Raw genomic sequence first — 115,343 nt, forward strand, 5'->3', positions numbered from 1 at the left:
GGCGCGATCGCATCGAAAATATCGCTATTGTCATTGAAGAGGACGGCGAGTCCTCCGGTCGAAATCACTTTGGTCGGGCGGCCGATCTCGGCCCGCATCCGGGCGACCAGCCCCTCCATCATCGCCACATAGCCCCAGAAGACGCCGATCAGCATGGCGTCGGCCGTGGTGCGACCGATAACCGATCGGTTCTCTGGCGGGGCGATCGCGATGCGGGGCAGCTTGGCCGCAGCCGCCACCAGCGCATCGAGCGACAGATTGATGCCTGGCGCGATGATGCCGCCCTTATAAGCGCCACGATAGTCCACCACGTCGAAGGTCGTCGCCGTGCCGAAATCGATCACGATCAGGTCGCCCTCATAAAGATGGTGGGCCGCGATCGCGTTTACAACCCGGTCGGCGCCGACCGAGGCCGGTTCGGCCACGTCCAGTTCGATGCCCCAGTCGACCAGCCCCTGGCCGGCGACCAGCGCGGTGGTTTTGAAATATTTGTCTGCCAGCACCTGAAGATTGTGAAGCGCGCGCGGCACGACCGTGGCGACGATCACCGCGTCCACATCGGCCATGGCGTAGCCTTCCAGCATCAAAAGCTGGTTCAGCCACACCGCATATTCGTCAGCGGTGCGGCGCGGATCGGTGGCGATGCGCCAGCGCGTCTTGATCTCACGCCCGTCGAGCAGCGCGAAAACGACATTGGTGTTGCCCGCGTCGATCGCGAGAAGCATGGCCGAACCCTCAGATGAGAAAGATATCGCCGGCATGAATGGCACGGGTATCGCCATTCGCCAAGCGCAGGATCAACATGCCCTGGCTGTCGAGCGTGCCGAAACCGCCCTCCACCACGTCGCCATCGGGCTGGACGACGCGCATCGGCGTGCCGGTCGGATGGGCATTGAGCAGCCAGTGGGTGCGCACCGGATCAAGCCCCTGGGCACGCCAGATCGCCAGCCAATGGGCGAAAAGCTGGGCGAGGCGCTCCAGCAGCGCGGCGGCGTCCGCCCGCTCCCCGTCCGCGCCCTGCGCGACGAGGCTGGTGACCGGCCGGTCGAGACCCTGCGGAAAATGGGTGACGTTGATGCCGATGCCGACGACCACGGCATCGCCGGTGCGTTCCAGCAATATGCCGGCGATCTTCGCGCCGTCGACCAATATGTCATTGGGCCATTTGATCCGCGCCTGTCCGGCACAGAGCGGCGCGACCAGCGCATGGACGGCGTTCGCCGCGACCAGCGCCAGCGTGTGCGCCATCGGGTCGCCCGGCTGCAGCCGGATCAGGGTGGAGCAATAGAGATTGCCGACCGGGCTTTCCCACGCCCGGCCCAAACGACCGCGGCCTCCGGACTGTCGCTTTGCGCGCAGCCAGAGGCCCTCGGTTTCACCCTGCTCCGCCAATGCCAGCATGTCGGCATTGGTGGAGCCGGTTTCTTCTACGGTGCGAAACTGCGTCAGAACAGTGAGGCCGCCGCAGCCGCGCTGGCCTTGTCCAGCAGCGGGTTAAGCAGATAACCGAAGACGATCACGATGGCGCAGGCGGCCATGATGATATTCTCGACCGCCCCGCCCTTCGCCTCATAGGGCGCGGCCGGCTCGTCGAAATAGATCGTCTTGATGATCTTGAGATAATAGAAGGCGCCGATCACCGACATGGCGATGCCGAAGGCGGCGAGCGCGGTCAGGTTGGCGGCGACCGCAGCATCGAACACCAGGAACTTCGCCCAGAAGCCGAACAGCGGCGGGATACCGGCCATCGAGAACATGAAGATCGCGAAGGCGGCCGACAGGCCCTTGCGCGACTGCGACAGGCCGGCGAGGCTGGCAATCGTGTCGACCGGCTTGCCGTCGGCATCCCGCATCTGAAGGATGCAGGCGAAGGCGCCGATGGTCATGACGACGTAGATCGCCATGTAGCTCATCGTCGCGGCCACGCCGGCGGGCGTGCCGGCGGCGAGGCCGACCAGCGCAAAGCCGACATTGTTGATCGACGAATAGGCCATCAGACGCTTGATGCTGGTCTGGCCGATCGCTGCGACCGCACCGAACAGGATCGACGCGAGCGCAACGAAGATGATGATCTGCTGCCAGTCGAGACCGGCCGGGCCGAGCGCTTCGATCGCGACGCGGACCATCAGGCCCATCGCGGCGACCTTCGGCGCGCTGCCGAAGAAGGCGGTGACCGGGGTCGGCGCACCTTCATAGACGTCGGGCGTCCACATGTGGAACGGCACGGCGCTGATCTTGAAGGCGAGGCCCGCGAGCACGAAGACCAGGCCGAACAGCTCGCCCTTCGACACGCCGTCGCCCATGGCGATGGCGATGCCGTCGAACGCGGTCGAACCAGTGAAGCCGTAGAGCAGCGAGATGCCGTAGAGCAGGATGCCGCTGGCCAACGAACCGAGCACGAAATATTTCAGGCCCGCTTCCGACGATTTCTCGTCCTGGCGCATGAAGCTGGCCAGCACGTAGGACGCGAGGCTGTTCATTTCCAGGCCGACATAGAGCGTCAGCATGTCGCCGGCCGACACCATCATGCCCATGCCGATGGCGGCAAAGACGATCAGGACGGCATATTCGGGACGCAGCGCGCCGCCGGTGGCGAAGAAGCGCGGGGCCAGCAGGATGGCCGCACCGGCCGCGCCATAGATCAACGCCTTGGCATAGACCGAGAAGGCGTCGGCACGGACCAGGCCGTCGAACGCGACAGGGCCATGCGCCATCGAGGTGCAGAGACTGAGGCCGGCGGCGAGCAGCGCAAGCACTGCCAGCCAGTTGACGGCATGGGTCGAGCGGTCACCACCGAAGGCAGCGATCAGCATCAGCACCAAGCCGGAGCCGGTGAGGATGAGTTCCGGCAGTACGGCCAGAAGGGAAGCGGTTTCGATCATTAGTGCGCCTCCCCGTGCGCAGCGGCTTCTTCATGATGGCCCTCGCCTACCGGCTTGGGCGCACCCATCTTGATCTGGGAATCTCCTGCGGGAGCCGCAGGGGCGAGACGCGCTTCGAGCGCGCGGATGTCGGGACGCATCGGGGCCAGGAAGCTTTCCGGATAGACGCCCATCCAGAGCACCGCCGCGGCAATCGGGGCGAGCAGCCAGATTTCACGCGCCGACAGGTCGGGCATGGCGGCGGCATCGGCGTTCACCTGATCGCCGTAGCAAATGCGGCGATAGAGGTAGAGCATATAGGCCGCACCCAGGATGATGCCGGTGGTGCAGATCAGCGCCGCCCAGGTCGAAACCTGATAGATGCCCATCAGCGACAGGAATTCGCCGACGAAGTTGCTGGTGCCCGGCAGACCGACCGAAGCCATGGTGAAGAGCAGGAACAGCACGGCGTAGCGCGGCATGTTGATCGCGAGGCCACCATAGCGGTTGATCTCACGGGTGTGCAGACGGTCATAGATGACGCCGACGCAGAGGAACAGCGCGCCCGAGACGAGGCCGTGACCCAGCATGACCATCATCGCGCCTTCCAGGCCCGCCTGGTTGAAGGCGAACAGGCCGATGGTGACGATCGCCATGTGCGCGACCGACGAATAGGCGATCAGCTTCTTCATGTCCGACTGAACCAGCGCGATGAGGCTGGTATAGACGACGGCGACCATCGACAGGCCCCAGACCCAGGGCGCGAGCTGTGCCGAGGCTTCCGGGAACATCGGCAGCGAGAAGCGGATGAAGCCGTAGCCACCCATCTTCAGCAGCACGCCTGCAAGGATGACCGAACCGGCGGTCGGCGCCTGAACGTGCGCGTCGGGCAGCCAGGTGTGGACCGGCCACATCGGCATCTTCACCGCGAAGCTGGCGAAGAAGGCGAGGAACAGCCAGATCTGGATCTTCGGATCGAAGTTGTAAGCCATCAGGTCGGGGATGCGGGTCGTGCCGGCCTCATGCACCATCCACATCATCGCGATCAGCATCAGGACCGAGCCGAGCAGCGTGTAGAGGAAGAATTTGTACGAGGCGTAGATACGGTTCGCACCACCCCAGATACCGATGATCAGATACATCGGAATCAGGCCGGCTTCGAACATGATGTAGAAGAGGTAGAGATCCTGCGCGGTGAAGACGCCGATCATCAGCACCTCCATGAACAGGAACGCCGCCATATATTCGCCGACGCGCTTGTTGATCGCGTTCCAGCTGGCGCCGATGCAGATCGGCATCAGGAACACGGTCAGCGCGATCAGCAGCAAGGCGATGCCGTCGATCCCGAGCGCCCACGCGAAGCGGCCGAAGATCGGCGCATATTCGGTGAACTGCCACTGGGCGCCTGCGCCCGACTGATCGAAGTTGACCCACAGGACGATGCCCAGGACCAGATCGACCAGCGTGGCGATCAGCGCAATCCAGCGCGCATTATTGGCGCCAGCGAAGAGGCAGGCGATGGCACCAGCCATCGGCACTGCCATCATCAGGGAGAGGATGGGGAAGCCGTCCATTATCGTGTCATCGCCCAGGTTGCAGCCGCGGCGAGGCCAATCAGCATCACCAGCGCATAGGTGTAGAGGTAGCCGGACTGAAGCCGACGGGTGATCTTGTTGCCCTGCACGACCAGAGCAGCCAGCCCGTTGGGGCCGAAGCGGTCGATGAAGCCGACGTCACCGAACTGCCAGAAGAAGCGGCCGATGGCGAAGGCGGGCTTGACGAACAGGAAGTTGTACAGCTCGTCAAAATACCATTTGTTGAGCAGGAACTGGTGCAGGGCGCCGAAGGTGGCGACGAAGCGCTGCGGCCAGTCGGTGTTCTTGATGTAGGCCAGCCAGGCAATGACCAGGCCGGTCAGCATCACGGTGAACGGACCGAACTTGACCCAGGTCGGCACTTCATGCGCGGCGTGCATCAGGTGGCTGTCGAACGCCAGGGCGCCCTTCCAGAACTCGATGCCCCCTTCCGGACCAATGAACTGGTCGTGGAAGACGAAGCCGGCGAGCACGGCGCCCAGGCTGAGCACCAGCAGCGGGATCAGCATGACCAGGCCGCTTTCATGCGGATGGTAGCCACCGGTGCCGTCGCCAGCGTCATGGGCATGATGGTCATGGCCATGATCGGCGTGTGCGTGGGCATGATCGTCATGATCATGGCCGGCATGGGCGTGATCGTCATGGCCGTGGCCGTGATCGTCGTGCCCATGAGAGTCATGGAGGGCATGCTGGATATGTTCCGACTGGGTCCAGCGCGGCTTGCCGAAGAAGGTCAGGAAGACCAGGCGCCAGCTGTAGAAGCTGGTCAGCAGCGCGGCGAACACGCCGACATAATAGGCACCGATGCCAGCACCGCCCGACGCGAAGGCCGCTTCGAGAATGCCGTCCTTCGAATAGAAGCCGGCGAAACCGACGCCGACGAGCGGCAGGCCGACGCCCGTGATGGCGAGGGTACCGAGCGTCATGGTCCAGAAGGTCACGGGGATCTTCTTACGCAGGCCGCCATAGTAGCGCATGTCCTGCTCATGATGCATCGCATGGATGACCGAGCCGGCGCCCAGGAACAGCAGCGCCTTGAAGAAGGCGTGGGTGAAGAGGTGGAACATCGCCGCGCCATAGGCGCCGCAACCGGCCGCAAAGAACATGTAGCCCAGCTGCGAACAGGTCGAATAGGCGATGACGCGCTTGATGTCGGTCTGCACGGTGCCGACGGTGGCGGCGAACAGACAGGTGGCGGCACCGACATAGGTGACCACGGTCAGCGCGGTCGGCGACATTTCGAACATCGGCGACAGACGGCAGACCATGAAGACGCCGGCGGTGACCATGGTAGCCGCGTGGATCAGCGCCGACACCGGGGTCGGGCCTTCCATCGCGTCGGGAAGCCAGGTGTGGAGGCCAAGCTGTGCCGACTTGCCCATCGCGCCGATGAACAGCAGCAGGCAGAGCACGGTCATGGTGTCAAAGCGGTGGCCCAGAAAGCCGATGGTCGAACCGGCCATCGACGGGGCCATTTCCAGGATTTCCGGGATCGAGATGGTATTGAACACCAGATAGGTGCCGAAAATGCCCATCATGAAGCCAAGGTCGCCGACGCGATTGACGACGAACGCCTTGATCGCGGCCGCGTTGGCCGAAGGCTTACGGAACCAGAAACCGATCAGCAGGTAGGAGGCCAGACCCACACCTTCCCAACCGAAGAACATCTGCAGCAGATTGTTCGCGGTCACGAGCATCAGCATCGCGAAGGTGAAGAGCGAGAGATAGGCGAAGAAGCGCGGCTGATCCGGCTCTTCGTCCATATAGCCCCAGCTATAGAGGTGGACGAGGCTGGACACGCTGGTGATGACCACCAGCATGACCGCCGTCATGGTGTCGACCCGCAGCGCCCACTGGGCATCGAAGCTGCCGCTTTCGATCCAGGTGAAGACGGGCGCGACATAGGGTTCGGCGTGGCCGGTCAGGAAGCTGATGAAGATCGGCCAAGACATGGCGCAGGCTGCGAACAGCGCGCCGGTCGTGACGATCTTCGCGGGCAGCTTGCCCAAGGCCTTGTTGCCAAGGCCGGCGATGGCTGCGGCGAGCAGCGGGAGAAGGACGATAAGCTGGATCATGGGATTTGGCTCAGCCCTTCATCCGGTTGACATCGTCGACGGCGATGGTGCCGCGACCACGGAAGTAAATGACGAGGATGGCGAGGCCGATGGCCGCTTCACCCGCCGCGACGGTCAGCACGAACATCGAGAAGACCTGGCCCACCAGATCGCCCAGGAAGGCGCTGAAGGCCACGAGGTTGATGTTCACGCTGAGGAGGATCAGCTCGATCGCCATCAGGATGATGATGACATTCTTGCGATTGATGAAGATGCCGAGCACCCCCATCACGAAGAGGATGGCGCTGACCACCATATAATGTTGAAGGCCGATCACAGCTCCACCCCCTGCCCCACGGGCTGATTGATGTTGCGCACGGCGTCCTGCGGACGACGGCGGTTCTGCTTGGCAACATTCTGACCACGGACGCCGCCACGGGCACGATGGGTCAGCACGATGGCGCCGATCATCGCGACCAGCAGGACGATACCCGCCGCCTCGAACAGGAAGATGTAGCGGGTGTAGAGAATGCCGCCGATCGCCTGGATGTTGGAAAGTTCCGGATTGGCCGGGGCCGCACGCTGCGCGAGTTCGATCGGGCCGGCGCTCCACAGGCCGATTCCCAGGACGATTTCCGCCAGCAGCACGAGCGCGATCAGCAGGCCGAACGGCAGATAGCTGACGAAGCCGGCGCGCAGTTCGGCGAAGTCGATGTCGAGCATCATGACGACGAACAGGAACAGCACCGCGACCGCACCGACATAGACGATGACAAGCAGCATCGCGATGAATTCGGCGCCGAGCAGGATCATCAGACCGGCAGCGTTGAAGAAGGCCAGGATCAGCCAGAGGACCGAGTGGACCGGGTTGCGCGACAATATCGTGAGCGCGCCGCTGCTCACCACCAGAATGGCGAACAGGTAAAAGGCGAGGACGTGGATCACAGGTTCATATTCCCTTTGACGCCGGCGGCTTAACGATAGGGGGCATCGGCAGCAAGATTGGCAGCGATGGCACGCTCCCACTTGTCACCGTTTTCCAGGAGCTTGGCCTTGTCGTAGATCAGCTCCTCGCGGGTTTCGGTCGCGAACTCGAAGTTCGGGCCCTCGACAATCGCATCGACCGGGCAGGCTTCCTGGCAGAAGCCGCAATAGATGCACTTGGTCATGTCGATGTCGTAGCGCGTGGTGCGGCGGCTGCCATCGTCGCGCGGCTGCGCCTCGATGGTGATCGCCTGCGCCGGACAGATGGCCTCGCACAGCTTGCACGCGATGCAGCGCTCTTCCCCGTTGGGATAGCGGCGCAGCGCATGTTCACCACGGAAGCGCGGCGAAATCGGGTTCTTCTCGTACGGGTAGTTGATCGTCGCCTTGGGCTTGAAGAAATACTTCAAGGTCAGCCAGTGCGCCTTCACGAACTCCCAGAGGGTGAAGCTTTTGACGTAGTAACCGAGGCTCATTGTGCGCCTCCATAGCGCGTCAGCATGAGGAAGCCCGAAACCAGGAAGACGAAGAAGAGCGAGGTCGGCAGGAAGATCTTCCAGCCCAGCCGCATCAGCTGGTCATAACGGTAGCGGGGCACCGTCGCCTTCACCCAGGAGAAGACGAAGAAGAAGAAGGCGATCTTGAGCAGGAACCAGATGATGCCCGGCACCATGTACAGCGGCGCCCAGTCGAACGGCGGCAGATAGCCACCCCAGAACAGGATCGCATTGAGGCCGCACATCAGGATGACGTTGGCATATTCGCCGAGCCAGAAGAGCGCGAAGGCCATCGACGAATATTCGGTCTGGTAACCCGCGACCAGTTCGGATTCCGCTTCGGTCAGGTCGAACGGCGCGCGCGCCGTTTCCGCCATGGCCGAAATCAGGAACATGATCGCCATCGGGAACAGCAGCGGGTTGAAGCCGTTGCCGTTGAGGAAGCCATAATAGCCCTTCTGGCTTTCCACGATCGCCGACATGTTGAAGCTGCCGGCCCACAGCACGACGGTGATCAGGATGAAGCCGATCGAGACTTCATAGGAGATCATCTGCGCGCTGGCGCGGATCGCGGAGTAGAAGGGATATTTGGAGTTGGACGCCCAGCCCGCCAGCACCACGCCGTAGACGCCGAGCGACGAGATGGCGAGGATGTAGAGCAGGCCGACATTGACGTTCGACACCATCACGCCGACGCCGAAGGGGATGACGGCCCAGGCCATCAGCGCCACGGTGAAGGTGATGATCGGCGCGATCAGGAACAGGGCCTTGTTCGACGCCGAGGGAACGATGGTTTCCTGCAGGAAGACCTTGAGGCCGTCCGCGAAGGACTGAAGCAGGCCCAGCGGGCCGACGACGTTGGGACCACGGCGCAGCGCCATGGCCGCCCAGATCTTGCGGTCGGCATAGATGATCATGGCGACGGCCAGCATCAGCGGCAGTGCGATGACCAGAATACCGACAATGGTCGAAAGCAGCCAGGCGCCCTCGAAAGGCAGGCCAAGGCCTTGGAAGAAAGCGGTCACTCTGCGGCCTCCGCGAAGCTTTCACCATGGATCAGCTCGGCCGAGCATTGCTGCATCGTCGGGCTGGCGCGGCAGATCGCGTTGGTGAGGTAGAAATCCTTGATCGGCGAACCCAGCTCGCCGGTCGCACCGGTGGGCAGCGACGGAACCGACCAGCCATAGTCGGCGATACCCTCGACGCCGAGCGCCGGAACCGCCTTGACCATTTCGGCGCGCAGCGCGTCGAAGCTGTCGAACGGCAGCTTGGCGCCCAGCGCTTCCGACAGGGCGCGCAGGATCGACCAGTCCTCGCGGGCATCGCCCGGCGCGAACACGGCCTTTTCACCGAACTGCACCCGGCCTTCCAGGTTGACGTAGGTGCCGGCCTTTTCGGCATAGCTTGCGCCCGGCAGGATCACGTCCGCCGCATGGGCGCCCTTGTCGCCATGATGGCCGACATAGACCTTGAAGCTGGTTTCGAAGGCCGAATAGTCGACTTCGTCGGCACCCAGCGAGAAGAGCAGCTTCGGCGCGGCCGCAGCCACGGCCTTGATGCCGCCCTTGGTCGCATAGCCCAGCATCAGGCCGCCCATGCGGGCCGCCGCGAAGTGCAGGACATTGTAACCGTTCCAGCCATCCTTGATCAGGCCCAGCGTCTCGACCAGCGCCAGCGTGTCGCCATGCGCACCGTCCTTGGCCAGCACGCCGCCGCCGACGATCATCGCCGGACGGGCAGCGCCCTTGAAGGCTTCGAGCACGGCGTCCGGCAGCTTGGCCAGCAGCGACGCGTCATTGCCCAGCCATTCGACCTTGTAGGTCAGGTCGAATTCAGGACCGACGGCAAAGACCTTCGCGCCCTTCTTGATCGCCTTGCGGATGCGGGTGTTCACCAGCGGCGCTTCCCAGCGCAGGTTGGTGCCGACCAGCAGAATGACGTCCGCGGTTTCGAGATCGGCGAGCGGGGTGTTGAACACCACCGACGACAGGCTCGACACGTCGTAGGACAGGCCGGTCTGGCGGCCTTCCAGCAGCGAACCGCCGAGCTTTTCGACCAGCGCCTTGCCCGCGAACATGGTTTCGCAGTCGAGCAGGTCGCCGGCGATCGCCGCGACGCTGCCGCCATGCTGGACGGCGGCGACGGCAGCAAAGGCTTCCGCCCAGGTCGCCGGAACCAGCTTGCCATCCTTGCGGACGAACGGCTTGTCGAGGCGCTTGCGGACCAGACCGTCGACATTGTGACGGGTCTTGTCCGACGCCCACTCCTCGTTCACGTCGTCATTGATGCGCGGCACGGCGCGCAGCACCTGGCGACCACGGCTGTCGAGGCGGATGTTGGTGCCGACCGCGTCCATCACGTCGATCGCATGGGTCTTCTTGAGTTCCCACGGACGCGCTTCGAAAGCGTAGGGCTTGGCGGTCAGCGCGCCGACCGGGCACAGGTCGACCACATTGCCCGACAACTCGCTCTTGGCGGCATGTTCGAGATAGGTGGTGATCTGCATATTCTCGCCGCGATAGATGGCGCCGATTTCCGGCACGCCCGCGACTTCCTCTGCAAAGCGCACACAACGGGTACACTGGATGCAGCGGGTCATGACCGTCTTGACGATCGGACCCATATTCTTCTCGGTGACGGCGCGCTTGTTTTCGTCATAGCGCGACGAACCACGGCCATAGGCGACCGACTGGTCCTGCAGGTCGCACTCGCCACCCTGGTCGCAGATCGGGCAATCCAGCGGGTGGTTGATGAGCAGGAACTCCATCACCCCTTCGCGGGCCTTCTTGACCATTTCGCTGTCGGTGCGGATTTCCTGGCCTTCGGTGGCCGGGAGCGCGCACGAAGCCTGCGGCTTGGGCGGTCCGGGTTTCACCTCGACCAGGCACATGCGGCAATTGCCGGCGATGGAAAGGCGCTCATGATAGCAGAAACGGGGGATTTCCTTCCCCGCCTGCTCGCAAGCCTGGAGGACTGTGGCGCCCGCCGGGACTTCGAGTTCTACGCCGTCTACTTTGACCTTCGGCATGGTTACTCCGCTGCCTCCATGACGGGGGCACTACCCTTGTTCTCGTTGATCCGGCGCTCGATTTCCGGACGGAAGTGCCGGATCAGCCCCTGGATCGGCCATGCCGCTGCGTCGCCAAGCGCGCAGATGGTGTGGCCTTCAACCTGCTTGGTCACCTGGAACAGCATGTCGATTTCGCTCTGGTCGGCGTCGCCGGTGCGCAGACGCTCCATGACGCGCCACATCCAGCCGGTGCCTTCGCGGCACGGCGTGCACTGGCCGCAGCTCTCATGCTTGTAGAAGTAGGAGAGACGCGAAATGGCGCGGACGATGTCGGTCGACTTGTCCATGACGATGACGGCGGCGGTGCCCAGGCCCGAGCCCAGCGCGCGCAGACCGTCAAAGTCCATCGGTGCGTCCATGATTTCCTTCGCAGGAACCAGCGGCACCGACGACCCGCCCGGAATGACCGCGAGCAGATTGTCCCAGCCGCCACGGATGCCGCCGCAATGGCGATCGATCAGTTCGCGGAACGGGATCGACATCGATTCCTCGACGACGCAGGGCTTGTTCACATGACCGCTGATCTGGAACAGCTTGGTGCCGCGGTTATTCTCACGGCCAAAGCCGTTGAACCAGGCGGCGCCACGACGCAGGATCGTCGGCGCAACCGCGATCGATTCCACGTTGTTCACCGTGGTCGGGCAGCCATAGAGGCCCGCGCCGGCCGGGAAAGGCGGCTTCAGGCGGGGCTGGCCCTTCTTGCCCTCGATGCTTTCGATCTGGGCGGTTTCCTCGCCGCAGATATAGGCGCCGGCGCCACGATGGACGAACACGTCGAAATCATAGCCCGACCCGCAGGCATTCTTGCCGATGAAACCCTTTTCATAGGCCTGCTCGACGGCGGCGAAGAGCACCTTCGCCTCATAGATGAACTCACCGCGGATATAGATGTAGGCGGCACGCGCCCGCATCGCGAAACCGGCGATCAGCGCGCCTTCGATCAGCTTGTGCGGATCGTGGCGAATGATTTCGCGGTCCTTGCACGAACCCGGTTCGGATTCGTCGGCGTTGATGACCAGGAAGCTCGGACGACCGTCCTTGCTTTCCTTGGGCATGAAGCTCCACTTCATGCCGGTCGGGAAGCCGGCGCCACCACGGCCGCGCAGGTTCGACGCCTTGATGGTGTCGATGATCGCGTCCTGGCCGATTTCCATCAGCTTCTTGGTATTGTCCCAATCGCCACGCTTCATCGCGGCGTCGACGCCCCAATCCTGGAAGCCGTGGACGTTGGTGAAGATGCGGTCCTTGTCGGACAGCGGCCCGACGAAGGGGGCCGGAGTCGGAGCTGCTGCGGGTGCATCGGTCATGCCGTCGCTCCTTCGTTCCATTGACCGCGATAGTCGTGATTTTCACCGACCATCTCCTTGAGGGTGGTCGGGCCACCTTCCGGCGCGCTGGTCTGGCGATCGATCTGCGGGCCGATCTTGGGCTGGCCGCCGGCGGCCAGCGTTTCCAGGATGGCGATGGTGCTGTCGTAGGTCAGATCTTCGAAATTATCGTCGTTGATCTGGACCATCGGCGCGTTGGCGCAGGCACCAAGGCATTCGACCTCATTGAGGGTGAACAGGCCGTCGGGGGTCGTGCCGCCCTTGACCAGGCCCTTGTTCTTGCACGCGGCAAAGACATCGTCCGACCCGCGCAGCATGCACGGCGTCGTGCCGCAGACCTGCACATGGTAGCGGCCGACCGGCGCCAGATTGTACATGGTGTAGAAGGTCGCGACCTCATAGACGCGCATGTACGGCATATCGAGCTGACGCCCGATATATTCCATGACCGGAACCGGCAGCCAGCCATTGGTCTGCGTTTCCGCACCGACCTGGCGCTGGGCCAGGTCGAGCAGCGGCATCACCGCCGACTGCTGGCGACCGGCGGGATAGCGCGCGATGACCTTCTTTGCCTGCTCGGCATTTTCGGGCGTCCACTCGAACGCGCCCCAGCGCGCGCGGGTTTCGGCCTCATCGGGGATATGAACTGCGTCAGCCATTATCGGTCACATTCTCCGAACACGATGTCCATCGCGCCCAGTACAGCGGTTGTATCGGCCAGCATGTGGCCCTTCATCATGAAGTCCATCGCCTGCAGATGGCTGAAGGCGGTCGGGCGAATCTTGCAGCGATAGGGCTTGTTGGAGCCGTCGCTGACCAGATAGACACCGAATTCGCCCTTGGGGCTTTCGGTCGCCACATAGACTTCGCCCGCGGGGACGTGGAAGCCCTCGGTATAGAGCTTGAAGTGGTGGATCAGCGCTTCCATCGACTTCTTCATCTCGCCGCGCTTGGGCGGGGAGACCTTGCGGTCGAAGCTGGCGATCGGCCCTTCCGGCATCTCGTTGAGGCACTGCTTCATGATGCGCGCCGACTGGCGCACTTCCTCGACGCGGACCATGAAACGGTCATAGCAGTCGAACGCAGTGCCGACCGGAACGTCGAAGTCCATGCGGTCATAGACGTCGTAGGGCTGCGCCTTGCGGATGTCCCAGGCGATGCCCGAGCCACGCAGCATGGGACCGGAGAAGCCCCACTTCAGCGCGTCTTCCTTGCTGACGATCGAGATGTCGACATTGCGCTGCTTGAAGATACGATTGTCGACCACCAGGCTCATCGCGTCCTCGAACAGGCGCGGCAGACGGGTGTCGAGCCAGTCGGCGATGTCGGTCAGCAGCTTGAGTGGCACGTCCTGATGCACGCCGCCCGGCCGGAAATAGGCCGAGTGCATGCGGGCGCCCGACGCGCGCTCGAAGAAGTTGAGGCAGTCCTCGCGGATTTCGAACAGCCACAGGTTCGGCGTCATCGCGCCAACGTCCATGACGTGCGAACCCAGGTTGAGCATGTGATTGCAGATGCGCGTCAGTTCCGCGAAGAACACGCGCAGATATTGCGCGCGCAGCGGCACTTCCAGATTGAGCAGCTTTTCGACCGCCAGAACATAGCTATGCTCCATGCCGAGCGGCGAACAATAGTCCAGCCGGTCGAAATAGGGCAGCGCCTGCATATAGGTCTTGTGCTCGATCAGCTTTTCGGTGCCGCGATGCAGCAGGCCGACATGCGGGTCGCAGCGCTCGACGATTTCGCCGTCCAGTTCCATGACCAGACGCAGAACGCCGTGCGCCGCAGGGTGCTGCGGACCGAAGTTGATCGTGTAGTTCTGGATTTCCGTGTCACCATAGGCCGGGTCGGCCGCATCGGTGACATGATCCATCTTTTCGAGATAGTCGGACATCAGGCCTTACCTTCGGGCTTGGCAGCCCCCTTGCCTTCATCGGTTTCGGCGGCGGGCTTGGCCGGCGCGTCGGCCGACTTTTGCTCGGCCTTCTTGTTGGCGGCATCGCCAGCACCGGTGTCGGCCTTGCTTTCCGTCGCCTTGGGCGTGGGTGCGGCTGCGGGCGCAGGAGCAGGTGCCGCCGCCTTCTCGTCACCCGGCAGCACGTACTGCGCGCCTTCCCAGGGCGACATGAAGTCGAAGCTGCGGAAGTCCTGGGCCAGCTTCACCGGCTCATAGACGACGCGCTTGTCTTCTTCGGAATAGCGCAGCTCGACATAGCCGGTCAGCGGGAAGTCCTTGCGCTGCGGATGGCCCTTGAAGCCATAGTCGGTCAGGATGCGACGCAGGTCGGTATTGCCGTCGAAGATGACGCCATACATGTCGAACACTTCGCGCTCCAGCCAGCCGGCGACCGGCCAGAGGTGCGTGACGGTCGGCACCGGCGTATCCTCGTCGGTCGAAACCTTGACGCGGACGCGGTGGTTCCGCGTGACGCTGAGCAGGTGATAGGCGACCTCGAAGCGGTCCGGACGTTCCGGATAGTCGACGCCGGCGATTTCCATCAGCTGCTGGTAATGCGCCATGTCGCGCAGCGCGACCATGGCATTGGCCAGGTCGTCGCGCGCGACAACGAAGGTCAGCTCGTCGGCATGATCGATGGTTTCGATCAGCATCGAACCCAGCAGGGCGCCGATTTCCTCGGCAATCCCTTCGGGGTTCACGATCTTGGGTGCAGAATGGCCCATATTAACGCTCAATCGTCCCGATCCGGCGGATCTTCCGCTGCAGCTGCATGATGCCGTAGAGCAGAGCTTCGGCAGTGGGCGGGCAGCCCGGCACATAGATGTCGACCGGCACAATGCGGTCACAGCCACGGACGACCGAATAGCTATAGTGGTAGTAACCACCGCCATTGGCGCAGCTGCCCATCGAAATCACATATTTCGGGTTGGACATCTGGTCATAGACCTTGCGGAGCGCCGGGGCCATCTTGTTGCACAGCGTGCCCGCGACGATCATCACGTCGGACTGGCGCGGAGACGCGCGCGGCGCGGCGCCGAAGCGCTCCATGTCGTAGCGCGGCATGTTGACGTGGATCATCTCCACGGCGCAGCAGGCCAGACCAAAGGTCATCCACCACAGCGAACCCGTACGGGCCCACTGGAACAGTTCCTCGGTCGAGGTGACAAGGAAGCCCTTGTCGCTGACTTCACTGCTGAGCGCGTTGAAGAAGTCCTGGTCGGGCTGCGTCCCCATCGGCGGCATGGTGCCGGGAATGGGGCTGGTCAGTTCTACTCCCAATCGAGTGCTCCCTTCTTCCACGCATAGACGAGGCCGAGCACCAGCTCCGCTATGAAGATCATCATCGTCGCCCAGCCGGCCCAGCCGATCTGGTCAAGGCTCACCGCCCAGGGAAAGAGGAATGCCGCTTCCAGGTCGAAAATGATGAACAGGATGGCGACAAGGTAGAAACGCACGTCGAACTGGCTGCGCGGCTCTTCAAATGCGGGGAAGCCGCATTCATATTCGGACAGCTTGGCAGGATCGGGCTTGTGCGCACCGGTCAGGCGGCCAACCAGCATCGGCAAGAAGACGAAGGTGCTGGAGAGCAGCAGAGCGATCCCGAGAAAGATCAGGATCGGCAGATATTGGCTGAGATCGACCAATGGAATCCCCTGGGCGAAAATTGTTCTGGGGGGGCCTTTAGGCCTGCTGCATATGCGAAGCAAGGGGCGAACCCATGAGAATGATTCGCAACAATTGCAAAGGCTTGATCGCGTTACCAAAAGCGCAAGAGACGATTGCCGCAGACACAAAAAAACAGGCGCCGGACCACCTTTGGAAGCCCGAAGACTCGCCGCGGTGGGCCGACACCCTTTGCTCTTAAATCAGAAGCTTAGCAGAGCCTGATTCACGCCATCGGCGGAAGCGCGGCGCGCCTCCCCCTCAGACGGTCAGGCTCTTAGCGCAGCGCGCCAGCGACCAGCTTGTGCAGCTTGCTGTGGGTCGCGTCATTGCCGGCGATCACTTCCTTGCGGTCGATCATCTGGTCGCCGCCACGGAAGTCGCTGACGAAGCCGCCGGCTTCGCGCACCATCAGGATGCCGGCTGCCACGTCCCAGGGCTGGAGGCCGCTTTCCCAGAAGCCGTCATAGCGGCCCGAGGCGACATGGGCGAGGTCGAGCGAGGCGGCACCGAAGCGACGCAGGCCAGCGACCGAAGGCGCCACCGCACCGAAGATGCGACTCCATTCAGCCATGTTGCCATGGCCCATGAACGGGATACCGGTGGCGATCAGGCAGTCGGCGAGGTCACGACGGGCCGAGACGCGCAGACGCTGGTCATGACGCCAGGCGCCGCGATTCTTTTCCGCCCAATAGCTTTCGTCGGTGACCGGCTGGTAGATGAGGCCCGAGGTCACTTCGCGCTTGCCGCCGAACAAAGGCTCCTCGACCGCGATCGAGATGGCGAAGTGCGGGATGCCGTGCAGGAAGTTGGTGGTGCCGTCGAGCGGATCGATGATCCAGCGCGGCTTGTTGGGATCGCCCTCGATCACCCCGCCCTCTTCCAGCAGGAAGCCCCAGTCGGGACGCGCCTTCTGCAATTCCTCGACCAGCGTCTGCTCAGCCTGCTTGTCGGCCTTGGACACGAAGTCCGCCGGCCCCTTGCGCGACACCTGCAGATGCTCGACCTCGCCGAAGTCGCGGCGCAGCTTGGAGCCGGCCTTGCGGGCGGCGCGTTCCATGACGGTGAGAAGGCCGGAATGGGATACCATGTAAAATCTCCGCCGCCCCGGTGGGCGGCCTTTGCTTTATTTCTTGGGGGCGGGCTTGGCGGCAGCCGGACGATAGCCACAGGTGCCGGCGATCACCGCCAGCATCTGCGAGGGATCCTTGCGGTTCACCTTGCCCGGATTGCCCGCGATCACCTTGTCGGTCGCCGCACTGATCTGCGACAGCGAATTGCTGTAGAGGCATTCGAACAGCGCGGTCTTGACCGGCTGCTCGACCTCCTTCGATTCCAGCGCGCTGCTGATGACCTGCAGCACATAGGCCGCACTGTCGATCTGCGCCTTGGACGGCTTGTTGACCGTCTGCGCAGGGAGCGCAGCCGGCACAGCGCCGATCGCGAGGATGGCGGCAACTGCCGTGCTGCGCCCGAACCGCATCAGTCGGCCCGCTTCACATATTCGCGCTCATAGACATCGACCACGATGCGCGTGCCGGTGACGATGTGCGGCGGAACCATGACGCGGACGCCATTGTCGAGGATCGCCGGCTTGTAGCTGGCCGATGCGGTCTGGCCCTTCACCACGGCGTCGGCTTCGACGATGGTCGCTTCGACCGTCTCGGGCAGCTGGACGCTGATCGGACGTTCTTCATACATTTCCAGCATGACCATCATGCCGTCCTGCAGGAAGGCGGCGGCATCGCCGACCAGGTCCATCGGCAGGTTGATCTGGTCATAGGTTTCGGTGTCCATGAACACCAGCATGTCACCCTCGGGGTAGAGATACTGGAAATCCTTGGTGTCGAGGCGGATGCGCTCGACGCTCTCCGCCGAGCGGAAGCGGACATTGTTCTTGCGGCCATCGATCAGGTTCTTCAGCTCCACCTGCATATAGGCGCCGCCCTTGCCGGGCTGGGTGTGCTGAATCTTGACGGCGCGCCACAGGCCACCCTCATATTCGATATTGTTGCCGGGACGAATGTCCACGCCGCTGATCTTCATGGGAAGAGCCTGCCTATATGTCTGAATGTGGAAAAGAGCCGGCCTCTGCGAGGCTGGCCGCGCCTTTACCGCGAGACGGCGCCAAGGGCAAGAGGGCGGCGTTTCCGCTTAACTTCGCACATTTCCCGCACATTTTGAAATTCGCTTTCCTACTTCGGCAATTTTCGATCGCGGCTGGCCCCGATGATAGCCGGTCGCGGGCCGATAGGACAGGTCATTGGCCGACCAGCAGCGGATAGGGATTGACCGGCTGGCCACCATACCAGGGATCAGCCGGCGCCATGCGGTTGACGGCGAAATGGAGGTGCGGCGCGGCGGGATCGGCATTGCCAGTGCTGCCCACGGTCGCGATGCGCTGCCCGCGCCTGACCGCCTGCCCTTCGTGCAGGCCCGGCGCATAACTGTCGAGATGGGCATAATAATAGAGGGTGTGCCCGTCGGGCGCGCGTTCATAAAGGGTGCGGCCACCCGCCTCGCTCCAAAAGATCTTCTCGATCCGGCCGTCGGCAGCGGCCAGCACCGCCCTGCCCCGCGCCGCCATGATGTCGATCGCGTCATGCGGACGGGCGCCGCCTGCCCGCGCCTGGGTGAAGGTGTCGGTGAGCGCGGAGACCGGCACACCCTCCACCGGGATCAGCAGCGCACCGTCGCTGACGGTTGGCGGCGCGGATGCAGCGGATCGCACCGGCGCATCGGCCGGGACGATCCGCACGCAATAGCGGGCGAAGGCGATGCAGAGCAGCAGCGCGACCGCGACACCGCCCCACAGCCGGACGTTCATGCTTGGAACTTCGCCTTGACGCCGCTCTTCACCATCTGCGCCAGCCGCGCCGCATCCCAGTTGGTAAGGCGGATGCAGCCATGGCTTTCGGTGCGGCCGATGAGTTGCGGTTCGGGCGTGCCATGGATGCCATAATGATCCTTGGACAGATCGATCCACACGACGCCGACCGGGCCGTTGGGACCGGGTTTCAGCACCGCCTTCTGATCCTTGGACGCGGCATCCCAGAACAGGTCGGGATTATAATGGAAGTCGGGATTGCGGCTGACGCCCTTGATCGTCCATTCGCCCAGCGGCAGCGGATCATGCTGTGACCCGGTGGTGACCGGGAATTGCGCGATCAACCTATTGTCCGCGCCATAGACTTTGAGCAGCCCTTCCGACTTGTCGACCACCAGATGGTCGGCCTGTGGCTGGTCCCTGGCGACGCCGAGGCCGGCGAGCGTTTCGCCCCAGCCACGCTCGTCGCCCTCGATCGGTGCGACCGGCTGATTGGCGATCGCCGGCACACGGATGGTCGCGCCGGCCGCGACCTTCGTATCGGGCGGGTTCATGCCGGTCAGCACTTCAGGCGTGGTGTGGAAGCGCTCGGCCAGCTTTTCGAGCAGGTTGCGATAGGTGAGCGCGGGCAGGCTCGCCTGATTGTTCAGCCCCTTGGGAATGTCGAAAAAGGGCCCGCGGGCAAAACCATCAGGAATGCGCACCAGCCAGGTGGTCGGCTTCGCCTCCCCCTCCAGCAGCGCGGCCGCGGTCTTCTGGTCATAATCGCCGGTGACCGGCAGCTTGTTCGCCTCCTGGAAGCCGCGCAAGGCCGCCTTGAAGCTCATGCCGTCCTTGCCGTCGATCACGCCGGGCGAGAAGCCCCAGCGATCGAGCGCCACCTGCGCCTGCAATATCTGGTTGGGCTGCCAGGGTTTGCCGCCGGGTTCCTCCACGACCTGGAAAGCATAGGCAGCCGAGGGGTCGGGCGCGGCCTGTGTCTGGTTGATCGGTGTCTGGTTGGTTGGAGCGGCTGGCTGGCTTTCATTGGCGTCGGTGGTCGACACATTGCAGGCCGCGCACAGCAGCGGCAGGCCGAGAAGACGATATTTCAAGGCGATACTCTCCCACATCATGGAAGAGACAACGCAGCAGGCGGCGGAAAGCTGCCTGTGCCGCTGCGATCAGATGGCTTCGACCTCCGCCTTGGCCTTCTCACGCTCGCGTATCCCCTCCAGATCGCGATCGAGGAAATAGTTGAGGAAGGTGCGGATGGCCGCGATCGCCCCGAGCTTGCCGATTTCCGCCCAGGTCGGGGCGATGCTGGTTTCCACGATATCGGCCGCAAGCTGGAAACTCAGCCCGGCGACCGCCCAGCGGCCAAAGCTCATCCAGACCGGCATGAGCTTCGATTCGTCCGCCTTGAACAATAACAGCCCCGTCAGGCCGATCGCGCCCTGAACCGAGCCGATGGCGATCGCCAGGATCGCCAGCAGATTGACCAGCAGCGCGACATATTCCGCCAATTGATGGACGAATTCTTCCAACGCCATGCCCAGCACCCCTTGCCCGATTGCGGGGATGCTGGCCCGGTGGCGGCCCTTTGCCTATCGGGATAAACCCGCGATTAGGCCCCGCCCAGCACCGACGCGAAGGCGGCGACGCCGGCCTTGGGCCCTTCGGGGTGATTCCACACCGTTCCGCTGACCGCCAGGAAATCGGCGCCGGCTGCGATCAGGGGGGCGGCATTGTCCGGCGTGATGCCGCCGATCGCGACGCAGGGCAGTTCGAACAGGGTGGTCCACCAGCCCAGGATCGACGGTTCGGCGCGGTGCGTCGTTTCCTTGGTCGTGGTCGGGTAGAAAGCGCCGAAGGCGACATAGTCGGCCCCTGCCTCACCCGCTTCCATCGCCAGATGGCGGCTGTCATGGCAGGTCACGCCGATCTGCACCTTGGGACCAAGCTGCTTGCGCGCCTCGCGCGGGTCGCCATCTTCCTGCCCCAGATGGACGCCATCGGCGTTCAGCCGCTTGGCAAGGCCGATGCTGTCATTGATGATGAAGGCCACCTCGCGCTCGGCACAGAGCGCCTGGATCGGCCCGGCCAGCGCGGCGATGGCATGATCGTCGATCCCCTTCAGGCGTAGCTGGAAGGCGGCGACCTTGCCGCCGTCGAACGCCTGGGCGAGCTGATCGACGAAAGTCTCGTCAATCGCCGGCGGCGAAATCAGGTAAAGTTGGCAGGCCGGGCGAAAGCCCTTTTCGAACTGCTCGGCAAAATGGGGGTCGAGCGCCAGTTCTTCGTCAGTGAAATCGGTCATGCGCGCCTTATAGCTGCTCGCGCGGCCGCGCCAAGTGCGGCTATGACCGCGATCACAATACCGAAGGATATTCCATGCGCCACGCTTTCGCCGCCCTGCTGCTCCTGTCCGCCGCGCCCGTGCTGGCGCAGGAGGCGCCGCGGCCGCGCGCGCGGGAGGCAGGCGTGACCGTCGGCATCCTCCAGCCTGGCCCGCTCAACGCGATCACCGATGTCGCGGGGGTGAAGGTCGGCCAGGTGACACTGCCCCGCAGCAAGGACGTCAATACCGGCGTGACCGCGATCCTGCCGCACGCCGGCAACCTGTTCCAGGACAAGGTGCCGGCCGGCTTCGTCGCCTATAATGCGTTCGGCAAGTTCATGGGATCGACCCAGGTCGCGGAGTTGGGCGAGATCGAGACGCCGATCCTTCTGACCAATACGCTGAACGTGGCGGAGGCCAGCGCGGCCTCGGTCGAATGGACGCTGGCGCAGACCGGCAATGAGGAGGTGCGGTCGGTCAATGCCGTGGTCGGCGAGACCAATGATGGCATGCTCAACGACATTCGCGGCCGGCATGTCACCATCGCCGACGCGCGGCGCGCGATCGAGAGCGCCAGGACCGGCCCGGTCGAGGAAGGCGGCGTGGGCGCGGGCACTGGCACGGTGGCCTTCGGCTTCAAGGCGGGGATCGGCACATCGTCGCGCAAGCTGCCCGCGTCGCTGGGCGGATGGACCGTGGGCGTGCTGGTGCAGGCCAATTATGGCGGGGTGCTGACGATTGCGGCCGTGCCGGTGGGGGTGAAGCTTGGCCGCTATGACTATCGCCAGCAGGTCGAGGAAAAGAAGGCGGACGGCTCCGTCGTGATCGTGATCGCGACCGATGCGCCGCTGTCCGACCGCAATCTGCGCCGCGTCGCCGAACGCGCCTTTGGCGGCATCGCGCGGACCGGGTCCAGCTTCTCCAACGGGTCGGGCGACTATGCCATCGCCTTTTCCACCAGCCACGCGGTGCGGCGGACGGCAGCGAAGCGCAATGCGGTGGCGGCGGTCGACGACCTGCCCAATGACCGCATGTCGCCGCTGTTCCAGGCGACCATCGAGGCGACCGAGGAAGCGGTGTTGAACGCGCTGTTCAAGGCGCAGACCGTGGTCGGCAATCGCGGCACGGTCGAGGCGCTGCCGCTCGACAAGGTGCTGCCTATGCTGAAGGCCAGGCCTTAAACCCGGATCATGCCCCCCACCTCCGTTCGTTTCGAGCTTGGTCGAGAAACGCGAGCGGCGCGCTAGCCGCTTCTCGACACGCTCGAAGCGAACGGGCCGGGGTGCAGGTGTCGCAGGTCGAAGGCAGCCTTAAAGGCGACTGGACCATCGAGCCGGTGGGCAAGGTAGCGGATCGTGCGCCGACCTGCCTTGGCCGGCGGGTCGAGCGCGATGACGATGTTGGGGTGGGCGACCAGCGCGCCGTTGAACAGGCCCGCCGCCTTGAGATCGGCCAGGGTCCAGTCGTCGCATGGCCCCGCGACTTGCGGCCAGGGGATGGAGAGGCTGCGCAGCGTACCCACGGGCCAGACCAGCGCGTCCGGGCCGATCCGCACCGGATGGTGGCGGAAGGATTGGATGAAGAGGATGAACCAGCCGATCATGGCGAGGCTCAGCAGCGAAAGGACAAGCGCCGCGCGCGGGCTCCACAGCGCGACCAGCAGATGGACCACGGACGTCTCGACGACCATCAGGCCCAGTAGAACCCAGAGCATCGGCGCGACCGCGCGATGATAGGAAAAGGCGGCGCCGGCGGGATTCCCCCCTGCCCGGCGCCGCCCATATGCGTCAGGCCGCGACCGGGGTCTTGGTGGCCGAAGCGGCGTAGATTTCGTCGATCGCCTCGCCCAGCGACGCGTTGAATTCGTCGTCGCTCATCTGGTGGCGCAGGTCATTGAGCAGCGCGCGGCTGAAGCTGGCGATGATGCCGCGATTCTTGGCGAGTTCGGCGCAGGCTTCGGTGCGGCTGAAGCCGCCCGACAGGGCCACGACGCGCAGCACCTTGGGATGATCGACCAGCGGATCGAACAGGCCGGCCTTGGCGGGCAGTGAGAGCTTGAGCATCACCTGCTCGCCTTCGGGCAGGGCGTCGAGCTGCTTGAGGATTTCCTCGAGCAGGATCTGGTCGGCCTCGGCGCGTTCGGGCGACTTGATGTTCACTTCGGGTTCGATGATCGGCATCAGGCCGCCGGCCAGCACTTGGCGGCCGACTTCGAACTGCTGCGCGACCACGGCGGCAATGCCCTCGCGATTGGCGAGGTTGACGACCGAGCGTTCCTTGGTGCCGAACACGCCCAGGCCCTTGGCGCGGGCGAGGAGAGCGTCGAGCTCAGGCATCGGCTTCATCAGCTGCACGCCGTTCGCCTCATCCTCCAGCCCCTTGTCGATCTTGATGAAAGGCACGACGCCGCGTTCGATCAGCGCGGTCGGGGTCGGCTTGCCGTCGACGCTACCGTCCATGGTACGCTCGAACAGGATCGCGCCCAGCACCTTGTCGCCGGTGAAGGCGGGCGAGGTGATGACGCGGCTGCGCATCGCGTGGATCAGGCCGAACATCTCCTCGTCATTGCTCCAGGCGCTTTCTTCGACGCCATAGCCCTTGAGCGCCTTGGGCGTGGAACCGCCGCTCTGGTCGAGCGCGGCGATAAAGCCCTGACCGTCGGAAACCTTCTTGACCATGTCCTGATCCAGCATCTGCACATACCTTCTCTTGGGGCGCGCCGCCCCCTCGGCAGCGCGGAAAGATGGAAGCCATCGGGCGAACCCGAGGGCATGACTGTAGCGCGCTGTCAGGCGCGCCGGTATCCGGGCTGTTAGCTAGTCCCATGTCGCACCGCAAGATGCTTGCCCCCGCGCGGCGACGGGGCGGCCGCCAATATCGTTGGCGCGTGCGAAAGTGCCTGATAGGCTGTGGCCAAAGGTCTGAATCGGGGGAAGAATGGGGATCGGGAAGATGCGGCCCGTCATGGCGGCCGCGCTGATGCTGGGGCTGTTCGATATCGGGGCGGCGCAGGCGGCGACCAAGCCGGTCGTCGGCGAGATGGCGCCGGACTTCGAGCTGACGCTGATCGACGGCAGCAAGGTGTCGCTGGCGGAACTGAAGGGCCAGGTGGTACTGCTCAATTTCTGGGCGACCTGGTGCGTGCCGTGCCGCAAGGAATTGCCGACGCTCGACAGCTATTATGGGCTCCAGAAGAAACATGGGCTGAAGGTGTTCGCGATAACGACCGAAGGATCGGTGCCGGTCGCGCAGTTGAAGCAATTGTTCGCGGCGATGCACATCCCGTCGGCCAAAAGGATCAAGGGCCCCTATGGCCCGCTGACCGGGGTGCCGACCAATTTCGTCATCGATCGGGCGGGCCGACTGCGCTACGCCAAGTCCGGCGCGTTCGAGCTGGATGACCTCAATGCGCTGCTGGTGCCCTTGCTCAACGAACAACCACCCGCCTGAGGGCAATTTCCGTTGCATTGCACAATGAAATTTCCGTCATCCGGTTGAAAGCCGGCCATGGCGGGACCATTAGGGCGGCATGACCAATTCTGCCGCCCTGCCCCTACCGCGCGATGATGCGCCCCTGTCCCGCTTCGCCATATTGCTGATGGCGGTCGCGTGCGGGACGATGGTGGCCAACCTCTATTATGCCCAGACGCTGATCGATGTGATCGGGCCGGAAATCGGTATGTCGGCCGGGGTTGCGGGCCTCATCACCACGCTGACGCAGCTCGGCTATGGCCTGGGCATCATCCTGGTGGTGCCGCTGGCCGACCTGTTCGAGAACCGGCGGATCGTGCTGATATCGGCGGTGGCGACGGTATTGGGCTGCATCGCCATCGCCCTGTCCAATGGTCCCGCGACCTTCCTGATCGCATCGGTCATGACCGGCGTCGGCGCGACCGGCGTGCAGGTGCTGATCCCGCTCGCCTCCCACCTCGCCCCGCCCGAGCGGCAGGGCCGCGTGGTCGGCACGGTGATGAGCGGCCTGTTGTTCGGCATCATGCTGTCGCGGCCGATCGCCAGCTTCCTTGCCGGATCGATGGGCTGGCGCGCGACCTTCCTGCTGTCGGCCGGGGTGATCGCGCTGGTCGCGATCGCGCTGCTGATCGCCTGTCCGCAGCGCCGGCCCAAGGGCGGCATGCATTATGGCGAAGTGCTGGCCTCCACCTTCTCGCAGCTCGGCAAATATCGCGTCGTGCGGATGCGCGCCTTCTACCAGGCCTCGATGTTCGCGGCGTTCAACCTGTTCTGGACCGCCGCGCCGCTGAGCCTGATCCATGACTTTGGCCTCAGCCATAATGGCATCGGCGCCTTTGCGCTGGCAGGTGCGGGCGGCGCGCTGGTGGCGCCGGTGGCAGGCTGGCTGGCCGATCGACGCCTGACCGGCCCGGCCTCGCTCGGAGCGCTGATCGCGCTGTCGATCGGTTTCCTGCTGGCGGACTGGACGGTGGCGGCCGGTAGCCTGATCGGCTTCACCATCATGGCGGTGCTGATCGATGCGGCGGTGCAGGTCAGCCAGATCACCGGTCAGAAGCTGATCTTCTCGCTCGATCCCCATGCGCGCGGCCGGATCAATGCGGCCTATATGACGGTGATGTTCGTGGTCGGGGCGCTGGGATCGGTGATCGGGTCGACCACCTATGAAGCGGGCGGCTGGAGCCTGAGCGCGATCGCCGGTGCGGCTATCGGCGGCGTGGCCGCGCTGGTCTTCATCCTGTTCGACCGGGGCGCCAGCGCCACGCGCTGACGCCCCCGCCGTCAAAAGGCTTAGGCGTAGAGCGCCTTCACGCCCGGCAGTTCCTTGCCTTCCATCCATTCGAGGAAGGCGCCGCCAGCGGTCGAGATGAAGGTGAAGTCGGCGGCCGCGCCGGCATGGTTGAGCGCGGCGACGGTGTCGCCACCGCCCGCGACCGACACCAGTTGGCCTTCCTTGGTGAGCGCCGCCGCCGTCTTGGCGAGAGCCACCGTCGCGGCGTCGAAGGGCGCGATCTCGAACGCGCCGAGCGGGCCGTTCCACACCAGGGTGCGGCAGTTCTTGAGCGCATCGCCCAGCGCCTCGACCGCAGCCGGACCGACGTCGAGGATCATCTCGTCCTCGGCGACTTCATGGACGTTGCAGGTCCGGACCGACGGCGGGTTGGCGGCAAATTCCTTCGCCACGACCACGTCATAGGGCAGATGGATGATACAGCCGGCTTCTTCCGCCTTGTCGAAGATCGCCTCGGCCGTCTCGGCCAGATCCTTTTCGCACAGCGACTTGCCGACATCGACGCCGCGGGCGTGGAGGAAGGTGTTGGCCATGCCGCCGCCGATGATCAGATGATCGACCTTGGTGACGAGATTGTTGAGCACGTCTAGCTTGGTCGACACCTTGGCGCCGCCGACGACGGCCGCGACCGGCTTGACCGGGGCACCGAGCGCGGCTTCGAGCGCGTCCAGCTCCTTTTCCATCGAGCGGCCGGCAAAGGCCGGCAGCTTGTGGGCCAGCCCCTCGGTCGAGGCATGGGCGCGGTGTGCGGCGGAAAAGGCGTCGTTGACATAGAGATCGCCGATCGCGGCGATCGCGTCGACCAGCGCGGGATCATTCTTTTCCTCGCCGGCATGGAAGCGGGTATTTTCGAGGATGGCAATGTCGCCGTTGCGCATCACCTTGATGCCGTCGGTCGCGGCTTCACCCTGGCAATCGGGAATGAACTGCACCTCGCGGCCCAGCACCTGGGTCAGCGGACGGGTGATCTTGCTCAGCGAAAATTCCGGGTTCTTCTGGCCCTTGGGCCGGCCGAAATGGGCCAGGATCAGCACCTTGGCGCCGCGATCGGCCAGTTCCAGGATAGTCGGCATCGCCGCGCGCAGACGGGTGTCGTCGCTGACCGAACCGTCCTGCATCGGCACGTTCAGATCCTCGCGCACCAGCACCACCTTGCCGGTGATGTCGCCCATGTCGTCAAGTGTCTTGAACGGCTTTGCCATGATCGCTCCTAGAATTTGGAATTATGTCAGAAGAAAAACCCCGCCGGTTGGTCCGGCGGGGCTGAGAAGGCTTAGAGGAACTTCGCCATGACACCCGAGGTGTCGATCATGCGGTTCGAGAAGCCCCATTCATTGTCGTACCAGCTGAGCACGCGGACCAGATTGCCCTCGATCACGGCCGTTTCCAGGCTGTCGACGGTCGAGCTGCGCGGATCGCCATTATAATCGATCGAAACCAGCGGCTCGTCCGAATAGCCCAGGATGCCCTTGAGCGGGCCGGATTCCGACGCCGCCTTGAGCAGGCCGTTGACTTCCTCGACCGTGGTGGCGCGGCTGGGGATGAACTTCAGGTCGACGACCGAGACGTTCGGGGTCGGCACGCGGACCGACGAACCGTCCAGCTTGCCCTTGAGCGCGGGCAGAACCTCACCCACGGCGCGGGCGGCACCGGTGGTGGTCGGGATCATCGACAGGGCAGCGGCGCGGGCGCGACGCATGTCCTTGTGGATCTGGTCCAGCGTGTTCTGGTCGTTGGTGTAGCTGTGGATCGTGGTCATGAAGCCGCGTTCGATGCCGATCGAATCGTTCAGCACCTTGGCAAGCGGCGCCAGGCAGTTGGTGGTGCAGCTGGCGTTCGAGATGATGATGTCGTCGGCGGTCAGCTCGTCATGGTTGACACCGAAGACGACAGTCTTGTCGACGTTGGTGCCCGGTGCCGAGATGACGACGCGCTTGGCGCCGGCGGTCAGGTGGGCGCCGGCCTTGTCCTTGCTGGTGAAGATGCCGGTGCATTCCAGGGCGATTTCGACGCCCAGTTCGGCGTGCGGCAGGTTGGCGGGATCGCGCTCTGCCGTCACCTTGATCTTCTTGCCGTCGACCACCAGGAAATCGCCGTCGACGCTGACTTCGCCAGCCCAGTTGCCATGGACCGAGTCGCGCTTGAACAGCAGGGCATTGGCCTTGGCATCGCCCAGGTCGTTGATGCTCACCAGTTCCAGATCATGGTCGGTGCGCGAGAGGATGGCGCGCGCCACCAGACGACCGATGCGGCCGAAACCGTTGATTGCTACCTTCGTTGCCACTGCACTTGTCTCCCGGTTTGCGTGTAGGTCTTGGGCTCAGGCGCCGAGCGCGGCCTTGATCTGCGGAGCGATCTTGGCGGCGGTCAGGCCGAAATGGTCGTAGAGCACTTCGGCCGGAGCCGACGCACCGAAGCTGTCGATGCCGAAGCGCAGGCCGTCAAGGCCGGTATAGCGTTCCCAGCCGAAGGTGGTGCCGGCCTCGATCGAGGCGCGCAGCACGCCGGCGGGCAGGATGTCGGCCTTGTAGGCGGCGTCCTGCACGTCGAAATGCGCCCAGCTGGGCATCGAGACGACGTCGGCGCCGATGCCCTGTTCTTCCAGCGCCTTGGCGGTGGCGACGGCGATCTCGACTTCCGAACCGGTGGCGAGCAGCACGACCTTGCGATCGGCGGTCGCGGCGACCAGGCGATAGGCGCCCTTGGCCGACAGATTCTCGCTCTTTTCCAGGCGCAGCTGCGGCAGGTTCTGGCGGGTCAGCGCCAGCACCGACGGGCCGGTCGCATCCTTGAGCGCCAGTTCCCAGCATTCCGCCGTCTCGACGATGTCGGCCGGGCGATAGACGTCGAGATTCGGGATCATGCGCATCGACATGACATGCTCGATCGGCTGGTGGGTCGGGCCGTCTTCGCCCAGACCGATCGAGTCATGGGTGAGGACGTGGATCACGCGCTGTTCCTGCAGCGCGGCGAGGCGGATGCCGGCGCGCATATAGTCGGAGAAGACCAGGAAAGTGCCACCATAGGGGATCACGCCGCCATGCAGCGCCATGCCGTTCATCGCGCAGGCCATGCCGAATTCGCGGATGCCATAATAGACATAGCGGCCCGAATAATCGTCACGGGTCAGCGGCCCGGTCGACTTGGTCTTGGTGTTGTTCGAGCCGGTAAGGTCGGCCGAGCCGCCAACGGTTTCGGGCAGCAGATCGTTGATCGCGCCCAGCGCCAGTTCGCTGGCCTTGCGGGTGGCGACCTTCTGCGGGTTGGCGATCAGGCTGTCGATATAGGCGTCGAGCGAGAAGCCAGCCGGCAGTTCGCCCGCCATGCGGCGCGAAAATTCAGCGCCTTCCGCGGCATTTGCCAGGCGACCTTCCCAGGCCTTGCGAACATCACCACCCTTGGCACCGATCGCCTTCCAGGCGGCGTCGATGTCGGCGGGGACGACGAAGGGTTCGGCGGTCCAGCCCAGGAACTCGCGGGCGGCGGCGACTTCGGCCTCGCCCAGCGCCGAGCCGTGGACGCCCGAGGTGCCGGCCTTGTTCGGCGCGCCATAACCGATCTTGGTGGCACAGGCGATCAGCGAGGGACGCGGATCGGCCAGTGCTTCGTCGATAGCGCGGCGGACATCGGCGACATCATGGCCATCGCACGACACGACATGCCAGCCGGTGGCGGCATAGCGGGCGCGGACATCTTCGTTGCTCGACAGGTCGACGGCGCCGTCGATGGTGATCTTGTTATCGTCCCACAGCACGATCAAGCGCGAGAGGTTGAGGTGACCGGCGAGGCCGATCGCCTCATGGTTGATGCCTTCCATCAGGCAGCCGTCGCCGGCGATCACCCAGGTGCGGTGATCGACCAGATCGTCGCCGAACTCGGCATTCAGGTGACGCTCGGCAATCGCCATGCCGACGGCGGTGGCGAGGCCCGAACCCAGCGGGCCGGTGGTCGCTTCGACCCCTGCCAGCTCGAAATTCTCCGGGTGGCCGGCGCAGGGGCTGCTGAGCTGACGGAAGTTGCGAATGTCGTCCATCGTCGGACGGGCATAGCCGGTCAGGTTCAGCAGCGCGTAGATCAGCATCGAGCCATGGCCGGCCGACAGCACGAAACGGTCGCGATCGGCCCATTTCGGCGCGGCCGGATCGAACTTCACATAATCCTTGAACAGCACGGTGGCGACATCGGCCATGCCCATCGGCATGCCGGGATGGCCGCTATTGGCAGCCTGCACGGCGTCCATGGAAAGCGCCCGGATGGCGTTGGCGAGCTGCGTGTCGGAAACGGTCATAGCGGGAAGATGTCTTTCATGACTGGCATGGAACGGCCCGCGCGAACGGGCGAGTCGATTTGGGTTCCCTTTGTCGCGTCAATCCCCATGCGTCAACCGCAGGCGGGGCGTGGTGCGCGGCAAGCCGTCCAAACAGCGCTTTTGCAAGGCGAAAACATTGGCTATGCAGAAAATATGGCAAGCGACCGCATGATGCAGGCGATCGGCACGCTGGAGCGCGCGATCAGTCGGCTTGAACAGAATGTGGCCAGCCTTTCGCAGGCTGTCCCCCATGGCAATTCCGGTATCGACCAGATGGCCGCCCAGGCGGCATTGCAATCGCTGGACGACCTGATCGGGGAATTGCGGGGGCGCACCGATGGCTGAAATCATGTTGCAGATCGCCGGCCGCCCCTATCAGCTGCGCTGCCGCGATGGCGAGGAAGCGCATATGGCGCATCTGGCCCAGATCATCGAGGACAAGGCCTATCAGGCGCAGCGCAGCACGCCGGGCCTGACCGAGGTGCGCACGCTGCTGTTCGCGGCGCTGTTCATGGCGGACGAACTCAACGAACTGAAGCGCGCCGCGGCGGGCCGACAGGAGCAACTGGCGCTGGATGGCGATGACGAGCCGGCCGCCCGCGCGGTCGAGGCATTGGCCGCGCGCGTAGAAAAGCTGAGCGAGGCTCTTGCCGCCCGCGCCGCCGACGCCTAGATTGGCGGCGACGGGCACTGCCTGGTGCGAGCTTTAGCGAACATCCCTGAGGCGATAATCACATCCACGGGGGCTGTCCCTGGGCGGGCTCTGGCCCGATCTACATGGTCCCCACCTGACGTTGAGGCGTCAGAGGATATTCCAGCAAACGGCCAAGGCGGTCCCGTCACCCTGCCCCTACCAGCAAAGGCACCCCATGCCCGACGACAGTGATGCCGCCGACAAGTCGACCCTGCGCGCGATCGCCCGGCAGCGGCGGCGCAACTTCGTCGCCTCGCTCGACGCGCTGACCCACAGGCTGGCGTTCAAGGCCGTCCCCTCCCCGCTCGCCCAGCGCATCGCCGACGCGCAGGTGATCGCGCTCTACATGGCGCTGGATGACGAGGCGCCGGCGCAGCGGCTTGCCCCGCAACTGGGCGTGATGGGCAAGCAGGTGGCGTTGCCGCGCGTGCTCGATCGCCTCGGCAGCATGGATTTCCTGCTGTGGCGGCCGGAGGACCAGTTGTTCCCCGGCCTGTTCGGGACCAGCCACCCCGAGCCATCCGGCGGTGCGGTGGTGCCGGATGTCATCATCGCGCCGCTGCTGGGTTTCGACCAGCGGATGAACCGCCTCGGCCAGGGCGGCGGCTATTATGACCGCGCCTTTGCCCGCCATCCCGATGCCTTGCGCGTCGGCCTTGCCTGGTCGGCGCAGGAACTGGATGACGTGCCGGCCGACCCGTGGGATCTGCCGCTCGACATGATCCTGACCGAAACCGCCGTGATCGAGGCAGCCTGAACCCGATGAGCATCGACCCGCGCCATTATCATCAGCCCAGCTGGCGCAAGCCCGCTGGCATGTTCGCGATCCTGGGGCTGATCCTGGGCTGGGCCGTGCTGGTTGGCAGCCTGTCGCCGCTGATCGGCCAGTTGCCGATGTGGGGCCAGGTGCCGGTCTATATTTTCCTGGGCCTGATCTGGATCTGGATCCTGCCGCTGCGGCGGCTGCTCGCCTGGATGGAAACGGGGCGCTGGCGTCAGGGTTAATCCCGATGCCCAGCCCATGCTGTTTCGCCTTATCCCTGACTGTTAGGCGACCGTAACGGACGCATCGCGGCTTAACGCGATGCCCGCGGCTCGCCGGAAACGGGGGCAACGGCATGTCCATGCGCCAGTCACCAGCATCGGCCGCCCATGCCGCGGACCGCCCCCTTCGATCATCCTGCATTCTCCGGGCGGCGCCACCCCGCACCGGTCCCAAGCCATGTCCGGTGGCAGGCGCACAGTGCAACAGGAGGCGTTGATGGTTCCATTGAGCAAGAGACTGTTTGCCGAATGCTTCGGCACATTCTGGCTGGTGTTCGGCGGGTGCGGCAGCGCCGTGCTGGCGGCGGCCTTTCCCGAGGTCGGCATTGGCCTGTTGGGCGTGGCCTTGGCCTTCGGCCTCACGGTGCTGACCATGGCCTTTTCGATCGGCCATATTTCGGGCTGCCACCTCAATCCGGCGGTGACGATCGGCCTGTGGGCTGGCGGGCGCTTCCCGGCCCGCGACATCGCCCCCTATATCGTCGTGCAACTGGTGGGCGCGGTGATCGCAGCCGCCCTGCTGCTGTTCATCGCCAGCGGCCAGCCGGGCTATGAGCTGGCGCCCAACGGCCTGGCGGTCAATGGCTATGGCCTGCATTCTCCGGGCGGCTACACGCTGGAATCGGGGCTGGCGATCGAGATGGTGCTGACCTTCGGCTTCCTGAGCGTGATCCTGGGCGCGACCGACAGCCGCGCGCCGGCGGGCTTTGCCCCGATCGCGATCGGCCTGGCGCTGACGCTGATCCACCTGATCAGCATCCCGGTCACCAACACATCGGTCAATCCGGCGCGCAGCACCGGTCCTGCCCTGCTGGTCGGCGGATTGGCGCTGCATCAGCTCTGGCTGTTCTGGGTGGCGCCGATCATCGGTGCGCTGGCTGCCGGCGGCGTCTATCGCTGGCTCGCCAACGAACCGCTGCCGCCGCATGTGACGGGCGAGCATCTCTGAGACGAATCGTCACGGGTCGATGCCGCTGGTGTCGGCCCGCTGGCCTGTATCGATATAAGGGAAAAGGATCGCCTGGCGATCGGATCACTTCGGGAATGAAGTGGCGCGAGTGACGGGGCTCGAACCCGCGACCTCCGGCGTGACAGGCCGGCGCTCTAACCAACTGAGCTACACCCGCGCAGGGCGGCATCCTATCGTGACCCATGGTCACCAGATGATGCAAATCTGTTTACCTTCCGACTTTCCTGTCAGGGAAAGTGGCGCGAGTGACGGGGCTCGAACCCGCGACCTCCGGCGTGACAGGCCGGCGCTCTAACCAACTGAGCTACACCCGCGTTCGGTGTGGGCGGCCGTCTATGCGGGTCCGGCCAAGCTGTCAACCGTCCTCGCCATCAGTTTCTTCACTTGTTGCATTTTCTTTGCGACGGCTGACCGTCAACGTCCCCTGTTCGAACAGGAAACCGGCAATGTCGGGCGTGCCGGCGGCGGCCACAACGGTCTGCACGATGATGAGCAACGGTACGCCGAGCAGCGCACCGGGCGTGCCCCAGACCCAGCCCCAGAAGGTCAGCGAAACGAGAATCAGCAGCGGGTTCATCGTCAGGCGACGGCCAAGGATGGTGGGCGTGATGACATTGGCCTCCACCAGATGGAAGCCGATCTGGAGAAAGGCGGGCAGCAGCGCCGTCCAGACATCGTCGAACACCATGAGGCCGCCCAGCGCCAGCAGCACGGCGGCCAGCATCGGGCCGAAATAGGGAATGAAGTTGAGCAATGCGACGATACCGCCCCACATCCAGGGCGAGGGCATGCCGATAAGCCAGAGCGCCAGCGCCACGGCGAGCCCCAGGCACAGGTTGATGGTGGCGATCGTCATCACATAGGCGGAGGTCGCGTCGACCACATTCTGGATCACCCGCGCGACCGCCATGGCACCGTCGAAACTGCCCCGGCTGTTGATCGTGCGGCGGCGCAGCCGGGTCCAGCCGGCAAGGAAGAAATAGATGATGAGCAGCGCGAACACCATCTGGATGATCGCGGACGGGGCGGAGGCGGCCGCGAACTGCAGCAGCGATCCGGGCGTTTCCACCGCCGCCCGGTGCGCGACCGATGCCGGCCCCGCGACCAGCATCTGGACGGTTTCGTCGACGAATCGCTGAGCCTGCGAATAAAAATCGATGAGCGGCGCCAGCGTCGCCTGAATCTTGGGTAGGCGCTGGGGCAGGATGCGGAACCAGTCGGTCGCCGGCACCACGATCAGCACCAGCGCGGTGTTGGCGACGCTGAGGAAGGCGACGACCGCCAGCAGCGCCGACAGGCCCGAGGGCAGCCCGCGCCGCTCCAGCCATTCGAGCAGCGGCACCAGCGCGATCGCGATCACCAGCGCGGCGGTCAGCGGCAGGAAGAATTCGGCGCCCGCACGCAGGGCGAAGGGCAAGGCAAGCAACAGGCCGACGCCCGAGGACAAGGCGATCGACGCCAGCAAACGGTCGCGCCGCCGATTGACTTCCAGTTCCTCGTTGGTGGTCACGCCCGATCCGTCCCCTGTGCAGCAGCCCTGCCGCTCTGCACCCGGCGCTGCGGCCGGTCAAATGCCATCGGCGAATCGCATCAGGAAGACGGCAAACAGGGGCTTAACCAAATATTGGGGAGACTGGCCGTAGGAGGTACGGACATTCGATAAGGGGGATATCGCATGGCAAGAGGGGTGATCGCGGGACTGGGCCTGATCGCAGGCATGACCGCATCCTGGCAGGCCGGGGCGCAGGATATGCGGCTCGACAGCCGGACCTTCGTCGAACGGGTACAGACCGACATTAATGGCCGCCCGCGCCGCACCATCGCCAATGCCGAACGCGCCATGTCGGGCGACCAGCTGATCGTCGTGGTCGACTGGCGCCATGAAGGCAGCCGGACGGCCCATGGGCTGACCGTGGTTCGCCAGGTGCCGCGCGGCACCCTGCTAGACCTGACCGATCCCGCCATGCAGGCATCGGTCGATGGCGGCGCCCATTGGGGCCGACTGGAGCAATTATGGCTGCCGACGCCGCTGGGCGGTGTCCGCCGCGCTACGCCCGAGGATATTACCCATATACGCTGGCGCCTGCCCGACAGCGTGGCACCGGGACAATCGGGACGGCTGACCTATCGGGCGCAGGTGCGCTGACGCAGGCTGGACCGGGGCGACAATGGCCGCCCCGATCCCGTGCATTCATCAGCCCTCGAACAACAGGACAGGCGTTTCCAGCAGCTTGCGCACCGCCTGGACGAAGCTGGCGGCGTCCCATCCGTCGACGACGCGATGGTCGCAGCTAATCGACAGGTTCATCAGCTTCGCCGCGACGATCTCCTTGCCCCGGAACATGGGGCGCTCGATCACGCGGTTGGGGCCGATGATCGCCACTTCGGGCCGGTTGATGACCGGGGTGGTGGCGATGCCGCCGAGCGGCCCAAGCGAGGTCAGGGTCAGGGTGGAACCCGACAGTTCGGCCGATGTCGCCTTGCCGCTGCGCGCGGCGTCGGCGAGGCGACGGATCTCGGTCGCGAGTTGCCAGACATTCTTGTCCTGCGCGTCGCGGATCACCGGCACCATAAGGCCCGCATCGGTCTGCGTCGCCATGCCGAGGTGGACGGCGCCATGACGCGTCACCACGCCCGCTTCGTCATCATAACGGGCGTTGAGCATGGGGAAGTCGGGCAGCGTCCTGCAGATCGCCACGATCAGCAGCGGCAGCATGGTGAGCTTGGGCCGATCGCCGCGATGGGCGTTGAGCTGTGCCCGCGCCTCCTCCAGCGCGGTGACGTCGATTTCCTCGACATAGGTGAAGTGCGGGATGTGGCGCTTGGACGCGGCCATATTCTCGGCAATGCGGCGGCGCATGCCGATCACCTTCACCTGCTCGTCGGCGCGCGGCGCCACACGGCCGGCCGGGCGATAGCCCTGCCCCGAACCGTAGAGGAGATAGGCGTCGAGATCGGCATGGCGGATATGGTCGCCATTGGGCTTCACCAGCGCGAGGTCGATGCCCAGTTCCCTGGCGCGCGCGCGGACGGCAGGGGACGCGAGGATGGGGGCGGCAACATCCGTCCCCCTCCCTTCCAGGGAGGGGTTAGGGGTGGGTACCGGCGAAGCCGGTGCTTCTGGCTCAACGGCAGGCAGCTCGCTTTGCTCGCCACCCACCCCCGGCCCCTCCCTGGAAGGGAGGGGAGCATCGATGGAGGCCTCGACCGTTTCGACCGACGGCGCAGGGGCGGCAGCCGCCCCCTCGCCTTCCGTCTCGATCTCGACCAGCATCGATCCGATCGACACCTGATCGCCCGGCTCTCCCGCCAGGCGGACGACGGTGCCCGCGACCGGGCTTTCCATTTCGACCGTTGCCTTGTCGGTCATCATGTCGGCGATCGGCTGGTCTTCCTCGACCCGGTCGCCGACCTGGACGTGCCAACCGACGATTTCGGCCTGCGCAATGCCTTCGCCGATGTCCGGCAGCTTGAAGGTGAATAGGGCCATCTTACTCTCCGTTCGTGTCGAGCGAAGTCGAGACACGTTTATCATAGGGCGGCGCTTCCGTTTCTCGACTTCGCTCGAAACGAACGGAAGGGGTGCGGGATGGTCAGTCCCGCATGATCTTGTTGATGGCTTCGCGGATGCGCACGGGGCCGGGGAAATAGGCCCATTCCAGACTGTGCGGATAGGGCGTGTCGAAGCCGGTGACGCGCTCGATCGGCGCTTCGAGATGGTAGAAGCAGCGTTCCTGCACCAGCGCCGACAGTTCGGCGCCAAAGCCGCTGGTCCGCGTCGCTTCATGCACGATCAGGCAGCGGCCGGTCTTTTTGACCGACGCCTCGATCGTGTCGATGTCGAGCGGCACCAGCGTGCGCAGGTCGACAATCTCGGCATCGATGCCCAGCTTCGCCACGGTATTTTCGACGACATGGACCATCGTGCCATAACAGAGGATGGTCAGCGCCTCGCCGGGTCGGGCGATCCGCGCCTTGCCGAGGTCGATGCGATAATAGCCCTGCGGCACCTGCGCATCGGCATGGCCCGCCCAGCTCTTGGCCGGCGTGTCATAATGGCCGTCGAACGGGCCGTTATAGATGCGCTTGGGCTCGAAGAAGATGACCGGGTCATTATCCTCGATCGCCGCGATCAGCAGCCCCTTGGCATCATAGGGGGTGGACGGGATCACCGTCTTAACCCCGGACACATGGGTGAAGATGCCTTCCGGGCTCTGGCTGTGAGTCTGGCCGCCGAAGATGCCGCCGCCAAAGGGCGAGCGCACCGTCATCGGCGAGATGAACTCGCCGGCCGAGCGATAGCGCAGCCGCGCTGCTTCGCTCACCAACTGGTCGAGCGCGGGGTAGATATAGTCGGCGAACTGGATTTCCGGCACCGGCCGCAGGCCATAGGCGCCCATGCCGACCGCGACGCCGATGATGCCGCATTCGGTGATCGGCGTGTCGAACACCCGGTTCTTGCCATATTTCTGTTGCAGGCCGGCGGTGGCGCGGAACACGCCGCCGAAATAGCCGACATCCTCGCCCATCACCACGACGTCGGGGTCGCGGCCCATCATCACGTCCAGCGCGCTGTTGATCGCCTGGATCATGTTCATCTGGACGGGTCCGTCCGGGCCGCCGGCGGCGACCGTTTCCATGCGCATGTCGTTCACAGCCCTGCCGCCTTCCATTCGTCGAGCATCTGCTGCTGCTGTTCCTTCAGGTGCCAGGGCATGTCCTCGAACACGTCCTGGAACATGCTTTCCATCGGATGGTGGAGGCCATGGCCCAATATGCCGTTCTTTTCCGCCTCGCGCGCGGCGTCGCGGACCATCTCGGCCAGTTCCTGGTCCATCGCGGCGTGGCGTTCCTCGTCCCAGATGCCCAGCGTGATGCAATGCTGTTTCAGCCGCGCGATCGGATCGCCGAGCGGCCATTTGCTGCTTTCCTCGGCCGAGCGATAGGCGGTCGGATCGTCGGACGTGCTGTGTCCTTCGACGCGATAGGTGAAATGCTCGATCAGGGTCGGACCGCCATTGGCGCGGGCGCGATCCGCGGCCCAGCGGGTGGCGGCATAGACGGCCAGCACGTCATTGCCGTCGACGCGCAGCCCGGCAATGCCATAGCCGATCGCGCGCGCGGCGAAGGTGGTCGCCTCCGCCCCGGCAAAGCCGGAGAAGCTGCTGATCGCCCACTGGTTGTTCACCACATTCATGATGACCGGGGCGCGATAGACGCTGGCGAAGGTGCAGGCCGAATGGAAGTCCCCCTCCGCCGTCGACCCCTCGCCGCACCAGGTCGCGGCGATGCGGGTGTCGCCCTTGGCCGCGCTCGCCATCGCCCAGCCCACGGCCTGGGGATATTGGGTGGTGAGGTTGCCGGAGATGGAGAAGAAGCCGGCCTCGCGCGCCGAATACATGATCGGCAGCTGGCGCCCCTTCATCCGGTCGCCCTTGTTCGAGTAGATCTGGTTCATCATGTCGACGATGGACCAGTCGCGCGCGATCAATATGCCCTGCTGGCGATAGGAGGGAAAGCACATGTCGTCGCGCGACAGGGCAAGCGCGGCGCCGATCGACACCGCCTCCTCGCCGGTCGACTTCATGTAGAAGCTGGTCTTGCCCTGGCGCTGGGCGCGGAACATGCGGCCGTCGAAGGCGCGGGTCAGCGCCATGTAGCGCAGCATCCGCAGCAGCGTGTCCGCCGGCAGCTTGGGATCCCAGGCGCCGACCGCATGGCCATCCTCATCCAGCACGCGGACCAGCCCATAAGCGAAGTCGCGCATCTGCGACGGGTGGGTCGCCTCGTCCGGGCGCGGCGCCGCGTCGGCCGCGGGAATGTCGAAATGGGTGAAGTCCGCGCTTTCACCGGGCCGCGCGGGCGGCTCGGGCACATGCAGCTGCAGCGGCGGCAGGTTGCGCCCCTGCCCGTCCGTCACAGCGCCGGATTCGATCGAATCGGTCATCCTGCCTCCTATTGTGCGTTGCAATAATATTGCTTGTGGCAATTATTATATTTCAACGCCGCGCAAGGCAAGCCTTACTGACCCAATTCCTTTTCGCCTGTCGCCTTCGCTGTCACCTTAAACAGCGACGGGCGCGGAAATATGGGCCTGCGGCGCATAATCCTGCACCTCGAAATCCTCGATCTTATAGTCGAAAATGCTCGAAGGCCGGCGATTGATCCGCAGCTTCGGCGCGCCGGCTGGCGTGCGGCTGATCTGCTCCTCCACCAGATCGGCATGGTTGAGGTAGAGATGGACGTCGCCGCCCTGCCAGACCACCTCGCCCGGCTCCAGATCGCATTGCTGGGCCAGCATCCGGGTGATCATCGACAGGCCGAAGATGTTGAAGGCAAAGCCCAATCCCAGGTCACAGCTGCGCTGGAAGAGCAGGCCGTTGAGGCGGCCGTCCGACACCTGAAACTGATAGGTCATGTGGCAGGGCGGCAAGGCCATTTGCGCGACTTCCGCGACATTCCAGCCGGTGAAGAGCAGGCGGCGCGAACCGGGATTGGTGCGAATCGCATCGACCAGCGCGGCGATCTGGTTGTGGCCCTGCGCCGCCCGGCGGAACAGGCCGTCGCCGGCCGGCTCGTAGCGCGGCCAGTTCACCCATTGGGCGCCATAGACCGGACCGAGATCACCCCATTGCCGGGCAAAGGCTTCATCCTCGATGATTCGCGCCTCGAACGCGTCGCGGTCGATATCCTCGCCGGTCGCCTTGCGGTAGCTGTCGAGCGGCCAGTCGGTCCAGATATGGACATTCTGCTTCACTAGTTCGCGGATATTGGTGTCGCCGGTCAGGAACCACAGCATCTCGCGCGCGGCGACCTTCCAATAGACCCGCTTGGTGGTGAGCAGCGGCACCGCATCGTCGGCCAGCGAGAATCGCAGGGTCGCGCCCAGGATCGATCGGGTGCCAACGCCGGTGCGGTCGATCCGCTCGTCGCCATGGCGCCAGATATGGCGCATCAGGTCGAGATATTGCTCTTCATAATGGGGCGGCTGCGGCGACATGGCGTGCAAGGTCAATGATCCTGGGATGGGAATGAATCTGGGCGTTCCGTCCATGTAGCATCCCCCCTGCCCCGCTGTCCCGACCAAAGGTCGCGCCATAACGGATGCGACTGCCCGCCAGGCCTGCCCCGTTCCGCCACTACGGATCATTCCTCACCTCCGATCCCTGCCCATTGCTGACAGGCTGCGTGCCCAGGGGGTGCAATGCTGACATTGGTGATTCTCGACGAGGACGGCCAGCCGCGCGACCGGCTGCACCCCGATGGCAACTGGCCCTGCCTGGTCGCGCATCTGCTGGCCAGCGATGCGCGACGGGTCATCCTGCACCAGCGGCGGCACACTGCGGCGCCGCAGCCGGTCGATATCGCCCTGACCCGTAGCCTGCACCGCCGGCTGCGAGCGCTCGACATCCACCTGGCCGACCATCGGATCGACACGCCAACCGGCTGTTTCAGCTTCCGCGATGCGGGTCTTTTGTAGAATTTTCAAAAAAGCGCATCAGGTGGCTTGCCAGCCCTCAAACCCCTCTCTATAGGCGCACTCCTGCCTTACGGGGCCGCCCCAAAAGCGGCTTCGGCACCGGTCGGGGAATAGCTCAGCCTGGTAGAGCACTGTCTTCGGGAGGCAGGGGCCGGAGGTTCGAATCCTCTTTCCCCGACCAACTTATTCGCCCGGACTTCGGTTCGGGACGGTAAGCAGAAAAACCCCGGACTTCCATCGGAAGTCCGGGGTTTTTGCGTTCTGCTTCCTTGCCATGCCCGTCGAACCGCAGACCGACCGAGGGCATGCCGAACCTGGTTCGGCATGCCCCCTGTCCTGACTTCAAGAGCCTATCACCCCTGGGTTGCCGGCACCGCCAATTTGGCAATCGCGTCGATCAGGTCGGCGACCTTGAAGGGCTTTTCGATCACCGGCACCGCATCGAACGCTTCGGGCAGATGATCGCGCCCATAGCCGCTGACGAACAGGAAGGGCATGGCCCGGTCCGCCAGAACACGCGCAACCTGCTCCACGCCCTCACCCTGGAGATTGCCGTCAAGCAGCACCAAATCGCACTCCGCCTGATCGATCAGGGCCAGCGCATCGGCCACGGTCGCAGCCTGCCCGACGATATGGCCGCCCGCATCCTCCAGCGTCGCGGCCAGTTCGAAGGCGACCAGCGGCTCATCCTCGATCAGCAGCAGCCGGCGGCCGCCCAGATGCGCCTTGCCGTCACTGCCACTACCGCCAGCGCCCTGCTCGCGGGGCGCCGGACGTGCCTTCTTGCGCAGGCGCGGGCTGGAGGCATAGGGCAGCGTCAGCGTCCATCCCATGCCCTCTGGGCCGTAATGGGGCTGGGCACTGCCGCCGTCGGAACGCAGGCTGCGCTCGATCAGCGCGGTGCCGAAGCCGCGACGGCTGGGCGGCGAAACCGGGGGGCCGCCGCGCTCGCGCCAATCCAGAACCAGCTGGTCATTGGTCAGGCGCCATTCCAGTTCGACACGGCCGGTCGGCGCCGACAGCGCGCCATATTTATGGGCGTTGGTCACCAGTTCGTGCAGCACCAGCGCCAGGTGCAGCGCCGGTTCGGGGCGCAGATCGACCTCCGGCCCGTTCCAATGGAAACGCTCACCGTCGATCGCGCCGATCGTCACCTGCCCCTCGATCAGATCGCCCAGCCGCGCGGCCTGCCAGGTTTCGCCGCTCAGCAGCGAATGGGCGCTGGCCAGCGCATGGATGCGACCGATGAAGGTCGGGGCGAAATCGGACGGGCCCGACGAATGGCGCAAGGTCTGAGTGGCGATCGCCTGGACCGACGCCAGCGTGTTCTTCACCCGGTGATTAAGCTCACCGATCAGCAGCTTCTGCGTCGCCTCCGCCCGCTTGCGTTCGGTCACGTCGAGGATCTGCAGGCTGATCGAGAAGAGCCGGCCGGCGGCATCGCGCAGCGCCGAGCAATAGCATTCGCAATCGAGGGTCAGTCCCTCGGCCGTGTGGAAGCGCAACAGGCGGTTGGTGCGCGGCACGGTGCCGGCGATCATCTCGTCGATCAGGCCGGCAAAGTCGCCGCGCTGGCTGTCGTCCAGCCATTTGAGTTCGGACGCACCAAAACCCGCCACTTCTGCCGCACGCCAGCCGAACAGTCGTTCCGCCCCCTTGGACCAGGCGACGACATGGCGCTGCGCGTCGATTTCCACGATCGCCAACGGGCTGTTGTCGCCATGGGCCTGGATGCGGGCCAGCGCCGCGGCATGGCTGTCACGTTCCCGCGCCAGTTCCTGCCGCTGCTGGAACAGCTCGACGAACAAGGCGACCTTGTGCCGCAGGATATGGGGGTCGACCGGCTTGAACAGATAGTCGATCGCGCCGCTTTCATAGCCGCGAAACTGGCGCCGCTCGTCGGTCGCCACGGCGGTCAGGAAGATGATCGGCACACGCCGGGTCCGTTCCGTGCCGCGCATCAGTTCGGCCAGCTCAAACCCGTCCATGCCCGGCATCTGCACGTCGAGCAGCGCCAGCGCGACATCCTCCACCAGCAGCAGTTCGAGCGCCTGCATGCCCGATCGCGCCTTGATGAGGGTCACGCCTTCGTCCGCCAGCAGCGCTTCGAGCGCGGTCAGATTTTCCTCGACATCGTCGACCGCCAGGATCTTGGTGGGCTCAGGCTGCATGGTCGAGCGCCTTCAGATCCTGCAGGTTGCGGCGATAGATTTTCTCGCCCTCGTCGAAATCGGCAAAGCCATCGGAATAGCGCGAGAAGCGCAACGTTTCCTTCGAGCCCAGCCCCAGGAAGCCGCCGCGGACCAGCGATTCCCCGAACAGGCCGAGCGCGCGGTCCTGCAATTCGCGATCGAAATAGATGAGCACATTACGGCTGGACACCAGCTGTACCTCCCCGAAGACCTGGTCGCTCGCCAGATTATGTTGTGCAAAGACCGCATGGCGACGCAGCGTCTTGTCGAAGACGGCAGCGCCATAGGCGGCAGTATAATAGTCGGACAGCGAGGCCTTCCCGCCCGCGAGCCGATGATTTTCGCTGAATTGCGGCAGACGATCGATCGCGTAGATGCCCGCCTCCGCCTTTTCGAGCGCGGCCGGGCTGATGTCGGTGCAGTAGAAGATCGTGCGATCCTCCAGCCCTTCCTCGCGGAACAGGATCGCGAGCGAGTAGAATTCCTCGCCATTGGCGCAGCCGGCGATCCATACCTTGAGCGAGGGATAGGTCTTGAGATGCGGCACGACCTGCTCGCGCAATGCCCGGAAATAGGCGGGATCACGGAACATCTCGCTCACCTGAATGGTGAGGAAGCCCATCAGGTCGGCGAATACGGCGGGATCGCGCAGCAGCAGATGCTGAAGCTGGGACAGGCTGTCGCAGCCATGCTGATGCTGGGCACGGGCCAGCCGGCGATGCAGCGATCCGCGCGAATAGCCGCGAAAGTCGTAATGATAATGGCGGAAGATCGCTTCGAGCAGCAGGTCGAGCTCCAGCTCGTCCCGCGGCCCGAAATGTTCTTCCATCAGCGCGGCATCCATACACGCACCAGGCTGAGCAACTTGTCGACGTCGAGCGGCTTGGCGAGATAGTCGTTGGCACCGGCCGCCAGACATTCCTGCTGGTCCTGCGCCATCGCCTTGGCCGTGAGCGCGATGATCGGCAGGCCCACGCCCCAGCCCTGCTTGCGGATTTCGCGCATCGCGGTCAGCCCGTCCATTTCGGGCATCATCACGTCCATCAGCACGAGATCGACCTTGGGCGCATCGGCGCGCGCAGCCTCTTCGAGCGCGACAAGCGCCTCGCGGCCATTGCGTGCGATACGGACATGAACCCCATGGGGTTCGAAAATGCTCGTGAGAGCATAAACGTTCCGTATATCATCCTCGACAACCAGAATATTTTTGCCTTCCAGCGCCTCGTCGCGGCTGAGCGAACGGGCGATCAACTGCTGCTGGGGTTCGGGCAGTTCCGACACCACCTGATGCAGGAACAGCGTCACTTCATCGAGCAGCCGTTCGGGCGATTTGGCGCCCTTGACGATGATCGACTTGGAATAGCGGCGCAGGCGCAGTTCCTCCTCCGCGCCAAGGTCGCGGCCGGTGTAGACGATGACTGGCGGGAAGCCGACGCTGTCGTCTGCGCTCAACCGTTCGAGCAGATCGAAACCGGACGCATCGGGCAGGTTGAGATCGAGCACCATGCAGTCGAAGGTCTCGCGGCCCAGCATCTCGAAACATTGGGCGGCCGAATGGGCCTCCAGCGTCTCGACCTCACGCGAGGCGAGCAGCAGCTTGATGCTCTGCGCCTGCTGGGCGTCATCCTCGACCACCAGAACCCGGCGCATGCGCTGAGCCATGCGCGCCTCCAGCCCTTCGAGCATGTCGATCAGCGCATCGCGCTTCACCGGCTTGAACAGATAGCCGATCGCGCCGCTGGCCAGCGCCGCCTGGCTGTCATCATCGACCGACACGACATGGACCGGGATGTGGCGGGTGCGCATGTCGCGCTTGATCCGGTCGAGCACCGACAGGCCGGTATGGTCGGGCAGGTTCATGTCGAGGATGACGGCATGGGGCAGATATTGCCGAGCCATCAGCGCGCCTTCGTCGGCGGTGCCGGCGATCAGGCACTGGAAGCCCTGTTCATGCGCGATGTCGCACAGGATTCGGGCGAAGACCGGATCATCCTCCACGATCAGGATCAGGCGCGAATCCCCGGACAGGGTTTCGCGATCATCCTGGGTATCGACCAGGCTGGCGACACGCTGGCGCGCGGGCGCCACCGGCTGGGGCCGCGGCGCTTCGGCCAGGCTGATCGAAGGCAGATGACTGAGCGCGGGATCGAAGCGATCGGGCAGCAGCAGCGAGAAGGCACTGCCCTCACCCGGCTGGCTTTCGACGCGCAGTTCGCCGCCCAGCAGCCGCGCCAGTTCGCGCGAGATGGATAGGCCAAGGCCGGTGCCGCCATATTTGCGGCTGATCGTGCCATCGGCCTGGCGGAAGGGTTCGAAGATCAGCTTCTGCTGCGCTTCCGCAATACCGACGCCACTGTCCTGCACGGTGAAGGCGACCCGGCCATCCGCATGCCGGCCGACGGTCAGCGCGACCTCGCCCCGATCGGTGAACTTGATCGCATTGGACAGGAAATTCTTCAGCACCTGCTCGACGCGCTGCGGATCGGTTTCGATCTCGACCGGATCGGCGCCGGCGGCGAGGCGGAAGGACAGGCCCTTGGCCTGGGCCGAAGGCGCGAAGATCGCCTGCAGCTTGTCTAGCATCGGCGCGATCCGCACCGAACGCGGCTGCAATTCCAGCTTGCCCGCCTCGATCTTGGAAATGTCGAGAATGTCGTTGATCAGGGTCAGCAGGTCATTGCCCGACGTCTCGATCGTCTCGGCATGACGCACCTGATCGGCGCTGAGATTGCCGGCACGATTTTCCGCCAGCAGGCGTGCCATGATGAGCAGCGAGTTGAGCGGCGTGCGCAGCTCATGGCTCATATTGGCGAGGAATTCGGATTTGTAGCGGCTGGCCTGATCCAGCTCGGCGGCCTGTTGCTGGAGCGACAGCTGGGCACGGGCGAGATCGTCGCGCTGCGCCTGCATGTGGCGGGCCTGCTCCTCCAGCTGGACATTGGTCTGTTCCAGCTCGCTCTGCTGCGCCTCCAGGCGGGAGGCGGAGTCCTGAAGCTGGCGGCTCTGGGTTTCCAGCTCGTCATTATTGGCGCGCAGTTCCTCGCCCTGGGCCTGCAATTCCTCGGCCTGACGCTGGGTTTCCTCCAGCGCGTCCTGCAACCGGGCGCGGAAACGGGCCGAGCGCAGTGCGATGCCCATGCCGGCACTCGCTTCCTCCAGCAGTTCGAGCACGCGGTCATCGACCGGATCGAAGGCGCCCAGTTCGAGCACCGCATTGACGACGCCGTCGGTCACGGTCGGCACGATCAGCAGATGGCGGGGACGATCGCGGCCAAAGGCCGAGCCGATCGTCAGATAATGATCGGGCACATCATGCAGCAGTTGCGCCCGCCCTTCGGCCGCGACCTGCCCCAGCAGGCCTTCCTTGGCGACGAAGCGCTGCGGCATGTCGGCATCGGCCGGCACGCCGAGCGTTGCGACGCGGTTGAACTGGCCTTCCTCCCCCTTGAACAGGGCACCGCCCTGGAAGCCGAGATAGCGCGCGAGGAAGGCGAGGATCGCCTCCCCCAGTTGCTCGACGCTCTGGTCGCCGCGCATGGCGTCGGCCAGCCCCAGATGCCCCGCCTGCAACCAGGCCTGGCGCGCGCGCGCCTTGCTGTTGCGGCGTACCAGCAGATAGACGGCGATGGTCAGCACCACGCCCAGAAGGCCGGTGACGAGGCCCGACATGATCGCGGTCTGCGAGGCCGATGCCATGTCGGCAAGGCGGATTTCCCGCAGTCGCAATTCCTCACGCGCCATCGTGTCGAGCTGGGCCCGGACGGCGTCCATTTCCTGCTTGCCGCGGCCGGTGGTGACGATCGTCAGCGCCTGGATGATGCTCTGGTTGCGCCGCGCCTCGATCGTTTCCCTGAGTTCGGCAAACTTGGCATCGACATGACGCCGCAGGCGGGCGAGATTATTCTGCTGGGTCGGGTTGTCGCGGGTCAGCCTGGCCAGCGCATCGAGCCGGCCGGGCATGGTCGCCACCGCATTCTCATAGGGCTCCAGATAGCCGCGATCGCTGGTCAGCAGATAGCCGCGCTGGCCAGTCTCGGCATCCTGCGCGGTCGAAAGCAGTTCATCGAGCGCGATCAGCACATTATGGGTATGGCGGATCGCCCGGTCGCTCTCGCCCAGGCCCTGAATATTGAGATAGGCGACAGCGCCGCTTACCAGGAAGAAGGCAATCCCGAGGAACAGGCCCAGCGCCGCCCATGCATCCGTGCGCCCGCTGACGGAGCCAAATTTCGCCTTGCCCATTATCATCCTGTTGTCGTTGCCGTGACGGAGGTGCCGACTAAGGGGCATTTCCGCGCGAAAGCAAGCGCCACCTTGCGCCGGAGCGCCAGGGCTGATCGAGATCAACCTATTGATGCGCCTGATCGCATCCCGAGCGCCCACAACCATTGCGCACAGGCTGCACCGTCGCCATCATCGCGCGACACGGAGTGGCGGGAGGCCGGCGATGGAGACGATCGGGCGCGATCTGCGGGAAATGCAGCGTGTGCCGCTGACGGCCGAGCATGTCGCGGCGCTGCGGGCCGAGGGCAGCGAGGCCATCTATCCCGCCGGCACCTATATCGTCCGGCCCGGCGACCCGGTCGACCGCTTCATCTATGTCGAGGATGGCGAGATCGAGGTGGTCAATCCGTTCGGCGAGGAACGGCATGTCCCCTCCACCATCGGCCCGACCCAGTTCATGGGCGAGATTTCCTTCCTGGGCGGCGGCAGCTGGTCTATCCCGATGCGGGCAGCGCGCGATACCCGCGTGCTGGAAGTGCCGCGCCCGGCGATGCTACGGCTGATGGCGGCGATCCCGGAAATGTCGGACATCATCATCACCGTGCTGGCGGCGCGACGCCGGCGGCAGCTCGACATGGGCGACAGCACCCTGGTGCTGATCGGCGAGGATGAGGATCGGGCGGTGCGCTGCATCGCCGAGTTCGCCAGCCGCAACCGCCTGCCCTACACATCCCATGCGCTGGGCAGCGACGACGCCCGGCGGGTTGCCGCCAGTTGCGGGGCGCGGGCGGACCAGCCCGCCGTAATCTTCGGTCGCGACAATGTCGTTGCCGATCCCACCCCCGAGAAGGTCGCCCGGCTGTTCGGCCTCGACCGCGGCTTTACCGAGAATGAGACGGTCGACCTGCTGATCGTGGGCGGCGGACCAGCCGGCGTGGCGGCCGCCGTCTATGCCGGGGCCGAAGGGCTGAACGCGCTGGTGGTGGAGGATATCGCGATCGGAGGCCAGGCGGGGACGTCGAGCCGGATCGAAAATTATATGGGCTTTCCCACCGGCATATCCGGCGCCGACCTGGTCTGGCGCGGCGAGGTGCAGGCGATGAAGTTCGGCACCCGCTTCCTGATGCCGCGCCGGGTGACGGCGCTGGAGGAAGCCGGCGACGGCCATTATTGCGGCGTCTTCGACAATGGCCAGCGCATCTGTGCGCGCGCGGTGCTGGTCGCGACCGGCGTGGAATATCGGCGCCTGCCGATTAACCGGCTCGCCGATCTGGAGGGCGCCGGCATCTATTATGCCGCGACCGAGAATGAGGCCCGCTATTGCCGCCAGGCCGAAGCCGTCGTGGTCGGCGGCGGCAACAGCGCCGGCCAGGCGGCGATGTTCCTCAGCCGCAGTGCGCGCCATGTCCATCTGCTGGTGCGCGGGCCTTCGCTCGCCCTGTCGATGTCCAGTTACCTGTCGAGCCGGCTGGAGGCCGACCCGGCGATCAGCATCCATTATGACACCGAAATTGACAGTTTGCATGGCGATGTGCAGCTCGACGCGGTAACCATCCGTCACGCCGACGGCAGCGCGCGCGAGATCGCCTGCTGCGCCCTGTTCATCATGGTCGGCGCGGCGCCCAATACCGGCTGGCTGTCGGGACTGGTGGCGCTCGACGACAAGGGGTTCGTGCTGACCGGCGATGCGGTCGAGGCCCCCTCCCCCTATGAAACCTCACGCGCCGGCATCTTCGCGGTCGGCGACGTACGCGCCGGATCGGTGAAGCGCGTCGCCTCGGCCGTGGGCGAAGGATCGGTCGTGATCTCGCGCATCTGGAGTCATGTGAATGACGGGTCGGTCAGGCCGCGCGCTGCAGCTTCTCCCGCAGCGTGACCAGCGACTGGTTGATCGCAGCGATTTCCTCGATCGAGATGCCGACGGCCTCCATCAGTTCGGCCGGGACGCAGGTTGAGACGTCCTGCGCCACCGACTGGCCATGCTGCGTCAGGCGCACCCGCACCACACGCTCGTCGGCGGTGTCGCGCTGACGGGTGACGAGGCCCGCCGCCTCCAGCCGCTTGATCAGCGGGGTCAGCGTGTTGGATTCGAGGAAGAGCTGACCGCCCAGTTCGCCGACCGTCTGGTCGTCGCGCCGGGCCAGCGCCACCATCACCAGATATTGGGGATAGGTAAGACCGTACCGATCCAGCAGCGGCTTGTAGAGCCGGTTGAAGGCAAGCCCGGTCGAATAGACGCCGAAGCAGAGAAAATCGTCGAGCGCGCCGCGCGCGGTATCTTGGGTGGTCATGGCGGGGGTGGTCATGGCGATACTCCTTGGCCCGAAATATAAATCGCACGCGATATGATCGCAAGGGTTGACGACTCAGATCGGCAGGCACATATAGATCGCACGCGATTTAATCGCAGATGATTAAATGAAAGGACCGATCGATGAGCAGCAAGATCCTCTATTCCACCAGCGCCACCGCAACCGGCGGCCGCGACGGCAAGGCCGCAACCACCGATGGCAGCTTCGCGGTGACGCTGGGCACGCCCAAGGAACTGGGCGGCAATGGCCAGGGCAATAATCCCGAACAGCTGTTCGCGTCGGGCTATGCCGCCTGCTTTCTGGGCGCGATGAAGTTCGCCGCCAGCCAGGACAAGGATCTGCCCCGCGTGCCCGCCGACGCCAGCGTCACCGCCACGGTCGGCATCGGCCCGCGCAGCGACAAGGGCTTTGGCCTGGACGTCGCGCTGGAAATCAGCCTGCCGGGCGTCGACAAGGCGGCGGTCGAGGCGCTGGTCGCCGAAGCGGACACGATCTGCCCCTATTCGCACGCCACCCGCGGCAATATCGACGTGCGCCTGAGCGTCGCCTGACGCACGGCAATCCGCGACGAGAAAAAGGGCGGCCTGTGCGGGCCGCCCTTTTCATTATCAGCCGATCATCATCAGGCTGGCATTGCCGCCCGCGGCGGTCGTGTTGATGGAGGTCGACACCTCCTCCAGCAGCCAGTCGAGATGCCAGGCGCGCTCGTCGCCGGGCGCGGCTGCGTGGACGGTGACGATCGGCCCGTCCAGTTCGGCCACCGCCTGGGTAGCGGCGAGGATCTGGTCGGCGTCCCCCTCCACCAGCATCGCGGCAAAGGGCGCATCCGGCTGGGCGAGGAAATGGGCGGCGACGCTGGCGGGCAGGCCCTGCGGCAACCGAGCGCCCTCGATCACGGCGCGGTTGCCAGTCGCCAGCACGGCGGCCATCTGGGCGAGCAGGCCGCGCCGCGTGCCCGGACGCAGCAGCAGCAGGCCGCGCGGATGCAGCGCATAGAGGTTGGTCTCGCCGACCGGGCCGGGCAGCGCCAGTTCGACGCCGAGCGCCGACGCATCACCATAATGGCGCGCAACCGCTGCCGCCTCATGATCGTCCTGTGCTTCCAGCCAGCTGACGAAATCATGGATCGGCGAAGCGAGATAGCCGACCCGCTCGGCAAAGACCGGCGCCGTGCGGGTCAGGCGGCCGAGATAGAGCGGCCCGCCCGCCTTGGGTCCGGTGCCCGACAGGCCGCGCCCGCCGAACGGCTGAACCCCGACGATCGCGCCGATGACGTTGCGGTTCATATAGATATTGCCGGCCTTCACCCGCGCGGTGACGCGCGCCACCGTCTCGTCGAGACGAGTGTGCAGGCCGAAGGTCAGGCCATAGCCGGTGGCGTTGATCGCATCGACCAGCGCATCCATCCGCTCGCGGCGGAAACGGATGACGTGCAGCACCGGGCCGAATATCTCGCGGGTGAGGTCGGCGATGCTGTCGAGTTCGATGATGGTCGGCGCGACGAAGGTGCCGTGCGCCGCCTCCTCGGGCAGGTCCTGCTGCTCGACCTTGCGGCCGAGCGCGCGCATCGCGGCGATATGCTGTTCGATGCCCGCCTTCGCCTCGGCCGTGATGACCGGGCCGGTGTCGACCGCGAGCCGATCGGTGCGGCCGATGCGCAATTCCCTGAGCGCGCCCTTCAGCATGGAGAGGGTGCGATCGGCGACATCCTCCTGCAGGCACAATATGCGCAGCGCCGAGCAGCGCTGGCCGGCGCTGTCGAAGGCGGAGGCGATGACGTCGGCCACCACCTGTTCCGCCAGCGCCGAACTGTCGACGATCATCGCATTCTGGCCGCCGGTTTCGGCGATCAGCGGGATCGGCTTGCCGGCGGGCGACAGGCGGGTGGCAAGCTGGCGCTGGATGAGGCGAGCAACCTCAGTCGAGCCGGTGAACATGACGCCCGCCGTTTCCGGCGCGGCGACCAGCGCGGCGCCGATGCGGCCGTCGCCGGGCAGCAGTTGCAGCGCGTCGCCGGGCACGCCGGCGTCATGCAGCAGGCGGACGGCTTCGGCCGCGATCAGCGGTGTTTCCTCGGCGGGCTTGGCCAGCACCGGATTGCCCGCGACCAGTGCGGCCGCGACCTGTCCGGTGAAGATGGCAAGCGGGAAGTTCCAGGGGCTGATGCAGACAATCGGCCCCAGCGGCGTTTGGTCCGGGCCGAAGGTGCCGCGCGCCTGCGCCGCATAATAGCGCAGGAAGTCGATCGCCTCGCGCACTTCGGCAATGGCGTTGGGCAGCGACTTGCCGGCTTCGCGCATGATGAGGCCGAGCAGCACCGGCATCCGGTCCTGCATCGCGTCGGCCGCCCGATCCAGCAGGACGGCGCGATCGGCGACGGGCGTGTTGGGCCAGCAGGCGTTGGCGGCGCGGATCGCGGCGGCGCGAGCGTGATCCGCGCTCGCTTCCCACACGGTGCCGACGATGTCGCGATGGTCGGCGGGGTTGCAGACCGGGCGCGCTTCCCCTTCCCCGCCCTCTGGCGCGGCGGCCCAGGCGATGGTCGCGCTGTGCTGCAGCGCCTGTGTCAGCTTAGCTAGCGCGCCTTCATCGCTGAGGTCGATGCCATCGGAATTGCGGCGATCGGGATAGAGGCCGGCGGGCGCGGCGATCTGGTCGTGCCGGGCGCCGGGATGCGGCATGGCGCGGACGATCTCGACCGGGTCGGCGATCATCTCCTCGATCGAGACATCGGGATCGGCGATGCGGTTGACGAAGCTGCTGTTCGCGCCATTTTCCAGCAGGCGGCGGACCAGATAGGCGAGCAAGGTCTCATGCGTGCCGACCGGCGCATAGATGCGGCACGGGCGGTCGAGCTTGTCCTTGCCGACGACCTGTTCATAGAGCGGCTCGCCCATGCCGTGCAGGCACTGGAACTCATATTTGCCGATCGCGAAGTCCGGCCCGGCCATCTGGTAGATGGTGGCGAGAGTCTGGGCATTATGCGTCGCGAATTGCGGGAAGACCGCGTCGGGCGCGGCCAGCAGCTTCCTGGCGCAGGCGACATAGGCGACGTCGGTATGGACCTTGCGGGTATAGACCGGAAAATCGGCGAGGCCATCGACCTGCGCGCGCTTGATCTCCGCATCCCAATAGGCGCCCTTGACCAGACGCACCATCATCCGGCGATTGGCGCGACGGGCGAGGTCGATGATCCAGTCGATGACGAAGGGGCAGCGCTTGCCATAGCCCTGGACGACGAAGCCCAGGCCATCCCAGCCGGCAAGGTCGGGATCAAGCGCCAGGCTTTCGAGCAGGTCGAGCGAGAGTTCGAGCCGGTCGGCTTCCTCCGCGTCGATGTTGAGGCCGATGTCGTAGCGCTTCGACAGCAGCGCGAGTTGCTTAACCGCCGGCAGCAATTCGCCCATCACCCGGTCGGCTTGCGCGCGAACGTAGCGCGGATGGAGCGCCGACAGCTTGATCGAGATGCCGGGGCCGGCATAGATGCCGCGACCGGCCGACGCCTTGCCGATGGCGTGGATCGCCTTTTCATAATCGGCATAATAGCGCGCCGCGTCGGCAGCGGTGGTCGCCGCCTCGCCCAGCATGTCATAGCTGTAGGCGAAGCCCTTGGCCTCCAGTTCCTTGGCGCGCTTGACCGCTTCCTTGATCGTCTCGCCAGTGACGAACTGTTCGCCCATCATCCGCATGGCGAGATCGACGCCGCGACGGATCACCGGTTCGCCGGCGCGGGCGACCAGACGGGCGAGCGCTGCTGCGAGGCCGCGATCATCGACGCTGCCGACCAGCTTGCCGGTGACGACCAGACCCCAGGTCGCGGCGTTGACGAACAGCGACTTGCCGCCGCCCAGATGCGAGCTCCAGTCGCCGTCGGCGATCTTGTCGCGGATCAGGGCATCGCGCGTGTCATTGTCGGGGATGCGCAGCAGTGCTTCGGCGAGGCACATCAGCGCCACGCCCTCCTGACTGGAGAGCGAATATTCCTGGACCAGCCCTTCGACCCCGGTGCCCTTGTGATTGGCGCGCAGGGTGGTGACCAGATGGCGCGCCGTGTCCGCCACGGCGGCGCGGGTGGCGTCGGGCAGGGTCGCCGCGTCGAGCAGCGGGGCAAGGCACTCGGCCTCGTTCCGGCGATAGGCGGCGGTGATCGCCTGGCGCAGCGGCGACTGATCGCGGATGGCGGGGGCGAAGGCGGCAAAGGGATGCTGGTCGGTCATGCGACCAGAATATCCGATTGGCGCATTTCATTCCGTCTTATGAATGCCCCGATAAATGCCAAAGTGACTTATTAATGGCAGCATGATAGGAAAATTGCATGAGCAACAAGCCTGCTATGGTCGAAATGGATGAGTTCGACCGGCGTATCATCGCCGCGCTGGTCGAGGATGGCCGCATAACCGTGACCGATCTGGCCGCCAGCGTCGGCCTGTCCAAGACACCCTGCCAGGTGCGGTTGAAGCGGTTGCAGGAGAGTGGCGTCATTCGCGGCTTTCGCGCGATCGTCGATCCGGCCAAGCTGGGGATGGACCATGTCGCCTTTACCGAGGTGAAGCTGAGCGACACGCGAGAGAGCGCGTTGCGCGAGTTCAATGCGGCGGTGCGGCGCATCCCGGAGGTCGAGGAATGCCATATGCTGGCGAGCAATTTCGACTATCTGCTCAAGGTCCGCACGTCCGATATTCGCCGCTATCGCATGGTGCTGGGCGAGAAGATTTCCGCCCTGCCCCACGTCGCCAGCACATCGACCTTCGTGGCGATGGAGACGGTGCTGGAATCCGGCAGCAAGCGGCCGCGCCGTTAACGCGGGACCGAAGGCCCTTCCACCCGGATGCCGCGCCGCTGAAGCTCGGCCCGCGCCGCCTTCTGATGCGGGGTCAGGCGCTGATAATCGGTGGTCGAACGCCAGATGTCGAGCACATCCTGATCACTGCGAAACGCGACGTCCGCCTCTGCATTGGCATAGTCCTGCAGACGATATTTCCTCGGCGCTTTTTCGATCACCCGTCATCCCTTTCGCGGGAGACGTAGCGGATTTTACGTAAAAGCCGCGTGATGGCGATCACGCGGTTAAGGCGTGTTAATCAAACAGGGTCAGCGGCACGGCGTCACCCATGGCGCGATAGCCGGCCGGATTGGGATGGAGCGCATCGCCGCCATCATAAGCGGGCAGCAGCCGGTCCGGCCGCGCAGGATCGCGGGCGGCACGGTCGAAATCGACCAGCCCGTCAAAATGGCCCGGCGCGCGGATCCAGGCATTGACCGCCTGCCGGTCCGCCTCATTCTGGGCATCGGCATGATAATAGGCATTGCCGACGAAGGGCATGATGGTGGCGCCGATCACCTTGATCCCGCGCGCATGGGCGCGGGCGATGATCTGGCGATAGGCGCCGATGATGCGGGCGACATGGGCCTTGTGATCCGCGACACTGACCGGCGCGTCGCGAGTCAGGGTGCCAAGATCATTGACGCCTTCCAGCAGGACCAGATGGGTGACGCCGGGCTGGGCCAGCACATCGCGGTCGAGCCGGGCCAGCGCATTGGGGCCAAGCCCGTCGTTCAGCAGGCGGTTGCCGCCGATCCCCTGATTGACGACGGCGATGTCGCGGCGCTTGGGATCGGCCTGCAACCGCTGGGCGAGCCGGTCGGTCCAGCGATCATTGCCGTTGGTGGTCGAACCCTTGCCATCGGTGATGGAGTCGCCCAGCGCCACGACCAGCCGTGCGGGCGCGCAGCGTTCGACCTCCAGCGCGGCGAGATTGAACCAATGATCGAACGAGGCGGCGCCCGCCATCGCCGTGTCGGTCAGATGATCGCCGGGCAGATGCCAGGAAGTGGCGCGCGAGCCGGGATGCGAAGTCTGTTCCGGTTCGCCCTGATAGCGGATGGTGATGGCGATATTGTCGAGCGCGGCAACCGGGAGCGATACCGGGTCGGAGAGATAATCGGCACCCGCGGGCACGGTCAGGTCCGGGCTGCCATCGAAGCGCAGCGAAATGAGCGTGCCGGGATCGATCGCCGGCGATGAGCTGGTAGTGGCACGGGCGATGCTGACGCCGGCAATATGGAGCGGCGCCGTACCGGCGAGGTTGGAGATGCGCACCCGCAGCCGTTCCCCGGCGATCGAGGGACGGACGATCTGGCGCAGCGACTGGTCCTTGAGCGTGCCGGCCGGCAGTGCCGCGTCGCCGGTCGGGCGGAATTGCGAGGAGGCCCAGCCCGGCACCCAGGTCGGCGTGCAGGTCTTTGCCGTGACGGGCTGGGACAGCAGCAGGGCCAGCGGCAGGCTGGCGAGCAAGGGACGGATCATCGGCTTCCTTTCGGTCGGGGATGGCGGGCGGCGCGTCCCCCAAAATGGGCATATGAGGGTCACTGAATCGAAGTTCACAGTGTCGTGCGGCAGGCGTTGACGCATTTCCGCGCCTTTCCGAGTTTGCCGCGACCTGCAACGCGCCGGTGACGCGACACCAGGGTCACAGCCACGCGCCAGTGACACGCCCATAAGGCGACAGGGACGCGACGACCGGGTCACGACGAGGTCATGGCAAAGGCGTCCGCGAAGACGGGTTCATGGCCAAGGGTAGACCAAATATCCTCCAACATTGGAAGGCCCCTGCCCTATGCCGAGCCGCGGTCCCAACCACTTCCAAGAAAAAGGGCCGGCGTTGCCGCCGGCCCTGTCAGTGCATCCCTGGGGGAGGATCAGAAGTTGGCCCGGATACCGGCCAGCACGGTGCGACCGGGATAATAGACCGAATAGGCCGCGTTCGAATATTCGAAGGTGGTGCGGATCGGCTCGTCGGTGATGTTCAGCACATCGAGCGTTAGGCGCAGCGCCTTGTTGAAGAAGGGCAGCTGATAGCCGGCCGACATGTCGAGCTGGCCACGGGCGTCGGACTTGAGGTCGGCGCCGTTGATGCCGTTCTGCGGACCGTTCACGGCGATCGCCTCGTCATTCCAGACATAGTTCACGCTGACCGACAGACCGCCATTTTCATAGAAGCCCTGCAGGTTGTAGCTCCAGGGCGACACGCCGGTCGCGACCAGACCCGAGGAGGAGGACTGCTTCAGGTAAGTGCCGTTGGCCGAGAAGCCGAGGCCCTTCACCAGGAAGTCGAGCGGCTGGACCCAGGTCGCTTCGATACCCTTGATCTTGAGATCGCGCAGGTTGACCGGACGGTTCACGGTGATCGGCAGCTGAGCGACCGGGATGCCGGTCTGGAGCGACCGGTCGTTGAGGGCGTTCTGCTGCGTCGAGATCAGGCTGTCGAACGGAATGTTGAGCGACCCGAAGGCAACCTGTTCGGAGGTGGTGACGGTGAAGCCCTGGATATTCTTCATGAACAGCGACACGCCGACATAACCGATGCCGCCGGTGTAGATTTCGCCGCCCAGGTCATAATTGTCCGAGGTGTAGGGCTTGAGGTTCGGATTGCCCGCCGTGGCAGTCAGCGCCGAAGGATCGGAGAAGGTGATGCCCGGCAGGATCGCGCCGGCATCCGGGCGGGTCATCGTCCGCGAGGCCGACGCACGCAGCTTCACATTGTCGGCGACATCATAGGTCAGATTGATCGACGGCAGGAAATTCTCGTAGGTCGAGGACGAGGTGATGTCGACGATCTCCGTGCCGACCTGGCTCGGTCCGACGACCAGCTGGTCGGTGTGGGCGTAGCGCATGCCGGTGTTGATGTGCAGGTCGCGGCCGGCAATGGTCGTGACGCCGTTCAGTTCGAAATAGGCACCCCAGACCTTTTCATCCATGTCGCCGGTCGCACCGCCGGTGACGGCCCCGCGCGCCTCGGGCGCGCTGTCGCGATAGCTGGCATAGTTGGTGGCCTGCTTGAGCGCATCGAAGTCCGGCACGATGAAGCCGGCGGTCGAGGAACTGCGCAGATACTGAGCGATGGCGCTGGTCGGCACGGTGCCGGTGGCGCCGGTGCAGCCAGTGCCGCAGACCGACAGCTGATAGGCGGTGCTGTTGTCATAGGCGCGGATCGAACGGGTCGCCTGATCATAGGCGCCGCCGACCTTCACGTTGAACATGTCATCGCCATAGGTCACGTCGAGATGCGCGCCCTTGGTCTCTGTCTTGCGACGGACCAGCTGGATATTCTGGCGATACCATTGCCAGCTGCCATTGTTCGGATCGTTGAGGTCGAGATTGCTGGTGATCGACGGATAGTCGCCACCGGTATTGTCATAATAGGTTTCGACGCCCGACTGCGGCGTGGTCTGGAACGCCCAGGTCGGCTGTTCGCGGAAGAAGCGGCTCTTCGACCAGTTGGCGCTGAGGTCGACCTTCAGATCCTCGGTCGGCTGCCAGCTGACGCTCGGGTTGACGTTCCAGAATTTGGTCGTCTGCTTGAACAGGCTGGCTTCGAGGAAATAGGAGGAGTTGGCGAAGGTGCCGCTGGTGACGACGCCATTGTCATCGACGGTCAGGTCGATCGGCACCATGCCACCAGTCGACTGGGCGCTGGTGCCCGGCCCCGAGTTGCGGACCTGCCAATTCATGTTGACCTTGCTGTAATCACGCTTGGACTTGGCCCAGATGCCGTCCAGGGCGAAATGCAGCTCGTCCGACGGGCGCCATTCGAGCGAGGCCAGCGCCGAGATGCGCGAGCGATCGCCTTCGGTCAGGCTCTTGCGGCCGAGACGCGGGATCAGCGCGGTGCTGAGCTGGTCGCGGGTCAGGCCAGAAGTGGCGACGACATCGACCGGCTGGCCGGCGACCAGGCCATGGCCGGTATTGTTGGGAACGACCGAGGCCCAGGAGAAATTATTGCCGCCGGCGTCGCCGGTGCCGAGATTACCGTCGGTCCAGCCGACCGATTCAAAGCCATCGACGCGGGTCTTGGTCTTCACCCCGGCAACGCCGACGAGGATGCCGAACGTGTCGGTGGTGTGGCTGGCGACGATCGCGCCGCGCGGGCTGAACTTGTCGTTATTGTCGGTATATTGGCCCTGCGCCACGACGGTGACATGGGTGCCTTCCTTGTCGAAGGGACGGGCATTGCGCAGGTTGACGGTGCCGGCGATGCCGCCTTCGAGCGTCGAGGGCGACGGGCTCTTGGCGAGGTCGAGGCGGGTGAAGAGTTCCGACGGGAAGAAGTCGAGATCGACTTCGCGGTTGGCGCTGCCGCCGTTAGTGCCGCCATCCGATGCGACCTGAAGCTGCGAACCGTTGAGCAGCACGCGGGTGAAGCTGGGGCCAAGGCCGCGGATCGCGACCTGGGTGCCTTCGCCGTTGATGTCGCGATTGAGGCGCACGCCGGGCATGCGGTTCAGCGTTTCAGCGAGGTTGGTGGCGGGCAGCTTGCCGATATCTTCCGCGAAGATCGAGTCGCCAAACGCAACCGCATTCTTCTTGGCGTTGGTGGCGCTTTCCAGCGAGGCGCGGATACCGGTGACGACGATGTCGGCGGTTTCGCTGTCCTGCGGCGCGGCGGCGGTTTCGGCCGGTGCAGCGGCATCCTGCGCGGCGGCGGCCTGGGCCAGGCCCAGCGCGCCGAAGGCGGATGCGGCGAACAGGGCCGCACGGATATTATGGTGGCGTGAAACGTTCATACAACCTCTCCCCGAGCGCTGCCCCCGACTATCCGGTGGGCGTATCTGGTAGCGCTATCAGATGCAGACCAATAAAGTGCCCGTCCCAATTGTCAAGATATGGGACGGGTGAAAATGGTAACGTTATTAATTTTCAGCGGACTGTGGCATTTGTGCTGATGACGGCCTGCGCCGCGGTCAGGCCCGGCGCGCTGGCGCGGACGGTTACCCGCCCCTTCTCGCCCGGCTTGGCCTTCACGATCACCAGCGCCAGGCCATTGAAAGCCTTGCGATCTTTCGACGGAAAGGCGGTCAGATCGGTCGGGTCGCCATTGTCGGTGGCAATGATCTCGCCCGGTCCCTCGATCGAGAAGCGGATGTCCTGCTTGGCGGCCGGGACGACATTGCCGTCCTTGTCGAGGACCTTGAGCGTCACGAAACTGAGGTCGCGACCATCATCGGCAATGGCGCTGCGATCGGCGGTCAGCGACAGTTTCGCCGCCTCGCCCACGGTACGGATCGTCTCGGTCGCCCAGGGCTGGCCCTTCTTCCAGGTAACGACCTTCACCTCGCCCGGTTCATAGACGACATAGTCCCAGCGGAAGCGATATTCATAATCGCGCTTCTTGACCTTGCCCTGCGACTTGCCGTTGACGAACAGCTCCGCCTCGTCGGCCGAGGAAAAGACATGGACGGGCGTGATCTGGCCGACGCGGTCCGGCCAGGTCCAGTGCGGCAGGATATGCGCGAATTTGAGGTCGGGCCGCCAGCGCGCCTGGTAGAGCCAGAAGCGGTCCTTGGGGAAACCGGCGAGATCGAGGATGCCGGAATAGGAACTGCGCGACGTGTAATAGGGGGTCGGTTCGCCGAGATAATCGAAGCCGGTCCAGACGAACTCGCCCGCGACATAGGGGTTCTGGTCATCGGCGGCCCAGACCCGATCGGGCGAGGAGCCGAAATCGGCGGCATGCATCTCATAGGCGGACACCTGATGCGTGTCGGGATTGCCGCCCGACCAGGGACGGACCGGCCCGCTGATCGCGCCGGCGACCGGGAACATATATTCGCCGCGGCTGGAAAGGGCCGAGGCGCTTTCGGTGGACAGGATGAGCTTGTCCGGGAATTTCGCGCGGAAGGCGGGATATTGGCCGACGATGCCGCGAATGCCGGCGCCCTGATAATTGAGGCTGATGACGTCCACGGTGGTCGGCAGCAGCATGTCCGCCTTGGCATAGTTCATCGCGCTGGTGGCGGGACGGGTCGGGTCTTCCTGATGGGCGATGGCGACCAGTTCGCGGCCGATCTTCGCCCCCGCCTCGCCATCATATTGTTCGCCGACCTCGTTGCCGATGCTCCAGATGATGATCGAGGGATGGTTGCGGTCGCGGCGCAGCATGGCGCGCGCGTCGGCCTCATGCCAGTCGGGGAAGATCAGGTGGAAATCGTGCGGGGTCTTCTTCTTTTCCCAGCTGTCGAACACTTCGTCCATCACCAGGAAGCCCATGCGGTCGGTGAGTTCGAGCAGTTCGGGCGCGGGCGGATTATGACTCATGCGCACGGCGTTGGTGCCCATGTCGCGCAATATTTCGAGCTGGCGCTCGGCCGCGCGGGCGTTGAAGGCGGCGCCGATCGCGCCGAGATCATGATGATTGTTGACGCCGCGCAGCGGGATCTGCTCGCCATTGACGATCACGCCCTTGTCGGGATCGAACTTGATGTCGCGCACGCCGAAGCGGGTCTCGTAGCTGTCGATCAGCTTGCCGCCCTGGGTCACGGTCGAGACGGCGACATAGCGGTTGGGCGCTTGCGTGGGCGGCGGCCCCCAGAGGCGCGGGTTGCTGAGGATCGTGCTGCCCTTCAGCTCCGCCTTGCCATGGGGGGCGATGCTGGTGGACTGGCGGGCGATGTTGGCGACGGGGCGGCCGATGCGCTTGCCGCTGGCGTCGATCGCATAGAAAGCGGTCGCGACCTCGACCTGCGCCGGGGTGTCGCCGTCATTGTCGAGGGTGAGGCTGAGGTCGACGCTGGCCTGTGCCTTGCTGACCTGCGGTGTGCGGACGATGCTGCCCCACTGGCCGACATGGACCTTGTTGGTGGTGGTGAGATAGATGTCGCGATAGAGGCCGCCGCCCGGATACCAGCGGGCCGAGGCCTGGGGATTGTCGAGCCGGATCACCAGCTGGTTCTGCCCGCCCGGCACCGCATAGGGGGTAAGGTCGAGGCGGAAGCTGTTATAGCCATAGGGCCAGCCGCCGACGAGCCGACCATTCAGCCAGACGGTGGCGTAGGACATCGCCCCTTCGACATCGAGGAAGATCGACTTGCCCTTGTCGCTGGCGGGGATGGTCAGCGCCTTGCGATACCAGCCAATGCCCCAGCTGGGCAGGCGGCCCATGCCGCCATAGGGGCCGTCCTTGATGAAGGGGTCAGCGATCGCCCAGTCGTGCGGCAGGTCGACATGGGTCCAGCCGCTGTCGTCGAAGCCGGGCTGGACATAGGAGACGGTGCCGCCAGGATTGCCGGCGGGGCGGACATGATGTTTGGCGGGATCGGCGATGAAGGGGTTGGCGCTGGGCAGGATCCAGGGTTTCAGCACGCGGGCGCCGCTATCGTCCACCTGCACCGCCGCGTCGGGACGGGCGTCGGCCACCTTGCCGTCGCCGGCATCCTCGATCGGCGGACGGACATCATAGCGCAAATCCTCGGTCAGGCCGGCGGGATCGCCCTTGGTAAAGCGCCAGTCGCGGCTGATCGAGACGCTGTCGCGCGGCGCGGCCAGCAAGGTGGCCGGGCTGAGCAGACAGGAGGCGAGCAGGATGGTGCGCAGGGTCTTCATCAGCGGCTCCGTCAGAGCTGGGCGAGCGCGGCGCGGGCGCCGTCGGCTTCGAGGATGGCGAGCCAGCGGATCAGCGCGGCGCGGAAGACGGCATTGCCGGCAAGGTCGGCGGGCACCACGGCGTCGAAGGCGAGGATGGCGTCAACCCGTGCCTCTGTGGAAGGGGCGTCGGCAAGGCGGGCAGCGATGGCGGCGGCGAGCGGATCGTCGACGACATGGGCCTCGCCCCGATCATCGACACCGGCCTGCCAGCGGACCCAGGCGGCGACGGCGAGCGACAGGGCATCGATCCCCTGCCCTGCCGACAGCCGCGCGGCGATGGTTGCGAGCAGGCGCTGGGGCAGCTTCTGCGATCCGTCCATCGCGATCTGGCGAGTGCGATGCTGCAGGGTCGGATTGTCGAAACGCGCCATCAGCTCGCGGCGATAGGCGGCGACGTCCAGTTCGGGCGGCGGCGACAAGGTGGTCTGCGCCTCGTCCCACAGACTTTCGACGAAATGCCGGGCTTCGGACAGCGCCAGCACTTCGTGGACATGGTCGATGCCGGCGAGACCGCCGAGATAGGCGATGCCGCTATGCGCGCCGTTGAGCAGGCGCAGCTTCGCCTCCTCCCAGGGGGCGACGGCGGCGGTGACCTGAACCCCGGCGCCGAAATCCGGGCGCGGGCCGCAGAATTTATCCTCAATCACCCATTGCAGGAAGGGTTCGGTCTTGACCATGGCCTGGTCTTCCACCCCCAGCCGGTCGGCGAGCGCGGCGATGTCGGCGTCGGTGGTGGCGGGGACGATGCGGTCGACCATGGTTTCGGGGAAGGCCCCCTCCGCCGCGATCCAGTCGGCCAGCGCCGGGTCATGCCGCCCAGCGAGCGCGAGCACGGCGTTGCGCAGCCGGGTGCCATTGTGCGGCAGATTGTCGCAGCTGATCGCGGTAAAGGGCGGCAGGCCCGCGGCCCGTCGCGCGGCGAGCGCGGCGACGAGGAAGCCGGGCGCAGTCTGCGGCGCGGCGAGCGAGGCAAGGTCGGCGGCGAGCTGGGGATCGCCCTCGATCAGGGCGCCGGTCGCGGGGTCGAGCTTATAGCCCTTTTCGGTCACGGTGAGGGTGACGATATGGGTGTCGGGCGCGGCGAGCGCGGCGACCAATGCGGCCGGGTCTTCCGGCGCGACCAGCACCTCGCTGACCACGCCGATGATACGCGCCTGCTCGGCCGAACCATCGCGCACCAGCATGGTGTAGAGGCAGTCCTGCGGCATCATCTGGTCGCGCACGCCGGGCGAACGCAGCGACGCGGCGATCACGCCCCAGCGCAGGTCGCCGGCGGTCAGCGCATCATCGAAGATGACTGCCTGATGCGCGCGGTTGAAGGCGCCGATGCCGAGATGGACGACGCCGGGGCGGACCGCCGCGCGATCATAGCCGGGACGGACGATATCGGCGGGCAGGCCGGCGAGCGTGGCGGACGATAGACGGGTCACAGGATCAGGCAGCCTCTTGCGAGAGAGTCACGGGCGCATAGCGCGGGACGATAAGGTGCAGCACCAGCAGCGCCAGCAGATAGGCACAGGATGCGACGATGAAGATCGGCTGGAAGCTGCCGATGGTTTCCAGAATGATGCCGGCGAACTTGGCCATCAGCATGCCGCCGATCGCGCCGGCAAGACCACCAAGGCCGACCACCGACCCCGCCATCCAGCGCGGGAAGAGATCGCCCGGTAGCGCATACACATTGGCCGAAAAGCCCTGATGCCCGGCGCAGGCGAGGCCGATCAGGCCGACCGCGATCCACATGCTGGGCGCCTGTGCGGCAAAGGCGATCGGCAGGGCGCAAAGCCCGGCGCAGAACATCGCCGTCTTGCGGGCGCGGTTGATGGCCATGCCCCGGCCCATCAGCCGCGACGACAGCCAGCCGCCCGCGACCGAACCGACATCGGCCAGCAGATAGACGGCGATCAGCGGCGGGCCGAAGTCCAGCATCTTCACGCCATATTGCTTGTTGAAGAAATCGGGCAGCCAGAAGAGGAAGGTCCACCAGACCGGATCGATCAGGAAGCGCGAGGTCATATAGGCCCAGGTCTGGCGATAGCGGAACAGGGTGCGCCACTTGACCGGACGGGCCGGTTCCTGCGGGTCCGCCTCGATCCAGGCCAGTTCCTCGGCGCTCAGCCCCTTCTTTTCGCGCGGGCGGCGATAGAAGGTCAGCCAGGCGGCAAGCCAGAAGACCGTCAGCAGGCCGGTGAGGATGAAGGCCCAACGCCAGCCCAGCGTGACCGCAATGACCGGGACGATCAGCGGCGTCAGGATCGCACCGACATTGGAGCCGGCATTGAAGATGCCGATGGCGAAGGCGCGTTCCTTCTTGGGAAACCATTCATTGGTGGCGGCGATCGCCGCCGGGAAGGTGCCGGCCTCGCCGATCGCCAGCGGTATGCGGGCGAACAGCATGCCGGCGGTCGAGGTAAAGAAGATGTGCATGACATGGCCGACCGTCCACAGGCCGACCGCCAGCGCATAGCCGGCCCGCGCGCCGATCCGGTCGATCAGCCGGCCGAAGGCGACATAGGCGATGCCGTATCCGGCCTGGAACCAGATGGCGAGATCGGCATAGCCGCTCTCGCTCCAGCCATAGCGGGCCTGCAGATCGGGCTTGAGCGTCGGCAGGACAAGCCGGTCGATATAGCTCAGCACCACCGCCGCAAAGAGCAGGCCGCAGACGATCCAGCGGACTTTTCCGGACGGTTTGGGGATGGTGGTCATTGGCCACTCCGACAATGTTTCGTCATTCCCGCGAGCGCGGGAATCCACCTCCGGACCTCGCGATTGGGGCTATGGCAGGAGATGGATCCCCGCTTTCGCGGGGATGACGGAGTGGAGTGGCCAAAGCAGGTCAAGCGATCACCAGTTGAACATGGTGCCGTCTTCGAGCCGGTTCACCGGCAGGAAGGCACGATTATATTCATATTTGGCGGCCAGTTCCTCGTCGATGTCGACGCCCAGGCCCGGCTTGTCGCCCGGATGCATCGCGCCGTTTTCAAACGTATAGGCATGGGGGAAGACGGCGTCGGTTTCCGGCGTGTGGCGCATATATTCCTGCACCCCGAAATTGGGCACCGACAGGTCGAAGTGGAGCGCGGCGGCCATGCAGACCGGCGACAGGTCGGTCGCGCCGTGGCAGCCGGTGCGGACCTGATAGAGATCGGCGAGGTTCGCGATCTTGCGCAGATGGCTGATGCCGCCGGCATGGACCACGGTGGCGCGGATATAGTCGATCAGCTGGTTCTGGATCAGCTCGCGGCAATCATGGATCGAGTTGAAGATCTCGCCCACGGCCAGTGGCGTGGTGGTGTGCTGGCGGATCAGCTTGAACGCGTCCTGATTTTCCGCCGGGGTCGCATCTTCCAGCCAGAAGGGGCGATATTGTTCCAGATCCTTGCCCAGGCGACCGGCCTCGATCGGGGTCAGGCGATGATGGATGTCGTGCAGCAGATGCACGTCCCAGCCCAGCGCTTCGCGGGCCGCCTTGAACAATTCGGGGACGATGCGGAGATATTTGCTGGTGTTCCAGACATTTTCGGTCGGCAGGTCGGCGTCGGCGGGTTCATAGAAATATTTGTCCTTCGACACGCCATAGGTCGACGCCATGCCGGGGACGCCGCACTGGATGCGGATCGCCTTGTACCCCTGCGCCTGATATTCCAGCGCGACCTTGACCGTATCCTCGATCGTCGTGCCATTGGCATGGCCATAAACCATGACGCTTTCCCGGCTGGCGCCGCCGAGCAGCTGATAGACCGGCAGGCCGGCAATCTTGCCCTTGATATCCCAGAGCGCGGTATCGACGGCGGCGATGGCCGACATCGTCACCGGGCCGCGGCGCCAATAGGCGCCCTTGTAGAGATATTGCCAGATATCCTCGATCTGGTGCGCGTCCCGGCCGATCAGGCAGGGAATGACATGGTCCTGCAGATAGGAGGCGACGGAGAGTTCGCGGCCGTTGAGGGTCGCATCGCCCAGACCATAGACGCCCTCTTCGGTCTCGATCTTGAGGGTGACGAAATTGCGGCCAGGGCAGGTAACAATGACCTTGGCGCCGGTAATCTTGGGCATGGATGCTCCCCTAAAACTGGTATGACCAATCATGGCCATAGGCGATAATCAAATTTCCTTCAACGATATTGGTCAGGCCAATACCGTCAGGCGATCTCCAATGTAACCGTCTGAAGCGTGGCGCTGTCCGGCCCGACCATGATGTCGAACAGGCCGGGTTCGACCACTTCGCGCATGTCGAGATTCCACAGCGCGAAGGCCTCCGGGCCGATGGTCAGGCGCACGGTGCGGCTTTCGCCGGGCGCCAGCGCGATCCGTTCGAAGCCCTTCAATTCCTTGAGCGGGCGCGTGACCGAGGCGGTCTGGTCATGGACATAGAGCTGCACCACTTCCTCGCCCGCGACAGCGCCGATATTGCGGACATCGACCTCCACCGTCACGTCGCCGCCCACGCCGATGCGGCTGGCCGACAGGCGCGGCGGACCGAAGGCGAAATTGGTGTAGCTGAGGCCGAAGCCGAACGGGAAAAGCGGGCTGGCATCGGCGAAGAGATAGCCGCGCCGCGAGGATGGCTTGCGGTTGTAGAAGATCGGGATCTGGCCGGCGTCGCGTGCCACCGTGACCGGCAGCTTGGCACCCGGATTGACGTCGCCGAACAATATGTCGGCCATGGCCGTGCCGCCCTCCTGCCCCGGATACCAGCATTCGATCAGCGCATTGGCGCCATCGACCACGGCCGGATAGCTGGGCGGGCGACCGTTGATGGCGCACACCACCACCGGCTTTCCGGTCGCCTTCATCGCGGCGAACAGGTCATTCTGTTCGCCGACCAGATCGAGGCTGGTGCGGTCGCCCAGATGGTTTTTGGCAAAGCCTTCGCGGCTGGTCTGTTCGGTGTCGCCGATGGCCAGCAGGATGATGTCGGCGGTCTTCGCGACCTCGACCGCTTCGGCGATCAGCTGGCGGTTCTTCGCGGGGTCAGCCAGCAGCACTTCGTCCACCGAGCGGTCCTCGCTCTGGGTGATGAAGACGCCCTGGGCGTGGACGATGTCCGCCCGGTTGCCGAGCTTCGCCCTGATGCCGTCGAGCAGCGAGACCGCCTGGCGCGGGATCGAGGAATAGCCGCCCAGCCGCGCAATCGCGGCATTGGGGCCGATCACGGCGACCTTGCGATGGGCGCCGGGCTTGAGCGGCAAGGTGCCGTCATTCTTGAGCAGAACGATCGACTTGTGCGCCGCCTTGAGCGCGAGCGCGCGCGCCTCCGCATTGCCGGTGAGCGCATCATAGTCGCGACGCGGCCAGGGATTTTCGAACAGGCCCGCGCGGAACTTGAGCGTCAACATCCGCGTGCAGGCGAGGTTGACGGCCTCAAGAGGCACTTTTCCGGCGCGGACCTGGCCGACGAGCGTGCGATAGGCCAGGCCATCGGGCAGCTCGCAATCGACCCCGGCGCGGAGCGCGGCACGGGCCGTCGCCTCCAGGTCGGGCTGGACATGGTGGATGGTGTCGAGTTCGGGGACGGCGCCATAGTCGCTGACCACGGCGCCGTCGAAATGCCATTCGCCGCGCAAAATATCGCCGAGCAGCCACTTGTTCTGGTGGCTGGGGACGCCGTCAATCTCGTTATAGCTGGGCATGACGGCGGCGATGCCGGTGCGCTTCACCACCTGACGGAAGGGCGGGAAGAAATTCTCGCGCAGTTCGCGCTCGCTGATCGGCGCGGGCGCGATATTCTCGCCCGCCTGCGGCTGGCCATGGCCGGTCATATGCTTGAGCGTGGCCATGACCTTGTCCGGGCCGATCTGCTTGCTCTCGCCCTGCAGGCCCAGCACGGCAGCAACGCCCATCTCGCCGCAGAGATAGGGATCCTCGCCAAAGGTTTCCTCGATCCGGCCCCAGCGCGGGTCGCGGGCAATGTCGACCACCGGCGAGAGGGCGAGATGGACGCCGCGCGCGCGGACCTCCCGAGCGATAACCGACTGGACATCGGTCATCAGCTGGCGGTCGAAACTACCGGCAAGGCCGATCGCCATCGGGAACATGGTGGCGTCGGTCGCCATGTAACCGTGGAGCGATTCCTCGTGGAAGAGGACTGGGATGCCGAGGCGGGTGTCCTCCACCGCCCATTTCTGGACGGCGTTGATGAAGGCGACGGTATCGGCCGGGGTGCGCCAGCGCGCGCCGACGCCGCCGGCCTGGGTCGATCCATTGGGCGCGCCGCGCCGGTCGGACGGGCGGGTGATCTGGCCGAAGCTGGCCGGATAGGCCTTGCTCGCCTTGGCCGGCGAGAAGGTGAGATCATCCATGATGTCGGCCTTGGTCGCCCAGAGCGCGATGATCTGGCCGACCTTTTCCTCCAGGGTCATGCGGCCGAGCAGGTCGCGCACGCGCAGGTCGATGGGGGCGGTCGCATCCTTGTAGAGCGGACCGCCCTTCCCCTTCGCCGCCAGCGGGGCGGCGGCGAGCGCGGAGGTGGAGGCGAGCAGACCAAGGGCCTGGCGGCGGGCGAAGCGGGTCGTCATCATGGCTTATTGCACCGTCAGGGTAGTGGACTGGAGCGCGACCGAGCTGTTGCCGGTCATGATCTCGAAATCGCCGGGTTCGACGACGCGGTGCATCTGGTCGTTCCACATCTGCAGCGCCTCGGGACCGACAGTGAAAGTGACGGTGCGGCTCTCGCCGGGTTTCAGCGTGATGCGCTGGAAGCCCTTCAGCTCCTTGACCGGGCGGGTGACCGAGCTGACCTTGTCGCGGATATAGAGCTGGACGACCTCGTCCCCTTCGCGCGCGCCGGTATTGCGGACATCGACCGAGACGCTGGTCTTGCCGCCGGTGCCGATCTTGGTGGCGGAGAGGCGCGGCGCCGACAGGCTGAAGCTGGTGTAACTGAGGCCGAAGCCGAAGGGATAGAGCGGGTCGGTGGTGTCGAACAGATAGCCGCGCCGGGCCGAGGGCTTCATATTGTAGAAGAGCGGCAACTGGCCGGCCGAGCGCGGGACGGTGACAGGCAGCTTGCCGCCCGGATTGACATCGCCGAACAGGATGTCGGCCACGGCATTGCCGCCCTGCTCGCCCAGATACCAGCCTTCCAGGATGGCATTGGCCTGTTCGCTGACCTTCACCGTGGAAGCGGGACGGCCGTTGATGAGGACGACGGTGATCGGCTTGCCCAATGCCTTCAATGCATCGAACAGCTCCTGCTGCTCGCCGACGAGGTAGAGGCTGGGGCGGTCGCCCAGATGATTGTCGGCCCAGCCCTCGCGGCTCGACTGTTCGGTGTCGCCCAAGGTCAGGATGATGCGGTCGACATTGCGCGCCGCCTCGACCGCCTGCGCGATCAGCTTGCGATTTTCGGCCGGGTCCGACTTGGTGACGCTGTCGGCCCACCAGTCGTCATCCTCGGTGATCTTCACGCCCTGGGCGAAGACGATGTTCGCCTTGGCGCCGACCCGCGCCTTGATCCCTTCGAGGATCGAGACGCTGTGCGGCGGCTGGCCATAATAGCCGCCCAGCCGCGCGACCGCCGCGCTGGGGCCGATCACCGCGATCGTGCCTTCGGGCTTCAACGGCAGCATGCCGTCATTCTTGAGCAGGGTGATCGACCGCTGCGCGGCGGTGCGGGCGAGCGCGCGGGCATCTTCATTATTGGTGATCGCGGCGGCCGCATTGGCGTCGGCATAGGGATTTTCAAACAGGCCGGCGCGGAACTTCAGCTCCAGCATGCGCCGCACGGCGAGATCGACCTTCGCCTCGCTGACCTTGCCCTCGCGCACCAGCTTGCCGAGCGAGGCGTAGGACAGGCCCTCGGGCAGGTCCGCATCGACGCCGGCATCGAGCGCGCGCATCGCCGCCTCTTCCAGATTGGCGGCGATATGATGGATGCTCATCAGCTGGTCGACGGCCGAATAATCGGAGACGACGGCGCCGCGAAAGCCCCACTCTTCGCGCAGGATATTTTCCAGCAGCCAGCGATTGGCGTGGCTGGGCACGCCGTCAATCTCGTTATAGCTGGCCATCACCGCCTCGATGCCGGTGCGCTTCACCACCTGTTCGAAGGGCGGGAAGAAATTCTCGCGCAGTTCGCGTTCCGACACCGGCGCCGGGCCGATATTGGTGCCGCTTTCGGGCTGGCCATGGCCGGTCAGATGCTTGAGCGTGGCGAAGACATGGCCGGGGCGCAGCAGGCGCGAACGGCCAACGCCCTGAAGCCCCTCCACCGCCGCAACGCCCATTTCGCCGACCAGATAGGGATCCTCGCCATAGGTTTCCTCGATCCGGCCCCAGCGCGGGTCGCGGGCGATGTCGACCACCGGCGAGAGCACCATCGGCACGCCGCGCGCGCGGATTTCGCGGGCGATCACCTGATTGACCTGGCGCAGCATGGCCGGATCCCAGCTCGACGCCATGGCGATCGACTGGGGGAAGCTGGTGGCGCCGACGGCGGCATAGCCGTGTAGCCCTTCCTCATGGAACAGGATCGGGATGCCGAGCCGGGTCTGCGTCACCGCCCATTTCTGCAGGCCATTGACCAGCGCCACGGTGCGGCGCGGATCGCGACCGGGCACGACGCGCGGGCTGAAACTGCCGCGCCCGTCCGACGGACGGGTGAAATGGCCGATGCCGTTGGGGAAGGTCGGGCTGAGCTTGCTGGGGTCCAGTTCGCCCTGCGCGTCCAGCAGCTTCACCTTGTCGGTCCAGACGGTGGTGATCTGGGCGATCTTTTCATCCAGCGTCATGCGCGACAGCAGATCATCGACGCGCGCCTCGATCGGGGCGGACGCATCCTTGTAGAGCGGGCGGGCCGACTGGCCGGTCGCGGGCGCGGCCGTAACGGACGTGAGCGGCGCCGCCATCACCAGCGACAGCGCTGATGCTGCGCACAAAAACTGAACTGACCGGATCACGACGCCCCTCTCCAATTTTGTCGCGGCTTTCCTTTTTGCTTGCCGCCGATCAACTGATAGCGTTACCATCACAACCCAAGAGCAGCTTGTCAATGCCACCGTTGGCAATGCACCAAAAAATTGCCTGCGGGCCAAGGGGGAGAGGACCGAATGTTTGCGCGCCTATTTTGCTGGATCATGGCCAGCGCCCTTTTGATCGGCGCGCCCCGCGCGCTGGCGGAAGACGGTTATGATCTGTGGTTGCGCAATGCGCCGGCCGATGCCGCCGCTGCCCAACAGATTGGGGCCAACGCGCGCAGCATTGTCGGCGGGGCCAGCCCTACCCTGATGATCGCAAGGCGGGAATTGCAGCACGGCATTGCCGGGCTGACCGGCACCACCGTGCCCCTGACAGCAACAGTGCAGCAAGGTGCGATCCTGCTGCAATCGGCCGCGCAGCAGGACAAGCCATCGGTGCCGACCGACGGGCTGGGCGCAGACGGCTATGCGATTCGCACCATGACGGTCGCGGGCAAGCCGGTGACGGTGATTGCCGGCGCGACCGATGTCGGCGTGCTGCACGGCGCCTATGCCTGGCTGCGCCTTGCCCGCACCGGCGCGGCGCTCGACCGGATCGATATGCGCAGCGCGCCGCGCATCGGCCTGCGCCTGCTCAACCATTGGGACAATCTGGATGGCACGGTCGAGCGCGGCTATGCCGGCCAGTCGATCTGGGACTGGTGGCGCCTGCCCGATTATAAGGGGCCGCGCTATACCGACTATGCCCGCGCCAATGCCTCGCTGGGCATCAACGGCACGGTGCTCAACAATGTGAATGCCAAGTCGGACAGCCTGACGGCGGCCTATATCGCCAAGGCGGCGGCGCTGGCCGACCTGTTCCGCCCCTATGGCATCAAGGTCTATCTGTCGGTCAAATGGACCGCACCGATGGAACTGAATGGCCTGAAAAGCGCCGATCCGCTCGACCCGGCGGTTGCCGCTTGGTGGAAGGCCAAGGCCGACGAAATCTACAAGGCGATCCCCGATTTCGGCGGTTTCCTGGTGAAGGCGAACAGCGAGGGCCAGCCCGGCCCGCAGGATTATAAGCGCACCCATGCCGACGGCGCCAACATGCTGGCGGCCGCGGTCAAGCCGCATGGCGGCATCGTGATGTGGCGCGCCTTCGTCTATGCCCATGACAATCCCGACGATCGCGCCAAGCAGGCCTATAGCGACTTCAAGCCGCTCGACGGCCAGTTTGCCGACAATGTCATCGTCCAGGTGAAGAATGGCGCGATCGACTTCCAGCCGCGCGAACCCTTCCACCCGCTGTTCGGCGCGATGCCCAAGACGCCGCTGATGATGGAATTCCAGATCACCAAGGAATATCTGGGCCAGTCGACCCACCTTACCTATCTCGGCACGCTGTTCGAGGAGACACTGAAGAGCGATACGCTGGCCAGGGGCAAGGGATCGACCGTCGCCAAGGTGATCGACGGATCGCTGGAAGGCCACAAGCTGACCGGCATCGCCGGGGTCGCCAATATCGGCGTCGACCGCGACTGGAGCGGGTCGATCTTCAACCAGGCGGACTGGTATGCGTTCGGTCGCATGGCGTGGGACACCGACCTGACCGCCGAGGCTGTCGCGCGCGAATGGGCGGCGCAGACCTTCTCCCCCGATCCCAGGGTGGTTGCACCGATCGTCGCGATGATGATGGGATCGCGCGAGGCGGCGGTCGACTATATGACGCCGCTGGGCCTGGCCCATATCATGGGCACCGGCCATCATTATGGCCCCGCCCCCTGGGTGTCGGAACTGGCACGGCCCGAATGGAACCCGGTCTATTATCACAAGGCCGACAGGCAGGGCATCGGCTTTGACCGGACCAGGACGGGCAGCAATGCCGCCGGCCAATATGCGCCGGCGCTGGCGAAGCAACTGGACAATCCGAAGACCACGCCGGAACGCGAGCTACTGTGGTTCCACCACCTGCCCTGGGATTATCGCCTGCAATCGGGCGAGACGCTGTGGGACGGCCTCATCCATCATTATGACCGGGGCGTCGAAACGGTGGCAGCGATGCAGCGGGACTGGGCCAAGCTGAAGCCCCAGGTCGATGCCGAGCGCTTCGCCCAGGTCGAGACCTTCCTGGCGATCCAGCATCGCGAAGCGCAATGGTGGCGCGACGCCTGCATCGCCTATTTCCAGTCGGTGTCCGGCCGCCCCCTGCCCGCCGGCAGCGCGGCGCCCGCACATCCGCTCGACTGGTACAAGGCGCTGAGCTTCCCCTATGCGCCGGGGCATCCGAAATGAGATTTTACTTAAGCTTGCGCAATGATCCCGCTAGCAGAGAGGTTTAGTCCCATGTCGAAGGCCCCGAAAAACTGATGGAAGCCAGAAGTTCCCGCCGCCAGCGCAACGCGCCCACCATCAACGATGTGGCGAAACATGCCGGCGTGTCGCCGATGACGGTGTCGCGGGTAATCAACGGTGAACAAGTGGTGCGGGCGGCGACCAAGGAGAAGGTGGAGGCGGCGATCGCCGCGCTCAACTACTCCCCCAGCGCCGCCGCGCGCAGCCTGGCGGGCGGCGACGAGACGCGGATCGGCCTGCTCTATTCCAACCCGTCTGCATCCTATCTGTCGGAATTCCTGGTCGGCAGCCTCGACCAGTCGAGCCGCGCCGGCATCGACCTGGTTGTCGAGAAATGGGACGAGCAAACCGCGATCAAGGCGGTGGTCGACCATCTGGTGCGCGGCCGGATCGACGGCGTCGTGCTGCCGCCGCCGCTGTGCGACCATGAAGCGATGATCGATGCGCTGCGCGAGGCGGGCATCCCCGCCGTCGTGGTGGCGACGGGCCATGCGCCGGCCAGCCTGGCCGCGGTCAGCATCGACGACCGGGGCGCGGCCTATGAAATGACCCGGCACCTGATTGGCCTGGGCCATAACCGCATCGGCTTCATCAAGGGGCATCCGAACCTGAGCGCCAGCGAGGAACGGTATCAGGGCTATATCCGCGCGCTGGGCGAGGCCGGCATCGCACTGGACGACGCACTGGTGGAACAGGGTTTCTTCACCTACCGATCCGGGCTGGACGCGGCCGAGCATATATTGGCGCGGGACAATCCGCCGACCGCCATCTTCGCCAGCAATGACGACATGGCCGCCGCGACGGTGGCGATCGCCCATCGCAACGGGCTGGACGTGCCGGGCGACCTTACCGTCTGCGGCTTCGACGACACTTCGCTCGCCACCACCATCTGGCCGGAGCTGACCACCATCCACCAGCCGATCAGCGCCATGTCGCGGGCGGCGGTCGACCTGCTGGTGCGCCATATCAAGGGCCGCCGCACCCAGAGCGAGGATGGCCCGCCGCACATGCTGCTGGACTATGAACTGGTCCGCCGCCAGTCCGACGCGGCGCCACGGCTGCGCCCCAAGCACAAGGGCCGAAAATAGGATCGGCCGAGCTTAACTTCGCATATTTCCCGCACATTGTGACATTTTCGTGCGCGCGTTGGAAATCTTCGTGCGAGGATGGAGGATGCGCGGACGATGGGAAAGAGCCTTGGCCCGGTGTAGCAGGGTGGGCGGGGTGTAGGACAGATTTGGGTGGATTTGAGACGGTCAGGTTTGGAGTGATAACTGGCGATAGCGGATGATGCGCGGAAAAATCGTTCGGCAACACACGCCCCATTGCAGTCGTCTCTGGACCGTTCGAATGATGTGGTTCAGGCGTTGCATATCAGGCTATCTGATGCTTTTTCGGCACAAACTCAGTGCTACGACCATTTTCCAACATGCTACTCGCCGGATTCAGAATGAGCTTAATTCCCGACCGCATCATCAGAACTTCTGGCGAAGGGCTGCTGCCCACCTGCTATGAACCGCAAATACCTTCGGACATTAGAGAAAACGAGCGCGTTCGCGTTATACCGCCGAGCCCGCCTTGGCGCCCAGTATCTGCCGATGACCTCATCCGGGTGTTCGAGGATAAGGCCCCGCAAGATCAGCGCTACTGGTTCATCCGTAGTGCGGATGAAGAAAAACTTCCGGCCTTTGAATGGGATTTCCAATCGGATTGCAGATCGAAGGTATTTGGTTCCGGCAACGGTCTCAACTCTCTTCCAAATGACACCAATATCCGTTTCAAAAGCCAAGCCGCCAAAGCTAATATTCCCGATCTATGGGCCCCTTTCGGGGATCAGGTGCTGTTAGCAAGTAAATACTTATTGGATCTGATGATCCAATTTCACGAAACTGCACTCGAGCATCGCCGCGTGATCCTCCGCGCGTCTGACAACTCGTTGATTGGCGAAATTTATGTGATCGATGTAGTGTTGAACATTCCTGCTGTTGATATAGCCAATTCAATAGTCGATTATCGAGGTCCAGCGCGAAACCGTCCTCCCGCGCTTAAAGGATATGTTTCATGCAGGATTCGCGACGATATTAGCGAAAGCGTGCACCTGTTTCGTCAAATTAGCTTCTCGGGATCGGGCGGGTATTTGATGATTACATCTGATGAATTCCGTCGCGCTGTCATTAATGCTGTCCCGCCACTAGAAAACATCCGATTTTATGCGTGCGGGTAAAAGCTGACAAGCGAATAGCCCCACGAAAATGCCATAGCTAGTTGGGCAGCAATATGGCCGCCATCCATCCCTTTTGGCCATAATAGTCGCTAAATGGAATGTCCGTTTCCGGGAAGCGGGGCATCATGGATCAACGTCTTGGAATGGTCGCCTCCAGACCTTCCTCACCTGCAAGGGGAGGTGGCTGGCCGAAGGCCAGACGGAGGGGTATCCCCCTCTCGATAGCGTGACACCCCTCCACCACTTCGTGGTCCCTTCGGCAGAGTCGCGTGCCTCTGCCGAACCTTGCAGGGGAGGATTTTACAGCCGCTTCTGGTCGTCATTTTTCATCATGACTTCGCCATGCTCGCAGGAACGAAAAAGGGCGCCGGACCGGGTGGTCGGGCGCCCTTTTCTTCAGTGTCGCGCGGCAATGGCCGCCTCAGTGTCAGGCTTCGCCGAACACGCGGGCGAAGATCGTGTCGACCTGGCGGAAATGATAGTCGAGGTTGAACTTGTCCTCGATTTCCTGCGCGCTCAATGCCTTGGCGACGTCTTCGTCGGCCTTGAGCAGTTCGAGCAGCGAGAGCTGGCCGTCGGATTCCCAGACCTTCATCGCGTTGCGCTGGACATAGCGATAGCTGTCTTCGCGGCTGACGCCGGCCTGGGTCAGGGCCAGCAGCACGCGCTGCGAGTGGACGAGGCCACCCATCTTGTCGAGATTCTTCATCATCCGCTCGGGGTAGACGAGCAGCTTGTCGATCACGCCGGTCAGGCGGCCGAGCGCGAAGTCGAGGGTGATGGTCGCGTCGGGGCCGATATAGCGCTCGACCGAGGAGTGCGAGATGTCGCGCTCATGCCAGAGCGCCACATTTTCCATGGCGGGCAGCGCATAGCTGCGCACCATGCGGGCGAGGCCGGTGAGGTTTTCGGTGAGGACCGGGTTGCGCTTGTGCGGCATGGCCGACGAGCCCTTCTGGCCAGGCGAGAAATATTCCTCTGCTTCCAGCACTTCGGTGCGCTGCAGGTGGCGGACCTCGACGGCGAGGCGCTCGATCGAGCTGGCGATGACGCCGAGCGTCGCGAAGAACATGGCGTGGCGATCGCGCGGGATCACCTGGGTCGAGACCGGCTCGATCGCGAGGCCGAGCTTTTGCGCGACATGCTCCTCGACGCGCGGGTCGATATTGGCGAAGGTGCCGACCGCGCCCGAGATGGCGCAGGTCGCGACTTCCTCGCGGGCCGCGATCAGGCGGGTCTTGCAGCGGCTGAACTCGGCATAGGCTTCGGCCATCTTGAGGCCGAAGGTGACCGGTTCGGCATGGATGCCGTGGCTGCGGCCGATGGTCGGGGTCAGCTTATGTTCGAAGGCGCGGCGCTTGATGACGTCGAGCAGCTTGTCCAGATCCTCGATCAGCAGGTCGGCGGCGCGGGTGAGCTGCACGGCAAGGCAGGTGTCGAGCACGTCGGAGCTGGTCATGCCCTGATGCATGAAGCGGGCTTCGTCGCCCACCTGTTCGGCGACCCAGGTCAGGAAGGCGATGACGTCATGCTTGGTGACGGCTTCGATCGCGTCGATCGCGGGCACGTCGATCGCGGGGTTGGTGGCCCACCAGTCCCACAGCGCCTTGGCGGCGGACGGCGGGACGACGCCCAGTTCGCCCAGCTTCTCGGTCGCGTGCGCCTCGATCTCGAACCAGATCTTGAAGCGGGCTTCCGGCTCCCAGAGGGCGGTCATTGCGGGACGGGAATAGCGGGGGACCATGGGCGAATCCTGCGGCTGGAGGGTGGATATTGCCGCGCCGCCTAGCAGCCCGCGCCCTTTGGGGCAATTGAGGAGGCTCCCCTGCCCCGCGCGCGCCTCATCCGGCCGCAATTATCCAAGCAAAGACAGTCGAACCGAAGCATTTCATAAGTCCAAATGCGTAGATGAACCGATGTTCAGGAACTTTTCCTAGTCTTCATGTATTATGTGATGGCAATTAAGGCATGAAGCCAAAGCAGGCGCCCAATGCAGGCCCTGCGCGTTTCAATGATATAAAGGATGTCGCCATGATCCGCACCTTGCTTCTGACGAGCGCCATGCTGGTCGCAGCGCCCGCATTGGCGCAGCAGGCTGCGCCGGCCGATCCGGCAGCGCAGGCCGCACAGCCGGCAGCGCCCGCAAGCCCCGCCGAACCGCAGGCTGCGCAGCCGGCAAACCCGGCCAATTCGGTCGCCGCGATCGTCGAGTCGGAATTCCCGGCCTATGACACGAACAAGGACGGACAGCTGGACCAGGGCGAGTTTTCGCGCTGGATGGTGGCCCTCAAGGATCAGGAGATGAAGGCCACCGGCAAGACGCTGCCGCCGGCCGAAGTCACTGCCTGGGCCAGCGGCGCCTTTACCACTGCCGATGCCGACAAGAGCATATCGGTCAGCAAGCCCGAACTGATCAGCTATCTGAGCGGCAGCGCGGGCGCATAAATATTTCCCTTCCCGTCACGAAGGCAGGGAAAATACAGAACCCCAAGCGGGTCGCACCGGGGCGGCATGTCACAGAACATGCCGCCTCCTTTTTTTGATGGCGGATGGCCGCGGGGCCGGGAAGAGGCCCCGACAGGTTCAGCGACGCTTCTTGGTATAGAGCAGGGCAGCGACGATCGCGGCCGAGCCGATGCCCACGGCCGTGCCCATCCACACGGCCTTTCCGGCGGACTTGCGCGCCGCATCGGCAAGATCGGGGGCATTATCCTCTGGCTGGAGGGCTTCTGCGCCGGCGTCCGGCACGCTCTCTTGGTTCTTCTTCATAGTCCCCCTTCTATGCCGCAGCCCGGCGGGACTGAAAAGGGCTGACGTAGCGGCAAGGCCGGAAATTCGCCGTGCCACGCGCACGCCATGACGCCTGGCCCGCAGCCAACAAAGCCCCGACGCCCCGTCGCTGCGAGCGATTTTCATCAGGGGGTCTTGACTTGCACCGCCCTTCCATGTTGGTAGCGCTATCAATCAACAACCAGGTGCATAGGAGAAGATGATGCCGGGGGATACCGCCTTGCTTGACTGTCTGCCGCATGACTGGCGGACCGGGCTTTTCCTGGGCCGCATCCAGACGAACGCGGGCCCGAGCCCGATCCTGGTGTCGCAGGGCATCGTTTACGACATGAGCGCGATCGCGCCGACCAGCGCCCAGCTGGTCGAGAAGCTGCCCTTCGTCGCCGCCGCCGATGGCGAGAAGATCGGCGATCTGGACGCGATCGAAGCGGTGCTGCTGAGCCCGGTCGACCTGCAATGCGTCAAGGCCTGCGGCGTGACCTTTGCCCTGTCGGCGCTGGAGCGCGTGATCGAGGAACGGGCGCGCGGCGATGCCGGCGCTGCCGCCGAAATCCGTGGCCGCCTGGAAGAGCGGGTCGGCGGATCGATCCGCGCCGTGGTGCCGGGCACCGAGGAAGCCGCAGCGCTCAAGGCCGCGCTGATCGAGGACGGCCTGTGGTCGCAATATCTGGAAGTCGCCATCGGCCCGGACGCAGAAGTGTTCACCAAGGCGCCGGTGCTGGCGACGGTCGGCCCGATGGCGGAAATCGGCATCCGGTCCGATTCCACCTGGAACAATCCCGAGCCAGAGGTCGTGCTGCTGGTCAATGCCGATGGCCGGGCCGTGGGCGCGACCCTGGGCAACGACGTCAACCTGCGCGATTTCGAAGGGCGCTCCGCCCTGCTGCTGGGCAAGGCGAAGGACAATAATGCGTCCTGCTCGCTCGGCCCGCTCGTCCGCCTGTTCGACGGCGACTTCACGATCGACGATGTGCGCAATGCCGAAGTCGGCCTGACCATCGAGGGGCCGGAAGGCTATATGCTCGAAGGCACGAGCCGGATGGACCAGATCAGCCGCGATCCGCTGGAACTGGTGCGCCAGACCCTGTCGGAACATCAATATCCCGATGGCTTCGCCCTGTTCCTGGGCACGCTGTTCGCGCCCGTGCAGGACCGTGACGAGGAAGGCCGCGGCTTTACCCACAAGGTCGGTGACATCGTTGCCATCTCCACCCCGCGCCTGGGCAAGCTGATCAATCCGGTGGTGACGTCGAAGGACGCCGCCCCCTGGACCTTTGGCCTGACCGCGCTGATGACCAATCTTGCCGGGCGCGGTCTGCTCTCGGCCGTCGACCAGAAAGAAACTGCATGAGCCGCGCCATCTACCCGAGCCTGAAGGGCAAGCGGGTCTTCATCAGCGGCGGCGGCAGCGGCATCGGCGAAGGGCTGGTCGAAGCCTATGCGATGCAGGGCGCGCATGTCGCCTTCTGCGACATCGCCATCCCCGAGAGCGAGGCGCTGGCCGCACGGCTGAGCGGCTGCGCCTTCACCCCGATCTTCCACGCCTGCGACCTGCGCGACATCGACGCGCTGCAGGCGATGATGGCGCGGGTCGAGGCGGAACTGGGCGGGATCGACATATTGATCAACAACGCCGCCAATGACGATCGCCACACGATCGAGGACGTGACCCAGGCCTATTGGGACGAGCGGATGGCGGTCAATCTGCGTCACCAGTTCTTCGCGGCGCAGGCGGCGATCCCGGCGATGAAGCGCGCGGGCGGCGGCGTGATCCTGAACTTCGGTTCGATCAGCTGGCACCTGGCCCTGCCCGACCTCATCCTCTACCAGACCGCCAAGGCGGCGATCGAGGGGCTGACGCGCAGCCTGGCCCGCGACCTTGGCCGCGACAATATCCGCGTCAACACCATCATTCCGGGCAATGTGAAGACGCTGCGCCAGGAAAAATGGTACACACCCGAAGGCGAGGCCGAGATCGTCGCGGCCCAGTGCCTGGACGGCCGCATCCTGCCGGTCGACGTCGCCGCGCTGGCCATGTTCCTGTCGTCGGACGATGCGCGCTATTGCACCGGCCATGACTATTTCATCGACGCCGGCTGGCGCTGAGATGCGCGACGCCGCACCGCGCAGCGTCCTGTCGGTCGGGGCGATGCTGGGCGAAGGGCCGATCTGGGTCGAACGCGAGGCGGCCTTGTGGTTCGTCGACATCAAGGGCCATGCGATCCACCGCTTCGACCCGGCGCTGGACGTGTCCAAGAGCTGGACGACGCCGGGCCAGGTCGGCTGGATCGTGCCGACCGATGACGGGCTGTTCGCGGTCGGCCTGCAATCGGGCGTGCATCGCTTCGATCCCAGGAGCGGCGCCTTCACCCTGCTCCACGCGCCCGAAGCGCATCGGCCGGGCAACCGGCTGAACGACGCCACGGTGGCGCCCGGCGGTGCCCTGTGGTTCGGGTCGATGGACGATGCCGAGGAAGAGGAAAGCGGCCGTTTCTACCGGCTGCATCGCGGCGACCTGGTCGAGAGCGGGCTGGCCGCCGTGTCGATCACCAACGGCCCTGCCCTCTCGCCCGACGGGCGCATCCTTTATCATACCGACACGCTGGGCCGCGCCATCTGGCAATGCCCGGTCGATGCCGATGGCGTCGCCGGCGCCGCCACCCTGTTCACGCGGATCGAGGATGGCGCGGGCTATCCCGACGGCCCCACGGTCGATGCCGAAGGCTGTCTGTGGACCGGGCTGTTCGGCGGATGGGCGGTGCGCCGCTATGACCCGGCCGGGCGGCTGATGCGGGAAATCCGCTTCCCCGTCGCCAACATCACCAAGATCGCCTTTGGCGGCCCGGACCTGATGACGGCCTATGCCACGACGGCGCGCAAGGGACTGGATGTGACAGCGTTGACAGAACAGCCCCTTGCGGGCGATCTGTTCGCCTTCGACGCCGGCGTCGCGGGGCTGCCGGGCCATGTCGCCACGATATAGAAGAAATAGAGAGCTGGAAGGACAAGCAGATGAGTGAGGGGAGCGCCGGGAAGGTCAATATGGCCTTCATCGCAGCGATCGTGGCCGTCGCCACGATCGGCGGTTTCATGTTCGGTTATGATTCGGGCGTCATCAACGGCACCCAGAAGGGGCTGGAAGCCGCTTTCGACCTGGGCAAGCTGGGCATCGGCGTCAATGTCGGCGCGATCCTGGTCGGGTCGTCGATCGGCGCGTTCGGCGCGGGCCGCATGGCCGACATCATCGGCCGTCGCGGCGTGATGATGCTGGCGGCGATCCTGTTCCTGGTGAGCGCACTGCTGGCCGGTGCCGCCGGTTCCTCCGCCATCTTCATCATCGCCCGCATCATCGGCGGCCTGGGCGTGGGCGCGGCGAGCGTCATCTCGCCGGTCTATATTTCCGAAGTCACCCCCGCATCGATCCGCGGCCGGCTGTCGAGCGTGCAGCAGGTGATGATCATTTCCGGCCTGACCGGCGCCTTTGTCGCCAATTTCGTGCTGGCCCGCTATGCCGGCGGTTCGACCGCGCCCTTGTGGCTCGACTTCCCGGCCTGGCGCTGGATGTTCTGGCTGCAGGCGATCCCGGCCGCCATCTATTTCCTGGCGCTGCTGGTGATCCCGGAAAGCCCCCGCTATCTGGTCGCGCGCGGCCAGGACGAACGCGCCCGCGCGGTCCTGACCAAGCTGTTCGGGGCCGAGGAAGCCAATCGCAAGGTCGGCGAGATCCGCGCCAGCCTGGCCGCAGATCATCACCGCCCCAAGCTCAGTGACCTGATCGACAAGGCCAGCGGCAAGGTGCGCCCGATCGTGTGGGCCGGCATTGGCCTCGCCGTCTTCCAGCAGCTGGTCGGCATCAATGTCGTCTTCTATTATGGCGCCACCCTGTGGGAAGCCGTCGGCTTTTCCGAGGATAATGCGCTGCAGATCAACATCCTGTCGGGCGTGCTGTCGATCGGCGCGTGCCTGGGCACGATCATGCTGGTCGACAAGATCGGCCGCAAGCCGCTGCTGCTGATCGGTTCGGCCGGCATGGCGGTGACGCTGGCGATCGTTGCCTATGCCTTCTCCACCGCCGTCACCGGCGCGGATGGCGGCGTGGTGCTGCCGGGTCATAATGGCCTGATGGCGCTGATCGCAGCGAACCTCTACGTGATCTTCTTCAACCTGAGCTGGGGTCCGATCATGTGGGTGATGCTGGGCGAGATGTTCCCCAACCAGATCCGTGGTTCGGGCCTGGCCGTCGCCGGCTTTGCCCAGTGGATCGCCAATGCCGCGATCTCGGTCAGCTTCCCGTCGCTCGCCGTGTCGCCGGGCCTGGTCGTGACCTATACCGGCTACGCCCTGTTTGCCGCCATTTCCTTCTTCTTCGTGCGCGCCATGGTTCATGAGACCAAGGGCCGCGAGCTTGAGGACATGGTCGGCTGAGCAAGATCGTAACCCTGAAGGCGGGCGCGCTCAGCTGCGCGCTCGCCCCGGACATTGGCGGGTCGATCCTGTCCTTCGATCGCGACGGCGTGGCCCTGCTGCGCCGCGCGCCGCAGGACAGCCATGATCCGCTGGACATGGCCAGCTTCCCGCTGGTGCCCTATGCCAACCGCATCGCCCATGGGCGCTATAGCGTGGACGGGCAAAGCTATCAGTTGCCGCTCAATTTCGGCGATCATCCCCACAGCATCCATGGCTTTGGCTGGCAGCGGCCCTGGCATGTGCTGGAACAGTCGGGCCATGACGTCAGGCTGGAACAGGATCATGCCGGCGATGCCGGCTGGCCCTGGGCCTGGCGCGCGCAGCAGCATGTGCGGCTGAGCGAGGATGCGCTGGAAGTCACGCTGCTGGTGCAGAATCTGGGCGACAACCCGATGCCCTGCGGCCTTGGCTTCCATCCCTATTTCGCGCTGGACGGCGACACGATGCTGCGCTTCCACGCCGACACGCTCTGGCTCTCCTCCCCCGACATGCTGCCCGAACGGGAAGTGCCGGCCGATGCGCTGGGCGACTGGTCGCAGGGTGCGCGCGTGACCGGCGACAGCCTGATCGACAATGTCCATGGCGGCTGGGACCATATAGCGGTCGTCGAACGCGGCGACGGCATCCGCCTGACCTTGATGGCTGAGGGCGCGGACTGGCTGCATGTCTTCCGTCCGCCCGCTGGCGACTTCTTCTGCCTGGAGCCGGTCAGCCATATGCCGGACGCGATCAACCGGCCTGAAGGCATGGCGATGCTGGCGCCAGGCGCGACGCAAAGCCTGTCGATGATGGTCGCCGTCCGCGAAATCTGAACAGGCGCTTTCGCCTTTCGCCAAAATCGCCTAGGCTGACCGCCCTATCAGCAGCGAGAGGATCGCCGATGCAATTTCTGCGGACTGCCTTCTGGGTCGTCATCGCCGTCGCCCTCGCCTTCTTCTGCATGGCGAACTATGTCCCCGTGACCGTGCGCCTGTGGGGCGACATGGTGATGGAAACCAAATTGCCGGTGCTTCTGATCGGCGCATTCCTGCTGGGCGCCATGCCCTTCTGGATCATGGCCCGCGCGACGCGCTGGCGCATGAAGCGCCGGCTGGAGAGCACCGAGCGTGCGCTGGTCGCCGCGACCGCTTCCGCCGCGCCGGCCACGCCCGTGACGCCTGCGACGGTGACAACCCCGATCTTGCCCGACGCCACGCCGTCGCCCCTTACCCCTACAGGACAAGCATGAGCAGCCCGATCTATGTCGCCATCGACACGCCCGACCTTGCCAAGGCCCAGCATCTGGCCGGGCAGGTCCGCAACCATGTCGGCGGGCTGAAGCTGGGGCTGGAGTTCTTCTGCGCCAATGGCCATCATGGCGTGCATGAGATGATGAAGTTCGGCCTGCCGATCTTCCTTGACCTCAAGCTGCACGACATTCCCAATACGGTGGCCAAGGCGGTGCAGGCGCTGCACGGGCTGGAGCCGGCGGTGCTGACGGTCCATGCCGCCGGCGGCCGGGCGATGCTGGAGGACGCCAAGGCGGCGGCCGGCACCAAGACCAAGGTGGTGGCGGTGACGGTGCTCACCAGCCTCGACAATGGCGACCTTAATGACATTGGCGTCAATGGTGCGGCCGAGGAACAGGTGACGCGCCTCGCCGAACTGGCGCGGGACGCCGGCCTGGACGGCATCGTCTGTTCCGGCGAGGAAGTCGCGCTGGTCAAGAAGATCTGGCCCGACGGCTATTTCGTCGTGCCCGGCGTGCGCCCGGCGGGTGGCGCCATGGGCGACCAGAAGCGGGCCGTGACCCCGCGCGAAGCGCTGGACCGGGGCGCGTCGATGCTGGTGATCGGCCGCCCGATCAGCCAGGCCGAAGATCCCGACCAGGCGGCGCGCGCGATCGAAGCCACGCTGTAAGGATGGTGGATCGCACCGGCGGCATTGGGCCGATCCGGTGCGATCCTCCCCTGCCCCTTATTTCCGGAAGAACGTCTTCAGCCGCTCCGCTTCCGCCGGGGTGATCGGGATGACGGCGCCGTGCTTGGGCTGGGTGAAGTTAGTCGCCTTCATCGGCGATCCCGGCGCGTTGAAATGGCCGATGTCGCGGAAATGGACGAAATCCTCCGTCTCCGAAAAGCCCATATTGTTGACCGGCTTGGCGCCGAACACATCATACATCAGCACATAGGTGTCGGTGCCGTGGCGCCGCCACAGATTGGGCGCTTCGGTGCCGACCGTTTCCGGGTCGATCTTGGCGGGATCGAAGACATAGCCGCCATCCATGCGCGATGAGGTCGCCTGGCGCAGATGGCCGGGCTTGTCATGCGCGACATAAAAGAGGCGGTAGCGGTCGCCGACCTTGGTGATGTCGCCGTCGATCGTGCCGATGCCGGGCTTGGGATAGGTGAACAGGTCGCGCGGTTCGCTGGTCAGCGTGGTGAAGGCGTCGTCCGCATAGGCATAGACCATATGGTCGGTCTCCTTGCCGTTGCGGGTGCTGAAATAGACCATGATCTTGCGCTTGTCGGGATCGTAGATCATTTCCGGCGCCCAGGCGGTGCCGGCATTGGCGGTCGACTTGAACAGCTGATCTATGGTCACGGACGCGAGCGTCCAATGGGTGAGATCATAGGATTTCATGAAGAGCATCGAGCGGTTATTGCCCCAGCCATAGGCGTCGGTCGGCCGCTGCCAGTCGGTATCCCGCAGCCCTTCGCGCCTGGCGAAAATATGCAGGTCGGTCATGGCGAGGTAGAAGGCATTGTCGGGGCCGCGCATGATATAGGGATCGCGGATACCCTTCTGTTCAGCGACGTCGCGGCCATTGAGGACCGGCGCACCGTCATTGACGTCGGTAAAGCTGTAGCCATCCGCCGATGTCGCGAAATGCAGCGAGTGGGTCTCATCCTTGAAATAGACGAGGAGATAGGACGTCCGGGCGCTGGCTTCGTCCTTCGCCTCCGGCTTGGCCTTGACGATGCTTTTGACGATGTCGAGCAGGCGCGGCGGCGTGGCGGGGGCCGCGATCGCCATGGTGGCGCTGCCCAGCAGCAGGCAAAACCCCAGATATGTCATTCCCGACTGCCACCGCATCAAAGCCCTCTCCCTCATTCATCGGGCGAGCGCATGATGATCGACAGACGCGCTTCGCCGACAGGGCCGCAGCGGACGGCGCGCTTCGCCGCCCCGTTACCGGCCCTTCATTTGTCGGACTAATGCAAACATCCGGGCATGGGTCAAGCGCGTTCCCACGCTGCAACCATGCCATTCACATAATGGGATCAGTCGGCGCTGGTGCCGCTGTCGTCGGGCGCGAAGAAATGCTGCATCACTTCGCGGGCGATGCGGGCCGGGCGCAGGGTGGAGGCATCGACGCAGCACCAACTCGACTTGACCTCGGCCAGCACTTCCTCGCCACGGCGGATGACGGTTTCGTAGAAGGCACGGGCGCCCTGCACCTTTTCGAGGAGGACGGTGGCGATCACCTCATCATCCAGGAAGGTGGGCTTGCGGTAGGTGATCTCATGCTTGAGCGCGACCCAGAGATGCTGGGCCACCGCTTCGGCCGGGGCGAGCGCGCGCCAATGGTCGAGCACGGCATCCTGAACCCACTTCAGATAGCTGGCATTGTTGACATGCCCCATGAAGTCGATGTCGTCGGGCTGGATGCCAACCGGGTACAGGTGGGGAATCGCGTTACTCACAACCATGTAAGTAACATCCCCGCAGGGCGGCTGATAGAGGCTATGGGCGGATGCTGCAAAAAAGGGGCCGATCGGTGACCGCCCCCCTGTTTTCTGTATCGAATGCCCTCTGCCCCGTTCGTTTCGAGCTTGTCGAGAAACGCTTCTGCATCGCACTTCTCGACTTCGCTCGAAGCGAACGGGTGGGGAGGATAGTCTGACGTCTTAGAAGCGCCAGCCGACCGAGGCGACGACCTGATGGCGGTCGGTGTCGACGTCGAATTCGCTGCTGGTCGAGCCATCCATGAAGTCGATATGGGCGCTGTCATATTTGGAGTAGCGATATTCGATCTTGGCGAAGGTATTGGCATTGAGCGCGCGCTCCACGCCGCCGCCGACGCGCCAGCCGTCCAGCTTGAACGAGGTGTCGGTGACCTGATTGGTGTCGCCGGCCAGCACGCCCAGCTTGGTGTTGGTGTAGCCGCCCTTCACATAGATGAGGGTCGAGGGATCGGCGAGGATACCGGCGCGGGCACCGATATAGAGATCGCGGCCCTGCTTGACGCGGCCATAACCGAACTGGTCGGTGAAGTCGTTGCGGCTGCTCTTGGCGGTGGAGTCGGTGAACTCGCCCTCGACGCCGACGACGGCGCCGCCGACATTCACGTCATAGCCCGCGCCGACACCATAGAGCAGGCCGTCGATCTTCTGATCGTCGCTGCCATTGTCATTGTCGATCGAGCTGCCGGCCCCGGTATGGTCATAGCCCAGGATCGCTTCGACACGCGGGCCGGTGAAGGTCGGGGTGGCATCCTGTGCGAGCGCCGGCGCGGCGACTGCACCACCGGCCAGCAAAGTGGCGACCATCAACTTACGCATAAACATCACTCCGTTGTCTTTCTCTTCCCCTTGGGGGTGAGACGCTCAAGCCGGAGCGGTCATATTTGTTTCATGAACCTCAGATAAACAGCTGATAATGTGGCATTAATGCCACGAAAGCCGCTCAGTTCGGCGCGTTCCCGTGGGCCGGGAGCGACGAAATGAGGCCGCCTTCCTTCAGCATTCCACGACATTGACGGCCAGACCGCCAAGCGATGTCTCCTTGTAGCGGCTGGCCATATCCTCGCCGGTCTGGCGCATCGTCTCGATCACCGCGTCGAGGCTGACGATATGACGGCCATCGCCCTGGAGCGCGAGATAGGCGGCGTTGATCGCCTTCACCGCGCCCATGGTGTTGCGTTCGATGCAGGGGATCTGGACGAGGCCGCCGATCGGATCGCAGGTGAGGCCCAGATTATGCTCCATGCCGATCTCGGCGGCATTTTCGACCTGGCTGTTGGTGCCGCCCAGCACGGCGGCGAGGCCCGCCGCCGCCATCGAGCAGGCGACGCCGACTTCGCCCTGGCAGCCCATTTCGGCGGCCGAGATAGAGGCGCGCTTCTTGTAGAGGAAGCCCATGGCGGCGGTGGTGAGGAGGAAGCGGCGTTCCCCTTCCCGATCGGCGCCGGGGACGAAGCGGCGATAATAATGAAGCACCGCCGGGATCACACCGGCCGCGCCGTTGGTGGGTGCGGTGACGACCCGGCCGCCGGCGGCATTTTCCTCGTTCACGGCGAGCGCGAACAGGCTGACCCATTCGAAGATCTGGGCGGGGCCGACGCTGGCGCCCTGCAGCCGCAGCTTGTTGTGGATCGCCTTGGCCCGGCGGCGCACCTTGAGCCCGCCGGGCAGCAGGCCCTCTTCTTTCAGGCCGCGATCGATCGAGGCGGACATGGCGTCGATCACGCTGTCGAGAAAGGCCTCGGTCTCTCCCTGGGCGCGCCAGGCGCCCTCGTTGCGGAGAACCAGCGTGGCGATGCTGAGGCCGGTTGCCTCCCCTTGCGCCAGCAGTTCGGCGCCAGACGAGAAGGGAAAGGGCTGGACCACATTATGGCCGAGCGGAATATCCGGGTCGGCGGGAATGGCGCCGGGCAGCACCGCGCCGCCGCCGATCGAATAATAATCGCGCACCAGCGGATCGTCCCGGCCCGGCAGCCAGGCGGAAAAGCGCATGCCGTTGCTGTGCGCCTCCAGAAATTCGCCCATGCGGAAGACAAGGTCGCGCGCTTCCTCGAACGGCACCCAGTCGAGATGAGCGCTGCCGGCGCGAATGCGGCCATCGTCGCGGATCGCCTGAAGAATGGCGGGGATGGCATCGGGATCGACATTTTCGGGGCTGTGGCCCGACAGGCCGAGCAGGATCGCGCTGTCGGTGGCATGGCCCCGGCCGGTCAGCGCCAGCGACCCGTAAAGTTCGCACTGCACCCGCACCGGACAGGTCGGCAGCGTATCCATGAACATCAGCGCGGCGCGCATCGGCCCGACCGTGTGCGAGCTGGACGGGCCGATGCCGATGGTGAACAGGTCCATCACGCTGATCGCGGCGGCGCTGTCGATGCGCGATTTGGTCACGTCAATAATCCTTGGAAATACGCAGGTTGGCGCTCTGGCGGCCGAGGGTGGAAATAGCGCCTAGCAGGGACAGCCAGCGTGTCACCTGATATTCCATCCGGGTGGCGCTATAGCCCTGCCCATCGCTGATCAGTTCGACATAGGTCTTGCGGGTCAGATATTTGCCGGCGGCGAGCGAGGTGCCCTGCCCCTGGGTCGGATCGGCCGCGATGATGCGCAGACGATCCAGGCCCGCCGCCTTGCGCACCGCATTGATCGGATCAAGCCCACCCTCGCCCTGAAGCGAGCCGACCGCCGAGGCGAGCTGGAGCGCTTCGGGTGCGGACAGGTTGGTGATCGAGGTGCCGAACAGGATGCGCGAGAGCAGTTCGTCCTGCGGCAGCGAGGGCACGGAGTTGAAGCTGATGTCGGGCTTGAGGCCGGTGCCGCCGACATGGATGGTGGCGGTGAGATCGCTGACGTCCGCCTCCGCATCGATGTCGAGCGTCGGGTTGACCGGGGTCTTGCCGTCGAACTGGATGCGCCCTTCGCGCAGTTCGAAACGGCGGCCGGCAAATTCATAATTGCCACGCACCAGTTCGGCCCGGCCGGCGATCGCCGGATTGGTGACGGTGCCGCCAATGTTGAGATCGGCGCGCCATTCGCTGTCGAGGCCAAGGCCGGTCACGGTCAGGCGATTGCGCGCCCGCGCCTTGACCGCCATGGTCCAGGGCTCGGCGGCGCGGGGGCGTTCAATCTCCTCGCCGCGCCGGTTGATCTCGATCACCTTGAGTTCGGGGATCTGGGCGACGGCGGCGGCCCGGCCCATGGTGAAGCGGCTCCTGTTGAGGGTGACGTCGCCGCCAATCTCGCCGCCCTTGCCGTCGGAGCGGATGGTGAGCGGGCCGGTGACGGTGGCGGCGATATCGTCGCGTTCCAGCAGCGCGGCATTGTCCGCCTGGAAGGCGAGGTCCATGCCCACGCCGCCAATGCCGTTGAAGGTAAAATTGCCGGTGCCGGTCACGCTGCCGCTATTCTGGGCATTGGCGGTGAAGCTGGAGAAGACCAGTTGCGCCCCGGCGAAGCGGGCGCGCGCCTTGACGTTGCGCAGGCGCATGCCGGTGACCGGGCTGTTGAGCGCGGCATTGTCGGTCGCGAGCGAGCCGGTGATGACCGGATCGGCAAGCGTGCCATGGGCGTCGGCGGTGACGCTGACAGGGCCGGCAATGTCGACAATCTCCACGCCGGTCAGGCGCCAGAGCGTGTCGGCGGTGCCGTTGAAGCGCAGTTGCGCGATCAGCGGCGCACCGTTGAGCCGTTCGACCAGGCTGCCGGTCGAGATGAGCGGGGTGAGCAGCGCCTGGCCGCGGCCGATGGTCTGACCGTCGGCGACGAATACCATGCGGGTGGCGAGCCGGTCGAGGGTCAGCACGGCGTTGACGCCGACATCGACCGGGCGGGAACTCAAGGACAGGCCCGAGCGCGACAGGCCACGGATGCGCAGTTCCGCCTTGCCGGTCGGCAGGCCACCGCGCGGGCGGCTGTAGCTCAAGGTGCCGGTGGCCATGCCGCCCAGCCCCAGATTGTCATAGGCGATGTCGAGCAGGGCGAGCGGCATCTTCTGCGCGCGCGCCTCGATCCGGGTGGTTTCGCCGCCCAGTTCGCCCGCCAGTTGCAGCGTGCCGCCGGCATAGCTGATGGTCGCGGGCGACAGGCGCCAGCCATCCTCCGCACGGGTGAAGAGCGCCGCGCGGGTCAGGCGGATCGGCCGCTTGTCGATCGTGCCGCTGGCCGACAGGCGGACCCGGTCGAGATCGACCTGCGCCTCGCCCTTGAGGTCGAACAGGCGGCCGCGCTGGCCCGAGAGATTGCCCGAGACCTTGCCGCGCCCGTCGACCAGCGCGGCGGTGGCGTCGAGCCGGCCGAGCAGCATGCCGCCGACGCGCAGCCCGCGTGCCTGGGCGGTGGCGTTGATCGAGGTGCCGTCGGGATCGAGCAGGATGGTGGCATCGAGCGAGCCGCGCCGCACGGCGATGGTGGAGGGGCCGTCGAAGCTGGCGTCATTGGCGTCGAGATCGAGCTTCAACTGCTGGATGCCGCCGACCGGCTGGAAGCCGATCGTGCCGCTGACCGGGCCGGCGACCAGCAACTGGCCGTCGAGGCCGCCGGTGACCGGGCGGATGTCGCCGCTGGCGGTGACGCCCGAGACTGCGATGCGCGCGACGCGGACCACCGCCTGGCCGCCGGGCGGCAGCAAGATGCGGCCTTCGCCGGTGAACGGGCCGAGCGTCGATCCGCCATTGGCGGTGAAGCTGTAATTGCCGTCGGCGCCGGGCAGAAATTCGCCGCGCACGTCGCGCAGGCCGAGCGCATCCATCGGCCGCGCCAGCTGGACATGGACGATCGGCCGGTCGATCTTGCCATCGAGCACGACATCGACCGGGCCATATTGCTTGTGGCTGCCATTGCCTTCGAGATGGACGGTGCCGTCGCGGTGGCGCACGCCCTTGGCATTGAGGCTGATGAGCGGCGCGTCGAGCTTCATGTTGGAGAAGCCGATCTCGCCGCCGGGCAGCAGGGCGAGCGCGCTGCGGACCGTGGGCAGGCCGCCGCCCAGCCCCTTGAGGAAGGCATTGTCGAGCCGGCGGACCTTGGCCACGGCATTGCCCGACAGGCCGAAGGCGCCATTGGCGCCGGGGGCCGCACGCAGTTTCGAGTCCAGATCGACGATGCCGAGGCCGCGAATGAAGAGGCCACTGATCCGCCCGTCGATGCCGACATCATAGCGGCCGCTCTTGAGGTCGGCCATGACCAGCAGCTTGCCGTTCAGGCGGTCCGACCGAAAGGGCATGGGGTTGCTGACGATCTGCTGCCCCTTGAGCTGCAGCACGCCGTCGAGCGCGAAATTGCGGACGATGCCGGCAACCAGATCGCCCTGCCCGTCGAGGCTGCGTGCGCGCAACCGGACCGGCAGCAGCACCGGCCCGCTTTTCGCCTGGCGGCCCTTGCCGTCGATGCGGACATCGTTGATCTGGGTCTTGCCGAAGGCGAGTTGGCGCGCGGTGAGCAGATATTCATAGCCGAAGCCGACGAACGGACCGTCAAGCCGAACCTTCGCCACCACATCGCGGCCGCGCATATCCCTGAGCAGCGCTTCGGGCCGGGCGAGGTTCATGTCGACGCGCAGATTGTCGAAGGCATTGTTGCGCAGGTCGATGGCGCCGTCGGCGACCATGTCGATCGCCGCCGAGCGCAGCGTGAGCCTGCCATCGACCACCCGGTCGGCCAGCGTCCCCTGGGCGCCGATGGTGAGGCGCGGCGACGCGAGACGCGGCAGCAGGCCCTTGCCGGGAACGGCGCTGCCCTCGATCGTGCCCTGGATGGTGTAGGCGCCGCTGCGCGCGCCGAGTTTCAGGTCGGCGACGGGATTGCCGGCCAGGGTGGCGGCGAGGCGCCCATCCCATCTGGTCCATCGCCCCTTGCCGCTGATGCGCAGATTGCCGTCCTGATTGAGGCCAGCCATCGCCGCCAGCACCCCGCCCCTGGGCGCATTGACGGTGACCGCCAGGTTGAACCGGTCATCGTCGGGCCGGCTGTCGAGCGTGAGGTTCAGGGCATCCTCTGCGCCGATGACGCGGGCCGACAGGTCGATGATCGCGCGGCCGCCACGAATGTCGGCATCGCCCGACAGGGTGGCCAGTTCGACCTTGCCGGTGACGGCGGGCGCGACGGTGAGCCGATCGACCGAGAACTGCATCAGGCGGATGTCGAAGCCCGGCAGGATAGGCCCCTGCCGCTCGCTGGGATTGAGCTTGGGCAGTTTGTGCAGGGTCGCCTGCGGGATCACCAGCCGATCGATGTCGAGCCGGTTGGAGAGCCAGGCGAAGGGCCACCAGTCCAGTTCCACCCGCGGCGCGTCGAAGAAGCGGCCCTTGGGATCGGACAGGACGAGACCGCGCAGCACCGCCTTGCGATAAATGCTGCCTTCGATCCGGTCGACATGGATGCGCAGGCCCGAGGGCGGGCTGACGGCGGCGATGCGCGAGACGAGGAAGCGGTGTCCGGGCGCGCTGTCGAGCCAGGCCAGCGTCGCCACCACGACCAGCAGCGCGAGCGCCAGTGCGCCCGCCAGCCAGCGCTGCCAGCGCCCGTCCCAGGCGCGGCGGCGCGGCGGCGCGGCGGGTGGCGGCGGCACGGGCGGCTGGCTGTCGGGCGGTAGCGTGGCCATCAGAAGGCCTGCCCCAGCGAGACATAGACGGCAACCTTGGCATCGCCCGGCTGCGGATTGATCGGCGTGCCGACATCGACGCGGATCGGGCCGAAGCTGCTATAATAGCGCACGCCAAGCCCCGTGCCGACGCGCAGGTCGCGGAAGCGCGGCAGGAAGGTGGTCGAGATATTGCCCGCGTCGAGGAAGGGGACGACGCCGAAATTGCCGAAGCGGATGCGCGCCTCGGCGGAAAATTCGATCAGGCTCTTGCCGCCGACCGGATCATCGTCCGGGCCGTAGCGCGGGCCGATCGCCTGATAGCCATAGCCGCGCACCGACGCGCCGCCGCCGGCATAGAAACGCCGCGACGGCGCGATGCGATCGACGGTGGAGCCGAGGATGGTGCCGAGCCGGGTGCGCCCTGCGAGCACGACACGATCATTGATCGGCTGATAGGCGCTGGCGTCGACCTGCGCCTTGGCATAGCCGAAGGTCGAACCCTGAAAGGAGAGTTCCGGGCTGAGGCGGCCGCCGAGGCGGAAGCCCTTGCTGGGGTTGAGCAGGTCGTCGCTGCCATCATAGGTAAGGCTGAGCGGCACCGCGCCGATGAAGAAGGTGCGGCGGCTGCCGCCGGAAAAGGCATCGGCTTCGTCCGAGGCGATGAGTTCGGCACCGACGCGCCAGACCCAATGTTTCTGGAACAGGATGTTGGTCTGCCGCTCCAGCCCGCCCGACAGGGTGATGGTGCGCGCGTCATAGGCGTCGCGGCGGATATTGCTGTAGGAGACGAGGCCGGTCAGCACATGGTCGCGCTCGCGGAAATTGTTGCGGCGATAGGTCGCCTGCGCCGTCTGTTCCTGGGTGCCGAGCACGCCGCGCAGGGTGAGCGATCCTTCGGGCGGGAAGAGATTGCGATGCTGCCAGCTGACTTCCGCGCGATAGCCTTCGCCCGTGCCATAGCCCAGTTCGCCCGCAATGGTGCGCATCGGCGCCGGGCGCAGATCGACATCCAGGTCGACATGCTCGCCATCGCCCGCGTCCTTCGGCGTCAGCGTGACGGACGAGACGAGGCCGGTGGTGACGATGGCGCGGCGCAGATCCTCCACATCGGTGGCGCGGTAGGTTTCGCCGGGTTCGAACCGGGCCATGCGCTGGAGATGGCGGGCGCTGAACACATCATCATTGTCGAGCAATATCTGGCCAAAGCTGCGATAGCCGCCAGGCGTGACGATGATGTCGAGATCGCCGTTGCGCGCTTCATGGTCGATCCGCACTTCGGGTTCGTCCACCCTGGCGAAGGGATAGCCATTTTCGCCCAGCGCCGTCGCCAGCGCAGTCTGGCCCGCCAGGATGCGGTCGGCGTTGATCGGATCGCCCGACTTCATCGTGAAGGCGCCGCGCAGCGTCTCCTCCCGCGGGCCGGTTTCGGCGAGGCCGGCAATCTCGACCGTGTCGAGGACATAAAGCGGCCCCGGCGTGACGTCGAAGATGACGGACAGCTTGTCGCTGCCGGCGGGCGGCGGCGCGACGCTGCCGCGCACGCGCGCGGCATAATAGCCGTCGGCGCGCAGCAACCGGTCGAGCAGGTCGCTGTCTTCCTTCACCCGGCGGTTGATCTGGGCAAGGTTGGCGGCCTTCCCCTCCCCCTGGTGCAGTATCGACAGGCTGTCGAAACGGGTCGTGATCTGATTGTCGCCGATCGCGTCGATACCGCGCAGGGTGACGCCATATTTGCGCTCCTCCCCGGCGTCGGTGAAGGTGACAACCTCCTCGGCCGGGCCGGTATCGGCAGCGTCCGCGGCCTGCTGCACCGGCTGATCGGGGGTATCGGGTTCGCTGGCTGCAACCGGATCCTCCGGCAACGGGGCGACCGTATCGGGCTGGCCCATGTCGGGCCAGTCGATGCCGATGTCGGGCATGGCATCGAGAGATGCGGACGGGTCGACCGGCGGGCTGGCGGGATCAGCGGCGGAATTGGCAGGCTGGACCGCCTGCGCGAACGCAGTGCCGGCAGTGCAAAGCGCCAGGGGCAAGAGACATAGCCCTGCGGCGCGCGGATCAACGGGAAAGCGGCGCCCTGTCCGCAAGCCATGGGTCATGCGACCGGTCTAGACCAAGTCGGGGCGATTATGCCAGCCAAGAGATGGCAATGGCGCAATGGTCAGAAGGCGGTGTTGAGCCGATCCATGAGTGCGCGGGCCGGACTGTCGGCCAGCGGCGCGTCCGGCGACAGCATCCGTTCCTCCAGCCGCGCGACCCGGCCATAAAGCTCCTGGCTCGCCTCGATCAGCGAACGGGCGGCGAAGGGGAAGTCGCCGGCAATGCCCGGATCGGTGGCGGTGGCGCGGCCGAGCCGATATTTCTCATCGGCCACGTCCCCATCGCCAATCTCGCCGCGCTGCCAGGCGCGCTGGCTGAGCAGCCAGGCGATGATGTGCATCAGCCGGGTCGTGACCTTGAGCGATTCACAGGCGAAGGACACGCGGCGCAGCGGATCGTCGGCGGCAAACTGTCCGGCCTCATCCGCGTCGAAATAGGAGCGCACCTCATCCGCCATCACCATCGCCTCCATATAGAGGCCATCGACAAGGCGGCGATGAAGGCCGGGATCAAGGGCGGCTGCGTTACGCATAGGCCTAGCTGACATATCGCGATGCGATTGTCAGGGCCGTGGATGGCGCCGGAAGCCCGCCTGTCCCATTTGGGATCGCTTTACGCCGCAGTCCCGCAATTTTGCGACGCGGCGGACGCATCAGGCGATGATATCCGGGACCAGCGCGTCTTCGAGCGCGACGATCTCGTCCCGCAGCCGCAGCTTGCGCTTCTTGAGGCGCGCGACCTGCATCTGGTCGCCCACCCCGCCATCGACCAGCGCCGCGATCGCAGCGTCGAGATCGCGATGCTCGACCCGCAGCAGCTCCAACCGGCGCATAATGTCTTCGCGGCTCACCAAGCCCCCGCCTTCTGAACCCAACATAGCCTCTCCTGATAGCCCGGCGCGGACGCGCGGGCCATCGCAATTTTACCGACGGCCCATCGCAAAGCGCGAATCATCGCGAGACAGGTCCGCCGAATCATGATCTACTTCGTCATCCATCACCCTCGTAAGGAGAATGTCATGGAAAATTCCCACGTTTCAGCTCTTTCCGCAAAGCATGCCGGGCTCGAAGCCCGGATCAAGGCTGAGTCGAGTCGGCCGATGCCCGACGACATTCTCGTCGCCTCGCTGAAGAAGCAGAAATTGCGGGTCAAGGAAGAGATGCAGGGCCGACATTAAGCCCGTTCCGCACGGAAAAGGCCGGGGCCGGATCACCGGACCGGCCATTTTCCTGCCAGCGGGACACAGAGCATCGATCCAGCCGGAACCCCGGCCAGATTTTCGACATAGTGCGACAGAGGGCGTCTAGCCGGGGAAGATGACCTGGCGATGACAGGCGTTGGGCATGGCAGCCTTCGCCTAACGCTCGCCCCAAGTGGAGGCGTCGCGGCGGCATGGAACAGGCCGCATATGAAAAGCCCCGCGCGGCGAACCGGCGGGGCCTTTTGCCAACCCATTTAAATCATCGATATCAGCGGCGCGTGATCGTCGCTGAACGCAGATAGTCCGGCAGGGCCTGCCGCGACACGCCATTGGCAACCGGCTTGCGCGCCAGTTGCGGATCGATCGGCGCGTCGAAGGCAAAGCCGATCTTGTCATCGCGCGACCAGGCGACCGAACCCTCGACCGGACCGACGCCGCGCAGTTCGAGACGAAGCCGCGTGCCCGCCGGAATGGCGCGCTCGCAATCCGCCATCAGGCCGGTGGCCGACAGATTGCGCACGCGCGCCTTGCCCAGATCGACGCCATCGATCGTGCTGAGGCTGGTGAGCAGGAACAGGCTGTCGCGCGGCGCGGAACGAGCCGGTCCCCGATCAGAATTTCCCGTTTCCTTGTCCATGACTATTCCCGCAAAATGACACTTGGCCAACAGGATAGTCATGCGACGTGGAGAAAGGGTTAACCGCCGCTGGGGGTTAATCGTCGCGGGAGACTTTTTCCTGACGCTCGTGCCGCTCCTGCGCCTCGACCGTCATGGTCGCGATCGGACGGGCTTCCAGCCGGCCCAGCGAGATCGGCTCGCCGGTGACTTCGCAATAGCCATATTCGCCTTCATCGATACGGCGGAGCGCCGCGTCGATCTTGGAGATCAGCTTGCGCTGGCGGTCGCGGGTGCGCAGCTCGATCGACCAGTCGGTCTCGCTCGATGCGCGGTCGTTGAGGTCGGGTTCGCGCAGCGGTTCATTCTGCAGCACAGCGAGCGTGCCTTCAGCTTCGGACAGGATCTGTTTCTTCCAGTCCCAGAGACGCTGCCGGAAATATTCCTGCTGCAGGGGGTTCATGAATTCTTCGTCAGCCGACGGACGATAATCGTCCGGGAGTGTTACGGTCGATTTTGGCGGCTTCACACCGTCTTTATCGGAATTCAGTACCGATGCCATCTGGCTCTCCGACTCGAGAGGCCCCGGCGCTGTAAGTTCCGGGCGCCCATGACTTTTGTTTGAGCGGGCCTCATAGCCACCGCGACGAGGCGATACAAGCGGACAATGCGCACTCCGGCGCATCCCCTAGGTCGGCTGACCCGCCCGGAACGGACGGCGCGACTCCATCAGGGTTTTCCCCGATCCGGCCATCGGGATGTCCACGCAGCCCATCCTTAACGTTCCACAATGACACGTTAACCATTGCAGTTGACTCAAACGCCCGATTTTTCGGACCTTTTACGGCGCAAAGATGGTTAATGCCCTTGCAGTTAACGCTTTATTTTGCGTTGGTATGCAGTAGGGAATGGCAGGGTTCACGCTACGGAAGGGTCCGATGGCGCGAATGGGTAAACAGGACTAGAGAAGATCCTATGTCGGTTCGGATGGCTTTGGCAAAATTGTGCGCCTGCACTTGTGGCGGCGCCATCATTGGCGGGGGCGCCGTCCATGTGGCGGAAAATGCGCGTCCGGCAACGGTTTACAGCACCAAGAGTGTGAAGGCCAAGCCGCGCCAGCGCGTCCTGGCCACGGCCAAGCGCCCGCCGGCCAAGAAGCCCGACCCGATCCGCGTGACCGTGACCACGCCGTCGCCGCCCATCCCGCTGCCCCCGCCGCCGGTGCAGGCCGCCCTGCCCCTGATGGCGGGTGGACCGACTCCGACCGCAGCGCCGATCGGCGGCAGCAGCGGCTTTGGCGGCAGCAGCGGTTTCATCGGCGGCTTCTTTGGTGGCGGCAGCAGCGGTGGCGGCACGGTGGTGATCTCTACCACCGGTTCGACGGGATCGACCGGTTCGAGCGGGTCCAACTCGCCCACGCCGCCAACCTCCACCACCAGCACGACGACCACGTCGAGCGGTTCGGATTCGCCGACTCCGCCGGGTGGAACGACCACGACGACCTCGACGTCGACCTCCACGTCGACATCGACCTCTACGTCCACATCGACGTCGACCTCTTCCTCGTCGGGCGCGACATCGACTTCCACGTCCAGTTCGACCTCGACCGGATCGTCGAGCTTCGGCAGCACGTCGACGAGCAGCTCGACCAGCAGTTCGTCGTCGACCTCGACATCGTCGGGCACCTCTTCGGGCACGCCGCCGCCTCCCGCGCCGCCGCCGCCGACCGATGTGCCGGCGCCGCCGATGGTGCTGCTGTTCGGTGCCGGTGCCGCCGCGCTGCTGATGCGCAAGCGCCTGGCCGATCGCAATACGGAGCTGTCGATCGAGGGCCATGGCCCGGCCAAGCCTATCCCGATCATCCGCACCGGCGACATCTGATAGAAAAAAGGGCGGCCCTGGGGCCGCCCTTTTCTTTTGCCGATTGGGTTTTCCACTCAACTGCGGGCGATGATCTTCTCGATTTCGGCCACGGGATGATTGGCCAGATCCTTGGCGATCTCCCCGACCAGCCGGTCCTGCACTTCCTTGTGATAATGTTTGCGCATCTCGCCCAATGCCGTCGGCGGGGCGACGATGATCAGCTTCTCATAATCCTGCGCGAAGGCGCGGCGCTTGAGCAGGTCGGCCGCTTCCGCCGCGAAGCGTGCCTCCTCCAGTTCATGGAAATCGGTCTGTTCCATACTGCTGCGATGGCTGCCGACCGAATTGAAGGCGCGGCCGGGGGCATCCGAAGCCTGGTCCCGGTCGGCCGGATTATCCTGCACCTTCACCTCTTCCGCCTCCAGCTGGGGAAAGGCGCGGTCGCCCTTGTTGCGGAAGAAGAGCAATTTGCGCCCGTCCGCCACCAGCACCATCGCATCATGATCGATCTGCATCGCCTTCTCCTTCATTTTGTGGATGCATTACCAACGGGCGAAAGCGCACAGGGTTGCGTGGCCTCGTTCGCGGCGGCATAGGGCAGCGATGCACGACATCCGCTTCATCCGCGAAAATCCCGCCGCTTTCGACGCCGCCCTGGCGCGCCGTGGCCTGGCCCCGCTGTCCGCCGACATATTGGCGCTGGACGAAAAGAGCCGCGCGCTCAAGACGGAGCTGCAGCAGGGGCAGGCCCGCCGCAACGAGGCGAGCAAGGCGATCGGCCAGGCGATGGCCGCCAAGGACATGGCAAAGGCAGAGGCGCTGAAGGCCGAGGTCGCGGCGCTGAAGGAAGGCACACCGGCGCTGGAAGCGGAAGAGGCCGAGGTCGGCGCGGCGCTCAATGCGATGCTCGCAGCGATCCCCAACCTGCCCGCCGACGACGTGCCGCAGGGCGAGGATGAAGCCGGCAATGTCGAGCTGAGCCGCTGGGGCAATATCCGCGCATTCGATTTCGCCGCTCAGGACCATGCCGATTTCGGCCCGGCGCTGGGGCTGGATTTCGAGGGCGGCGCGGCCCTGTCGGGCGCGCGCTTCACCGCGCTGCGTGGCCAGATGGCGCGGCTGCACCGCGCGCTGGCGCAATATATGCTCGACACCCAGAGCGGCACCAACGGCTATGAGGAAACCAATCCGCCACTGCTGGTGCGCGACGAGGCGCTGTTCGGCACCGGCCAGTTGCCGAAGTTCGCCGAGGATCTGTTCCGCACCACCGATGGCCGCTGGCTGATCCCGACCGCCGAGGTATCGCTGACCAATCTGGTCGCCGAACAGATCGTGCCGACCGACACCCTGCCGGTGCGTCTGACCGCACTGACCCCCTGTTTCCGGTCGGAGGCCGGATCGGCCGGACGCGACACGCGCGGTTTTATCCGCCAGCATCAGTTCGAGAAGGTCGAGCTGGTCGCGATCTGCGCGCCCGAGGATTCGGACGCCGAGCATGAGCGGATGGTGCAGGCGGCCGAGGGCATCCTCCAGGCGCTGCACCTGCCCTATCGCAAGATGCTGCTGTGCAGCGGCGACATGGGCTTTGGCGCGCGCAAGACCTATGATCTGGAAGTCTGGCTGCCGAGCCAGGCGACCTATCGCGAGATCAGCTCCGTCTCCAACTGCGGCGATTTCCAGGCGCGGCGGATGAACGCCCGCTACAAGCCGGAGGGGGAGAAGGCGACGCGCTTCCTCCACACCCTGAACGGCTCGGGCCTGGCGGTCGGCCGTACACTGGTTGCGGTGCTGGAAAATTACCAGCAGGCCGACGGCAGCGTGGTCGTGCCCGAGGTGCTGGCGCCCTATATGGGCGGCATCACCAAGCTGGAGCCCCGATAAGAAAAGGCCTTAAGCAAGGGAACGGGCGATGCGCATCCTGCTCACCAATGACGATGGCGTCCATGCGCCGGGGCTGAAGGTGCTGGAGACGATCGCCCGCACCCTGTCCGACGATATCTGGATCGTCGCGCCGAGCGAGGAACAATCGGGCGCGGGCCACAGCCTGACGCTGACCCGTCCGCTGCGCATCCGCCAGCATAGCGAGAAGCATTATAGCGTCACCGGCACGCCGACCGATGCGGTGATGATGGCGGTCGGCCATCTGATGAAGGACGCGAAACCCGACCTGGTCCTGTCGGGCGTCAATCGCGGCGCCAACCTGGCCGAGGACGTGACCTATTCGGGCACCGTCGCGGCCGCGATGGAGGGCGCGATTTCCGGCATCAAGTCGATCGCGCTGAGCCAGGTCTATGCCCGCGAGGCGATGGGCGACGCGGTGCCCTTTGCCGCCGCCGAAGCCTGGGGCGAGCGGGTGCTGCGCCCGCTGATCGCGATGCCGGCCAGCCCGCGCCTGTTGTTCAACGTCAATTTCCCCGCGATCGACCCGGACAGGGTCAAGGGCGTGCGCGTCGTGCGGCAGGGCTTCCATGATGTCGACCGGACCAAGATCATCGAGGGCACCGATCCGCGCGGCTATCGCTATTACTGGTTTGGCCTCGGCCGCAGCGATTCCGCGCCCGAGGGGACAGATCTGGCGGCCATCGCAGAAGACTATATCGCGGTGACGCCGCTCCATTATGACCTGACGCAGGATGGCGCGCTGGCGGCGACGGCGCAGGCATTTTCGGACTGACTTACGCTCCGGGGGGAGACCATATGGCTGGACATTCAAGGGGGCGGCGCTGGCTGCCAATGGCGCCGCTGCCGCTGCTGCTGGCGGGCTGTATCCCTGCCCCGGTGCAGGACAGCGCCCCCTATGCCGCGCCTCTGCCCCCTTCGGCCCCGGCCATTCCGCCATCGCCCAGCATGCCGCCGCAACCGGTCAGGCCCGAACCGCAGATGATCGAGCGCAAACCGGTCTGGACGGCGCAGCAGGTGACGGCGAATGCGCGGACGGTGGCCGCCAGCACCTATAGCGTGCAGCCGGGCGACACGCTGCGCGGCATCGGCAACCGCACCGGCGCGGGATCGGACGCGATCGCACGGGCCAACGGACTGGCCCCGCCCTATGCGCTGCGGCCGGGGCAGAGCCTGTCGATCCCCGGCGGGCGCTATCATGCAGTGGCAGAGGGGGAGACCGGCATCGCCATCGCCGTGGCCTATGGCGTGCGGTGGAGCGACATTGTCGACATCAATGGCCTGACCGAACCCTATGTGCTGCGGCGCGGCCAGCGGCTGCTGCTGCCCGGCGGCGAGACGCCGGCCGCCCCGGTGGCGGCAGCGCCGGTCCGGGCGCCCGCATCCAGCCTGGAACAGCGCGCCGCCGCCTTCCGCATCGACATCGACGATGTGCTGACCGGCGGCCAGCCTGCCGTCGCGGAGGAGAAGCCGCGCACGGTGGCCAAGGCCCAGCCCCGCCCCCTGCCCTCCAATGTGCCGATCGCCCAGCCCGGCGGCTTTTCCGGTCAGTTCGCCTGGCCGCTCAGGGGCAATATCCTCTCGCGCTTCGGCCCCGGCGAAAGCGGCGCCAAGAATAACGGCATCGACATTGCCGCGCCGATCGGCACGCCGATCCGGGCGGCGGCTGATGGTGTCGTCGCCTATGCCGGCGACAGCATCGCGGTGTTCGGCGGCCTGGTCCTCATCACCCATGGCAGCGGCTGGGTCAGCGCCTATGGCCATGCCAACCGGATCGACGTGGTGCGCGGGCAGAAGGTGACGAAGGGCCAGGTGATTGGCCTCAGCGGTGACACAGGCTATGCCAGCAAGCCGAAGCTGCATTTCGAGCTGCGCAAGGACCGGGTGCCGATCAATCCCATGACCCAGCTGCCCACCCCATGAAGATCGCGCCGCCGCCTTCGGCATCGCCCATGGCCGGCTTTCTGCGGCGGCGATCGGCGCTGCCGGTCTGGGCGGACCTCGCCTGGCGGGTGGTGCTGGTCTTTGGCCTGATCGCGATCGTGCTGGCGCTCCACTGGTTCGGGCGCGACGGTCTCAAGGACAATTATGATGACCAGATCAGTTTCATCGACGTGCTCTATTTCACCACGGTCACCGTCACCACGGTCGGCTATGGCGATATCGTGCCGGTCTCGCCCGAAGCGCGCCTGTTCGAATCCATCTTCGTCACGCCGATCCGGCTGTTCGTCTGGATCATTTTCCTCGGCACCGCCTATAATCTCTTCTTCCGCAACATCCTCTACAGGTGGCGCATGGCACGCATTCAGGCCGATCTGCACAATCATATCGTCGTCACCGGTTTCGGCACCAGCGGCTAGGAGGCGGTGAACGAACTGCTGGCGCGTGGCACCGACCCGCGCGAGATCGTGGTGATCGACGGCAGCGAGAAAGCGCTGGACCATGCCGAGGCGCTGGGCTGCAACGTGCTGTGCGGCGACAGCACGCGCGACAAGACGCTGAAGGACGTGGCCATCCACCGTGCCCGCACGATGATCGTGTCGGCCGGACGCGACGACACGTCGATCCTGATCACCTTGACCGCGCGTCACCTGGCGCCGCGCCTGCCGATCAGCATCGTCGTGCGCAACGAGGATAATGAAGTGCCCGCGCGCCAGGCCGGCGCCACCACGGTCATCAACCCGGTCAGCTTTGCCGGGCTGCTGCTGGCAGGCAGCACCAGCGGCAAGCATATCGCCGACTATATGGCCGATCTTGCCGCATCGGGCGGCCGGGTAAAGCTGCACGAACGGCCTGTCCTGCCGCAGGAAATCGGCCAGCCGCTCTCGGCGATCGGTACCGGGCTTGGCGTGCGCATCTATCGCGGCGACCATCCGATCGGCTTCTGGGAGGAAGGCGCAAAGCGGCTCCAAACGGGCGACTGCATCATCGAGATCGTGGAAGAAACCGGCGCCACACCCCGCGCCAACGATCAATAGGTTCAAACCAGCGACAGACTGAACATGTTTGTTGCGCCACAGCAACATATGGCAAAATTCGTGCTACCCAGGGTGCAGCGCAGCATGAGGCCAATTGCCTTGCTGTCATAGAATGGCAACACTCCCCCTCAGGTCTGATTTTTGAGGGGTAGAATATGCGCTTGAAAAATGTCCTGAAAACCGGCGTCCTGCTGTCCGCCTTCATCTACAACGCACCGTCTTTCGCCCAATCCGCCGCGCCGCAGGCCGATGATGTCGGGGCCATCATCGTCACCGGATCGCGCATCCGCCAGAATCCGCTGGACCAGGACAAGCCGATCGTCACGGTCGATCAGGAAGCGATCGCGCGGACCGGCCTTTCCTCGATCGCCGACGTGCTGCAGCGCATCCCGAGCGCCGGCGGCGGCCTCAACACCAAGGTCAACAATGCGGGCAATATCGGCGGTCCGCCCGACGGCACCGGCGTCAGTTCCGGCTCAGCCGAAATCGACCTGCGCTACCTGGGCGCCAAGCGCACGCTGATCCTGGTCGACGGCATGCGCTATGTGAACGGCTCGGCGGCCGGCGGCATTCCCGCATCGGTCGACTTGAACTCCATCCCTGCCAGCATGATCGAACGGGTCGAGGTGCTGCAGTCGGGCGCCTCCCCGCTCTATGGCTCCGACGCGGTTGCCGGCGTCGTCAACATCATTACCAAACAGTCGCAGAAGGGCCTCGACCTGTCCGCCCAGTTCGGCACCTACGAACAGGGCGATGGCGAAACCTATGACCTCAACGCCAGCTATGGCCTTCAGTCCGATCGGGTGTCGATCGTCTTTGGCGGCAATTATGTGAAGCAGCAGAGCGTCCGCACCGCCGATCGTTCCATCTCCCGCTTCCCCAATCCGGGCCAGACGAGCTGCGCCGACCCGATCGGTGGCTGTTCCGGTGCCACGCCCAATGGCCGTTTCATGATCGGCGACGAGGATCTGACGCTGATCGCGCCGGTCAGCGGGCGCCCGACCTATCCGGGAGACTTCAAGAATTTCACCTCGGCCGATCGCTATAATTTCGCGCCGGAAAATTATCTGCTGACGCCATCGGAACGCTATGGCGGCTTCCTCAACGCCAAATTCGAATTTTCCGACAATGTCAGCCTGCGCACGCGGCTGGTCTATCAGCATCGCAGTTCGACCACCCAGGCCGCACCGCTGCCGCTGTTCGTCGGCCCGGATGCGGGCAACGGCAATCTGCTCGACACGATCAGCATCGATGCGACCAATCCCTATAATCCGTTCGGCTTCACCTTGTCGTCGGGTGCCAATGGCGAGCCGGCGACCTATTCGCTGATCGCCCGTCGCTTCGTCGAGGGCGGCCCGCGTATCTTCAGCCAGGATGTCGACACCTTCACCATGCAATCGACGCTCGAAGGCTCCTTCGGGGTCGGCGACAAGACATGGTATTGGGACGTCAACGGCATGTATGGCAGCAATGACGCGCATCAGGTGTTCACCGGCAACCTGAACGCCGCCAAGCTGGCCCAGGCGCTGGGGCCAGTAGCGGGCTGCACCGGCGATTGCGTACCGTTCAACATCTTCGGCGGGGCCGGGTCGATCACCCAGGCCATGCTCGACTATGTGACCTTCGACCAGAAGGATCGCAGCACGCAGGAATTGTGGGACGCCACCGCCAACCTGTCGGGCGAATTGTTCGACCTGCCGGGCGGCGCGGTCGGCTTCGCCGTCGGCTACGAGCATCGCAACCAGCGCGCCAGCTACACCCCCGACCCGATCATCACGGCGGGCCTGGGCGCCGACGTGCCGACCAGCCCGGCCGCCGGCAGCTTCAATGTCGATGAAGTCTATGGCGAAATCCGCATCCCGATCCTCGCCGACGTGCCCTTCTTCCAGAAGCTGGAACTGGACGGCGCGGTGCGCCATTCCAACTATAGCAGCTTTGGCAGCAACACGACCTTCACCGTGTCGGGCCTGTGGAAACCGGTCAGCGACCTGCTGCTGCGCGGCGGCTATGCCGAGAGCCTGCGTGCGCCCAGCATCGGCGAAATGCATGCCGGCCGGTCGCGCACCGATCAGACGATCAACGACCCCTGCACCAGCGCAGCGGGCGGCTCCTGGGACAATCCGACCGTGCGCGCCAACTGCATCGCCAATGGCGTGCCGGCCGATGGCAGCTATGACGAGCCGACCGGTGGCCAGCTGGGCGTCTTTTCCAGCGGCTCGACCAACCTGAAGCCGGAAACCGCCAAGACCTGGACCGCCGGCATGGTCTACAGCCCGGCCTGGGCGCGCAACGGCTTTGCCAGCGCGCTCAGCCTTGAGGTCAATTATTATAATATCCGCCTCAAGAACGCGATCGACTCGGTGCCTGCGACGCTGACGCTGCGCCGCTGCGCCTTCGATGCCGATCCGGTCAGCTGCGCCTCGATCAGCCGCACGCCCAGCGGTCTGGTCGCCGGCATCGACGCCACGCTGCAGAATCTCAACGCCATCAACACCGACGGCATCGACGGATCTTTGATCTATCGCTCCAAGCCGGTGGGCGACGGCACGGTCGGCCTGACGGTCAATGCCGCCTATCTGCTGAGCTATGACATCAAGGCCCCGGCCGAGTTGAATGCCCCCACGATCAAGTGCGCCGGCACCGAACGCTGCGGTTCGGTCGACCAAGCCTATCCGCGCTTCAAGGCGACCACCACGCTCGACTATTCGGCCGATGCCTGGGGCGTTTCCTTCACCGGCCGCTATATCAGCAAGGTGACCGAGAGCGACGGCCATATCATGGGATCGACCTTCTATGGCGACATGCAGGCCTATTTCTCGCCGGCCTGGCTTGACCATCGCACCCGGCTGACGATCGGCGTCAACAACCTGTTCGACAAGGATCCGCCGGCCTGCTTCACCTGCGACAGCGCCAATTTCGACCCGACCACCTATGATGTGCCGGGCCAGTTCGGTTACATCCGCCTGTCCTACAAGATGTAACGGATCAAAGGCTTAGCTAGAACGAAGGGCGCGTCCATTTGGGCGCGCCCTTTGTCTTTTCGGCTACCCCGTGACATTTGGCGCAAAAATCCCTATGTGCGCGCCGATCATGGCAACCAAAATCCCAGACGCGCCGAAGATCGGCATGGTTTCGCTCGGCTGTCCGAAGAACCTGGTCGACTCCGAACGTATCCTGACCAAGCTGCGTTCCGACGGCTATCAGATGTCCGCCGACTATGCCGGCGCCGACGTCGTGCTGGTCAACACCTGCGGCTTCCTCGATTCCGCCAAGGAAGAATCGCTCGAAGCGATCGGCGAGGCCATGGCCGAAAATGGCCGCGTCATCGTCACCGGCTGCATGGGCGACGAAGCGGACGTGATCCGCGCGAAATTCCCGCAGGTGCTGGCCGTCACCGGCGCGCATCAATATGAGCAGGTGGTCAACGCGGTGCATGACGCATCGCCGCCCATCCCCAACGCCTTTGTCGACCTGGTGCCCGAAGGCGGCCTCAAGCTCACCCCGCGCCATTACAGCTATCTGAAGATTTCAGAGGGCTGCAACCATCGCTGCTCCTTCTGCATCATCCCCTCGATCCGCGGCGACCTGGTGTCGCGGCGCATCGACGCGGTGCTGCGCGAGGCGGAAAAGCTGGTCGCGGCCGGCACCAAGGAGTTGCTGGTCATCAGCCAGGACACCTCGGCCTATGGCGTCGACACCCGCCACGAACCGCGCATGTGGAAGGGTCATGAGGTCCGCGCCCATATGACCGACATGGCGCGCGAACTGGGCCAGCTGCGCACGGCGGACGGCGTCGCCCCCTGGGTCCGCCTCCATTATGTCTATCCCTATCCCCATGTCGACCATGTCATCCCGCTGATGGCCGAGGGGCTGCTGACGCCCTATCTCGACATTCCCTTCCAGCATGCTTCGCCGAGCGTTTTGAAGGCGATGAAGCGCCCGGCCAATGAAGCCAAGGTGCTGGACCGCATCCGCAAGTGGCGCGACATCTGCCCCGACATCGCGATCCGCTCCAGCTTCGTCGTCGGCTTCCCCGGCGAGACCGAGGCGGACTTCCAGTATCTGCTCGACTGGCTGGACGAGGCGCAGCTCGACCGCGTCGGCGCCTTCCGCTTCGAGCCGGTCGAGGGCGCAGCCGCCAATGACCTGCCCGGCGCCGTGCCCGAAGAGGTCAAGGAAGAACGCTATCAGCGGATCATGGAAAAGACCGCCGCGATCAGCGCCGCCAAGCTGCAGGCCAAGGTCGGCCGGGTCATGCCGGTGATCATTGACGAGGTCGGCGAGCCCGACGAGGAAGATGGCAGCATCGGCGCCACCGCGCGCAGCCAGGCTGACGCGCCGGAAATCGACGGCAATGTCTTCCTGCGCGACGTGGGCGAAGGCCGCAAGGCGGGCGACATGTTCGACGTGCTGATCGAGGATGCCGACGATCACGACCTGTACGGCGTGCCGGCCTGACCGATCGGGAACCGGATATCAGGGCCTGGCGAAGGCATCCTGATATTCGGTCTTGATCGCCTTGTAGATCGCCGCATCGACCGGCAGCTTGATGTCATAGCTGCCCTCGGCATAGGGGCCGGCGCCATAGGGGCCGATCGTCACCTGGATGCCATCGATCAGCTTGCCGTCGCGCGATGTCGGGGCCAGCACCTGCTTCATCGGATCGATGCATTTGGTGAAGTCGTCATCGCCCGGCACCACCGGTGCGCCACGCTTCTCCACCCGCGCTCGATTCAATGCCTTGCAGAAGGGATCGTGAATCGCCGCGGCAAAGGCCGCCTCGGACGTCAGCAGTGCGCCGAAATCGGTCTCGCGCCGCCGTTCCCTGTCCCACAGAAGCGCTTCATAGCCGGTCATGCCATGGGCGCCGCCGGTATACATGTAATTGGAGGATTCGAGCGCCAGGAAGCGCGGCGTGTCCGCCATCACGCTCCAGCGCGTCTCGCGGCTGTGGGCGTGGAAGGGAAAGCCCGCCTTTTTCGCCGAATCCCGGTCCTGCGTCGCCATCTTGAGCGCATCGCCCTTGTTCTCGGCCATGGCGCGGGCGAAGCGATCGACCAGCGTCGGGATCGCCGCCGCCTGCGCCGGATAGGCGTAGAGAAATTCCAGCAGCTCGGTCTTGTCCGACTGCTCGAATGGTTTTGCGGGTGGGGCAGCGGGTCGCGTGGTGCCGGCCATGCGGTCGACAAAGGCGCGCATCGTCGCATTGGCGGGCATGTTGCCGCCGGGCGTGTCGTCCTCAGTCGATTTCGAGCAGCCAGACAGCAACAGGGCTGCGAGCAGCAGCCCCGTCGTCCCGTTCCCCCACCCTGCCCGCATCAGTGCGGCTTGGCCGTCAGGCAGCGTTCGCTGATCGCCTTGCGCGCATAGTCGCCGGCGAGCGCGCGATGGATATTGGGCCAGCCTTCGGCCACCAGCGCCTGCTCGACCGCATGGGCGTTGGCGAACTGGCCGCTTTCGGCCAGCGCATAGGCGCGGGCACGCAGCGCCTGCAGGCCGCTATTGTCGGAACGGATCATGGCTACTCTCCTTGTCGTCTGTTATGACCTGGAACCTAGGCATTCGGGCCACAATAGGCAAATGCCCTGACGGCCGGCCGGGTTTCCACCGGGACGAAAGAAGATGCAAAAAATGGCCCGTTCCCATGTGGAGCGCTTTCTCCTACATCCTGTGCATGACCGAATTTGCCGACCTGCTCAAAGCCGATAATGGCCAGCCCGCCCGTTCCATCCAGCTGATCGAAGCGGCCGAACTGGACGCCTGGTTCACTACCCAACCCGAGCGGGTCCGCGCCCTGATCAGCGCCCAGAAATTCCACGCCAAGCCGAACGAATATGCGATCGTCCCCGGCGAGGGGCAGAGCGACTGGTCGGTCGTGGCCGGGGTGGCGAAGCGCGACGCGCTGGGCAGCTGGTGCCTGGCCAGATTGGCCGAGAGCCTGCCCGAGGGCAGCTATCGCCTGGCGGAGGGTAGCACCGGCGCGGCGGCGCTGGGCTGGCTGACGGCGCAATATCGGTTCGAACGCTATCGCAAGGATGAAGGCGCGGCCGGCCCGCGCGTGTTGCTGACCGGCGACGTCGCCCGGATCGAGGCGATCGTGCAGCAGGCCGAGGCGGTGGCGCTGGTCCGCGATCTGGTCAACACGCCGGCCGCCGACATGGGGCCGCAGGATCTGGAAGATGCCGTGCGGCAGCTTGCGCAGGCGCATGGCGGCGAGGTGCAGGTGACGCGCGGCGACGCGCTGGAGCAGGGTTTCCCGATGATCCATGCCGTCGGCAAGGCGGCGGACAAGGGTTTTGCCCCGCGCCTCATCGAAATGAGCTGGGGTGACCCCGCCGCGCCGCGCATCGCCGTGGTCGGCAAGGGCATCTGCTTCGACAGCGGCGGCCTCGACATCAAGCCATCATCGGGCATGCGCCTGATGAAGAAGGATATGGGCGGCGCGGCCCATGCGATCGCGCTGGCCCGGCTGATCATCGGGGCGCGCCTGCCCGTGCGGCTGCACCTGCTGGTGCCGACCGCCGAAAATGCCATCAGCGGCAATGCCTTCCGCCCCGGCGACATATTGCGCAGCCGGCAGGGGCTGACCGTGGAGATCGGTAATACCGACGCCGAAGGGCGGCTGGTGCTGGGCGATGCACTGACCCGCGCGGGTGAGGAAAAGCCCGAGCTGATCGTGGACTTCGCCACCCTGACCGGCGCCGCGCGAGTCGCCGTCGGCCCGGACCTGCCGGCGCTGTTCACCAATGATGAGGCGCTGGCGAGCGACATTGCGGCGGCCGGCACGGCGGTCGACGACCCGACCTGGCGCCTGCCGCTGTGGGACGGCTATTATGACATGCTGAAGTCCGACATCGCCGACCTGAACAATGCCGGCGAAGGTGGCTTTGCCGGCGCGGTGACCGCCGCCCTGTTCCTGCAGCGTTTCGTGCCGGAGGGCACGGCCTGGATTCACCTCGACACCTTCGCCTGGCGACCGGCGGCCCGTCCGGGCCGGCCCAAGGGCGGCGAGGCGCTGGGCCTGCGCGCGGTCTTCCGCCTGCTCCAGCAGCGCTATGACGGCGCGCGATAGCCAAACTGCAATATCCTGCGATCCGTTACGCAACCGGATTGGCTATCATGCGTTAGGGGGGCATGAACGCGCTCGCTTCCCCGCAACAGGCCGCCCAGATCGACCGTCCCGGCATACAGCCGCTCAGCCAGTGGATGCGGACCCTGGTGGATTATGTGAGGTCGGGAAAACCCGACCTCACCAACCGCCAGATGGCCCTGATGCTGACCGTCTATATCGGCGATGGCCCGCATACCGTGCGCGGCCTGGCCGAGCAGTTGCATGTGTCCAAGCCGGTCATCACCCGCGCGCTGAACAAGCTTTCGGCGCTCGGCTATCTCCGACGAGAGCGGGATGCGGCCGATCGGCGCAATATTTTCATCACCCGCACGTCGAAGGGCGCGGAATTCCTTGACGCCTTTCACCATTTCATCGCAGGAACCGCGCGCGATGACAGGCCAGATCAACACCACGCGGAACGCACCGCCTGAAAGAACCCGGTTCAAGCTGGACGGCAGATCCGTAGCGCTCGACCACCGCGTCCATGCGGCGCGTGGCGACCTTGCGGACATCTCGCTCGCCGGCGTGCTCTTTTCCGCCCATTATGCCCGCGCGGTCGAACTGACCTGCGTGGCGCCCGGCGCGCCGATCCTGTCCCAGCCCTCGCACAATGCCGAGGCGGTCAGCGAATTGCTGCGTGGCGAAAGCTTCCATGCGCTCGACGTCACGACCGACTGGGCCTGGGGCTTTTGCGGGCATGATGGCTATGTCGGCTATATCCGTCGCGACGCGCTGGACGTGAAGGAAGCGGTCAGCCACCGCATCGTCAACCAGAGCGCGCCGCTGTTCAGCCGCGCGGACATCAAGGCACCGATCGCCGATCACTGGCCGCTGGGCGCCCGCTTCGGCGGCGAGGCCGAGGACAGCTTCCTCGCGACCGGCGACGGCTTCATCCATGGCCGCCATGCCGCCCCGCTCGACTCGCCGGAAAGCGACTGGGTCGCTGTGGCGCAGCGCTATCTGGGCCAGCCCTATGTCTGGGGTGGCCGTGGGCATCGCGGCATCGACTGTTCGGGCCTGGTGCAGGTTGCGCTGGGCGAATGCGGCATCGCCGTGCCGCGCGACACCGACCTGCAGTGCGAAGGCATTGGCGCGCCGATCGAGGCGAGCGCGCCGTTGCAGCGCGGCGACCTGATCTTCTTCCCCGGCCATGTCGGGATCATGACCGACGCCACCCATATGCTGCATGCCAACGCCCATTGGATGACCGTGGTGGTCGAGCCGCTGGCCGATGTCGTTGCCCGGCTGGCGCCCGACCATGAACAGCCGATCATCGCGCGGCGGAGGATTGCCCCATGACCACGAAGATCTTCATCGACGGCGGCCATGGCACCACCGGCATCGAGATTGCCGATCGCCTGGCCGACCGGCCCGAACTGTCGCTGATCACGGTCGACGAGAAGGATCGCCGCAACATGGCGGCCCGGCGCGACGCGCTGAACGCGGCCGACATCGTGATTCTGTGCCTGCCCGACGATGCCGCGCGCGAATCCGTGTCGATGATCGACAATGACCGCACCCGCGTGATCGACGCATCGACCGCACACCGCGTCGCCGACGGCTGGACCTATGGCTTCCCCGAACTGGAGCCGGGCCATCGCGAGCGACTGGCCAACAGCCGCTTCGTTGCCAACCCCGGCTGCTGGCCGACCGGTTTTCTGGGTCTGGTCCGTCCGCTGGTGCTGGCCGGCCTGCTGCCGGCCGACTGGCCGGTGACGGTATCGGGCGCATCGGGCTATTCGGGTGGCGGCAAGGCGATGATCGCGGAATATGAGGGCGCCGATGGCGCGCCGACCGCCTTCCGCGCCTATGGCCTGAGCCTGGCGCACAAGCATGTGCCGGAAATGACCCGCTATTCGGGCCTGGCCCATCCGCCGCTGTTCGCGCCGGCCGTCGCCAACGCCTATCGTGGCATGCTGGTGGAAGTGCCGCTGCAACTGCGCGCCATCCCCGACACCCCATCCCCGGCGGACATCCATGCCGCGCTGGCCGCCGCCTATGCAGGATCGCCGATCGTCAGCGTGACGCCGCTGGCCGACAGCAGCGCCATGGCACAGATTGAGGTCGAGCATGTCGGCGCGACCGATCGCCTATCTCTGTCGGTGTTCGGCAATGCGCAGAGCGGACAGGCCCGCCTGGTCGCCACGCTCGACAATCTGGGCAAGGGGGCAGCGGGCGCCGCCGTGCAGAATCTCAATATCCTGGCCGGCCTGCCGGAAACTGCCGGCCTGCGGCTCTAAAGCGCCTTCAGCCAGACAGCAAAAAGGGCCGGCGCGTTCCATGACGCTCCGGCCCTTTTGCGTTCAGGCGATCAGTGGATCGTGCCGAGCGGCTGGTGATGGGCGAGCAGCACGATCAGCCGCTCGATCTGGCGCCAGTGGCAGAAATGGATGTGGTTGCCGAGGTCGCGGCTGCGATCGGCCCGCGCCGCCGCCTCATAGCCGGCATTGGCGCCGAAGGTCGCGATCAGTTCCGTCGCATCCTCATAGCTCTTTCGATCCGAAAGATATGGCATGTGCATGCGACCCCCGATTTTTGCGCGCCCTTTCCCCTCCCCTATCAACCCCCATGCCAGTTTGGTGCTTTGGCGCAGCAGGCCGAGAACGAGGGTGAACAGCCGGTTAGCCAAGTCCCGCAGCGGGACAGGCGCGCCATTTCGGGACGCCGGCCGTTCCGATCCGGGACAGGGGGGGGGGGGGCGCGGGCGACAAGCGACTGGCCATGGGCGGCGGGCCATGGCAAGGATGGGCCATGAACAAGGCGAAGAATCCGACCGGCGCGGGCGCCATCATCGCATTGCTGATCATGGCCGGGGCGATCGGCGGCGGCCTGCTGGGCCAGCCCAGCATCGGACTGCTGGTTGGCACCGGGGCCGGCATCCTGATCGCCCTGCTGCTGTGGCTGCGCGAACGAAAGGCTTAACTAACCACCCGCGCAACGGAGCGCCTTGCCGGGCGCCGCATCGCCGCATAGATGTGGCGACATGAAGAAGCATTTCATCGCCATCCCCCTCGTCGCGCTGGTCATTGCCGGCGGCGCCTTCCTCTATTTCGCGCAGGGCGACACGGCCCAGTTGCCGGCCGGTGCCGATGTCGGCCGGGAACCGCGCTTCACCACGCCGCGCAACGAGTTTTTCCCGACGGTCAACATCGCCGAAGTGAAGCCGTGGAAGGCGGGCGAGAAGCCGGTCGCCGCCAAGGGGCTGGTGGTCGAGCGCTTCGCCGAGGGGCTGAGCCATCCGCGATCGCTGCTGCGCCTGCCCAATGGCGACATATTGACGGCCGAGACCAACAGCCAGCCCCGCCCGCAGACCGGCATCGTCAGCCGGGTGATGAATTTCCTGATGAACAAGGCCGGCGCCGGCGTCCCCTCGCCCGACCGCATCAGCCTGCTGCGCGACACCGATGGCGACGGCAAGGCGGACACCAAGACGGTGTTCCTGAGCGGCCTCTATTCGCCCTATGGCATGGCGCTGATCGGCGACACCCTCTATGTCGCCAACACCAATGCGCTGATGGCCTTTCCCTATAAGGAAGGCGAGACCAAGATCAGCGACAAGGGGCGGAAGATTTTGAACCTGCCCGCCCAGGCGCCGAACATGCACTGGACCCGCAGTCTGACCGTCGGCCCCAACGGGCTGCTCTATGTCGGCGTCGGATCGAACAGCAATATCGGCGAAAATGGTCTGGAAAGCGAAGCGAACCGCGCCGCCGTGCTGGAGGTCAATCCCAAGACCGGCGACTATCGCATCTATGCGTCGGGCCTGCGCAACCCGGTCGGCCTGGCCTTTGAGCCCAGGAGCGGCGTGCTGTGGGGCGTGGTCAATGAGCGCGACATGCTGGGCGGCGACCTGGTCCCCGACTATCTGACCCGCGTCGAATTCGGTGCCTTCTATGGCTGGCCGTGGAATTACTGGGGCGGCTATGAGGATCGCCGGGTCCAGCCGCAGCGGCCGGAAATCCGCGAATATACCAAGCGCCCCGACTATGCGCTGGGCAACCATGTCGCGCCGCTGGGCCTGAGCTTCTCCAAGGATGCGCAGCTCGGCGCCGCCTATGGCAATGGCGCCTTTGTCGGCCTGCATGGCAGCTGGAACCGCAAGCCGGCCGCCGGCTACAAGGTCGTGTTCATTCCGTTCGAGGATAATGGCGAAGTCGGCAAGGCCAAGCCGACCGACGTGCTGACCGGCCTCCTGGACGCGCAGGGCGCGGCGCGTGGCCGCCCGGTCGACGTGACCGTGGACGCCAAGGGCGCGCTGCTGGTGGCGGATGATGTCGGCGGCGTCGTCTGGCGGGTGACCCGCGCACAATAATCTTGGTCGCCCGGCCGATGCGTCGAAAAAACTTGTTCGCAAGACCAGACGCTTAATTTCGGCCGGGCAACAGCCGGGATATATTGCCCCGTTCGCGCGCTGATACGCGATGCGACAGGCGTCCAAGATGAAACCGATCGAACCGGCGGAGCTATATCAGCTGCGGGCGGACAGCGCGCGGCGATCCCTTCATCACTTGCGCATGGAGGCGCTGGGCCAGCCGGACCGACGACAAGGCTATGACCTGGAGCATGACCGCCGGCTGGCGGAAATGTATTTCAACACCTTCGCCGCCCTCGCCCACCGACAGCGTCACAGCGACACGCTGAGTCTGGCCCGCGTCATCAAGACGATGGCCGATGCCGCGCCGCTGTGCGACACCGCCGTCGATCCGCCCCGTTGCCGCAAGGAACTGGACCGACTGGTCGACGAATTTCTGAGCCTGGCCGAAAAGGATGGCGACTGAGAATCAGACCGAGAGGCCGTGACGGCCGGCGAGTTCGACCACATATTGCCAGGCGACACGGCCCGAGCGGCTGCCCCGCTGCGTCGCCCACTGGATCGCGTCGAGCGGCTCGACGCTGAGGCCCAGCGCCTGGGCATAGCCCTCGACAATGGCGACATAGGCGTCCTGGTCGAGCGCATGGAAGCCG

103 protein-coding genes, 3 tRNA genes, 1 other RNA gene and 1 pseudogene (2 of these 108 cut by a window edge) are annotated in these 115,343 nt (G+C 65.2%); 41 read left to right on the forward strand and 67 right to left on the reverse strand.

The window, feature by feature from the left end:
- The 23 genes from JQK15_RS10515 to thiE form a co-directional block, all read right to left on the reverse strand.
- Positions 1-725: the 5' portion of a type III pantothenate kinase gene (locus JQK15_RS10515; protein WP_017501777.1), read on the reverse strand. 58 nt of this gene lie to the left of the window's left edge; only the first 725 of its 783 coding nucleotides appear in the window; the start codon lies at positions 723-725; the stop codon falls past the left edge of the window.
- A gap of 10 nt (positions 726-735) precedes the next feature.
- Entirely contained in the window at positions 736-1,449 is a 714-nt protein-coding gene (locus JQK15_RS10520; RefSeq protein WP_214865605.1) for a biotin--[acetyl-CoA-carboxylase] ligase, read from the reverse strand.
- A complete protein-coding gene (gene nuoN / locus JQK15_RS10525) occupies positions 1,446-2,882 on the reverse strand; it encodes an NADH-quinone oxidoreductase subunit NuoN (protein ID WP_004211750.1) in 1,437 nt (478 codons plus the stop codon). Before nuoN ends, JQK15_RS10520 begins: the two co-directional genes overlap by 4 nt.
- Positions 2,882-4,435: an NADH-quinone oxidoreductase subunit M gene (locus JQK15_RS10530; protein WP_007714750.1), complete on the reverse strand. Its 1,554-nt coding sequence runs from the start codon at positions 4,433-4,435 to the stop codon at positions 2,882-2,884. Before JQK15_RS10530 ends, nuoN begins: the two co-directional genes overlap by 1 nt.
- Positions 4,435-6,531, reverse strand: coding sequence for an NADH-quinone oxidoreductase subunit L (gene nuoL / locus JQK15_RS10535; protein ID WP_214865398.1), 2,097 nt, complete (start codon positions 6,529-6,531; stop codon positions 4,435-4,437). Before nuoL ends, JQK15_RS10530 begins: the two co-directional genes overlap by 1 nt.
- A 10-nt stretch (positions 6,532-6,541) precedes the next feature.
- Positions 6,542-6,847: an NADH-quinone oxidoreductase subunit NuoK gene (gene nuoK / locus JQK15_RS10540; RefSeq protein WP_004211745.1), complete on the reverse strand. Its 306-nt coding sequence runs from the start codon at positions 6,845-6,847 to the stop codon at positions 6,542-6,544.
- A complete protein-coding gene (locus JQK15_RS10545) occupies positions 6,844-7,455 on the reverse strand; it encodes an NADH-quinone oxidoreductase subunit J (protein WP_004211740.1) in 612 nt (203 codons plus the stop codon). Before JQK15_RS10545 ends, nuoK begins: the two co-directional genes overlap by 4 nt.
- 29 nt (positions 7,456-7,484) lie before the next feature.
- Entirely contained in the window at positions 7,485-7,970 is a 486-nt protein-coding gene (gene nuoI, locus JQK15_RS10550; protein WP_004211738.1) for an NADH-quinone oxidoreductase subunit NuoI, read from the reverse strand.
- On the reverse strand, positions 7,967-9,016 hold the full coding sequence (gene nuoH / locus JQK15_RS10555) for an NADH-quinone oxidoreductase subunit NuoH (protein WP_214865401.1): 1,050 nt from the start codon (positions 9,014-9,016) through the stop codon (positions 7,967-7,969). Before nuoH ends, nuoI begins: the two co-directional genes overlap by 4 nt.
- The gene (gene nuoG / locus JQK15_RS10560; RefSeq protein ID WP_214865403.1) at positions 9,013-11,019 is read right to left on the reverse strand and encodes an NADH-quinone oxidoreductase subunit NuoG; all 2,007 of its coding nucleotides are present in this window, start codon (positions 11,017-11,019) and stop codon (positions 9,013-9,015) included. Before nuoG ends, nuoH begins: the two co-directional genes overlap by 4 nt.
- 2 nt (positions 11,020-11,021) lie before the next feature.
- Complete coding sequence (gene nuoF, locus JQK15_RS10565) at positions 11,022-12,368, reverse strand: NADH-quinone oxidoreductase subunit NuoF (RefSeq protein WP_017501783.1); 1,347 nt, start codon at positions 12,366-12,368, stop codon at positions 11,022-11,024.
- Positions 12,365-13,048 carry a complex I 24 kDa subunit family protein gene (locus tag JQK15_RS10570; RefSeq protein WP_004211734.1) on the reverse strand — a complete coding sequence of 228 codons (684 nt, stop codon included), beginning with the start codon at positions 13,046-13,048 and terminating at the stop codon, positions 12,365-12,367. Before JQK15_RS10570 ends, nuoF begins: the two co-directional genes overlap by 4 nt.
- Positions 13,048-14,283 carry an NADH-quinone oxidoreductase subunit D gene (locus JQK15_RS10575; RefSeq protein ID WP_048937334.1) on the reverse strand — a complete coding sequence of 412 codons (1,236 nt, stop codon included), beginning with the start codon at positions 14,281-14,283 and terminating at the stop codon, positions 13,048-13,050. The genes JQK15_RS10570 and JQK15_RS10575 overlap by 1 nt, the downstream gene beginning before the upstream one ends.
- Entirely contained in the window at positions 14,283-15,071 is a 789-nt protein-coding gene (locus JQK15_RS10580) for an NADH-quinone oxidoreductase subunit C (RefSeq protein WP_214865405.1), read from the reverse strand. Before JQK15_RS10580 ends, JQK15_RS10575 begins: the two co-directional genes overlap by 1 nt.
- Before the next feature lies 1 nt (position 15,072).
- Entirely contained in the window at positions 15,073-15,627 is a 555-nt protein-coding gene (locus tag JQK15_RS10585) for a NuoB/complex I 20 kDa subunit family protein (protein ID WP_004211730.1), read from the reverse strand.
- A complete protein-coding gene (locus JQK15_RS10590; RefSeq protein ID WP_004211729.1) occupies positions 15,618-15,992 on the reverse strand; it encodes an NADH-quinone oxidoreductase subunit A in 375 nt (124 codons plus the stop codon). Before JQK15_RS10590 ends, JQK15_RS10585 begins: the two co-directional genes overlap by 10 nt.
- Positions 15,993-16,288: 296 nt before the next feature.
- Positions 16,289-17,101 (reverse strand): inositol monophosphatase family protein, encoded by an 813-nt coding sequence (locus JQK15_RS10595; protein ID WP_214865407.1) that lies wholly within the window; start codon positions 17,099-17,101, stop codon positions 16,289-16,291.
- A 36-nt stretch (positions 17,102-17,137) separates the two neighbouring features.
- On the reverse strand, positions 17,138-17,494 hold the full coding sequence (locus tag JQK15_RS10600; protein WP_010337223.1) for a hypothetical protein: 357 nt from the start codon (positions 17,492-17,494) through the stop codon (positions 17,138-17,140).
- Complete coding sequence (efp, locus tag JQK15_RS10605; protein WP_004211725.1) at positions 17,494-18,057, reverse strand: elongation factor P; 564 nt, start codon at positions 18,055-18,057, stop codon at positions 17,494-17,496. The genes JQK15_RS10600 and efp overlap by 1 nt, the downstream gene beginning before the upstream one ends.
- A 214-nt stretch (positions 18,058-18,271) precedes the next feature.
- Entirely contained in the window at positions 18,272-18,838 is a 567-nt protein-coding gene (locus tag JQK15_RS10610) for a M23 family metallopeptidase (RefSeq protein WP_214865409.1), read from the reverse strand.
- Positions 18,835-19,953, reverse strand: a complete 1,119-nt coding sequence (locus JQK15_RS10615; RefSeq protein ID WP_214865411.1) for a L,D-transpeptidase family protein — start codon at positions 19,951-19,953, stop codon at positions 18,835-18,837. Before JQK15_RS10615 ends, JQK15_RS10610 begins: the two co-directional genes overlap by 4 nt.
- Before the next feature lie 48 nt (positions 19,954-20,001).
- Complete coding sequence (locus JQK15_RS10620; RefSeq protein ID WP_214865413.1) at positions 20,002-20,370, reverse strand: DUF1622 domain-containing protein; 369 nt, start codon at positions 20,368-20,370, stop codon at positions 20,002-20,004.
- Between the two features lie 74 nt (positions 20,371-20,444).
- Positions 20,445-21,137, reverse strand: a complete 693-nt coding sequence (gene thiE / locus JQK15_RS10625; RefSeq protein WP_010337227.1) for a thiamine phosphate synthase — start codon at positions 21,135-21,137, stop codon at positions 20,445-20,447.
- 74 nt (positions 21,138-21,211) lie between these two features.
- On the opposite strand from thiE, the gene JQK15_RS10630 reads away from it, so the two are divergent.
- A complete protein-coding gene (locus tag JQK15_RS10630) occupies positions 21,212-22,339 on the forward strand; it encodes a DmpA family aminopeptidase (protein ID WP_214865415.1) in 1,128 nt (375 codons plus the stop codon).
- 62 nt (positions 22,340-22,401) lie between these two features.
- Here JQK15_RS10630 and JQK15_RS10635 read toward each other — a convergent pair whose 3' ends face one another.
- Together JQK15_RS10635 and JQK15_RS10640 are read right to left on the reverse strand one after the other, a co-directional pair.
- Complete coding sequence (locus JQK15_RS10635; protein ID WP_251007691.1) at positions 22,402-22,872, reverse strand: hypothetical protein; 471 nt, start codon at positions 22,870-22,872, stop codon at positions 22,402-22,404.
- Between the two features lie 73 nt (positions 22,873-22,945).
- Complete coding sequence (locus JQK15_RS10640) at positions 22,946-23,851, reverse strand: fructose bisphosphate aldolase (RefSeq protein ID WP_214865607.1); 906 nt, start codon at positions 23,849-23,851, stop codon at positions 22,946-22,948.
- Between the two features lie 259 nt (positions 23,852-24,110).
- Between JQK15_RS10640 and JQK15_RS10645 the strand changes: the two genes are divergently transcribed.
- Together JQK15_RS10645 and JQK15_RS10650 are read left to right on the forward strand one after the other, a co-directional pair.
- Positions 24,111-24,608 carry a TlpA family protein disulfide reductase gene (locus JQK15_RS10645; RefSeq protein WP_214865417.1) on the forward strand — a complete coding sequence of 166 codons (498 nt, stop codon included), beginning with the start codon at positions 24,111-24,113 and terminating at the stop codon, positions 24,606-24,608.
- A 79-nt stretch (positions 24,609-24,687) separates the two neighbouring features.
- Entirely contained in the window at positions 24,688-25,899 is a 1,212-nt protein-coding gene (locus tag JQK15_RS10650) for an MFS transporter (protein WP_214865419.1), read from the forward strand.
- A gap of 20 nt (positions 25,900-25,919) precedes the next feature.
- On the opposite strand, the gene JQK15_RS10655 is transcribed toward JQK15_RS10650, so the two are convergent.
- The 3 genes from JQK15_RS10655 to tkt all read right to left on the reverse strand — a co-directional run bounded on the left by JQK15_RS10655 (position 25,920) and on the right by tkt (position 30,208).
- Positions 25,920-27,122: a phosphoglycerate kinase gene (locus JQK15_RS10655; RefSeq protein WP_069335839.1), complete on the reverse strand. Its 1,203-nt coding sequence runs from the start codon at positions 27,120-27,122 to the stop codon at positions 25,920-25,922.
- Between the two features lie 71 nt (positions 27,123-27,193).
- On the reverse strand, positions 27,194-28,204 hold the full coding sequence (gene gap, locus JQK15_RS10660; protein WP_004211711.1) for a type I glyceraldehyde-3-phosphate dehydrogenase: 1,011 nt from the start codon (positions 28,202-28,204) through the stop codon (positions 27,194-27,196).
- A gap of 36 nt (positions 28,205-28,240) precedes the next feature.
- Complete coding sequence (gene tkt, locus JQK15_RS10665) at positions 28,241-30,208, reverse strand: transketolase (RefSeq protein ID WP_214865421.1); 1,968 nt, start codon at positions 30,206-30,208, stop codon at positions 28,241-28,243.
- An 18-nt stretch (positions 30,209-30,226) separates the two neighbouring features.
- Here tkt and JQK15_RS10670 point away from each other — a divergent pair, with 18 nt between their 5' ends.
- The 6 genes from JQK15_RS10670 to aqpZ all read left to right on the forward strand — a co-directional run bounded on the left by JQK15_RS10670 (position 30,227) and on the right by aqpZ (position 32,916).
- Positions 30,227-30,574, forward strand: coding sequence for a hypothetical protein (locus JQK15_RS10670; RefSeq protein WP_010337235.1), 348 nt, complete (start codon positions 30,227-30,229; stop codon positions 30,572-30,574).
- Positions 30,567-30,902, forward strand: a complete 336-nt coding sequence (locus tag JQK15_RS10675) for a cell division protein ZapA (RefSeq protein WP_004211707.1) — start codon at positions 30,567-30,569, stop codon at positions 30,900-30,902. Before JQK15_RS10670 ends, JQK15_RS10675 begins: the two co-directional genes overlap by 8 nt.
- 11 nt (positions 30,903-30,913) lie before the next feature.
- Positions 30,914-31,070: non-coding RNA, 6S RNA (gene ssrS, locus JQK15_RS27660), on the forward strand.
- Between the two features lie 28 nt (positions 31,071-31,098).
- Positions 31,099-31,680: a 5-formyltetrahydrofolate cyclo-ligase gene (locus tag JQK15_RS10680; RefSeq protein ID WP_004211706.1), complete on the forward strand. Its 582-nt coding sequence runs from the start codon at positions 31,099-31,101 to the stop codon at positions 31,678-31,680.
- A 5-nt stretch (positions 31,681-31,685) separates the two neighbouring features.
- Positions 31,686-31,928, forward strand: a complete 243-nt coding sequence (locus JQK15_RS10685) for a DUF2842 domain-containing protein (RefSeq protein WP_010337236.1) — start codon at positions 31,686-31,688, stop codon at positions 31,926-31,928.
- A 256-nt stretch (positions 31,929-32,184) separates the two neighbouring features.
- Positions 32,185-32,916 (forward strand): aquaporin Z, encoded by a 732-nt coding sequence (aqpZ, locus tag JQK15_RS10690; protein ID WP_214865423.1) that lies wholly within the window; start codon positions 32,185-32,187, stop codon positions 32,914-32,916.
- A 101-nt stretch (positions 32,917-33,017) separates the two neighbouring features.
- On the opposite strand, the gene JQK15_RS10695 is transcribed toward aqpZ, so the two are convergent.
- From JQK15_RS10695 to JQK15_RS10705, 3 genes are all read right to left on the reverse strand, one after another.
- Positions 33,018-33,094, reverse strand: a tRNA-Asp gene (locus JQK15_RS10695).
- A gap of 80 nt (positions 33,095-33,174) precedes the next feature.
- Positions 33,175-33,251 (reverse strand) — tRNA-Asp (locus JQK15_RS10700).
- 41 nt (positions 33,252-33,292) lie between these two features.
- Positions 33,293-34,447 carry an AI-2E family transporter gene (locus JQK15_RS10705; RefSeq protein WP_004211703.1) on the reverse strand — a complete coding sequence of 385 codons (1,155 nt, stop codon included), beginning with the start codon at positions 34,445-34,447 and terminating at the stop codon, positions 33,293-33,295.
- 165 nt (positions 34,448-34,612) lie between these two features.
- Between JQK15_RS10705 and JQK15_RS10710 the strand changes: the two genes are divergently transcribed.
- The gene (locus tag JQK15_RS10710) at positions 34,613-35,083 is read left to right on the forward strand and encodes a hypothetical protein (protein ID WP_029547665.1); all 471 of its coding nucleotides are present in this window, start codon (positions 34,613-34,615) and stop codon (positions 35,081-35,083) included.
- A gap of 48 nt (positions 35,084-35,131) precedes the next feature.
- On the opposite strand, the gene JQK15_RS10715 is transcribed toward JQK15_RS10710, so the two are convergent.
- The 4 genes from JQK15_RS10715 to thyA all read right to left on the reverse strand — a co-directional run bounded on the left by JQK15_RS10715 (position 35,132) and on the right by thyA (position 39,937).
- Positions 35,132-36,427: a dihydrolipoamide acetyltransferase family protein gene (locus JQK15_RS10715; protein WP_214865425.1), complete on the reverse strand. Its 1,296-nt coding sequence runs from the start codon at positions 36,425-36,427 to the stop codon at positions 35,132-35,134.
- Between the two features lie 103 nt (positions 36,428-36,530).
- Positions 36,531-37,535: an alpha-ketoacid dehydrogenase subunit beta gene (locus JQK15_RS10720; protein ID WP_214865610.1), complete on the reverse strand. Its 1,005-nt coding sequence runs from the start codon at positions 37,533-37,535 to the stop codon at positions 36,531-36,533.
- A gap of 53 nt (positions 37,536-37,588) precedes the next feature.
- Positions 37,589-38,884, reverse strand: a complete 1,296-nt coding sequence (locus JQK15_RS10725) for a 3-methyl-2-oxobutanoate dehydrogenase (2-methylpropanoyl-transferring) subunit alpha (protein ID WP_069335794.1) — start codon at positions 38,882-38,884, stop codon at positions 37,589-37,591.
- 117 nt (positions 38,885-39,001) lie between these two features.
- Complete coding sequence (gene thyA / locus JQK15_RS10730; protein WP_169861450.1) at positions 39,002-39,937, reverse strand: thymidylate synthase; 936 nt, start codon at positions 39,935-39,937, stop codon at positions 39,002-39,004.
- A gap of 204 nt (positions 39,938-40,141) precedes the next feature.
- Here thyA and JQK15_RS10735 point away from each other — a divergent pair, with 204 nt between their 5' ends.
- Positions 40,142-40,417, forward strand: a complete 276-nt coding sequence (locus tag JQK15_RS10735; RefSeq protein WP_010337243.1) for a JAB domain-containing protein — start codon at positions 40,142-40,144, stop codon at positions 40,415-40,417.
- A gap of 104 nt (positions 40,418-40,521) precedes the next feature.
- Positions 40,522-40,598, forward strand: a tRNA-Pro gene (locus tag JQK15_RS10740).
- A gap of 172 nt (positions 40,599-40,770) precedes the next feature.
- Here the strand turns inward: JQK15_RS10740 and JQK15_RS10745 are convergent.
- From JQK15_RS10745 to JQK15_RS10755, 3 genes are read right to left on the reverse strand one after another with little or no spacing between them, the layout of a single operon-like run.
- Positions 40,771-42,588, reverse strand: coding sequence for a response regulator (locus JQK15_RS10745; protein ID WP_214865427.1), 1,818 nt, complete (start codon positions 42,586-42,588; stop codon positions 40,771-40,773).
- Positions 42,578-43,453 carry a CheR family methyltransferase gene (locus JQK15_RS10750; RefSeq protein ID WP_214865429.1) on the reverse strand — a complete coding sequence of 292 codons (876 nt, stop codon included), beginning with the start codon at positions 43,451-43,453 and terminating at the stop codon, positions 42,578-42,580. The genes JQK15_RS10745 and JQK15_RS10750 overlap by 11 nt, the downstream gene beginning before the upstream one ends.
- Positions 43,438-46,851, reverse strand: coding sequence for a response regulator (locus tag JQK15_RS10755; protein WP_214865431.1), 3,414 nt, complete (start codon positions 46,849-46,851; stop codon positions 43,438-43,440). Before JQK15_RS10755 ends, JQK15_RS10750 begins: the two co-directional genes overlap by 16 nt.
- A 205-nt stretch (positions 46,852-47,056) precedes the next feature.
- On the opposite strand from JQK15_RS10755, the gene JQK15_RS10760 reads away from it, so the two are divergent.
- Positions 47,057-48,709 carry an FAD-dependent oxidoreductase gene (locus JQK15_RS10760; protein ID WP_214865433.1) on the forward strand — a complete coding sequence of 551 codons (1,653 nt, stop codon included), beginning with the start codon at positions 47,057-47,059 and terminating at the stop codon, positions 48,707-48,709.
- On the opposite strand, the gene JQK15_RS10765 is transcribed toward JQK15_RS10760, so the two are convergent.
- Positions 48,675-49,139, reverse strand: coding sequence for a MarR family winged helix-turn-helix transcriptional regulator (locus JQK15_RS10765; RefSeq protein WP_214865435.1), 465 nt, complete (start codon positions 49,137-49,139; stop codon positions 48,675-48,677). The two genes, JQK15_RS10760 and JQK15_RS10765, sit on opposite strands and share 35 nt — an antisense overlap.
- A 128-nt stretch (positions 49,140-49,267) precedes the next feature.
- On the opposite strand from JQK15_RS10765, the gene JQK15_RS10770 reads away from it, so the two are divergent.
- Positions 49,268-49,696, forward strand: a complete 429-nt coding sequence (locus JQK15_RS10770) for an organic hydroperoxide resistance protein (RefSeq protein ID WP_214865436.1) — start codon at positions 49,268-49,270, stop codon at positions 49,694-49,696.
- 57 nt (positions 49,697-49,753) lie between these two features.
- Here the strand turns inward: JQK15_RS10770 and putA are convergent, their stop codons facing one another.
- Entirely contained in the window at positions 49,754-53,362 is a 3,609-nt protein-coding gene (gene putA / locus JQK15_RS10775) for a trifunctional transcriptional regulator/proline dehydrogenase/L-glutamate gamma-semialdehyde dehydrogenase (RefSeq protein ID WP_214865438.1), read from the reverse strand.
- Between the two features lie 98 nt (positions 53,363-53,460).
- On the opposite strand from putA, the gene JQK15_RS10780 reads away from it, so the two are divergent.
- Positions 53,461-53,946, forward strand: coding sequence for an Lrp/AsnC family transcriptional regulator (locus JQK15_RS10780; protein WP_214865440.1), 486 nt, complete (start codon positions 53,461-53,463; stop codon positions 53,944-53,946).
- Here the strand turns inward: JQK15_RS10780 and JQK15_RS10785 are convergent.
- The 9 genes from JQK15_RS10785 to JQK15_RS10825 form a co-directional block, all read right to left on the reverse strand.
- Entirely contained in the window at positions 53,943-54,146 is a 204-nt protein-coding gene (locus JQK15_RS10785; RefSeq protein ID WP_069337557.1) for a hypothetical protein, read from the reverse strand. The two genes, JQK15_RS10780 and JQK15_RS10785, sit on opposite strands and share 4 nt — an antisense overlap.
- A gap of 76 nt (positions 54,147-54,222) precedes the next feature.
- Positions 54,223-55,452 carry an SGNH/GDSL hydrolase family protein gene (locus JQK15_RS10790; RefSeq protein ID WP_214865443.1) on the reverse strand — a complete coding sequence of 410 codons (1,230 nt, stop codon included), beginning with the start codon at positions 55,450-55,452 and terminating at the stop codon, positions 54,223-54,225.
- Between the two features lie 392 nt (positions 55,453-55,844).
- Complete coding sequence (locus tag JQK15_RS10795; RefSeq protein ID WP_169861460.1) at positions 55,845-58,709, reverse strand: TonB-dependent receptor; 2,865 nt, start codon at positions 58,707-58,709, stop codon at positions 55,845-55,847.
- A 133-nt stretch (positions 58,710-58,842) separates the two neighbouring features.
- Complete coding sequence (galB, locus tag JQK15_RS10800) at positions 58,843-61,524, reverse strand: beta-galactosidase GalB (RefSeq protein WP_214865445.1); 2,682 nt, start codon at positions 61,522-61,524, stop codon at positions 58,843-58,845.
- 11 nt (positions 61,525-61,535) lie between these two features.
- The gene (locus JQK15_RS10805; RefSeq protein WP_214865447.1) at positions 61,536-62,996 is read right to left on the reverse strand and encodes a mannitol dehydrogenase family protein; all 1,461 of its coding nucleotides are present in this window, start codon (positions 62,994-62,996) and stop codon (positions 61,536-61,538) included.
- A 4-nt stretch (positions 62,997-63,000) separates the two neighbouring features.
- Positions 63,001-64,275: an MFS transporter gene (locus JQK15_RS10810; RefSeq protein WP_214865449.1), complete on the reverse strand. Its 1,275-nt coding sequence runs from the start codon at positions 64,273-64,275 to the stop codon at positions 63,001-63,003.
- A gap of 138 nt (positions 64,276-64,413) precedes the next feature.
- Positions 64,414-65,625, reverse strand: a complete 1,212-nt coding sequence (gene manD / locus JQK15_RS10815; protein ID WP_004211435.1) for a D-mannonate dehydratase ManD — start codon at positions 65,623-65,625, stop codon at positions 64,414-64,416.
- 86 nt (positions 65,626-65,711) lie between these two features.
- Entirely contained in the window at positions 65,712-68,090 is a 2,379-nt protein-coding gene (locus tag JQK15_RS10820) for a glycoside hydrolase family 3 N-terminal domain-containing protein (protein ID WP_214865451.1), read from the reverse strand.
- 3 nt (positions 68,091-68,093) lie between these two features.
- Entirely contained in the window at positions 68,094-70,418 is a 2,325-nt protein-coding gene (locus JQK15_RS10825) for a glycoside hydrolase family 3 N-terminal domain-containing protein (protein WP_251007710.1), read from the reverse strand.
- 201 nt (positions 70,419-70,619) lie between these two features.
- Between JQK15_RS10825 and JQK15_RS10830 the strand changes: the two genes are divergently transcribed.
- From JQK15_RS10830 to JQK15_RS10840, 3 genes are all read left to right on the forward strand, one after another.
- Positions 70,620-72,764 (forward strand): alpha-glucuronidase family glycosyl hydrolase, encoded by a 2,145-nt coding sequence (locus JQK15_RS10830; RefSeq protein WP_214865455.1) that lies wholly within the window; start codon positions 70,620-70,622, stop codon positions 72,762-72,764.
- A 74-nt stretch (positions 72,765-72,838) separates the two neighbouring features.
- Positions 72,839-73,912, forward strand: coding sequence for a LacI family DNA-binding transcriptional regulator (locus JQK15_RS10835; protein WP_214865457.1), 1,074 nt, complete (start codon positions 72,839-72,841; stop codon positions 73,910-73,912).
- 362 nt (positions 73,913-74,274) lie between these two features.
- The gene (locus JQK15_RS10840; RefSeq protein WP_214865459.1) at positions 74,275-75,048 is read left to right on the forward strand and encodes an imm11 family protein; all 774 of its coding nucleotides are present in this window, start codon (positions 74,275-74,277) and stop codon (positions 75,046-75,048) included.
- Between the two features lie 427 nt (positions 75,049-75,475).
- Here JQK15_RS10840 and purB read toward each other — a convergent pair whose 3' ends face one another.
- Positions 75,476-76,792, reverse strand: a complete 1,317-nt coding sequence (gene purB / locus JQK15_RS10845; protein WP_010337965.1) for an adenylosuccinate lyase — start codon at positions 76,790-76,792, stop codon at positions 75,476-75,478.
- A 287-nt stretch (positions 76,793-77,079) separates the two neighbouring features.
- On the opposite strand from purB, the gene JQK15_RS10850 reads away from it, so the two are divergent.
- Positions 77,080-77,493, forward strand: coding sequence for an EF-hand domain-containing protein (locus JQK15_RS10850; protein ID WP_026109251.1), 414 nt, complete (start codon positions 77,080-77,082; stop codon positions 77,491-77,493).
- A 138-nt stretch (positions 77,494-77,631) separates the two neighbouring features.
- On the opposite strand, the gene JQK15_RS10855 is transcribed toward JQK15_RS10850, so the two are convergent.
- Positions 77,632-77,817, reverse strand: a complete 186-nt coding sequence (locus JQK15_RS10855; protein WP_004211421.1) for a hypothetical protein — start codon at positions 77,815-77,817, stop codon at positions 77,632-77,634.
- Positions 77,818-78,040: 223 nt separating this feature from the next.
- Between JQK15_RS10855 and JQK15_RS10860 the strand changes: the two genes are divergently transcribed.
- The 7 genes from JQK15_RS10860 to pyrF all read left to right on the forward strand — a co-directional run bounded on the left by JQK15_RS10860 (position 78,041) and on the right by pyrF (position 84,204).
- Entirely contained in the window at positions 78,041-79,189 is a 1,149-nt protein-coding gene (locus JQK15_RS10860; protein ID WP_214865612.1) for a fumarylacetoacetate hydrolase family protein, read from the forward strand.
- Entirely contained in the window at positions 79,186-79,944 is a 759-nt protein-coding gene (gene xylB / locus JQK15_RS10865) for a D-xylose 1-dehydrogenase (RefSeq protein WP_048937366.1), read from the forward strand. Before JQK15_RS10860 ends, xylB begins: the two co-directional genes overlap by 4 nt.
- Position 79,945: 1 nt before the next feature.
- Positions 79,946-80,821: an SMP-30/gluconolactonase/LRE family protein gene (locus JQK15_RS10870; RefSeq protein ID WP_214865461.1), complete on the forward strand. Its 876-nt coding sequence runs from the start codon at positions 79,946-79,948 to the stop codon at positions 80,819-80,821.
- Positions 80,822-80,850: 29 nt separating this feature from the next.
- Complete coding sequence (locus JQK15_RS10875) at positions 80,851-82,263, forward strand: sugar porter family MFS transporter (RefSeq protein ID WP_004211417.1); 1,413 nt, start codon at positions 80,851-80,853, stop codon at positions 82,261-82,263.
- 65 nt (positions 82,264-82,328) lie between these two features.
- Positions 82,329-83,117 (forward strand): aldose 1-epimerase, encoded by a 789-nt coding sequence (locus tag JQK15_RS10880; RefSeq protein WP_502956811.1) that lies wholly within the window; start codon positions 82,329-82,331, stop codon positions 83,115-83,117.
- A gap of 68 nt (positions 83,118-83,185) precedes the next feature.
- Positions 83,186-83,533, forward strand: a complete 348-nt coding sequence (locus tag JQK15_RS10885; RefSeq protein ID WP_004211415.1) for a lipopolysaccharide assembly protein LapA domain-containing protein — start codon at positions 83,186-83,188, stop codon at positions 83,531-83,533.
- The gene (gene pyrF / locus JQK15_RS10890) at positions 83,530-84,204 is read left to right on the forward strand and encodes an orotidine-5'-phosphate decarboxylase (protein WP_010337957.1); all 675 of its coding nucleotides are present in this window, start codon (positions 83,530-83,532) and stop codon (positions 84,202-84,204) included. Before JQK15_RS10885 ends, pyrF begins: the two co-directional genes overlap by 4 nt.
- A gap of 57 nt (positions 84,205-84,261) precedes the next feature.
- Here the strand turns inward: pyrF and JQK15_RS10895 are convergent, their stop codons facing one another.
- The 8 genes from JQK15_RS10895 to JQK15_RS10930 form a co-directional block, all read right to left on the reverse strand.
- Positions 84,262-85,362: a glycoside hydrolase family 43 protein gene (locus tag JQK15_RS10895; RefSeq protein WP_251007692.1), complete on the reverse strand. Its 1,101-nt coding sequence runs from the start codon at positions 85,360-85,362 to the stop codon at positions 84,262-84,264.
- Between the two features lie 206 nt (positions 85,363-85,568).
- Positions 85,569-85,997: an acyl-CoA thioesterase gene (locus tag JQK15_RS10900; RefSeq protein ID WP_048937371.1), complete on the reverse strand. Its 429-nt coding sequence runs from the start codon at positions 85,995-85,997 to the stop codon at positions 85,569-85,571.
- Positions 85,998-86,195: 198 nt separating this feature from the next.
- A complete protein-coding gene (locus tag JQK15_RS10905; protein ID WP_004211411.1) occupies positions 86,196-86,849 on the reverse strand; it encodes an outer membrane protein in 654 nt (217 codons plus the stop codon).
- A gap of 177 nt (positions 86,850-87,026) precedes the next feature.
- Entirely contained in the window at positions 87,027-88,421 is a 1,395-nt protein-coding gene (locus tag JQK15_RS10910) for an L-serine ammonia-lyase (RefSeq protein WP_099231421.1), read from the reverse strand.
- A gap of 1 nt (position 88,422) precedes the next feature.
- Entirely contained in the window at positions 88,423-92,628 is a 4,206-nt protein-coding gene (locus JQK15_RS10915) for a translocation/assembly module TamB domain-containing protein (RefSeq protein WP_214865465.1), read from the reverse strand.
- Positions 92,628-94,643, reverse strand: coding sequence for an autotransporter assembly complex protein TamA (locus JQK15_RS10920; RefSeq protein ID WP_214865467.1), 2,016 nt, complete (start codon positions 94,641-94,643; stop codon positions 92,628-92,630). Before JQK15_RS10920 ends, JQK15_RS10915 begins: the two co-directional genes overlap by 1 nt.
- A gap of 128 nt (positions 94,644-94,771) precedes the next feature.
- Positions 94,772-95,242, reverse strand: a complete 471-nt coding sequence (locus JQK15_RS10925) for a DUF1465 family protein (protein ID WP_214865469.1) — start codon at positions 95,240-95,242, stop codon at positions 94,772-94,774.
- Positions 95,243-95,362: 120 nt separating this feature from the next.
- Positions 95,363-95,542 (reverse strand): YdcH family protein, encoded by a 180-nt coding sequence (locus tag JQK15_RS10930; RefSeq protein WP_037492086.1) that lies wholly within the window; start codon positions 95,540-95,542, stop codon positions 95,363-95,365.
- Positions 95,543-95,728: 186 nt separating this feature from the next.
- On the opposite strand from JQK15_RS10930, the gene JQK15_RS10935 reads away from it, so the two are divergent.
- On the forward strand, positions 95,729-95,887 hold the full coding sequence (locus JQK15_RS10935) for a YdcH family protein (protein WP_010337949.1): 159 nt from the start codon (positions 95,729-95,731) through the stop codon (positions 95,885-95,887).
- 292 nt (positions 95,888-96,179) lie between these two features.
- Here JQK15_RS10935 and JQK15_RS10940 read toward each other — a convergent pair whose 3' ends face one another.
- The 3 genes from JQK15_RS10940 to JQK15_RS10950 form a co-directional block, all read right to left on the reverse strand.
- Complete coding sequence (locus JQK15_RS10940) at positions 96,180-96,548, reverse strand: PilZ domain-containing protein (protein WP_010337948.1); 369 nt, start codon at positions 96,546-96,548, stop codon at positions 96,180-96,182.
- Between the two features lie 76 nt (positions 96,549-96,624).
- On the reverse strand, positions 96,625-97,089 hold the full coding sequence (gene dksA / locus JQK15_RS10945; RefSeq protein ID WP_004211401.1) for an RNA polymerase-binding protein DksA: 465 nt from the start codon (positions 97,087-97,089) through the stop codon (positions 96,625-96,627).
- 520 nt (positions 97,090-97,609) lie between these two features.
- Positions 97,610-98,224 (reverse strand): hypothetical protein, encoded by a 615-nt coding sequence (locus tag JQK15_RS10950; protein ID WP_285236557.1) that lies wholly within the window; start codon positions 98,222-98,224, stop codon positions 97,610-97,612.
- Between the two features lie 49 nt (positions 98,225-98,273).
- On the opposite strand from JQK15_RS10950, the gene JQK15_RS27270 reads away from it, so the two are divergent.
- On the forward strand, positions 98,274-98,408 hold the full coding sequence (locus JQK15_RS27270) for a hypothetical protein (RefSeq protein WP_257211453.1): 135 nt from the start codon (positions 98,274-98,276) through the stop codon (positions 98,406-98,408).
- 56 nt (positions 98,409-98,464) lie between these two features.
- Here JQK15_RS27270 and JQK15_RS10955 read toward each other — a convergent pair whose 3' ends face one another.
- Positions 98,465-98,905: a host attachment family protein gene (locus JQK15_RS10955; protein ID WP_168708741.1), complete on the reverse strand. Its 441-nt coding sequence runs from the start codon at positions 98,903-98,905 to the stop codon at positions 98,465-98,467.
- Between the two features lie 88 nt (positions 98,906-98,993).
- Here JQK15_RS10955 and serS point away from each other — a divergent pair, with 88 nt between their 5' ends.
- From serS to rimO, 6 genes and pseudogenes are all read left to right on the forward strand, one after another.
- Positions 98,994-100,271: a serine--tRNA ligase gene (gene serS / locus JQK15_RS10960; protein WP_214865471.1), complete on the forward strand. Its 1,278-nt coding sequence runs from the start codon at positions 98,994-98,996 to the stop codon at positions 100,269-100,271.
- Positions 100,272-100,299: 28 nt separating this feature from the next.
- Positions 100,300-101,064: a 5'/3'-nucleotidase SurE gene (gene surE, locus JQK15_RS10965; RefSeq protein WP_214865473.1), complete on the forward strand. Its 765-nt coding sequence runs from the start codon at positions 100,300-100,302 to the stop codon at positions 101,062-101,064.
- 23 nt (positions 101,065-101,087) lie between these two features.
- Positions 101,088-102,212 carry a peptidoglycan DD-metalloendopeptidase family protein gene (locus JQK15_RS10970; protein WP_502956808.1) on the forward strand — a complete coding sequence of 375 codons (1,125 nt, stop codon included), beginning with the start codon at positions 101,088-101,090 and terminating at the stop codon, positions 102,210-102,212.
- Positions 102,209-103,267, forward strand: a pseudogene (locus JQK15_RS10975) (potassium channel family protein). The gene JQK15_RS10970 and the pseudogene JQK15_RS10975 overlap by 4 nt, the downstream one beginning before the upstream one ends.
- A 155-nt stretch (positions 103,268-103,422) precedes the next feature.
- Positions 103,423-106,248, forward strand: a complete 2,826-nt coding sequence (locus JQK15_RS10980; RefSeq protein ID WP_214865475.1) for a TonB-dependent receptor domain-containing protein — start codon at positions 103,423-103,425, stop codon at positions 106,246-106,248.
- Positions 106,249-106,342: 94 nt separating this feature from the next.
- Positions 106,343-107,725, forward strand: a complete 1,383-nt coding sequence (gene rimO, locus JQK15_RS10985) for a 30S ribosomal protein S12 methylthiotransferase RimO (protein ID WP_214865477.1) — start codon at positions 106,343-106,345, stop codon at positions 107,723-107,725.
- Positions 107,726-107,743: 18 nt separating this feature from the next.
- Here rimO and JQK15_RS10990 read toward each other — a convergent pair whose 3' ends face one another.
- Positions 107,744-108,586, reverse strand: coding sequence for a DUF4163 domain-containing protein (locus JQK15_RS10990; protein WP_214865479.1), 843 nt, complete (start codon positions 108,584-108,586; stop codon positions 107,744-107,746).
- A complete protein-coding gene (locus JQK15_RS10995; protein WP_004211387.1) occupies positions 108,586-108,786 on the reverse strand; it encodes a hypothetical protein in 201 nt (66 codons plus the stop codon). The genes JQK15_RS10990 and JQK15_RS10995 overlap by 1 nt, the downstream gene beginning before the upstream one ends.
- A 155-nt stretch (positions 108,787-108,941) precedes the next feature.
- On the opposite strand from JQK15_RS10995, the gene JQK15_RS11000 reads away from it, so the two are divergent.
- The 4 genes from JQK15_RS11000 to argC all read left to right on the forward strand — a co-directional run bounded on the left by JQK15_RS11000 (position 108,942) and on the right by argC (position 112,618).
- Complete coding sequence (locus JQK15_RS11000; RefSeq protein ID WP_214865620.1) at positions 108,942-110,339, forward strand: leucyl aminopeptidase family protein; 1,398 nt, start codon at positions 108,942-108,944, stop codon at positions 110,337-110,339.
- Between the two features lie 62 nt (positions 110,340-110,401).
- On the forward strand, positions 110,402-110,809 hold the full coding sequence (locus JQK15_RS11005) for a MarR family transcriptional regulator (protein ID WP_004211384.1): 408 nt from the start codon (positions 110,402-110,404) through the stop codon (positions 110,807-110,809).
- A complete protein-coding gene (locus JQK15_RS11010; RefSeq protein WP_214865480.1) occupies positions 110,769-111,677 on the forward strand; it encodes a C40 family peptidase in 909 nt (302 codons plus the stop codon). Before JQK15_RS11005 ends, JQK15_RS11010 begins: the two co-directional genes overlap by 41 nt.
- Positions 111,674-112,618, forward strand: a complete 945-nt coding sequence (gene argC, locus JQK15_RS11015) for an N-acetyl-gamma-glutamyl-phosphate reductase (protein ID WP_214865482.1) — start codon at positions 111,674-111,676, stop codon at positions 112,616-112,618. Before JQK15_RS11010 ends, argC begins: the two co-directional genes overlap by 4 nt.
- 71 nt (positions 112,619-112,689) lie before the next feature.
- Here the strand turns inward: argC and JQK15_RS11020 are convergent, their stop codons facing one another.
- Positions 112,690-112,893 (reverse strand): hypothetical protein, encoded by a 204-nt coding sequence (locus tag JQK15_RS11020; RefSeq protein ID WP_004211380.1) that lies wholly within the window; start codon positions 112,891-112,893, stop codon positions 112,690-112,692.
- Between the two features lie 236 nt (positions 112,894-113,129).
- Here JQK15_RS11020 and JQK15_RS11025 point away from each other — a divergent pair, with 236 nt between their 5' ends.
- The 3 genes from JQK15_RS11025 to JQK15_RS11035 all read left to right on the forward strand — a co-directional run bounded on the left by JQK15_RS11025 (position 113,130) and on the right by JQK15_RS11035 (position 115,156).
- Positions 113,130-113,300, forward strand: a complete 171-nt coding sequence (locus tag JQK15_RS11025; RefSeq protein WP_010337933.1) for a hypothetical protein — start codon at positions 113,130-113,132, stop codon at positions 113,298-113,300.
- Between the two features lie 61 nt (positions 113,301-113,361).
- Complete coding sequence (locus JQK15_RS11030; RefSeq protein WP_214865484.1) at positions 113,362-114,690, forward strand: PQQ-dependent sugar dehydrogenase; 1,329 nt, start codon at positions 113,362-113,364, stop codon at positions 114,688-114,690.
- 127 nt (positions 114,691-114,817) lie between these two features.
- Positions 114,818-115,156: a hypothetical protein gene (locus JQK15_RS11035; protein WP_230588606.1), complete on the forward strand. Its 339-nt coding sequence runs from the start codon at positions 114,818-114,820 to the stop codon at positions 115,154-115,156.
- A gap of 3 nt (positions 115,157-115,159) precedes the next feature.
- Here JQK15_RS11035 and JQK15_RS11040 read toward each other — a convergent pair whose 3' ends face one another.
- Positions 115,160-115,343, reverse strand: the 3' portion of a protein-coding gene (locus JQK15_RS11040; RefSeq protein ID WP_004211373.1) for an ATP-binding protein. The gene runs 632 nt beyond the window's last position; only the last 184 of its 816 coding nucleotides appear in the window; its start codon lies beyond the right edge, outside the window; the stop codon is at positions 115,160-115,162.

Source organism: Sphingobium sp. BHU LFT2 (genome assembly GCF_018604485.1).
GTDB lineage: Bacteria > Pseudomonadota > Alphaproteobacteria > Sphingomonadales > Sphingomonadaceae > Sphingobium > Sphingobium yanoikuyae_A.

Coding starts and splice junctions, on each gene's coding strand:
- JQK15_RS11000 (WP_214865620.1), top strand. CDS start 108,942: ATGACCGAATTTGCCGACCTGCTCAAAGCCGATAATGGCCAGCCCGCC.
- JQK15_RS10600 (WP_010337223.1), bottom strand. CDS start 17,494: ATGCGGTTCGGGCGCAGCACGGCAGTTGCCGCCATCCTCGCGATCGGC.
- nuoI (WP_004211738.1), bottom strand. CDS start 7,970: ATGAGCCTCGGTTACTACGTCAAAAGCTTCACCCTCTGGGAGTTCGTG.
- JQK15_RS10655 (WP_069335839.1), bottom strand. CDS start 27,122: ATGGCAAAGCCGTTCAAGACACTTGACGACATGGGCGACATCACCGGC.
- JQK15_RS10620 (WP_214865413.1), bottom strand. CDS start 20,370: ATGGCGTTGGAAGAATTCGTCCATCAATTGGCGGAATATGTCGCGCTG.
- JQK15_RS10970 (WP_502956808.1), top strand. CDS start 101,088: ATGGCTGGACATTCAAGGGGGCGGCGCTGGCTGCCAATGGCGCCGCTG.
- JQK15_RS10725 (WP_069335794.1), bottom strand. CDS start 38,884: ATGACCGATTCGATCGAATCCGGCGCTGTGACGGACGGGCAGGGGCGC.
- JQK15_RS10885 (WP_004211415.1), top strand. CDS start 83,186: ATGCAATTTCTGCGGACTGCCTTCTGGGTCGTCATCGCCGTCGCCCTC.
- nuoG (WP_214865403.1), bottom strand. CDS start 11,019: ATGCCGAAGGTCAAAGTAGACGGCGTAGAACTCGAAGTCCCGGCGGGC.
- JQK15_RS10790 (WP_214865443.1), bottom strand. CDS start 55,452: ATGATCCGTCCCTTGCTCGCCAGCCTGCCGCTGGCCCTGCTGCTGTCC.
- JQK15_RS10840 (WP_214865459.1), top strand. CDS start 74,275: ATGAGCTTAATTCCCGACCGCATCATCAGAACTTCTGGCGAAGGGCTG.
- JQK15_RS10835 (WP_214865457.1), top strand. CDS start 72,839: ATGGAAGCCAGAAGTTCCCGCCGCCAGCGCAACGCGCCCACCATCAAC.
- pyrF (WP_010337957.1), top strand. CDS start 83,530: ATGAGCAGCCCGATCTATGTCGCCATCGACACGCCCGACCTTGCCAAG.
- JQK15_RS10780 (WP_214865440.1), top strand. CDS start 53,461: ATGAGCAACAAGCCTGCTATGGTCGAAATGGATGAGTTCGACCGGCGT.
- JQK15_RS10850 (WP_026109251.1), top strand. CDS start 77,080: ATGATCCGCACCTTGCTTCTGACGAGCGCCATGCTGGTCGCAGCGCCC.
- tkt (WP_214865421.1), bottom strand. CDS start 30,208: ATGACCGTTTCCGACACGCAGCTCGCCAACGCCATCCGGGCGCTTTCC.
- JQK15_RS10680 (WP_004211706.1), top strand. CDS start 31,099: ATGCCCGACGACAGTGATGCCGCCGACAAGTCGACCCTGCGCGCGATC.
- JQK15_RS27270 (WP_257211453.1), top strand. CDS start 98,274: ATGGTGCTGCTGTTCGGTGCCGGTGCCGCCGCGCTGCTGATGCGCAAG.
- JQK15_RS10595 (WP_214865407.1), bottom strand. CDS start 17,101: ATGGTATCCCATTCCGGCCTTCTCACCGTCATGGAACGCGCCGCCCGC.
- JQK15_RS11020 (WP_004211380.1), bottom strand. CDS start 112,893: ATGCCATATCTTTCGGATCGAAAGAGCTATGAGGATGCGACGGAACTG.
- manD (WP_004211435.1), bottom strand. CDS start 65,625: ATGCCCAAGATTACCGGCGCCAAGGTCATTGTTACCTGCCCTGGCCGC.
- serS (WP_214865471.1), top strand. CDS start 98,994: ATGCACGACATCCGCTTCATCCGCGAAAATCCCGCCGCTTTCGACGCC.
- JQK15_RS10860 (WP_214865612.1), top strand. CDS start 78,041: ATGCCGGGGGATACCGCCTTGCTTGACTGTCTGCCGCATGACTGGCGG.
- galB (WP_214865445.1), bottom strand. CDS start 61,524: ATGAAGACCCTGCGCACCATCCTGCTCGCCTCCTGTCTGCTCAGCCCG.
- JQK15_RS10685 (WP_010337236.1), top strand. CDS start 31,686: ATGAGCATCGACCCGCGCCATTATCATCAGCCCAGCTGGCGCAAGCCC.
- JQK15_RS10750 (WP_214865429.1), bottom strand. CDS start 43,453: ATGGATGCCGCGCTGATGGAAGAACATTTCGGGCCGCGGGACGAGCTG.
- JQK15_RS11025 (WP_010337933.1), top strand. CDS start 113,130: ATGAACAAGGCGAAGAATCCGACCGGCGCGGGCGCCATCATCGCATTG.
- dksA (WP_004211401.1), bottom strand. CDS start 97,089: ATGGCATCGGTACTGAATTCCGATAAAGACGGTGTGAAGCCGCCAAAA.
- JQK15_RS10670 (WP_010337235.1), top strand. CDS start 30,227: ATGACTGGCATGGAACGGCCCGCGCGAACGGGCGAGTCGATTTGGGTT.
- putA (WP_214865438.1), bottom strand. CDS start 53,362: ATGACCGACCAGCATCCCTTTGCCGCCTTCGCCCCCGCCATCCGCGAT.
- JQK15_RS10990 (WP_214865479.1), bottom strand. CDS start 108,586: ATGCGGGCAGGGTGGGGGAACGGGACGACGGGGCTGCTGCTCGCAGCC.
- JQK15_RS10955 (WP_168708741.1), bottom strand. CDS start 98,905: ATGCAGATCGATCATGATGCGATGGTGCTGGTGGCGGACGGGCGCAAA.
- JQK15_RS10575 (WP_048937334.1), bottom strand. CDS start 14,283: ATGTCCGACTATCTCGAAAAGATGGATCATGTCACCGATGCGGCCGAC.
- thiE (WP_010337227.1), bottom strand. CDS start 21,137: ATGACCGATTTCACTGACGAAGAACTGGCGCTCGACCCCCATTTTGCC.
- nuoF (WP_017501783.1), bottom strand. CDS start 12,368: ATGACCGATGCACCCGCAGCAGCTCCGACTCCGGCCCCCTTCGTCGGG.
- JQK15_RS10915 (WP_214865465.1), bottom strand. CDS start 92,628: ATGGCCACGCTACCGCCCGACAGCCAGCCGCCCGTGCCGCCGCCACCC.
- aqpZ (WP_214865423.1), top strand. CDS start 32,185: ATGGTTCCATTGAGCAAGAGACTGTTTGCCGAATGCTTCGGCACATTC.
- JQK15_RS10745 (WP_214865427.1), bottom strand. CDS start 42,588: ATGCAGCCTGAGCCCACCAAGATCCTGGCGGTCGACGATGTCGAGGAA.
- JQK15_RS10895 (WP_251007692.1), bottom strand. CDS start 85,362: ATGACATATCTGGGGTTTTGCCTGCTGCTGGGCAGCGCCACCATGGCG.
- nuoL (WP_214865398.1), bottom strand. CDS start 6,531: ATGATCCAGCTTATCGTCCTTCTCCCGCTGCTCGCCGCAGCCATCGCC.
- JQK15_RS10935 (WP_010337949.1), top strand. CDS start 95,729: ATGGAAAATTCCCACGTTTCAGCTCTTTCCGCAAAGCATGCCGGGCTC.
- surE (WP_214865473.1), top strand. CDS start 100,300: ATGCGCATCCTGCTCACCAATGACGATGGCGTCCATGCGCCGGGGCTG.
- JQK15_RS10820 (WP_214865451.1), bottom strand. CDS start 68,090: ATGATGACGACCCGCTTCGCCCGCCGCCAGGCCCTTGGTCTGCTCGCC.
- nuoN (WP_004211750.1), bottom strand. CDS start 2,882: ATGATCGAAACCGCTTCCCTTCTGGCCGTACTGCCGGAACTCATCCTC.
- JQK15_RS10795 (WP_169861460.1), bottom strand. CDS start 58,709: ATGAACGTTTCACGCCACCATAATATCCGTGCGGCCCTGTTCGCCGCA.
- JQK15_RS10760 (WP_214865433.1), top strand. CDS start 47,057: ATGGAGACGATCGGGCGCGATCTGCGGGAAATGCAGCGTGTGCCGCTG.
- JQK15_RS10995 (WP_004211387.1), bottom strand. CDS start 108,786: ATGATCCGTTCCGACAATAGCGGCCTGCAGGCGCTGCGTGCCCGCGCC.
- JQK15_RS10810 (WP_214865449.1), bottom strand. CDS start 64,275: ATGACCACCATCCCCAAACCGTCCGGAAAAGTCCGCTGGATCGTCTGC.
- JQK15_RS10630 (WP_214865415.1), top strand. CDS start 21,212: ATGCGCCACGCTTTCGCCGCCCTGCTGCTCCTGTCCGCCGCGCCCGTG.
- JQK15_RS10615 (WP_214865411.1), bottom strand. CDS start 19,953: ATGATGTGGGAGAGTATCGCCTTGAAATATCGTCTTCTCGGCCTGCCG.
- JQK15_RS10720 (WP_214865610.1), bottom strand. CDS start 37,535: ATGAACATGATCCAGGCGATCAACAGCGCGCTGGACGTGATGATGGGC.
- JQK15_RS10735 (WP_010337243.1), top strand. CDS start 40,142: ATGCTGACATTGGTGATTCTCGACGAGGACGGCCAGCCGCGCGACCGG.
- xylB (WP_048937366.1), top strand. CDS start 79,186: ATGAGCCGCGCCATCTACCCGAGCCTGAAGGGCAAGCGGGTCTTCATC.
- JQK15_RS10610 (WP_214865409.1), bottom strand. CDS start 18,838: ATGAACGTCCGGCTGTGGGGCGGTGTCGCGGTCGCGCTGCTGCTCTGC.
- JQK15_RS10710 (WP_029547665.1), top strand. CDS start 34,613: ATGGCAAGAGGGGTGATCGCGGGACTGGGCCTGATCGCAGGCATGACC.
- JQK15_RS11010 (WP_214865480.1), top strand. CDS start 110,769: ATGACAGGCCAGATCAACACCACGCGGAACGCACCGCCTGAAAGAACC.
- JQK15_RS10645 (WP_214865417.1), top strand. CDS start 24,111: ATGCGGCCCGTCATGGCGGCCGCGCTGATGCTGGGGCTGTTCGATATC.
- JQK15_RS10650 (WP_214865419.1), top strand. CDS start 24,688: ATGACCAATTCTGCCGCCCTGCCCCTACCGCGCGATGATGCGCCCCTG.
- JQK15_RS10640 (WP_214865607.1), bottom strand. CDS start 23,851: ATGCTGGATCAGGACATGGTCAAGAAGGTTTCCGACGGTCAGGGCTTT.
- JQK15_RS10900 (WP_048937371.1), bottom strand. CDS start 85,997: ATGGTTGTGAGTAACGCGATTCCCCACCTGTACCCGGTTGGCATCCAG.
- JQK15_RS10635 (WP_251007691.1), bottom strand. CDS start 22,872: ATGCTCTGGGTTCTACTGGGCCTGATGGTCGTCGAGACGTCCGTGGTC.
- JQK15_RS10870 (WP_214865461.1), top strand. CDS start 79,946: ATGCGCGACGCCGCACCGCGCAGCGTCCTGTCGGTCGGGGCGATGCTG.
- JQK15_RS10580 (WP_214865405.1), bottom strand. CDS start 15,071: ATGGGCCATTCTGCACCCAAGATCGTGAACCCCGAAGGGATTGCCGAG.
- thyA (WP_169861450.1), bottom strand. CDS start 39,937: ATGTCGCCGCAGCCGCCCCATTATGAAGAGCAATATCTCGACCTGATG.
- JQK15_RS11030 (WP_214865484.1), top strand. CDS start 113,362: ATGAAGAAGCATTTCATCGCCATCCCCCTCGTCGCGCTGGTCATTGCC.
- JQK15_RS10940 (WP_010337948.1), bottom strand. CDS start 96,548: ATGGACAAGGAAACGGGAAATTCTGATCGGGGACCGGCTCGTTCCGCG.
- JQK15_RS10825 (WP_251007710.1), bottom strand. CDS start 70,418: ATGGCGGCGCCGCTCACGTCCGTTACGGCCGCGCCCGCGACCGGCCAG.
- JQK15_RS10925 (WP_214865469.1), bottom strand. CDS start 95,242: ATGCGTAACGCAGCCGCCCTTGATCCCGGCCTTCATCGCCGCCTTGTC.
- JQK15_RS10830 (WP_214865455.1), top strand. CDS start 70,620: ATGTTTGCGCGCCTATTTTGCTGGATCATGGCCAGCGCCCTTTTGATC.
- JQK15_RS10675 (WP_004211707.1), top strand. CDS start 30,567: ATGGCTGAAATCATGTTGCAGATCGCCGGCCGCCCCTATCAGCTGCGC.
- purB (WP_010337965.1), bottom strand. CDS start 76,792: ATGGTCCCCCGCTATTCCCGTCCCGCAATGACCGCCCTCTGGGAGCCG.
- JQK15_RS10980 (WP_214865475.1), top strand. CDS start 103,423: ATGCGCTTGAAAAATGTCCTGAAAACCGGCGTCCTGCTGTCCGCCTTC.
- JQK15_RS10715 (WP_214865425.1), bottom strand. CDS start 36,427: ATGGCCCTATTCACCTTCAAGCTGCCGGACATCGGCGAAGGCATTGCG.
- JQK15_RS10765 (WP_214865435.1), bottom strand. CDS start 49,139: ATGACCACCCCCGCCATGACCACCCAAGATACCGCGCGCGGCGCGCTC.
- JQK15_RS10570 (WP_004211734.1), bottom strand. CDS start 13,048: ATGGCTGACGCAGTTCATATCCCCGATGAGGCCGAAACCCGCGCGCGC.
- JQK15_RS10530 (WP_007714750.1), bottom strand. CDS start 4,435: ATGGACGGCTTCCCCATCCTCTCCCTGATGATGGCAGTGCCGATGGCT.
- argC (WP_214865482.1), top strand. CDS start 111,674: ATGACCACGAAGATCTTCATCGACGGCGGCCATGGCACCACCGGCATC.
- JQK15_RS10930 (WP_037492086.1), bottom strand. CDS start 95,542: ATGCGCCGGTTGGAGCTGCTGCGGGTCGAGCATCGCGATCTCGACGCT.
- JQK15_RS11035 (WP_230588606.1), top strand. CDS start 114,818: ATGAAACCGATCGAACCGGCGGAGCTATATCAGCTGCGGGCGGACAGC.
- JQK15_RS10905 (WP_004211411.1), bottom strand. CDS start 86,849: ATGCGTAAGTTGATGGTCGCCACTTTGCTGGCCGGTGGTGCAGTCGCC.
- rimO (WP_214865477.1), top strand. CDS start 106,343: ATGTGCGCGCCGATCATGGCAACCAAAATCCCAGACGCGCCGAAGATC.
- JQK15_RS10875 (WP_004211417.1), top strand. CDS start 80,851: ATGAGTGAGGGGAGCGCCGGGAAGGTCAATATGGCCTTCATCGCAGCG.
- JQK15_RS10770 (WP_214865436.1), top strand. CDS start 49,268: ATGAGCAGCAAGATCCTCTATTCCACCAGCGCCACCGCAACCGGCGGC.
- JQK15_RS11005 (WP_004211384.1), top strand. CDS start 110,402: ATGAACGCGCTCGCTTCCCCGCAACAGGCCGCCCAGATCGACCGTCCC.
- efp (WP_004211725.1), bottom strand. CDS start 18,057: ATGAAGATCAGCGGCGTGGACATTCGTCCCGGCAACAATATCGAATAT.
- JQK15_RS10755 (WP_214865431.1), bottom strand. CDS start 46,851: ATGGGCAAGGCGAAATTTGGCTCCGTCAGCGGGCGCACGGATGCATGG.
- JQK15_RS10855 (WP_004211421.1), bottom strand. CDS start 77,817: ATGAAGAAGAACCAAGAGAGCGTGCCGGACGCCGGCGCAGAAGCCCTC.